110 protein-coding genes and 2 pseudogenes (2 of these 112 cut by a window edge) are annotated in these 115,343 nt (G+C 54.9%); 44 read left to right on the top strand and 68 right to left on the bottom strand.

Annotated elements, in window-relative coordinates; genetic code table 11:
• A protein-coding gene (gene nhoA / locus P346_RS20305; protein ID WP_032656885.1) for an N-hydroxyarylamine O-acetyltransferase crosses the window boundary here: on the bottom strand, positions 1-666 show its 5' portion. It extends 180 nt beyond the left edge of the window; 666 of the gene's 846 nt are visible here — the first part of the coding sequence; its start codon is at positions 664-666; its stop codon lies beyond the left edge, outside the window.
• Positions 667-775: 109 nt separating this feature from the next.
• Here nhoA and P346_RS20310 point away from each other — a divergent pair, with 109 nt between their 5' ends.
• Positions 776-1,348, top strand: coding sequence for a flavin reductase family protein (locus tag P346_RS20310; protein WP_032656883.1), 573 nt, complete (start codon positions 776-778; stop codon positions 1,346-1,348).
• Between the two features lie 237 nt (positions 1,349-1,585).
• Here P346_RS20310 and P346_RS23670 read toward each other — a convergent pair whose 3' ends face one another.
• Positions 1,586-1,846, bottom strand: coding sequence for a hypothetical protein (locus P346_RS23670; protein WP_193743804.1), 261 nt, complete (start codon positions 1,844-1,846; stop codon positions 1,586-1,588).
• Between P346_RS23670 and P346_RS20315 the strand changes: the two genes are divergently transcribed.
• On the top strand, positions 1,837-2,262 hold the full coding sequence (locus tag P346_RS20315) for a DUF3828 domain-containing protein (protein WP_032656880.1): 426 nt from the start codon (positions 1,837-1,839) through the stop codon (positions 2,260-2,262). The genes P346_RS23670 and P346_RS20315 overlap by 10 nt on opposite strands.
• Before the next feature lie 83 nt (positions 2,263-2,345).
• Here the strand turns inward: P346_RS20315 and fusA are convergent, their stop codons facing one another.
• Positions 2,346-4,445: an elongation factor G gene (gene fusA / locus P346_RS20320; protein ID WP_032656878.1), complete on the bottom strand. Its 2,100-nt coding sequence runs from the start codon at positions 4,443-4,445 to the stop codon at positions 2,346-2,348.
• 160 nt (positions 4,446-4,605) lie between these two features.
• Here fusA and P346_RS20325 point away from each other — a divergent pair, with 160 nt between their 5' ends.
• Positions 4,606-4,905 carry an ArsR/SmtB family transcription factor gene (locus tag P346_RS20325; protein WP_032656876.1) on the top strand — a complete coding sequence of 100 codons (300 nt, stop codon included), beginning with the start codon at positions 4,606-4,608 and terminating at the stop codon, positions 4,903-4,905.
• On the opposite strand, the gene P346_RS20330 is transcribed toward P346_RS20325, so the two are convergent.
• The gene (locus P346_RS20330; protein ID WP_032656874.1) at positions 4,898-5,539 is read right to left on the bottom strand and encodes a helix-turn-helix domain-containing protein; all 642 of its coding nucleotides are present in this window, start codon (positions 5,537-5,539) and stop codon (positions 4,898-4,900) included. The genes P346_RS20325 and P346_RS20330 overlap by 8 nt on opposite strands.
• 121 nt (positions 5,540-5,660) lie before the next feature.
• Positions 5,661-6,992, bottom strand: a complete 1,332-nt coding sequence (locus P346_RS20335; RefSeq protein WP_032656873.1) for a 2-hydroxycarboxylate transporter family protein — start codon at positions 6,990-6,992, stop codon at positions 5,661-5,663.
• Positions 6,993-7,396: 404 nt separating this feature from the next.
• Here P346_RS20335 and P346_RS20340 point away from each other — a divergent pair, with 404 nt between their 5' ends.
• Together P346_RS20340 and P346_RS20345 are read left to right on the top strand one after the other, a co-directional pair.
• Positions 7,397-8,344, top strand: a complete 948-nt coding sequence (locus tag P346_RS20340; protein WP_032656872.1) for an AEC family transporter — start codon at positions 7,397-7,399, stop codon at positions 8,342-8,344.
• Positions 8,345-8,376: 32 nt separating this feature from the next.
• Complete coding sequence (locus tag P346_RS20345; RefSeq protein ID WP_032656871.1) at positions 8,377-10,062, top strand: NAD-dependent malic enzyme; 1,686 nt, start codon at positions 8,377-8,379, stop codon at positions 10,060-10,062.
• 45 nt (positions 10,063-10,107) lie between these two features.
• On the opposite strand, the gene P346_RS20350 is transcribed toward P346_RS20345, so the two are convergent.
• From P346_RS20350 to P346_RS20405, 11 genes and pseudogenes are all read right to left on the bottom strand, one after another.
• Positions 10,108-11,109, bottom strand: coding sequence for a Kdo(2)-lipid IV(A) acyltransferase (locus P346_RS20350; RefSeq protein WP_032656870.1), 1,002 nt, complete (start codon positions 11,107-11,109; stop codon positions 10,108-10,110).
• Positions 11,110-11,301: 192 nt separating this feature from the next.
• On the bottom strand, positions 11,302-11,532 hold the full coding sequence (pptA, locus tag P346_RS20355; protein ID WP_023335848.1) for a tautomerase PptA: 231 nt from the start codon (positions 11,530-11,532) through the stop codon (positions 11,302-11,304).
• A gap of 37 nt (positions 11,533-11,569) precedes the next feature.
• Positions 11,570-12,187 (bottom strand): glutathione S-transferase family protein, encoded by a 618-nt coding sequence (locus P346_RS20360; RefSeq protein WP_032656869.1) that lies wholly within the window; start codon positions 12,185-12,187, stop codon positions 11,570-11,572.
• Positions 12,188-12,353: 166 nt separating this feature from the next.
• A complete protein-coding gene (locus P346_RS20365; RefSeq protein WP_032656868.1) occupies positions 12,354-13,241 on the bottom strand; it encodes a transporter substrate-binding domain-containing protein in 888 nt (295 codons plus the stop codon).
• 9 nt (positions 13,242-13,250) lie between these two features.
• Positions 13,251-14,024, bottom strand: coding sequence for an amino acid ABC transporter ATP-binding protein (locus P346_RS20370; RefSeq protein WP_023335851.1), 774 nt, complete (start codon positions 14,022-14,024; stop codon positions 13,251-13,253).
• Entirely contained in the window at positions 14,008-14,934 is a 927-nt protein-coding gene (locus tag P346_RS20375) for an amino acid ABC transporter permease (protein ID WP_032656867.1), read from the bottom strand. Before P346_RS20375 ends, P346_RS20370 begins: the two co-directional genes overlap by 17 nt.
• A 9-nt stretch (positions 14,935-14,943) precedes the next feature.
• Positions 14,944-15,453 carry a GNAT family N-acetyltransferase gene (locus P346_RS20380; protein ID WP_032656866.1) on the bottom strand — a complete coding sequence of 170 codons (510 nt, stop codon included), beginning with the start codon at positions 15,451-15,453 and terminating at the stop codon, positions 14,944-14,946.
• 9 nt (positions 15,454-15,462) lie between these two features.
• A pseudogene (locus tag P346_RS23535) lies at positions 15,463-17,726 on the bottom strand (NtaA/DmoA family FMN-dependent monooxygenase).
• Positions 17,727-17,742: 16 nt separating this feature from the next.
• On the bottom strand, positions 17,743-18,864 hold the full coding sequence (locus tag P346_RS20395; RefSeq protein WP_032656863.1) for a M20 peptidase aminoacylase family protein: 1,122 nt from the start codon (positions 18,862-18,864) through the stop codon (positions 17,743-17,745).
• Complete coding sequence (locus P346_RS20400; protein ID WP_032656861.1) at positions 18,861-19,862, bottom strand: LLM class flavin-dependent oxidoreductase; 1,002 nt, start codon at positions 19,860-19,862, stop codon at positions 18,861-18,863. Before P346_RS20400 ends, P346_RS20395 begins: the two co-directional genes overlap by 4 nt.
• Positions 19,863-19,972: 110 nt before the next feature.
• On the bottom strand, positions 19,973-20,512 hold the full coding sequence (locus P346_RS20405) for an AAA family ATPase (RefSeq protein WP_032658294.1): 540 nt from the start codon (positions 20,510-20,512) through the stop codon (positions 19,973-19,975).
• A gap of 346 nt (positions 20,513-20,858) precedes the next feature.
• Here P346_RS20405 and P346_RS20410 point away from each other — a divergent pair, with 346 nt between their 5' ends.
• Entirely contained in the window at positions 20,859-22,394 is a 1,536-nt protein-coding gene (locus tag P346_RS20410; protein WP_032656859.1) for a methyl-accepting chemotaxis protein, read from the top strand.
• Here P346_RS20410 and P346_RS20415 read toward each other — a convergent pair.
• The gene (locus tag P346_RS20415) at positions 22,391-22,789 is read right to left on the bottom strand and encodes a (R)-mandelonitrile lyase (protein ID WP_032656857.1); all 399 of its coding nucleotides are present in this window, start codon (positions 22,787-22,789) and stop codon (positions 22,391-22,393) included. The genes P346_RS20410 and P346_RS20415 overlap by 4 nt on opposite strands.
• Positions 22,790-22,901: 112 nt before the next feature.
• Here P346_RS20415 and P346_RS20420 point away from each other — a divergent pair, with 112 nt between their 5' ends.
• Together P346_RS20420 and ansP are read left to right on the top strand one after the other, a co-directional pair.
• Positions 22,902-23,798, top strand: coding sequence for a LysR family transcriptional regulator (locus P346_RS20420; protein ID WP_032656855.1), 897 nt, complete (start codon positions 22,902-22,904; stop codon positions 23,796-23,798).
• 322 nt (positions 23,799-24,120) lie between these two features.
• Positions 24,121-25,617, top strand: coding sequence for an L-asparagine permease (gene ansP, locus P346_RS20425; RefSeq protein ID WP_032656853.1), 1,497 nt, complete (start codon positions 24,121-24,123; stop codon positions 25,615-25,617).
• A gap of 91 nt (positions 25,618-25,708) precedes the next feature.
• Here ansP and yncE read toward each other — a convergent pair whose 3' ends face one another.
• Positions 25,709-26,770: a 7-bladed beta-propeller protein YncE gene (gene yncE, locus P346_RS20430; protein ID WP_032656850.1), complete on the bottom strand. Its 1,062-nt coding sequence runs from the start codon at positions 26,768-26,770 to the stop codon at positions 25,709-25,711.
• Between the two features lie 242 nt (positions 26,771-27,012).
• Between yncE and pqqU the strand changes: the two genes are divergently transcribed.
• Positions 27,013-29,127: a TonB-dependent receptor PqqU gene (gene pqqU, locus P346_RS20435; RefSeq protein ID WP_032656849.1), complete on the top strand. Its 2,115-nt coding sequence runs from the start codon at positions 27,013-27,015 to the stop codon at positions 29,125-29,127.
• 119 nt (positions 29,128-29,246) lie between these two features.
• Here the strand turns inward: pqqU and P346_RS20440 are convergent, their stop codons facing one another.
• From P346_RS20440 to P346_RS20450, 3 genes are all read right to left on the bottom strand, one after another.
• On the bottom strand, positions 29,247-29,915 hold the full coding sequence (locus P346_RS20440) for a GntR family transcriptional regulator (protein WP_023311981.1): 669 nt from the start codon (positions 29,913-29,915) through the stop codon (positions 29,247-29,249).
• A 256-nt stretch (positions 29,916-30,171) separates the two neighbouring features.
• Positions 30,172-31,212, bottom strand: a complete 1,041-nt coding sequence (locus tag P346_RS20445) for an NADP-dependent oxidoreductase (RefSeq protein WP_032656847.1) — start codon at positions 31,210-31,212, stop codon at positions 30,172-30,174.
• A 65-nt stretch (positions 31,213-31,277) separates the two neighbouring features.
• Positions 31,278-31,853 carry a helix-turn-helix domain-containing protein gene (locus P346_RS20450; RefSeq protein ID WP_032656845.1) on the bottom strand — a complete coding sequence of 192 codons (576 nt, stop codon included), beginning with the start codon at positions 31,851-31,853 and terminating at the stop codon, positions 31,278-31,280.
• Between the two features lie 148 nt (positions 31,854-32,001).
• On the opposite strand from P346_RS20450, the gene P346_RS20455 reads away from it, so the two are divergent.
• The gene (locus P346_RS20455; protein WP_032656843.1) at positions 32,002-32,520 is read left to right on the top strand and encodes a GNAT family N-acetyltransferase; all 519 of its coding nucleotides are present in this window, start codon (positions 32,002-32,004) and stop codon (positions 32,518-32,520) included.
• Positions 32,517-32,966 (top strand): DMT family transporter, encoded by a 450-nt coding sequence (locus tag P346_RS20460; protein ID WP_032656841.1) that lies wholly within the window; start codon positions 32,517-32,519, stop codon positions 32,964-32,966. The genes P346_RS20455 and P346_RS20460 overlap by 4 nt, the downstream gene beginning before the upstream one ends.
• Before the next feature lie 3 nt (positions 32,967-32,969).
• Here P346_RS20460 and P346_RS20465 read toward each other — a convergent pair whose 3' ends face one another.
• On the bottom strand, positions 32,970-33,203 hold the full coding sequence (locus tag P346_RS20465; RefSeq protein WP_032647472.1) for a YdcY family protein: 234 nt from the start codon (positions 33,201-33,203) through the stop codon (positions 32,970-32,972).
• Between the two features lie 101 nt (positions 33,204-33,304).
• On the bottom strand, positions 33,305-34,903 hold the full coding sequence (locus tag P346_RS20470; RefSeq protein ID WP_032656839.1) for an ABC transporter substrate-binding protein: 1,599 nt from the start codon (positions 34,901-34,903) through the stop codon (positions 33,305-33,307).
• Positions 34,904-35,186: 283 nt separating this feature from the next.
• Between P346_RS20470 and P346_RS20475 the strand changes: the two genes are divergently transcribed.
• From P346_RS20475 to P346_RS20485, 3 genes are read left to right on the top strand one after another with little or no spacing between them, the layout of a single operon-like run.
• Positions 35,187-36,539 (top strand): SrfA family protein, encoded by a 1,353-nt coding sequence (locus P346_RS20475; protein WP_032656837.1) that lies wholly within the window; start codon positions 35,187-35,189, stop codon positions 36,537-36,539.
• 4 nt (positions 36,540-36,543) lie between these two features.
• Positions 36,544-39,525 (top strand): virulence factor SrfB, encoded by a 2,982-nt coding sequence (locus tag P346_RS20480; RefSeq protein WP_032656836.1) that lies wholly within the window; start codon positions 36,544-36,546, stop codon positions 39,523-39,525.
• Complete coding sequence (locus tag P346_RS20485; protein WP_032656834.1) at positions 39,522-41,699, top strand: virulence factor SrfC family protein; 2,178 nt, start codon at positions 39,522-39,524, stop codon at positions 41,697-41,699. The genes P346_RS20480 and P346_RS20485 overlap by 4 nt, the downstream gene beginning before the upstream one ends.
• 121 nt (positions 41,700-41,820) lie before the next feature.
• Here P346_RS20485 and P346_RS20490 read toward each other — a convergent pair whose 3' ends face one another.
• The 9 genes from P346_RS20490 to ymcF form a co-directional block, all read right to left on the bottom strand.
• The gene (locus P346_RS20490) at positions 41,821-42,576 is read right to left on the bottom strand and encodes an alpha/beta fold hydrolase (RefSeq protein WP_032656833.1); all 756 of its coding nucleotides are present in this window, start codon (positions 42,574-42,576) and stop codon (positions 41,821-41,823) included.
• An 86-nt stretch (positions 42,577-42,662) separates the two neighbouring features.
• Positions 42,663-42,836 carry a GhoT/OrtT family toxin gene (locus P346_RS0121360; RefSeq protein WP_013096478.1) on the bottom strand — a complete coding sequence of 58 codons (174 nt, stop codon included), beginning with the start codon at positions 42,834-42,836 and terminating at the stop codon, positions 42,663-42,665.
• A gap of 183 nt (positions 42,837-43,019) precedes the next feature.
• A complete protein-coding gene (gene patD / locus P346_RS20495) occupies positions 43,020-44,444 on the bottom strand; it encodes an aminobutyraldehyde dehydrogenase (RefSeq protein ID WP_032656831.1) in 1,425 nt (474 codons plus the stop codon).
• Positions 44,445-44,468: 24 nt separating this feature from the next.
• Complete coding sequence (locus P346_RS20500) at positions 44,469-45,275, bottom strand: ABC transporter permease (RefSeq protein WP_029741505.1); 807 nt, start codon at positions 45,273-45,275, stop codon at positions 44,469-44,471.
• Positions 45,265-46,209 carry an ABC transporter permease gene (locus P346_RS20505; protein WP_023311994.1) on the bottom strand — a complete coding sequence of 315 codons (945 nt, stop codon included), beginning with the start codon at positions 46,207-46,209 and terminating at the stop codon, positions 45,265-45,267. The genes P346_RS20500 and P346_RS20505 overlap by 11 nt, the downstream gene beginning before the upstream one ends.
• Position 46,210: 1 nt before the next feature.
• Positions 46,211-47,224 (bottom strand): ABC transporter ATP-binding protein, encoded by a 1,014-nt coding sequence (locus P346_RS20510; protein ID WP_032656828.1) that lies wholly within the window; start codon positions 47,222-47,224, stop codon positions 46,211-46,213.
• 17 nt (positions 47,225-47,241) lie between these two features.
• A complete protein-coding gene (gene ydcS / locus P346_RS20515) occupies positions 47,242-48,387 on the bottom strand; it encodes a putative ABC transporter substrate-binding protein YdcS (RefSeq protein WP_032656827.1) in 1,146 nt (381 codons plus the stop codon).
• A gap of 271 nt (positions 48,388-48,658) precedes the next feature.
• Positions 48,659-50,068 (bottom strand): aminotransferase-like domain-containing protein, encoded by a 1,410-nt coding sequence (locus tag P346_RS20520; RefSeq protein ID WP_032656826.1) that lies wholly within the window; start codon positions 50,066-50,068, stop codon positions 48,659-48,661.
• An 82-nt stretch (positions 50,069-50,150) separates the two neighbouring features.
• Positions 50,151-50,339, bottom strand: coding sequence for a cold shock small protein YmcF (ymcF, locus tag P346_RS20525; RefSeq protein ID WP_023335881.1), 189 nt, complete (start codon positions 50,337-50,339; stop codon positions 50,151-50,153).
• 389 nt (positions 50,340-50,728) lie between these two features.
• Between ymcF and P346_RS20530 the strand changes: the two genes are divergently transcribed.
• The 4 genes from P346_RS20530 to hslJ all read left to right on the top strand — a co-directional run bounded on the left by P346_RS20530 (position 50,729) and on the right by hslJ (position 53,833).
• Positions 50,729-52,129, top strand: a complete 1,401-nt coding sequence (locus P346_RS20530) for a cytochrome ubiquinol oxidase subunit I (RefSeq protein WP_032656825.1) — start codon at positions 50,729-50,731, stop codon at positions 52,127-52,129.
• On the top strand, positions 52,129-53,139 hold the full coding sequence (cydB, locus tag P346_RS20535; RefSeq protein WP_032656823.1) for a cytochrome d ubiquinol oxidase subunit II: 1,011 nt from the start codon (positions 52,129-52,131) through the stop codon (positions 53,137-53,139). Before P346_RS20530 ends, cydB begins: the two co-directional genes overlap by 1 nt.
• Positions 53,139-53,267, top strand: coding sequence for a DUF2474 domain-containing protein (locus P346_RS20540; protein ID WP_008501283.1), 129 nt, complete (start codon positions 53,139-53,141; stop codon positions 53,265-53,267). Before cydB ends, P346_RS20540 begins: the two co-directional genes overlap by 1 nt.
• A 128-nt stretch (positions 53,268-53,395) precedes the next feature.
• Positions 53,396-53,833 carry a heat shock protein HslJ gene (gene hslJ, locus P346_RS20545; protein WP_032656822.1) on the top strand — a complete coding sequence of 146 codons (438 nt, stop codon included), beginning with the start codon at positions 53,396-53,398 and terminating at the stop codon, positions 53,831-53,833.
• On the opposite strand, the gene P346_RS20550 is transcribed toward hslJ, so the two are convergent.
• Positions 53,834-54,100, bottom strand: coding sequence for a putative hemolysin (locus P346_RS20550; protein WP_032658293.1), 267 nt, complete (start codon positions 54,098-54,100; stop codon positions 53,834-53,836).
• Positions 54,101-54,372: 272 nt separating this feature from the next.
• Between P346_RS20550 and nifJ the strand changes: the two genes are divergently transcribed.
• From nifJ to P346_RS23645, 3 genes are all read left to right on the top strand, one after another.
• A complete protein-coding gene (gene nifJ, locus P346_RS20555; protein WP_032656820.1) occupies positions 54,373-57,897 on the top strand; it encodes a pyruvate:ferredoxin (flavodoxin) oxidoreductase in 3,525 nt (1,174 codons plus the stop codon).
• Positions 57,898-58,285: 388 nt separating this feature from the next.
• Positions 58,286-59,395 carry a porin OmpC gene (gene ompC, locus P346_RS20560; protein ID WP_032656819.1) on the top strand — a complete coding sequence of 370 codons (1,110 nt, stop codon included), beginning with the start codon at positions 58,286-58,288 and terminating at the stop codon, positions 59,393-59,395.
• 149 nt (positions 59,396-59,544) lie between these two features.
• Positions 59,545-59,670 (top strand): hypothetical protein, encoded by a 126-nt coding sequence (locus P346_RS23645; RefSeq protein ID WP_255319991.1) that lies wholly within the window; start codon positions 59,545-59,547, stop codon positions 59,668-59,670.
• Between the two features lie 64 nt (positions 59,671-59,734).
• On the opposite strand, the gene P346_RS23530 is transcribed toward P346_RS23645, so the two are convergent.
• The 7 genes from P346_RS23530 to P346_RS20590 all read right to left on the bottom strand — a co-directional run bounded on the left by P346_RS23530 (position 59,735) and on the right by P346_RS20590 (position 64,803).
• On the bottom strand, positions 59,735-59,812 hold the full coding sequence (locus P346_RS23530) for a hypothetical protein (protein WP_223239581.1): 78 nt from the start codon (positions 59,810-59,812) through the stop codon (positions 59,735-59,737).
• A 68-nt stretch (positions 59,813-59,880) separates the two neighbouring features.
• On the bottom strand, positions 59,881-60,303 hold the full coding sequence (locus P346_RS20565) for a GFA family protein (protein WP_032656817.1): 423 nt from the start codon (positions 60,301-60,303) through the stop codon (positions 59,881-59,883).
• 3 nt (positions 60,304-60,306) lie between these two features.
• Positions 60,307-60,504 (bottom strand): hypothetical protein, encoded by a 198-nt coding sequence (locus P346_RS20570; protein WP_023312007.1) that lies wholly within the window; start codon positions 60,502-60,504, stop codon positions 60,307-60,309.
• A 90-nt stretch (positions 60,505-60,594) separates the two neighbouring features.
• Positions 60,595-61,626, bottom strand: coding sequence for a methyltransferase (locus P346_RS20575; protein WP_032656815.1), 1,032 nt, complete (start codon positions 61,624-61,626; stop codon positions 60,595-60,597).
• Positions 61,627-61,886: 260 nt separating this feature from the next.
• Positions 61,887-62,336, bottom strand: coding sequence for a hypothetical protein (locus P346_RS20580; RefSeq protein ID WP_032656813.1), 450 nt, complete (start codon positions 62,334-62,336; stop codon positions 61,887-61,889).
• A gap of 100 nt (positions 62,337-62,436) precedes the next feature.
• Entirely contained in the window at positions 62,437-62,784 is a 348-nt protein-coding gene (locus P346_RS20585; RefSeq protein WP_032656811.1) for a DUF1294 domain-containing protein, read from the bottom strand.
• Between the two features lie 495 nt (positions 62,785-63,279).
• Positions 63,280-64,803, bottom strand: a complete 1,524-nt coding sequence (locus P346_RS20590) for an EAL domain-containing protein (protein ID WP_032656809.1) — start codon at positions 64,801-64,803, stop codon at positions 63,280-63,282.
• A 787-nt stretch (positions 64,804-65,590) separates the two neighbouring features.
• Between P346_RS20590 and P346_RS20595 the strand changes: the two genes are divergently transcribed.
• The gene (locus P346_RS20595; RefSeq protein WP_032656808.1) at positions 65,591-65,809 is read left to right on the top strand and encodes a cold shock domain-containing protein; all 219 of its coding nucleotides are present in this window, start codon (positions 65,591-65,593) and stop codon (positions 65,807-65,809) included.
• 188 nt (positions 65,810-65,997) lie between these two features.
• Here P346_RS20595 and P346_RS23525 read toward each other — a convergent pair whose 3' ends face one another.
• Positions 65,998-66,162, bottom strand: coding sequence for a YnfU family zinc-binding protein (locus P346_RS23525; protein WP_213333348.1), 165 nt, complete (start codon positions 66,160-66,162; stop codon positions 65,998-66,000).
• Positions 66,163-66,260: 98 nt separating this feature from the next.
• Between P346_RS23525 and P346_RS20600 the strand changes: the two genes are divergently transcribed.
• Both P346_RS20600 and P346_RS23680 read left to right on the top strand, forming a co-directional pair.
• On the top strand, positions 66,261-66,488 hold the full coding sequence (locus P346_RS20600) for a hypothetical protein (RefSeq protein ID WP_032656805.1): 228 nt from the start codon (positions 66,261-66,263) through the stop codon (positions 66,486-66,488).
• A 268-nt stretch (positions 66,489-66,756) separates the two neighbouring features.
• On the top strand, positions 66,757-66,903 hold the full coding sequence (locus P346_RS23680) for a YnaM/YnfT family protein (RefSeq protein WP_443112207.1): 147 nt from the start codon (positions 66,757-66,759) through the stop codon (positions 66,901-66,903).
• A gap of 16 nt (positions 66,904-66,919) precedes the next feature.
• Here P346_RS23680 and P346_RS20605 read toward each other — a convergent pair whose 3' ends face one another.
• Positions 66,920-67,240 carry a cupin domain-containing protein gene (locus P346_RS20605; protein ID WP_032656802.1) on the bottom strand — a complete coding sequence of 107 codons (321 nt, stop codon included), beginning with the start codon at positions 67,238-67,240 and terminating at the stop codon, positions 66,920-66,922.
• 141 nt (positions 67,241-67,381) lie between these two features.
• Here P346_RS20605 and P346_RS23520 point away from each other — a divergent pair.
• Positions 67,382-67,450 (top strand): annotated as a pseudogene (locus P346_RS23520) (hypothetical protein); the annotation flags it as partial.
• Between the two features lie 35 nt (positions 67,451-67,485).
• Positions 67,486-68,421, top strand: coding sequence for a tRNA 2-thiocytidine(32) synthetase TtcA (ttcA, locus tag P346_RS20610; RefSeq protein ID WP_023312015.1), 936 nt, complete (start codon positions 67,486-67,488; stop codon positions 68,419-68,421).
• A gap of 42 nt (positions 68,422-68,463) precedes the next feature.
• Here the strand turns inward: ttcA and dbpA are convergent, their stop codons facing one another.
• The 4 genes from dbpA to P346_RS20625 form a co-directional block, all read right to left on the bottom strand.
• Positions 68,464-69,837, bottom strand: coding sequence for an ATP-dependent RNA helicase DbpA (dbpA, locus tag P346_RS20615; protein WP_032656798.1), 1,374 nt, complete (start codon positions 69,835-69,837; stop codon positions 68,464-68,466).
• Between the two features lie 27 nt (positions 69,838-69,864).
• Positions 69,865-70,047 (bottom strand): proline-rich small protein YnaL, encoded by a 183-nt coding sequence (gene ynaL / locus P346_RS23640; protein WP_071789387.1) that lies wholly within the window; start codon positions 70,045-70,047, stop codon positions 69,865-69,867.
• A gap of 274 nt (positions 70,048-70,321) precedes the next feature.
• Positions 70,322-71,305: a zinc transporter ZntB gene (gene zntB / locus P346_RS20620; RefSeq protein ID WP_023335899.1), complete on the bottom strand. Its 984-nt coding sequence runs from the start codon at positions 71,303-71,305 to the stop codon at positions 70,322-70,324.
• Positions 71,306-71,547: 242 nt separating this feature from the next.
• Positions 71,548-72,690 (bottom strand): methyl-accepting chemotaxis protein, encoded by a 1,143-nt coding sequence (locus tag P346_RS20625; RefSeq protein ID WP_071995941.1) that lies wholly within the window; start codon positions 72,688-72,690, stop codon positions 71,548-71,550.
• A gap of 456 nt (positions 72,691-73,146) precedes the next feature.
• On the opposite strand from P346_RS20625, the gene P346_RS20630 reads away from it, so the two are divergent.
• From P346_RS20630 to P346_RS20640, 4 genes are all read left to right on the top strand, one after another.
• Positions 73,147-75,276, top strand: a complete 2,130-nt coding sequence (locus P346_RS20630) for a putative bifunctional diguanylate cyclase/phosphodiesterase (protein ID WP_032656793.1) — start codon at positions 73,147-73,149, stop codon at positions 75,274-75,276.
• A 92-nt stretch (positions 75,277-75,368) separates the two neighbouring features.
• Positions 75,369-76,601, top strand: coding sequence for a sensor domain-containing diguanylate cyclase (locus P346_RS20635; protein WP_032656791.1), 1,233 nt, complete (start codon positions 75,369-75,371; stop codon positions 76,599-76,601).
• Positions 76,602-76,675: 74 nt separating this feature from the next.
• A complete protein-coding gene (locus tag P346_RS23050; RefSeq protein WP_021240268.1) occupies positions 76,676-76,816 on the top strand; it encodes an Ecr family regulatory small membrane protein in 141 nt (46 codons plus the stop codon).
• 217 nt (positions 76,817-77,033) lie between these two features.
• Positions 77,034-77,597 (top strand): DJ-1/PfpI family protein, encoded by a 564-nt coding sequence (locus P346_RS20640; protein ID WP_032656789.1) that lies wholly within the window; start codon positions 77,034-77,036, stop codon positions 77,595-77,597.
• Between the two features lie 90 nt (positions 77,598-77,687).
• Here P346_RS20640 and P346_RS20645 read toward each other — a convergent pair whose 3' ends face one another.
• A complete protein-coding gene (locus P346_RS20645; protein ID WP_032656786.1) occupies positions 77,688-79,304 on the bottom strand; it encodes a peptide ABC transporter substrate-binding protein in 1,617 nt (538 codons plus the stop codon).
• Positions 79,305-79,489: 185 nt separating this feature from the next.
• Here P346_RS20645 and mpaA point away from each other — a divergent pair, with 185 nt between their 5' ends.
• Entirely contained in the window at positions 79,490-80,203 is a 714-nt protein-coding gene (mpaA, locus tag P346_RS20650; protein WP_032656783.1) for a murein tripeptide amidase MpaA, read from the top strand.
• Here mpaA and ycjG read toward each other — a convergent pair.
• Positions 80,194-81,159 (bottom strand): L-Ala-D/L-Glu epimerase, encoded by a 966-nt coding sequence (ycjG, locus tag P346_RS20655; RefSeq protein ID WP_032656780.1) that lies wholly within the window; start codon positions 81,157-81,159, stop codon positions 80,194-80,196. The genes mpaA and ycjG overlap by 10 nt on opposite strands.
• Before the next feature lie 107 nt (positions 81,160-81,266).
• Between ycjG and tpx the strand changes: the two genes are divergently transcribed.
• A complete protein-coding gene (tpx, locus tag P346_RS20660; RefSeq protein WP_023335907.1) occupies positions 81,267-81,773 on the top strand; it encodes a thiol peroxidase in 507 nt (168 codons plus the stop codon).
• 275 nt (positions 81,774-82,048) lie between these two features.
• Complete coding sequence (locus P346_RS20665; protein WP_032656778.1) at positions 82,049-83,257, top strand: aldose 1-epimerase family protein; 1,209 nt, start codon at positions 82,049-82,051, stop codon at positions 83,255-83,257.
• A 36-nt stretch (positions 83,258-83,293) separates the two neighbouring features.
• Here P346_RS20665 and tyrR read toward each other — a convergent pair whose 3' ends face one another.
• From tyrR to P346_RS20680, 3 genes are all read right to left on the bottom strand, one after another.
• The gene (tyrR, locus tag P346_RS20670) at positions 83,294-84,835 is read right to left on the bottom strand and encodes a transcriptional regulator TyrR (protein ID WP_032656776.1); all 1,542 of its coding nucleotides are present in this window, start codon (positions 84,833-84,835) and stop codon (positions 83,294-83,296) included.
• Between the two features lie 112 nt (positions 84,836-84,947).
• Entirely contained in the window at positions 84,948-86,000 is a 1,053-nt protein-coding gene (locus P346_RS20675; RefSeq protein ID WP_032656773.1) for a YcjF family protein, read from the bottom strand.
• Positions 85,997-87,394 carry a YcjX family protein gene (locus P346_RS20680; protein ID WP_023312030.1) on the bottom strand — a complete coding sequence of 466 codons (1,398 nt, stop codon included), beginning with the start codon at positions 87,392-87,394 and terminating at the stop codon, positions 85,997-85,999. The genes P346_RS20675 and P346_RS20680 overlap by 4 nt, the downstream gene beginning before the upstream one ends.
• A gap of 155 nt (positions 87,395-87,549) precedes the next feature.
• On the opposite strand from P346_RS20680, the gene P346_RS20685 reads away from it, so the two are divergent.
• The gene (locus P346_RS20685; RefSeq protein WP_032656769.1) at positions 87,550-88,560 is read left to right on the top strand and encodes a LacI family DNA-binding transcriptional regulator; all 1,011 of its coding nucleotides are present in this window, start codon (positions 87,550-87,552) and stop codon (positions 88,558-88,560) included.
• A gap of 34 nt (positions 88,561-88,594) precedes the next feature.
• On the opposite strand, the gene P346_RS20690 is transcribed toward P346_RS20685, so the two are convergent.
• The 15 genes from P346_RS20690 to pspA all read right to left on the bottom strand — a co-directional run bounded on the left by P346_RS20690 (position 88,595) and on the right by pspA (position 103,030).
• Positions 88,595-89,509, bottom strand: a complete 915-nt coding sequence (locus P346_RS20690) for an OmpG family monomeric porin (RefSeq protein WP_032656768.1) — start codon at positions 89,507-89,509, stop codon at positions 88,595-88,597.
• A gap of 66 nt (positions 89,510-89,575) precedes the next feature.
• The gene (locus tag P346_RS20695) at positions 89,576-90,658 is read right to left on the bottom strand and encodes an ABC transporter ATP-binding protein (protein ID WP_032656766.1); all 1,083 of its coding nucleotides are present in this window, start codon (positions 90,656-90,658) and stop codon (positions 89,576-89,578) included.
• A gap of 13 nt (positions 90,659-90,671) precedes the next feature.
• Positions 90,672-91,337 (bottom strand): beta-phosphoglucomutase, encoded by a 666-nt coding sequence (gene pgmB, locus P346_RS20700; RefSeq protein ID WP_032656764.1) that lies wholly within the window; start codon positions 91,335-91,337, stop codon positions 90,672-90,674.
• Positions 91,327-93,606: a glycoside hydrolase family 65 protein gene (locus tag P346_RS20705; RefSeq protein WP_032656762.1), complete on the bottom strand. Its 2,280-nt coding sequence runs from the start codon at positions 93,604-93,606 to the stop codon at positions 91,327-91,329. Before P346_RS20705 ends, pgmB begins: the two co-directional genes overlap by 11 nt.
• On the bottom strand, positions 93,600-94,658 hold the full coding sequence (locus tag P346_RS20710; protein ID WP_152537836.1) for a Gfo/Idh/MocA family protein: 1,059 nt from the start codon (positions 94,656-94,658) through the stop codon (positions 93,600-93,602). The genes P346_RS20705 and P346_RS20710 overlap by 7 nt, the downstream gene beginning before the upstream one ends.
• 11 nt (positions 94,659-94,669) lie before the next feature.
• Positions 94,670-95,458 carry a sugar phosphate isomerase/epimerase family protein gene (locus P346_RS20715; RefSeq protein WP_032656758.1) on the bottom strand — a complete coding sequence of 263 codons (789 nt, stop codon included), beginning with the start codon at positions 95,456-95,458 and terminating at the stop codon, positions 94,670-94,672.
• 17 nt (positions 95,459-95,475) lie between these two features.
• The gene (locus P346_RS20720; RefSeq protein WP_032656755.1) at positions 95,476-96,528 is read right to left on the bottom strand and encodes a zinc-dependent alcohol dehydrogenase; all 1,053 of its coding nucleotides are present in this window, start codon (positions 96,526-96,528) and stop codon (positions 95,476-95,478) included.
• 28 nt (positions 96,529-96,556) lie between these two features.
• A complete protein-coding gene (locus P346_RS20725; protein WP_023335920.1) occupies positions 96,557-97,399 on the bottom strand; it encodes a carbohydrate ABC transporter permease in 843 nt (280 codons plus the stop codon).
• Positions 97,386-98,267 (bottom strand): carbohydrate ABC transporter permease, encoded by an 882-nt coding sequence (locus P346_RS20730; protein WP_029740504.1) that lies wholly within the window; start codon positions 98,265-98,267, stop codon positions 97,386-97,388. The genes P346_RS20725 and P346_RS20730 overlap by 14 nt, the downstream gene beginning before the upstream one ends.
• 22 nt (positions 98,268-98,289) lie before the next feature.
• Positions 98,290-99,582, bottom strand: coding sequence for an ABC transporter substrate-binding protein (locus P346_RS20735; protein WP_032656754.1), 1,293 nt, complete (start codon positions 99,580-99,582; stop codon positions 98,290-98,292).
• A gap of 14 nt (positions 99,583-99,596) precedes the next feature.
• A complete protein-coding gene (locus tag P346_RS20740; RefSeq protein ID WP_166770782.1) occupies positions 99,597-101,282 on the bottom strand; it encodes an alpha-amylase family glycosyl hydrolase in 1,686 nt (561 codons plus the stop codon).
• Between the two features lie 209 nt (positions 101,283-101,491).
• Positions 101,492-101,716 (bottom strand): phage shock protein PspD, encoded by a 225-nt coding sequence (gene pspD, locus P346_RS20745; RefSeq protein WP_023312043.1) that lies wholly within the window; start codon positions 101,714-101,716, stop codon positions 101,492-101,494.
• A 12-nt stretch (positions 101,717-101,728) separates the two neighbouring features.
• Complete coding sequence (gene pspC, locus P346_RS20750) at positions 101,729-102,088, bottom strand: envelope stress response membrane protein PspC (RefSeq protein ID WP_023312044.1); 360 nt, start codon at positions 102,086-102,088, stop codon at positions 101,729-101,731.
• On the bottom strand, positions 102,088-102,312 hold the full coding sequence (gene pspB, locus P346_RS20755; protein WP_023312045.1) for an envelope stress response membrane protein PspB: 225 nt from the start codon (positions 102,310-102,312) through the stop codon (positions 102,088-102,090). Before pspB ends, pspC begins: the two co-directional genes overlap by 1 nt.
• Positions 102,313-102,361: 49 nt before the next feature.
• Positions 102,362-103,030, bottom strand: coding sequence for a phage shock protein PspA (gene pspA / locus P346_RS20760; protein WP_029740507.1), 669 nt, complete (start codon positions 103,028-103,030; stop codon positions 102,362-102,364).
• A 151-nt stretch (positions 103,031-103,181) separates the two neighbouring features.
• On the opposite strand from pspA, the gene pspF reads away from it, so the two are divergent.
• The 7 genes from pspF (at position 103,182) to P346_RS20795 (ending at position 110,632) form a co-directional block, all read left to right on the top strand.
• A complete protein-coding gene (gene pspF / locus P346_RS20765) occupies positions 103,182-104,174 on the top strand; it encodes a phage shock protein operon transcriptional activator (protein WP_166770780.1) in 993 nt (330 codons plus the stop codon).
• Between the two features lie 88 nt (positions 104,175-104,262).
• Positions 104,263-105,903 carry an ABC transporter substrate-binding protein SapA gene (sapA, locus tag P346_RS20770; protein WP_023312048.1) on the top strand — a complete coding sequence of 547 codons (1,641 nt, stop codon included), beginning with the start codon at positions 104,263-104,265 and terminating at the stop codon, positions 105,901-105,903.
• The gene (sapB, locus tag P346_RS20775) at positions 105,900-106,865 is read left to right on the top strand and encodes a putrescine export ABC transporter permease SapB (RefSeq protein WP_024907137.1); all 966 of its coding nucleotides are present in this window, start codon (positions 105,900-105,902) and stop codon (positions 106,863-106,865) included. The genes sapA and sapB overlap by 4 nt, the downstream gene beginning before the upstream one ends.
• A complete protein-coding gene (sapC, locus tag P346_RS20780) occupies positions 106,852-107,742 on the top strand; it encodes a putrescine export ABC transporter permease SapC (RefSeq protein ID WP_032656751.1) in 891 nt (296 codons plus the stop codon). Before sapB ends, sapC begins: the two co-directional genes overlap by 14 nt.
• Complete coding sequence (gene sapD, locus P346_RS20785; RefSeq protein ID WP_032656749.1) at positions 107,742-108,734, top strand: putrescine export ABC transporter ATP-binding protein SapD; 993 nt, start codon at positions 107,742-107,744, stop codon at positions 108,732-108,734. Before sapC ends, sapD begins: the two co-directional genes overlap by 1 nt.
• Position 108,735: 1 nt before the next feature.
• Entirely contained in the window at positions 108,736-109,542 is an 807-nt protein-coding gene (gene sapF / locus P346_RS20790; RefSeq protein ID WP_023312051.1) for a putrescine export ABC transporter ATP-binding protein SapF, read from the top strand.
• Positions 109,543-109,690: 148 nt separating this feature from the next.
• Positions 109,691-110,632: an ATP-grasp fold amidoligase family protein gene (locus tag P346_RS20795; protein ID WP_032656747.1), complete on the top strand. Its 942-nt coding sequence runs from the start codon at positions 109,691-109,693 to the stop codon at positions 110,630-110,632.
• On the opposite strand, the gene P346_RS20800 is transcribed toward P346_RS20795, so the two are convergent.
• A complete protein-coding gene (locus P346_RS20800) occupies positions 110,613-111,677 on the bottom strand; it encodes an ATP-binding protein (protein ID WP_032656744.1) in 1,065 nt (354 codons plus the stop codon). The two genes, P346_RS20795 and P346_RS20800, sit on opposite strands and share 20 nt — an antisense overlap.
• Positions 111,674-112,378, bottom strand: coding sequence for a response regulator (locus tag P346_RS20805; RefSeq protein ID WP_032656742.1), 705 nt, complete (start codon positions 112,376-112,378; stop codon positions 111,674-111,676). Before P346_RS20805 ends, P346_RS20800 begins: the two co-directional genes overlap by 4 nt.
• 270 nt (positions 112,379-112,648) lie before the next feature.
• Between P346_RS20805 and crrC the strand changes: the two genes are divergently transcribed.
• The 3 genes from crrC to P346_RS20820 form a co-directional block, all read left to right on the top strand.
• Positions 112,649-113,035, top strand: a complete 387-nt coding sequence (gene crrC, locus P346_RS20810; RefSeq protein ID WP_032658291.1) for a colistin resistant protein CrrC — start codon at positions 112,649-112,651, stop codon at positions 113,033-113,035.
• A 124-nt stretch (positions 113,036-113,159) separates the two neighbouring features.
• Positions 113,160-114,068 (top strand): ABC transporter six-transmembrane domain-containing protein, encoded by a 909-nt coding sequence (locus P346_RS20815; protein WP_084492129.1) that lies wholly within the window; start codon positions 113,160-113,162, stop codon positions 114,066-114,068.
• Between the two features lie 4 nt (positions 114,069-114,072).
• Positions 114,073-115,343, top strand: partial view of a multidrug efflux RND transporter permease subunit gene (locus P346_RS20820; RefSeq protein ID WP_032656740.1) — the 5' portion only. 1,825 nt of this gene lie beyond the right edge of the window; only the first 1,271 of its 3,096 coding nucleotides appear in the window; the start codon lies at positions 114,073-114,075; the stop codon falls past the right edge of the window.

The following is a 115,343-nucleotide window of genomic DNA, read 5'->3' as shown; positions in this document are numbered from 1 at the left end:
AAAGTTGAAGTTGGTTAGCGTCAGCTTGCCGCCGTCCGGCAGATGGCGACACATCAACAGATGATGACGGAAATGCGACTGCGGCCAGTGCGCCGACCAGAAATTTCCCATCACGTAATCGCTGAAATACTGCGTCGTCAGGTCAAACTGGTACATCGACTGCCAGTGCCCGTGGTGACGGAACTGCAGCACCCAGTCATTACCCTCGCTCAGCAGTCGATACAGCCCGTGCGGCGTCTCCTGTTCTTCACTGGCGAGCAGTCGAATCGGCGCCGTCAGCGTCTGGCCGCCAAAGCCGACATCGGCAATCCAGCGCTCACCGTTAAGCTCGACCAATAGCAGGCGGTGCGTGCGCGGCGGCATTTGCGGCGGATTCGCTAATACCACGCGCCCCAGCACGCTACGCACCGTAAACCCGACCTCGCGCAATACGCGTTCGAACAGGCCGTTTTGCTCAAAGCAGTACCCTCCGCGACGTGCGGCGACCAGCTTGTCGACCAGGCACCGATCGTCAAGCTGGATTTCGCGCGGCAGAACGACATCAATATTCTCAAAAGGGATCGCACAGTTATGATGTAAATGCAGCGCGCGCAGGGTGTCGATATCCACTCGTGTCGGCTGCGTCCAGCCGATGCGGGCGAAATAGGCGGTCAGGAATGGGGACATGAATCAGTTTCCTTTGATTGTGATGTTCTGTTTATAAACTAATTTTACGCACTCACTTTGATTTCCGTGCTTTTTCGTCATACTCATCGGTGTAGATGAGGAGATCCTAATGAGCCACTTTCGACCTGTTGAATTACGTCACGCCAGCCGTCTGCTGAACCACGGCCCTACTGTGCTTATCACCAGTCGGGATGAAAGCCTCGACAGACGCAACGTGATGGCCGCCGCATGGTCAATGCCCGTTGAGTTTGAGCCGCCGCGTATCGCAATAGTCGTGGATAAAAGCACCTGGTCGCGAGAGCTGATTGAACGCAGCGGGAAATTTGGCATCGTCATCCCCGGCGTGGCGGCGGCCAACTGGACATACGCGGTCGGTAGCGTCAGCGGGCGCGATGAGGACAAATTTAACTGCTACGGGATCCCGGTCGTGAACGGCCCTGAACTTGGCCTGCCGGTGATAGAAGAAAAATGTCTGGCGTGGATGGAGTGTCGGTTATTACCCGTCACCTCCGCGGCAGAAAAATACGATACGCTGTTTGGGGAAGTGGTTTCAGCGGCAGCCGATGAACGCGCGTTTGTCGCCGGACGCTGGCAGTTTGACGGGGATAAGCTAAATACGCTTCATCATCTTGGTGCAGGGACGTTTGTGGCAAGTGGGAAGATGGTGAAGGCGCTGGATTGATTTACTTAATCATATCCTACTGAATTATAGTAAATTTCTATGGCATTTTATGTTTATTACTGCGTCGTAAAACGGAGGATATTTCCTGAGTTGCTGCATTAGCACTCTCGCGTTAAGGAAATATCAATGACATGGAATAAAGATGGCGCAATCTCGTATGCCAAATCACACGCCCAACCGAAGAGCACGGGGTATTGTGCTCACTACGTCACCGAAGCGATCAGAACGGGTGGAAGATTAAAAATCCCCAATACGCGTCTGGCAAAAGACATGGGGCGTACATTGGTCAATGCTGGATTCCGCCTGGTATACGATCATCCTCATGCCGGTGACGTAGCCGTTATCCAAAATATTGTGGGTCACGATAGCGGGCACGTTTGCATCTACGATGGTCAGCAGTGGATAAGCGATTTTGTACAACGCACTCTGTATCCCGGACAGGCTTACCGAAACATACAGCCCCATTACGAACTGTTCAGGCATGACTAATGAAAACACTCTGCTTTTTTCTTTTCGCCCTGTCTTCGTTCGCTGTCGCAGATAACATTTATGCACCGGGCCAGGCGGCGCTTAAATTCAATCAATGGTATATCGCGCAGTTAGAACAGAACAAACCGCCAGTACTTAATCCAGACATCTTGAACGAATACGTAGCCTCAGGAACCCTTGCAGCAATTAAAGAGATGTACTCTGGTGACAGTAACGAAAAAGACATGCCAGATGCGGATATGTTTATCAAATCGCAGGATTGGGATGAAGACTGGAATCAGATAACCGTCTTACATTCTGATTTTGATGCCGTTTGCACAAACGTCTATATCGCGTTTGGGAAGAAACAAGATCACGTTGTAGCAGATTGTCTCGTTCAGGAAAAAGGCGTATGGAAAGTTCGCTCGGCCACGCTGATAAAGTAAAAACGTGATATGAAAGGAAACGCCCTCTGTTGCAGAGGAAAAAGCACACGGTAGCCCAGCGGCTACCGTGTGCAATTAATTAACTACTTCGCACGTCGTGAAATAATCTCATCCGCAACATTCCGCGGTGCTTCCGCAAAATGATGGAACTCCATCGTATACGTCGCGCGACCCTGGGACATCGAGCGCAATGTCGTGGCATAACCAAACATCTCTGCCAGCGGCACGTCAGCGCGAATAATCTGGCTTCCGTACTGCTCTGCCATCCCCTGCACCATGCCGCGGCGGGAGGAGAGATCGCCCATAATGTTACCGGCGTACTCTTCCGGCGTTTCCACCTCCACGTGCATGATCGGTTCGAGAATCACCGGATCCGCCCTGCGGGCGCCCTCTTTGAAGCCGAGGATCGCCGCCATGCGGAACGCCATCTCCGAGGAGTCGACGTCGTGATACGAGCCAAACGTCAGCGTCGCTTTGACATCGACGACCGGATAGCCCGCCAGCACGCCGCTGTTCATCGCTTCCCGCAGCCCTTTCTCAACGGACGGGATATACTCGCGCGGCACCACGCCGCCCTTGGTGGCATCTTCAAATTTAAAGCCACTTCCGGGCTCCAGCGGCTCCAGGCTCAGCACCACATGGCCGTACTGCCCTTTACCGCCGGACTGACGGACAAATTTGCCTTCGATATCCTTCACCGTTTTACGCAGGGTTTCACGGTAGGTTACCTGTGGGCGGCCAATGTTCGCCTCGACGCCAAACTCGCGCTTCATGCGGTCGACGATGATCTCAAGATGTAGTTCACCCATCCCGGAGATAATGGTCTGGCCGGACTCTTCGTCAGTATGCAGGCGGAAAGACGGGTCTTCCGCCGCAAGACGCTGTAGCGCGATCCCCATTTTCTCCTGATCGCCTTTAGTTTTCGGCTCGATCGCCAGCGAGATAACCGGGTCCGGGAACTCCATACGTTCAAGCGTGATGACGGCGTTCGGATCGGTGAGCGTGTCGCCGGTGGTCACATCTTTCAGCCCAACGCAGGCCGCGATATCCCCGGCGCGCAGTTCGTCCACCTCGTGGCGATCGTTGGCATGCATCAGCACGATTCGTCCGATACGCTCTTTCTTCCCTTTCACCGGGTTGTACACCGCGTCGCCTTTGCGCAGCACACCAGAGTACACGCGGATAAAGGTCAGTTGCCCGACGTACGGGTCGCTCATCAGCTTGAACGCCAGGGCTGAGAACGGCTCATCATCGCTCGGATGACGCTCCGCGTGCTGCCCTTTTTCATCCACGCCATCAATGGCCGGCACGTCCAGCGGCGACGGCATGAGCTCAATAACCGCATCGAGCATGCGCTGCACGCCTTTATTTTTGAACGCGCTGCCGCACAGCATCGGCTGAATTTCACCCGAGATGGTGCGAATACGCAGCCCTTTGATAATTTCCGCTTCTGTCAGGTCGCCGGTTTCCAGGTATTTGTCCATCAGTTCATCGCTGGCTTCCGCCGCCGCAGAGACCATTTTTTCCCGCCATTCCTGGGCGGTACTGGCCAAATCGTCCGGCACGGGAGCATAGGAAAACACCATGCCCTGCGTCGCGTCGTCCCACAGAATGGTGCGCATCTTGATGAGGTCCACCACGCCGGTGAAATGATCTTCGGCACCCACCGGAATGACAATCGGCACCGGATTGGCCTTCAGGCGCTCCTGCATCATCCGTACGACGCGGAAGAAATCGGCACCCGGGCGGTCCATTTTGTTGACGAAGGCCAGTCGCGGAACGTGATATTTATTGGCCTGACGCCAGACGGTTTCCGACTGCGGCTGCACGCCGCCCACGGAGTCATACACCATCACGGCGCCGTCGAGCACGCGCATGGAACGTTCCACCTCAATGGTGAAATCCACGTGCCCCGGGGTGTCGATGATGTTAATCCGGTGTGGCTCATAGCCTCTGTCCATACCAGGCCAGAAGCAGCTAACGGCCGCAGAGGTGATCGTGATCCCGCGCTCTTGCTCCTGCGCCATCCAGTCAGTGGTTGCCGCGCCATCGTGTACTTCACCCAGCTTGTGGCTCATCCCGGTATAAAACAGGATGCGCTCAGTGGTGGTGGTTTTACCGGCATCGATATGCGCGGAGATACCGATGTTGCGATAACGTTCGAGAGGGATGGGTCGGGGCATGATATTTCCTTAAGTCTTATGACTTGTCTGTGACGACCAGGATGGTCGTGCATTCGTTCGTTTGCTATAATAGTCCTATTGTACGAGTATTATCGAACTATTTTTTAACGGTTGACCTATTGTTGATATAGCTCAATCTGACGCCAAACGCAGGAAAACGATGATCCCAAACCACCCTGAAACTGAACAAATACTGCTGGAAAATGTGCTGTTTGCCCTCGGCAACCCGCTCCGGCTTGCGATAATTCGCCGGCTGGCCGATGGCAGCGAACTCAGCTGTAACGCGTTGCGCCCGGAAGATGTGGTGAAGTCCACGATGACCCATCACTGGCGCGTACTGCGCGACAGCGGCGTGATCTGGCAGCGCCCGCAGGGGCGGGAAAACATGATTTCGTTGCGAAGAGAGGATCTGGATGCCCGCTTTCCGGGGCTGATGGCGATACTGCTGCAGGTTAGATAATTTCAGTCCCTTCCAGGCGATAGACCGGGATCCGCCGGGTTGTTTTGGTGAGCGTATCAAACACCTCGGCGTCGGACGTCGCGATCCTCATCCCTGACTTGCGTAATCTCTGTACATCCGCCGCGATGCGCTGAATGCCGAACCAGAAAAGCCCGTCGAGTGCCGTTACCGCTAACCCATTTTCCAGCGCCAGCTTAAGTCGTTCGCGGGGGGCTTTAACCTGCTGAGCAATTTGCCTGTAAGGTAATTCATTACACCCCGTCGCATCGCTGCGCTGGATACGCGTTTTCAGCTGATAGGTAAATTCGTCAGGGATTCCGTCGAGATCCCTTTTCAGGCTATAGACGCAGCCAAAGCGCTTGCCGTTAAACAGAACATTTTTCTGACTGAGCTGAAGCTCTTTTCTGACAACGTCTATCAGCTGGGGCGCACGGGTAAGAAGCAGCCTGAAGGGCAGCTCGAAGCTGGTGACGTAATCCACATTAAGCAACGCGAGGCGCAGCCGCTCCTCTGCACCGGACTGTTGCTCACGACACTCCTCCATCACCTCTGCCCACTGGCGCGTCAGGCGCTCCGGCTCGGCGGCTTCGGTAAGGAGATATTTTTCAATCTGATAATCAACTCTTCCGGTCATCGTGTGGTATCCCGTCACTGTGGATGCGGTAATTCTATACAGCGCGGTGAGTTTTATAAAGGACTGAACCGCAGCGGCACCCTGAAAATGTCGTTGCGATTCAGCATCCTGACGTATCGGATCAGTGCGCCATAATCCAGCCCATCAGCAGCGTGGCGAAAATCACCGTCGACGCGCCGCCGATGCGGGTGGCGATCTGCGCGAACGGCATGAGCGACATCCGGTTAGACGCAGACAAAATGGCCACGTCCCCCGTTCCGCCCAGCCCGCTGTGGCAGCAGGTCACAATGGCCGCTTCCACAGGATACATATTCAGACGCGACGCGATTAAATAGCCGCTCAGCGCCATCGCAATCACAACCGAACCGCATACCACCACGTATCCCACCGAGAAGACCGACACCACGCTCTCAAGCGGCACGTATAACATACCGAGGCCGATCATCAGCGGCCAGACCAGCGCAGCCGAGACGAATTTATAGCAACTGTGCGCGCCCTGCTCCATTGAGGCCGGGATCACCCTGAAGTATTTACACAGAACGGCAATCAGGATCATCAGCACCGGGCCGGGAATGTGTACCAGTTTTTCAAACAATCCGCCGACGATGAAAAACGCGCACACCATCAGCAATCCGCCCCCCATAAGATGAAAATCCGTCTGCTGCGTGCTTTGCGCCCCGGCAAAGAGGCTGGCGTCGTCTTTACTCCGCGTAAGCATGCCATTTCCCGAAAGCGCAGGACGTTTCGCGCCGAGACGCGCCAGCGAGCCCGCACAAATAATGGCGAAGATATTCCCGACGACCGCAGCGGGTGCCAGCTGCGCAACGTAGACGTCCGGCGTCTGCCCCAGTATTGCCGAATAGGCCAGGGACAGCGGCAAAATCCCCTCGCCAATCCCGCCGCCGATGATGGGCACAATGATGAAGAAGAAGGTGTGGTAAGGCGTATAGCCAAACAGTGAGCCCACAATGAGGCCGCTCAGCACGGCCATGCATGTCCCCGCCACCAGCGGAACAAACATGCGCATCATCCCCTGGATCAGCAGCACCCGGTTCATCCCCAGAATGCTGCCGACCACCAGGCAGGCGATGACGAAATAGAGCAGATTCGCCTCTTTCATCAGCAGATGCACGGTATCAAGGGTATGTTTCCCGAATACGCCAAAATAGACCAGCACGGAGGGGACCATCAGGCACAGGATCGCCGGACCGCCGATATCTTTCAGCACCGGGATTTGACGCCCCACTTTGGCAAACGCGAAACCGAGGGTCATGATAACCGCGAGTCCACCAATCATATTTTTCGGCAGCAGCCCTGCCCAGGCGGACGTCGCCACAATGGCGGCAATCCCGACGAACAGCATCAACGGGACCGTGCCCACCTCGCTATTGTTGAGCCCAAAGGCAAAACGCGAGGTCGACAGCTCAGAAGTCGGTACAGGATTATCTTTCATATAATCACCTGAAATTGTGTTCGGATAAACAGAGAAAGGAATAACTGAAACTATTCCTGATACGAATAAATGTTCTTAAATATAAATAAAGATTTAGATGGCCTTTTCTAAAAACAGGCTCAATGTGAAATTATCACGGGTGTACCGGGAGAAATGTGAACGATTCGGCTCTTTGCCTTTAAATAACTTAATTCAGCGTTAAGTAACTAAAGTTAGTTATAACAGCTATTGTTGCTTTCTTGCGTCTTATCAATATTTGACGAAAGTATTACTTATCCAACTAATGCAATCTTTTTGAAATTAATAAAACCAGAGAGAGTGTGACCCTTGTCACTCCTGCCCTGCTTTCTAAGCGCTAGATTAGCGCTGCAATAAAACACATAAAATACCCTACAGGAAATACTATGCCTTCATTACTATTACAGTCACTGTTTCCGCTCGTCTTTATAATGTTACTTGGATGGCTAAGTGGAAAGCTGGGATATTCCCGGCGTGAAGATGCAAACGTCATGGCAACCGTGGTGATTCGTTTCGCCCTTCCTTTCCATCTTTTTATTGGTGCATTGCATACCGATCCCAATAAAATTAAGAACCTGACCTTTATGGCCGTTTTGGTTGTCGGTTTAATGGGGTCGTATTTACTGACGTTATTTATTTCGCGCTACATCTTTCGCCACGATATCAAAACCAGCGCCATTCAGTCTCTGGTTTGCGCTTTTCCGGATATGGCCTACTTTGGCGCACCGGTCCTGGCGGTATTGATTGGGCCGGAAGGATTTATCGGCGTGCTGATCGGCAACATTATTACCAGCGTTATCATGATCCCCCTGACTATCGTCCTGATTCGTATGGGTGATAAAAACGGACATGATGGCCTGGAGGCGCTGCACCCGGGCGCGATGATCGTGCAAAACCTCATCAAAGCGGCACGCAATCCTATCGTCTGGATCCCGGTCTCCGGCGTCTTGCTCAGTCTGGCCGGCGTGCAAATCCCTTCTATTCTCAGCATGCCTATTGAGATGGTGGGAAAGGTTTCAGGCGGACTGTCCCTGTTTGCCCTCGGCCTGCTGTTTTACGGTGAACGTCCAAAACTAAACGTGCAGACGTTTACCAATATCAGTATTAAAAACCTTATTCAGCCGGCAATGATGGCCGCCGCAGGAGTCGCCTTTGGCCTGAGCCATACCTTACTGCAGCAGGTCGTCATTATTGGCGCAACACCTTCCGCGATTGCCGCGGGGATGTTTGCCTTACGCAGCGATACCTATATTGATACCGCATCCTCTTCCATATTAATTGGCACTGCCGTCGGGGTCGTGACCGAAGGCATTATGATCTATTTTATTTCTTAATCTGCTTTATATAAAAAATTCAGGAGTTAACCATGTCCCGGAAAGAAGTTCTGTACACCCCCTATAACGGGGCCGTATTGCTGGAAAATCCGCTGCTAAATAAAGGGCTCGCATTTATTAAAGAAGAGCGTGACAATTTTAATCTCCATGGACTATTGCCGCACAACGTTGAAACTATTGAAGAACAAACCGAGCGCGCCTGGGTGCAGTTCTGTCATTTTAAAAGCGATATTTCGCGTCATGTTTACCTGCGTAATATCCAGGACACCAATGAAACGCTCTTTTATAACCTCTTGCGTTCGCATCTGAAAGAGACGTTACCGATTATCTATACCCCGACGGTCGGTGAAGCCTGCGAGCATTTCTCTACGATTTATCGACGCGCGCGCGGCCTGTTTATTTCATGGCCTAACCGCCATCGTATTGATGAGATGCTGCAAAGCTTTTCGCGCAACGACGTTCGCGTGATTGTGGTGACGGACGGGGAACGTATTTTAGGGCTTGGCGATCAGGGTATCGGCGGAATGGGCATACCAATTGGCAAGCTGTCGCTGTATACCGCCTGCGGCGGGATCCATCCGGCCTCTACCCTGCCGATTATGCTGGATGTCGGCACCAATAATCAGCAGCACCTCGACGACCCGATGTACATGGGCTGGCGTCATCCGCGCATCAGCGACGACCAGTACGCTGAGTTTATGGATATGTTTGTCAGCACCGTTAAAGCGCGCTGGCCCAATGTGCTCCTGCAATTTGAAGACTTCGCGCAGAAAAATGCCACCAGGCTGCTCCAGCGCTACCGCGACCAGCTGTGCTGCTTCAATGATGATATCCAAGGCACGGCCGCCGTCACCGCCGGTACGCTGATGGCGGCGGCGCATGCGGCGGGCACGCGCATTCGCGACCAGCGCGTGGTCTTCCTGGGCAGCGGTTCTGCCGGATGCGGGATAGCTGAAAAAATTGTAGCGCTGATGGTGGATGACGGCCTGAGCGAGTCCGAAGCGCGCAGTCGGATCTTTATGGTCGACCGCTTCGGCCTGCTGACCGACGACATGACGAACCTGCTCGATTTCCAGAAAAACCTGCTTACCGCGCGCGACGCCGTTTGCAGCTGGCAGGTAGACGCGAAGAATATTTCTCTGCTGGACGTGGTGAAGAACGCGCATCCTACGGTGATGATCGGCGTTTCAGGCCAGCCGGGGCTGTTCAGCGAAGAGATTGTCAAAGAGATGCATCGCCACTGTCCGCGCCCGATCATCATGCCGCTCTCGAACCCGACCTCGCGGGCGGAAGCCCAGCCGCAGGATCTTATCGCCTGGACTCAGGGTGCCGCACTGGTGGCCACCGGCAGCCCGTTCGCCCCGGTATTCTGGGAGAATGAACACTACGAGATCGCCCAGTGTAACAACGCCTATATTTTCCCGGGCCTGGGGCTGGGCGTGCTGGCCTGCAACGCGCGCCGGGTGACGGAAGAGATGCTGATGGCAGCAAGCCGCAGCCTGGCCGCACAGTCTCCGCTGGTCATCACGGAAAAAGGCGGACTGCTGCCGCCGGTAGATCAGATTGAAACGGTTTCACGCCAGATTGCCGTCGCCGTCGCCCGGGCCGCTATTGAACAGGGCGTGGCTCCGGCGATAGATGATGAGACGCTGATGGCGCGTATTGAGAAGACCTGGTGGCAGGCGGACTATGCGCCGTACCGCAGGTCTGCGCTGTAAGCCTCGAGCCTGCCCTCACTGCACGGTGAGGGCAGGCTCGCTGACTCAGTGCTGGACGCCCGACCGGTCGGAAAGATCGGCGGCGGACAGGATATCAGCCCGTGGTGCCACGCTCTTGCGGCGGGCATACCGGTCAGGCTGACCTTCAGGACGCGTTTTGAAGCGCCGGTGCAGCCACATATACTGTTCTGGCGCCATCCGTACCGCCTGCTCAATCGCCCTGTTCATCTGCGTCGCAACAGATTCTTTATCTCCCCCCTGCAGCGCCTCGCTGATATCCTCCAGAATAATCAGCTCGTAGCCGGTGCCGTCCGCCCTGCGGCGCGGCACAAAAGGAATGACGGCAGGCTTAGCGCTTTTGACCAGCATATAGCTCCCAGCGGTCGTGGCGGCATCCGGCACCGCAAAAAACGGCACAAAGACGCTGTTGGTTTTGCCATAGTCATGGTCCGGGGCGTACCACAAAATCTCATTCTGCTTCAGCGAACGGATCATGCCCTTTAAATCATGACGATCGAGCATGGTTTTATTGGAGCGCAGGCGTCCGCGCGTCTGAAGCCAGTCCAGCAGCGCATTATTGTTGGGACGATACACCCCAATACCGGGGTTAAGCATGCCAAAGATCCGCGCGCCAAGCTCAAGGGTGAGAAAATGCATGCCAACGAGCACCACTCCATTACCCTTTGCCCGCGCCTTTTCCATGTGCTCATACCCCTGCACGGTAAAGCATTTCTTCACCCGCCACGCGGGCCAGAACCATGCCATCCCGGTTTCGATCACCCCCATTCCTACCGATTCAAAATTACGCTGCAGCAGTGACTCGCGTTCATCCTTTTTCATCTCCGGAAAACAGAGCTCCAGGTTACGGCGGGCAATCTCAACGCGGCGCGGAAGCAGGCGCATCGCCAGTCGACCGAGGCCGTGGCCGATTCGGAACAGCAGCGGATAAGGGAGCAGCATGATGAGCCACAGCGCGGCAATGCCGGCCCAGCTTAGCCAGTAACGGGGGTGAAGAAAGGCGAGTGAAAAACGGGGTAATTTTGTCATGAGAAAATTATCCTTTAACGTGTCTGTCCTTAACTGATTCTGTTTGAGATCTTTCCTAAGGATTGATGGGCTGTCAGCCAGAAACATAAAGTGTAACGGATAAGATAAAACGCATTTTTATCGATTTTTGCGAAAAGCGGGAAGACGAGGCGGGGAAAAACCGGGGAGAAGAGTTCCCCCCGGCAGTTGCGCTTACATTGAATAGCCTGGCTTTTTGATTAATTCGTCCAGCTTCGGTCCTATTTCGGTATCCCAGACCTGCGCTTTCCAGTCCTCCTGGTTCACCTGATTCAACGCAACGGACACCGAGCTGTCTTTGCTGTTGAAATGGCGAATAATGACCTCAGCAATATCCTCGGCCAGTGCGGTTTTTTGTTCGTCGTTCAAATCGCGGGGAAAACATTTGATATCTACGTGTGGCATATGCAGGCTTCCAGTTGTGAGTCAGGGCTCCACGTTATCAGATAATACCGTTGGCCTTTAACACCTTGTGCAGTTCCGGCAGCTGGCATACGGTATCTGCGATGGCCGTCAGTTTCGGCGTATTGGCCGCAAACCAGTCATGGCGTGGCCCCCAGGTTCGCGCCACCGCGATATACACGTCCAGCAGCGTCAGCCGTTCACCCAACGCAAACGGGGCGGCCTTGAGCTGAGTTTCGAACCACAAATAGAGGGACTTCCGGTATTCGATGCAGTTTTTCTGCAGCTGTTCCGGCGCGTCCGGCACCCAGCGCTCGGGATAGTCCGCATACGTAAACGTGGGATAGACGTTGGCCACAAACCAGATCAGCAAGCGCTGAAACTGCTGGCGTTCGGCCTGCCCCACGGGCGGCGCAAGATCGGGACATCTGTCGAGCACCATCAGGGCAATTGCCGCCGTTTCGGTCATGATGGCGCCATTTTCCAGCTCCAGCGTGGGGACCTGACACAGCGGGTTGAGCTTTTGCAGCAGCTCACGCTGCGGGCCGGGCTGATCAAATCCGTCCACGTTGATAAATTGATAAGGGATATCAGCCAGGGTTAGCATCACTTCACCGATCGCCGAGCCCCAGCCGGGTACGCCATAGAGTTTAATCATGTTGCCTCCTCCGGGATGAAAACCCTAAGTGTATACCCGTCATACTTCAAGTTGCAGGTGCGTTGGCTGCACTCACTCACCCCAGTCACGTACTTATGTACGCTCCCGGGGATTCGTTCCCTTGCCGCCTTCCTGCAACTCGAATTATTTTGGGTATAGAGCACCATTAGTAGGTTATCCCTGGCGGGTTGACCTCCGACTGCACCACCGCTTCCCCCTGCTCGCCCCAGCGCGCCAGCACCTTCTGGTAATCTCCGCGCTTAATCGCGCCGTCCAGCGCGGCCTGCAGCGCGTACACCAGCTCATTGCCTTTTTTGGTGGTGGTCGCGACATAGGCTTTTTTCGGCCCTAAACCGACGACGCGGGTTTTGCCCGTGAGCGCCGCTTTGTAGGCTGAAACCGACTGAGGGCCAAAGAACACATCCGCCCTGCCGGACTGAATATAGAGATTGCCCGAGGCATCGTCGTGGAGATAGACCGGCAGCGCAGGCGCCCTTCCCGCCTTTTTGTTCTCTTCGTTCCAGCCCAGCAGAATGCGCTCCTGATTCGTACCGGAGCCGACAATCACCTTTTTCCCGGCCAGATCTTCCGCGCTTTTGATTGACTGGATCTCGCTGGTGGATTTCACCGAAAACGCCAGCGAATCGACGCGGTAGGTCGCAAAATCAAACTTCTCTTTACGCTGTTCGGTCACCGCAATGTTCACCAGCGCCACGTCGTAGCGCCCGGAAGCGATCCCCAGCGGCCAGTCTTCCCACGCCGTCGGCACCAGCTTCAGCTTTAGCCCCAGGCTGCCCGCCAGCAGGCGAGCGATATACGGATCGCTGCCAATGCGCGTACGGTTATCGCTGGCCAGCAGCGCCAGCGGCGGCGAATTCAGCGCCGAAACGGCGACCGTCAGCGTACCCGGCTCCACGAATTTGTAATTGGCGGGGATCTTCGCCACGGCCTGCCGATCCACCGTCACCGGCAGCGGCTGCTCGTTGGCTTTCAAATCAATGCTGGCGTGGCTCGCCGTCGTGAAGACCAGCCCCGCCAGAAGTCCATATTTCATTGGCACTCCTTACAAGACTTTGGAGAGGAACTGGCGCGTTCGCGCATGTGACGGACGGTTTAATACCTCGTCACTGCTTCCCTGCTCGACGATTTTTCCGTCGACCATAAACACCACCTGATCCGCCACTTCACGGGCAAAGCCGATCTCGTGGGTCACTACCACCAGAGTGGTGCCGGACCGGGCCAGCTTCTTGATCACGTCTAACACTTCCCCCACCAGCTCCGGATCGAGCGCCGAGGTGGGCTCATCAAACAGCATCACGCGGGGACGCAGCGCCAGCGCGCGGGCAATGGCAATACGCTGCTGCTGACCGCCGGAGAGATGGCGTGACCAGGCATCGGCTTTATCTCGTAGCCCAACCACGTCCAGCAGGCTGTACGCCCTTTCCACCGCCTCTTTTTTGCTGAGCTTTTTATGCGCGATGGGCGCCTCAATCAGGTTTTCCAGCACCGTGAGATGGGGAAAGAGATTGAAGTTCTGGAACACGTAGCCCACGTTGACGCGCTGCTTGAGGATCTCCTTCTCCTTTAGCTCATAGAGCTTATCGCCCTGACGACGATAGCCAATGTAGTCCCCGTCGATCTGGATAAAGCCTTCGTCGACGCGCTCCAGGTGGTTAATGGTGCGCAGCAGCGTCGATTTACCGGAGCCGGACGGCCCGAGGATGACCGTCACGGACCCGGGCGGGATCTCAAGCGAAACGTTGTCGAGCGCCTTATGGCGGCCAAAAAACTTGCTGACGCCGGTAATCGAAATATGTCCTTCAGGAGAGGCTTGCATGGACGGGCTCCTGTGCTGGCGTGGTGGTGACAGAACGGGTGCGACGGACGGCACGGTTCTGGTTAACGGCAGAACGGCGTTCGCTGCGGGCAAGCCCGCGTTCGACGCCATACTGAATAGCGGACAGGACGGTGGTGATCGCCAGGTACCAGGCGGCACCGACCATCAGCAGCGGGATCACCTCCTGCGTGCGGTTGTAGATCATCTGGATGGTATAGAACAGTTCCGGCATCGCCAGGACGTACACCATCGCCGTGCCCTTGGCGAGGCTTATGATTTCATTGAACCCCGACGGCAGAATGGTGCGCAGCGCCTGAGGCAAAATGATGCGCACCGTGCGTCGCCAGGCCGGCAGGCCGAGCGCAGCGGCGGCCTCATACTGGCCGTGATCGACCCCGAGGAATCCGCCGCGAATGATCTCGGCGGTATAGGCGCTCTGCACCAGGGTTAGCCCCACCACGGCGGTAGAAAACTGCCCCAGCACGTTGATGGTTTCAAAGCTGCCCCAGGTGATGCCGGTGAACGGCACGCCGAGCGAGAGCGTGTCGTAGAGATAGGAAAAGTTGTAGAGAACGATCAGCACCACGATCAGCGGCAGCGATCGAAACAGCCAGATGTATCCCCAGGCCAGGCTGCTCAGAAGCCATGACGAGGACAGTCTCGCCAGCGCCAGCATGCCGCCAAACACTACGCTCAGCGCGGTGCCGATCAGCGTCAGCAGCAGGGTCTGCCCGACACCTTCGAGGATCACCGGGTCAAAGAACCAGCGGGCAAACACCGCCCACTCCCATCGCGGGTTAAAGGCCACGGACTGAATCACGACCGCCAGGACAAACAGCGCCACCGCGGCGCCGACGGCCCGCAGCGGATAACGCGCCGGGACCACCTTAATGGTTTCAACGTTGCTCATCGTCGTTCCTCATGCGGTTTTACTGAACGCTTCGCGTACCAGCGTTTTGGTGAAGCGCAGCCGACCGTCAAACGGCGGCTGGCTGTACTCTTCCGGATCGCGGTTCAGATCGAACTGCGCCTGATAGCCCTGGCTGAGATAGAGCCGTACCGCTTCCGGCTGGCGAAAGCCGGTTGTCAGGTAGATTTGGCTATATCCTGCCAGCACCGCCCTGCGCTCAAGCTCCTGCACCACGCGCCCGGCAAGCCCCTGCTGACGCAGGGTTTTGTCCGTCCAGATGCGTTTGATTTCCGCGGTGCGTTCGTCGAAAGGTTTGTACGCGCCGGTGGCGATAATCTTCCCGTCGCGCTCAAGTACAATAAACAGCCCCTGCGGCGCTAAATACCACTCTGTAAGCTCAACTTCCGCGTCTTTGGAGAAGTAGTCCCCGTAGCGGGCGGCATATTCACCGAACAGCCCTTCGATAATGGGCTGAAGCTCGGCGTCTTCCGGTGAAACATCACGAAATCGTTCGCTCATCACGCCTCCTTAATCGCCCAGGCCAGCCGGGTTCACTTCTGACTGAGGAATACGCTCAACGCCTTCCCCCCAGCGGTTCAGCACTTTGTCGTAGTCGCCGTTTTTGATCACGCCGTTCAGCGCGGTTTGCACCGGCTCAACCAGCCCGCTGCCTTTCTTCAGCGTGACCGCGATGTGCGCCGCCTTCGGCCAGCCGCCGTCGACGCTACCCACCAGTTTGGTTTTCCCGTTCAGCGCCGCTTTCCAGGCGCCAATCACGTTCGGGCCAAAGTAGGCATCCGCGCGCCCGGACTGCAGCGCCAGCGTTTGTGCCGCATCGTCTTTGGTGTAGATCGGGGTAAAGGGCTTCAGCCCCTTCTTGAGGTTTTCGGCATTCCAGGCCAGCAGGATGGCCTCCTGGTTGGTGCCGGAGCCGACGATAATCCGCAGCCCGGCGATGTCCTCAGCCTTTTGCAGCGACTTGATCGGGCTGGTTGATTTCACGTAGAACCCGAGGGAATCTTTGCGGTAGGTGGCGAAATCAAACTTCTCTTTACGCTCTTTGGTGACGGTGATGTTGCTGATGGCCGCGTCATATTTCCCGGAGGCCACGCCCAGCGGCCAGTCTTCCCAGGAGGTCGGCACCACGTTCAGCTCCAGCCCCAGGCTGTCAGCGACCAGACGGGCGACGTCCACCTCACTTCCCAGCAGCGTTTTGTTGTCATCGGAAAACACCGTCAGCGGCGGTTGATTGAGGCCCGCCACCGCCACGGTAAATTTCCCCGGCACGGCGAAGCGATAATCTTTCGGCAGCTGTGCCACCGCATCATTGTTTTTAACGGTATTAACCGGCGTTTTATTGGCCTCGATGCTCACGCCGGTGCCGTTAATATTCACATTCTCTGCCCAGACGGCAGGGGTAAAGGCCAGCGCGAGCGCCAGAATAAGCGATGTTTTCTGCATAGCGGTGTTCTCTTTTATTGTTGTGTGAACTGGTTTTTGGGTTCGTCTAAGCCCAGGCTTTCGCGCAGCGTGGTGCCCGGGTAGTCGGTACGGAACAGGCCGCGCGCCTGTAAAACGGGCACCACCTGGTCAACAAAGCGCGGGAAGGTGTCCGGCGTACCACCCTGAATGATGAAGCCGTCTGCGGCATAGCCTTCAAACCAGGCCTGCAGGCCGTCGGCCACCTCTTCCGGCGTACCGGAAAAGCGCGGGCGAGGCGAAGCGGCTTCCAGCGCTACCTGACGCAGGGTTAAGCTGCGCTCGCGGGCGTTACGCTTGATTTCATCGGTGGTGCTGCGAAAGCTGTTTTTGCCTAAGTCGCCGATATCCGGGAACGGCTCGTCGAGCGGATACTGGCTGAAATCGTGATGTTCGAAATAGCGTCCGAGGTAGTTGAGGGCATCGTTAATCGACACCAGCGCCGCCGTGGTTTGATACTGGTTTTCCACGTCGTCGGCGTCTTTACCCACAATCACGCTGACGCCCTGGAAAATATGTAAATCTGACGCGCGGCGTCCGTTACTTTCCAGCTGCTGTTTCACGTCGCGGTAAAACGCTTTCGCCTCGTCGAGGGTCTCGTGATGGGTAAAAATGGCGTCGGCATGTTTCGCCGCCAGCTTTTTCCCGTCGTCCGACGCGCCCGCCTGAAAGACAATAGGTCGTCCCTGTGGCGTTCGACCAATATTCAGCGGGCCAGCGACCTGGAAGAAATCACCGTGGTGGTCCAGGGCATGCAATTTTGCCGGGTCAAAAAACTGACCGCTCTCTTTATTGCGCACAAAGGCGTCGCCTTCCCAGGAATCCCACAGCCCTTTCACCACGTCGAGATACTCATCCGCAATGCGATAGCGCAGCGCATGCTCGGGGTGTTTTTCACGGGAAAAGTTCTTCGCTGACCCTTCCAGCGGCGAAGTCACCACGTTCCAACCCGCGCGACCGTTGCTCAGGTGGTCGAGGCTGGCGAACTGGCGCGCCGTGGTGAAAGGCTCGCTGTAGGAGGTGGATAAGGTTCCCACCAGCCCCAGGCGCGAGGTGATGCTGGCGAGAGCGGATAACACCGTCAGCGGTTCAAAGCGGTTTAAAAAATGCGGGATCGATTTCTCGTTGATATAGAGACCGTCGGCAACGAATAAAAAATCGAGTTTGCCCTCCTCCGCCTTTAACGCCGTCGCTTTGACGAAATCAAAATTGATGCTGGCATCGGCGACGGCCTCAGGGTGACGCCAGGCGGACATATTTCCGGATGCACCATGCAAAATGGTCCCCAGCCGCAGTTGACGATGTGCAGACATATTCACCTCTTAAGAATTAAACGTGTTGCAGAGCTTTTTCCGCAAGCTCTGCAAAATAGCGGGCAGCGGGCTCAATTAGGGCTTCATCCGGATTGAAGGCCGGATGATGTAAACCGTACGGGCTGTTGCTGCCGATGCTGACAAACGCCCCTGGGATCTGCTGCAGATAGACCGCGAAATCTTCCCCGCCCATATGCAGCTCGGCGTGCCGGGTTTCGTAGCCTGCATCTCTGGCGACCGAGGTGGCGAAATCGGCCCAGCGCTCGTCGTTCACCAGTGCGGTGGGCCCGGCATACCAGGTGATATCAATCTGCGCGCTAAAGGCGCTGGCAAACCCGGCGGCGATTTCGCCTACGCGGGCTTTCACATTTTGCTGCACTTCCGTGCGGTGGGTGCGCAGCGTGCCTTCCAGCTCGACGCTTTCCGGCAGCACGTTCCAGGTGTTACCGCCCGCAATGCGCGTCACGCTCAGCACCACCGAATCCAGCGTATTGACGTTGCGGCTGGCGACGCTTTGCAGCGCCGTTACCAGCTGGCTCGCCAGCACGATGGCGTCGTTGCCTTCGTGCGGACGTGCGGCGTGCGCGCCCTTACCGGTAATACGGATCACGAAGCGATCGACGTTGGCATAAAACGGACCGCCGCGGGTAGCGAACTCACCGACCGGCAGGCCGGGCTCGTTATGCATGCCGAAGATGGCGCTGACGTCACGCAGGGCACCGGCCCGCACCATGCTCTTCGCACCGCCAAAGTTCTCTTCGGCAGGCTGAAACAGGATCCGCACCCGGCCGTTAAGCGACGCTTCCCGCTCTTTCAGCTTCAACGCGGCGCCGAGGATCACGCTGGTGTGGATATCGTGCCCGCAGGCATGCATTACGCCTGCACGCTGCGAGCTAAACGGCACGCCGCTGCGCTCTTCAATCGGCAGAGCGTCGATATCCGCGCGCAGCGCAATCAGTTTGTTGCCCGAGCCGATTTCCGCCACCAGTCCGGTAGACAGGTCATAAGGCTGCGGGGTAATCCCGGCATTCGTCAGCCACTGGCGCAGGCGCGTCGTGGTCTCCACTTCCTGGCCGGAGAGCTCCGGGTTCTGGTGCAGCTCGCGACGCCAGGCAATCAGCTGTTCGCCAAAGCTCATACGGTGACCTCCTTGTTAAGACGCGCCTCAGCAAGCAGGCGCAGCGACGCGACGCGCGTTGCTCCCTCCGCTACCGGCGTGTCGATGATAAATTCGTCAATGCCCCACTTTTCATGCAGGGCGTTAAGCTGTTCAAGCACCGACTCAGCCGTCCCGGCCAGCAGCGACTGCGCCCGACGTGCAATGCGCACCGGCTCGCTGCCCGCCTGACGCGCAAAGGCGTAGGCCTGCTCTTCGCTGGCCACGGTGACACGCTGGCCGTTTGCCAGCTCAACGCCCCACACTTCGACCTTCTGCGCCAGGGCTTCCGCCTCTGCCTGCGTCGGCGCAACAATCGCCTGTACCGCCACAATCACGTCCCGCGCGCTGTTCTTACGCCAGGTCGAGACCACCTCGCGCAGCAGGTCAGGGTCACCGTTCAGATGCGCGGCAAACACAAAGTGCCAGCCGAGCCCGGCGGCCAGCAGCGCACTATCGATACTCGCGCCCAGCAGGAAACCCTCTGCAGGCAGCGGCGGCAGCGGCGTGGCGCGAACGGCCTCTTCATGAGACTGATGCTCAGGACGGATCCAGCGATCGAGCTGGGCCAGCTGTTCGGCGAAGCTGCCCTTTTCCTCTTGATTCAGGCCCTGCTGCAGCGCGCGGGTTGAGAGCGGTAAACCGCCGGGGGCTTTCCCGACGCCGAGGTCCACGCGACCGGGCGCCAGCGCGGCCAGCACGTTGAAATTCTCGGCGACTTTATACGGGCTGTAGTGCTGGAGCATCACGCCGCCGGATCCGACGCGGATGCGCGTTGTCTGCCCGAGGATCCAGGCAATCAGCAGCTCCGGCGAGGGGCTGGCAAGGTGGGGAGTGTTGTGGTGTTCGGCAATCCAGAAGCGGTGATAGCCCAGATTTTCTGCCTGCTGCGCCAGCGCCAGCGTACGCGCCAGCGCATCGGCAGCCGTTTCGTTTTCAGCGATGGGGCTTTTATCCAGAATGCTGATTCGCCATGACATGTTGCGTTCTCGTTTGACTTAACATGTCGACATTATTAAAGGCGCATTTCACCACTGAGAAACAATTAATTTACATTTAGTTTGCCGGAAATCAGATATATAAAACCATGCTAAGAATAAGACTTTAAGTCGGCAATCAGCGTTTTCCCCTGCTCGCGCCGGGTAATGCGGATGAAGCGAATATGCCCATACTGCGGGTTTTGCAGATCGGCTTCATAACGCGTGCGGTTGTTACGCCAGGTTTTCATCGTCCAGATGAGAATCGACTCTTTACTAAAGAACGCGCGCCGAAAACTCTCTTTGTTCCCGGTTCCGGGCCAGAGCTCGTGCTTATGCCAGGCCCGTTTGATTGCCCTGATGACGGCCTGCCAGAGGGTGCGGGCAAAGCCATAATCGACCCAAACCACCACGTCGACATTACGCCATTTCACCGGCCGCGTGCGGTTATAGTTGCCGTCAAGCACCCAGTCTGGCGAAGCCTGTAGCGCCTGCTCCAGCTTTTCCTGAAACACATCGTCCGGCGTTCCCTGCCAGTCGGGTCGCCAGTAGAGTCTGTCCATCTCGATATAGGGAATAGCCAGTTCGGTTGCAATCTGCTTCGCCAGCGTGCTTTTTCCGCTCCCGCTGGTTCCGATGACGTTAATTTTCACCTCAGCCTCACTGTAATAACGAAAACTGACCAAATGATAGCGTTTTCATCCTGTTAACGAAACGCTATTTCAGCATGGCAATTTTTCCTGAGAGACGATCTCCCTCTTTCAGTTTGGGTTATGTTGTTTATTTGCAGCGCCGCCCAAAAAACACCCCTGAAAATATTTTCATTTTTATTACATTCGCTAGCATTAACAGATTAAAAATAATGAACGACGGGTATTTCAGGCGGTCTGAATTTCAGAGAGAATATGCAGCAGAGCGTTATATAAAAATAATCATATTAATCTTGCCGGAGCATTTTCCGGGCATTTTTTATTCTTGCACATCATCATGGAGTTACTCATGAGGCGTAACAGTCCCGTTACACAAAACGAGTATTTACTTAACGATGGTTCGACGTTAATGTCGACCACCGATACAAAAAGCCATATTACCTATGCTAATTCCGCTTTTATTGAAGCCAGCGGATATAAAGAAGAACATCTTCTGGGTGAGCCGCATAACCTCATCCGCCATCCCGACATGCCTGCCGAAGCGTTTGGCGACATGTGGTTTACCCTGCAGCAAGGTGAGACCTGGACGGGGCTGGTGAAGAACCGTCGTCATAATGGCGACCACTACTGGGTGCGGGCAAACGTGACGCCGGTCTGGCAGGGTGGATCCCTGACGGGGTATATTTCCGTACGAAATATCCCCGCGCGGGAAGAGATCGCGGCCAGTGAAAAACTGTATGCAAAAGCGCGTAATAACGAATTAAAACATCACCGCTTTTATAAAGGGTTACTGGTTCGGCGCGGTTTATTTTCGTTTATGTCGCTCTTTAAATGTCTCAGCACCAGTAAACGTATACATCTGGGTATTGCGACGACGGCGTTACTCTCCTGCCTGGCGGTGTATTTATTCCCTGATAAACTTGTGCAGTCGGGAAGCCTGGTACTGCTGTTTACTTCCCTGGCTTATTATCTTCATGCGCAGATCGCCCGGCCGGTAAAATCCATTGTGCAGCAGATGCAGCGCGTGGTTTCAGGACGTAAAACGGACTATTACCATTTTGACAGGATCGACGACATCGGGCTGATGATGCGCCTCGTGAATCAATCAGGTTTGAACCTCAATTCGCTGGTCGATGACGTCGGGGCGCAAATCAGCGGGATTGGCACCATCAGCCAGCAGGTCGCGAAAGAAGGCGCGGCGCTGCAGACGCGTTCAGAAGAGACCGCAGACTTTCTGCAGCAAACCGCGTCGGCGGTAGAAGAGATCGCCAGCGCGGTGAAGCAGACGGCAGAAACCGCGAAAGAAGCCACGGAGATGGCGGATCGCACCCGCGACAGCGCCCACTGCGGCGAAGCGATGATGAAAGAGACCATCGGTATGATGCAATCCGTGTCGCAGGATAACAGCCAAATAGTCGATATTATCAGCGTTATCGATCGTATTGCCTTCCAGACCAACATTCTGGCGCTGAATGCAGCCGTGGAAGCGGCGCGCGCAGGTGAAGCCGGGCGCGGCTTTGCCGTGGTGGCGGCCGAGGTGCGCAATCTTGCGCAGCACTCCGCGACTGCGGCGAAAGAGATCAAAGCGCTGATTGAGAAAAACGTCGCCAGCGTCAACGCTGGCGTGGAAAAAGTGGAACAGACCGAAACGCAGCTGACGGTTATGATCGACAACGTGCTGCGGGTCTCCTCCCTGATTAAGGAAATCGGCCACGCCACGCAGGAGCAAACCCAGGCGCTGACGCTCATCAACGCATCCATCTCCCGTATCGGCGCTATGACACACAACAATACGGGGATGGTGGATAACGTCACTCACGCGGCGAATCACCTGACGCAGCGCACCTCGCGCCTGCAGCAGGCGATTGCCGTTTTTGGCGGTTAGCCGTTCGGATACTGCTCGTCGGTGACTTTTTCCAGCCAGGCTACCGGGCTGCCGTTAACGGATTCGGCGATGGCAATATGCGTCATCGCCGTTTGCGCGCTTGCGCCATGCCAGTGCTTTACGCCGGGTGGGATCCAGGCGATATCGCCCTGATTCAATACTTCCGCCGCTTTGCCCCACTCCTGTAACCAGCCGCGCCCCTGCGTCACAATCAGCGTTTGCCCAAGGGGATGCGTATGCCACGCGGTGCGCGCGCCCGGCTCAAAGGTCACGGTTGCCCCGCCGACGCTGGCAGGTTCGCTCGCCTGAAATGGCGCGTCAATGCGGACGGTGCCGGTAAACCAGGCTTCCGGTCCCTTTGCTGAAGGTAATGACCCGCTGCGGATAATTTTCATCTTGTGCTCCTCGTTGTCTGTTGCGTTAACAGTAGCGCAAAGCACTCCGGAGCATTAGCGTGCATAATCAGATAGGAAATATGATTTAAATTCATAAATAGAGGCAATCGCGATGCTAAAAGATAATTTCAACGACCTGCTCTCTTTTATGGTGGTCGCCCGCGAACGCAGCTTTACGCGCGCGGCGGCGCAGCTGGGCGTCTCGCAATCGGCCCTGAGTCATGCCATGCGCAAGCTTGAAGCGCGGCTTGACGTTCGCCTTTTAACCCGCACAACCCGCAGCGTTGTTCCCACCCAGGCGGGTGAGCAGCTCTTTACGCGCTTAAGCCCACATTTGCTGGAGATTGAGCAGGAGCTCGCGGCGCTTCGTAGCGTGCGCAACAAACCCGCAGGTTCTGTTCGCATCGTCGCCGGAGAGCATGCGATGGATGCCGTGCTCTGGCCGGTACTGAAGGCGTTTATGGTGCAGTATCCTGAGATTAACGTCGAAGTGACGGTAGATAACGGCCTGACGGATATCGTGGATGGCCGTTTCGACGCGGGAGTCCGCCTGGGTGAACAGGTGGCAAAAGATATGATTGCGGTACGGATCGCGCCGGATATGCGCATGGCCGTGGTCGGTTCCGCGAATTATCTGGCACGCTTTGGCGTGCCGCAGACGCCGGAGCAGCTCGCTGACCACCGCTGCATCAACATGCGCCTGCCCACGCGAGGCGGACTGTATCACTGGGAATTTGAACGCGACGGGCGCGAGCTTCGCGTTCGGGTTGATGGGCAGCTTACGCTGAGCAGCCTGTCGCAGCGCATCGATGCCGCTGAGAATGGCCTCGGATTAGCCTACGTACCGGAGGCGTCGGTTCTGGAGGCGCTGAGTGACGGACGGCTGATCGGTGTCCTTGAATCGTGGTGCCCTACTTTCGAGGGGTATCATCTTTATTATCCGAGCCGTCGCCAGCACACTACCGCTTTCAGATTACTGTTAGAGGCTCTCCAGAAGTCAAAATCTTGACCACCTGGTAATAATTAAGAAAATCTGATGATTAAATAATCAACCCGCCGAATATTTTGCCTAAAAACTCATCACGATTCAGCGTGTTGTGATCGCCGTCTGCTCTGACCACACGATTTCCTTCGACGTGCATCACTTTCGGCACGCTTATATTTTGCGTCGCTTATGAATTGCAGGTAGGATGCCTCGCCATGTTTCGCCTTATCCATACGCAGAATGACTGGGAAGGCGACATGTGTTTGCGCAGAAGCAATCGTTTGTATTGCGCTCTGCCAGGCAGGACTATCACGATAATGGTTCAGACAGGCAAACAGGTAACTCAATGAAAACAAGCAATAAAAGCGCAGCCGATCATCATGCTGCTAAACGTCGCTGGTTGAACTCCCACGAAGAGGGCTACCACAAAGCGATGGGCAACCGTCAGGTTCAAATGATCGCCATCGGCGGCGCTATCGGAACGGGTCTGTTTTTAGGTGCGGGTGCGCGTCTGCAAATGGCTGGCCCGGCTCTCGCCCTGGTCTATCTGGTGTGCGGGATCTTCTCTTTCTTCATTCTTCGTGCGCTGGGCGAACTGGTGCTGCATCGCCCTTCCAGCGGAAGCTTCGTCTCTTACGCCCGTGAATTCCTCGGTGAAAAAGCGGCCTACGTTGCGGGCTGGATGTACTTCGTTAACTGGGCAATGACCGGTATTGTCGATATCACCGCCGTTGCGCTGTATATGCACTACTGGGGCGCGTTCGGCGACGTTCCGCAGTGGGTCTTTGCGCTTGGCGCGCTGGCGATTGTCGGCACCATGAACATGATCGGCGTGAAGTGGTTCGCGGAGATGGAGTTCTGGTTTGCGCTGGTCAAAGTGCTGGCCATCGTGGTGTTCCTGGTCGTGGGTACCGTCTTCCTCGGCAGCGGCAAGCCGCTGGACGGCAATGCCACCGGCTTCCATCTGATAACCGATAACGGCGGATTCTTCCCGCACGGTCTGCTGCCTGCGCTGGTTCTGGTTCAGGGCGTCGTGTTCGCCTTCGCCTCCATCGAACTGGTGGGAACCGCAGCAGGTGAATGTAAAGATCCGCAGACCATGGTGCCAAAAGCCATCAACAGCGTGATCTGGCGTATCGGTCTGTTCTACGTCGGTTCCGTGGTGCTGCTGGTTCTGCTGCTCCCGTGGACTGCCTATCAGGCGGGTCAAAGTCCGTTCGTGACCTTCTTCTCCAAGCTGGGCGTGCCTTACGTTGGCAGCATCATGAACATCGTGGTCCTGACGGCGGCGCTCTCCAGCCTGAACTCCGGGCTTTACTCTACCGGTCGTATCCTGCGCTCAATGTCGATGGGCGGTTCTGCGCCGAAGTTCATGTCGAAGATGAGCAAGCAGCAGGTTCCCTATGCGGGGATTCTGGCAACGCTGGTGGTTTACGTCTTTGGCGTGTTCCTGAACTATCTTGTGCCGTCCCGCGTATTTGAGATCGTTCTGAACGTGGCTGCACTGGGCATTATCGCCTCCTGGGCCTTTATTGTGGTCTGCCAGATGCGTCTGCGCAAAGCGATCAAAGAAGGCAAAGCGGCCGATGTGAGCTTCAAGATGCCGGGCGCACCGGTGACCTCCTGGCTCACCCTGCTGTTCCTGTTCAGCGTGCTGGTGCTGATGGCGTTCGATTACCCGAACGGTACCTACACCATCGCGACCATTCCGCTGCTGGCCGTGCTGCTGATTGCCGGCTGGTTCGGCGTGCGTAAGCGCGTTCACGAGATCCACAGCACCGCGCCGGTTCATCACGACGATGAAAAACACGACGCGCCGCTGATGGAAGAAACCTCGCGTTAATAAAAAAGCCGGGTGGCGGCTTCGCCTACCCGGCCTACTTCTCATGGTTTTGTCGGCCCGGTAAGCGCAGCGCCACCGGGCAGTTCCCACCTTACAGCGCGATACGAATGACGTCGTCAGGCTGGGTGGCTTCCTGCTGGCGAGTCGATTTTTGTTTCACCGTCACGTACAGGGTTTTGCCATCCGCAGAGAGCGCCAGGCTGTTCGGGTAAACCGGCGTGTCGAAGGTTTTTGTGACCTTATAAGATTTCGCGTCAATCACGCTCACCTTGCCCGCTTCGCGGTGCGTCAAGTAGACTTCATTGCGCGTTGGGTTAAACAGGACCGCCAGTGATTCAGGCGCGGCGATCTTCTCCATCACGCTACCGTCTTTCAGGCTCACCACCAGCACTTCAGGCTGTTTTGAATCGGTCAGGAACGCGCGCTGGCCGGCGGTATCGAGGCTCAGGTTCAGGTAGAAGTGCTCTTTACCGTCATCCTGTACTTTTTTACGGCTCAGGATTTTGTTGGTGGCCGTATCAATGGTTACCAGCTCGCCGTCCGCATTCGTGGTGTACAGACGTTTTGCCTGCGCATCCAGCGCCAGGCCTGTGCTGTACGTACCGGTATTGGCAATGGTGTCTTTCAGCTTCAGCGTTGCGCCATCCACCACCCAAATCACGCTCTCTTTGCCGACACCGGTGATGTAAATCGTGTTGCTCGCGTCATCCGCCACCAGCTGGCGCGGCTGCAGCGGCTTGACGGTTTCACTGCGCTGGCGATTATCGAGCACCAGACGCCCTTTCACGTCGCCCGTTTTCGCATCGATGGCCGTCACCGCGCCGTTGATAGTGTTGCCAAACCACAGGGTTTGCGTCGCGCCGTCGAGAGTGGCGCCAAAGGGTTTGAGATCGCTATGAATCGCCTGCGTCACGTCCAGCGTGACCGGATCAAGGCGATAGATAACCCCGCCCTTATCGGTTTTGCGGCTTTGCGAGGTCGCCACCCACAGCGCATTTTCCTGCTGGCTGACCGCCATTTCATACGCCCCTTTGCCCACCGCTTTACGCAGCACCTCTTCGGCGGCATGCACCTGGAACGTCCCGGCAAGCAGTAAAGTGGCAGACAGCAGTGACAGGCTCAGACGCGGCGAGCACAGATGACGTAAAGACATAACAATTCCTTTTCTGAAAAGAGGGGTTTCCGCTGACATCACTTCCGGCAGGCAACGTCATGGCATTGCCTTTTGATAATGAGAATAGTAATCATTAATGGACTGAATGTGGAGTTTTTCTTTCGCGTCTCGCCTTTCATTAACGCAATGTGCGGTTATAGTTTTCAAAACATTTACAAAACCTTTAACATGTATGGACATGTTCCATTTGGTTCGTTTATACACCACAACCGGTTTTATTCATGAAAATCATTTCTGCCCGTAAGGCTTCTCTCCCGCTGCTGCTGGTTCCCGTTACTTTCGCGCCGCTAACTGCAATGAGCGCGGATGAACAGACCATGATCGTCAGCGCCACGCCGCAAACCGTATCGGAGCTGGATACCCCGGCCGCGGTCAGCGTCGTCAACGGCGATGACATGCGCCACGCCGCGCCGCGCATCAACCTGTCTGAATCCCTCGGCAGCGTCCCGGGACTGCAAATTCAGAACCGCCAGAACTATGCTCAGGACCTCCAGCTTTCGATGCGTGGGTTTGGTGCCCGCTCAACGTTTGGCGTGCGCGGTATCCGTATGTACGTCGACGGTATCCCTGCCACCATGCCGGACGGACAGGGCCAGACCTCCAACATCGATCTCTCCAGCGTGGAGAGCGTTGAAGTGCTGCGCGGCCCCTTCTCTGCCCTGTACGGCAACGCCTCCGGCGGCGTGATTAACATCAACACCCAGACCGGGCAGCAGCCGCCGACCATTGAAGCCAGCAGCTATTACGGCAGCTACGGTACCTGGCGCTACGGCATGAAGGCCACCGGCGCGATGGGTGACGGCACCCACGCGGGCGATGTGGATTACACCGTTTCCACCACCCGTTTCACCACCAAAGGCTACCGCGATCACAGCGGCGCGCGGAAGAATCTGGCTAATGCAAAGCTGGGCGTGCGTATTGACGACGTCAGCAAGCTAACGCTGATTTTCAACAGCGTGGACATGAAAGCCAACGATCCGGGCGGGCTGAGCTATCAGGAGTGGCAGAACAATCCGCGTCAGTCTCCGCGCGGCGATCAGTACAACACGCGCAAGACCATCAAGCAGACCCAGGCCGGTCTGCGCTACGATCGTCAGCTCAGCACGCAGGACGACCTTAGCGTGATGATGTACGCCGGCGAGCGTGAAATGACGCAGTACCAGTCGATTCCGTATCAGCCGCAGCTGAAAGCCTCCCACTCCGGCGGCGTGATTGATATGCAGCGTCATTATCAGGGTATCGATACCCGCTGGACGCACCGCGGCGAGCTGCTCGTGCCGGTGACGTTTACCACCGGCCTGAACTACGAAAACCTGAGCGAAGATCGTCGCGGATACGAGAACTTCGTGATGAACAACGGCGTGCCGGATTACGGCGTGAAGGGTGACAAGCGTCGAAACGAACGTAACCTGATGTGGAACGTTGACCCTTACCTGCAAACCAGCTGGCAGCTGACGCAGAAACTGTCGGTGGATGCGGGGGTGCGCTACAGCTCGGTGTGGTTTGATTCCAACGACCATTACGTTACGCCGGGCAACGGTGACGACAGCGGTGACGCGAGCTATCACAAGTGGCTCCCGGCCGGTTCCGTGAAGTATGCGGTGACGGACGCATGGAACCTCTACGCTGCCGCAGGGCGCGGCTTTGAAACGCCAACCATCAACGAACTCTCCTATCGTGCCGATAACCAGGGCGGCCTGAACATCGGCCTGCAGCCGTCCACCAACAACACGTATGAAGTGGGCAGCAAAACCCGCATCGGCAATGGCCTGCTGACCGCGGCGCTGTTCCGCACCGATACGGATGATGAGATCGTGGTGGATGCCAGCTCTGGCGGGCGTACCAGCTATAAAAATGCCGGTAAAACCCGTCGTCAGGGGGTGGAAGTCTCCCTCGACCAGCAGTTTGCCGAGAACTGGAAGCTGAAGATGGCGTGGACTTACCTGGATGCCACCTACCGGACTAACGTCTGCAGCGACGCAGACTGTAACGGTAACCGGATGCCGGGCATTGCCCGCAACATGGGTTACGCCTCGTTTGGCTGGCAGCCGGAAGAAGGCTGGTACGCGGGTTCTGACGTGCGCTACATGAGCGATATCATGGCCGACGACGAGAATACGGCGAAAGCGCCGTCGTATACGGTGGTCGGGCTGAACACCGGGTACAAATTCAACTACGGCAGCTGGGGCATGGACGTCTTTGGCCGCGTCGATAACCTGTTTGATAAAGAGTACGCGGGCTCGGTTATTGTCAACGAGTCTAACGGTCGTTATTACGAGCCTGCACCAGGCCGCAACTACGGGGTCGGGCTGTCGGTCTCTTATCGCTTCGAGTAAGCGATAAGAAAAGTTTATTTTATTAATGAAATAACGCTCCTGATGGCAATAAACCATCAGGAGTTATTCACCAGATAAATAATTAGGGGCGGAATATAGTCGCTCTGCTAAATAATCTCTTAGTTAAAATATTGTCGCTGTAAAAGCAAATTCGCTTCATCAATCACCTTATCAATCGCCTTCTGGCAGGCAACAACATCTCTTCGCTCAAGGGCAGAAAGCAGTTCGTCATAGTGATATGTCGAGGCTTTGATGTCGTTAAGCTCCTGATGCAGATAGTTCATACAGGGCCCGATGCGTACCCACAACTGCTCAATTAAGGCATTAAGCGTTGGCATTTCTGCATACTGATAAAGCGTAAACCGGAAGACGCGATTCGCATGCAACGCCTGCTGGACGTTCCCGTTGCGCATGGCCTCATGAAAGGCATCCGACAATTTGCGCAACGCCTCCAGCTTGCTATCAGACATATTCTGACAGGCCGCGGCGACCGCCATCGGCTCAAGCTGCTTGCGGATAGCGTTAATCTCGTTATAGCGCTCCAGCGTGACCTCCGGAACCAGAAATGCCTGGGCCGGCGTGGCGTGTAACGCCCCTGATGACACCAGGCGCAACAGCGCCTCGCGAACCGGGGTAATACTGGTACCTAATTTATCGGCGATCTCTTTCGTAATCAGTCGTGCCCCAGGTTTGAGTGAGCCTGTAATTAACGCTCCTTTCAAACTGTGTTCAACTTGCATGGTAAGACTGACCCTTTGGGCTTTTTCTAAGTGGTCCAAATCAAGCATGTTCAATTCCTGTAGCTAAAACTTAATGCTATTTTTTAAACGCCAGTTTTAATAAAACGACGCTGGTCCGATATATCCTGTATCGTCATGCCTGGTGGTGGGAAGTACGTAAAAACATCAAAAAAGCAAAATTTGTTTTTTTTATTGCTTTCGGGCCCATCCGGAAAGCGGGCGCGAAATGCCATGTCCATTAATTAAAGACAATATATCGTATCTTCACAAATAAATATGGCGGAAACCCCCGCCATAATGCTGTTTATTTATTGTCACTCGCGACGCGAATCACGACTTTGCCGAAGTTACGCCCTTCAAGCAGGCCAATCAGCGCCTCGGGCGCGTTCTCCAGCCCGTCCGTTACCTGTTCGCGATAGTGAATTTTGCCCTCCTGCACCCAGCGTCCCATCGCTTCCTGGAACTCCTTAATGCGGTGACCGTAGTCCTGGCCGATGATAAAGCCCTGCATACGAATGCGTTTCTTCAGGATGGTCGCCATCAGGAGCGGCAGACGATCCGGACCCTCGGGCAGGCCCGTCGCGTTGTAGCCGCTCACCAGGCCGCACACCGGCACGCGCGCGGAGGTATTCAGTAACGGCAGCACGGCGTCAAACACTTTCCCGCCTACGTTTTCATAATAGACGTCAATCCCGTTCGGGCAGGCGCGCTTCAGCTGTTCGGCAAAATCGGCCGCGTGGTGATCCAGACACAGATCAAACCCGAGGACCTCAACGGCATGGCGGCATTTTTCAGCACCACCGGCGACGCCGACCACCCGGCAACCTTTGATTTTACCGATCTGCCCGACGGTCGCGCCAACCGGGCCTGTCGCCGCGGCGACCACCAGCGTTTCGCCCGCTTTTGGCTGCCCGATATCCAGCAATCCCATATAGGCGGTAAAGCCCGGCATGCCAAGAATACCCAGCGCCCAGGAAGGATGTGACGGATTTTCGCCCAGCTTCACCAGGCCGCTGCCGTCTGAGAGTTCATATTCCTGCCAGCCGCTGTAGCCCAGCACCCACTCCCCGGCTTTGAAGTCGGGATGATTTGACTGCTCAACGCGGCTAACCGTTCCCCCCACCATCACCGCGCCAAGTTCAACCGGCGGTGAATAGGATGGCGCATCGCTCATGCGCCCCCGCATGTACGGGTCCAGCGACAGCCAGACGGTACGCAGCAAAAGCTGCCCCTCAGCCGGGGCGGGAACAGGCTGCGTTTCGAGACGAAAATTTTCCGCGACCGGCGCCCCCTGTGGACGAGAGGCCAGTACCCAGTGGCGATTTTGCGAAACAGGTTGATTCATCGGGATCTCCTTCTGGTACACATGTCATTACAGCCTGGCTCACGATCGGCGTTATCGCATTAGCATTACGAGGCAGACTGGTTAAGCCGTACAACCAGATAAATGCAGGTTTCATTCGTTTCGTTGATGAACCGGCAGTCATTTGGCGGCCCCAGCTCGAGACAGTCTCCGGCGCGCATTTCGTGGCGCGTATCGCCCTCCTGGAACACCAGCTCGCCGGACTGGAGCCAGATAAGCTGACGTGCCAGCGCGTAAGAGGAGGCAGGCATCGGAACATCGCTGCCCGCGGGCAGTTCAACCTGAACAAGGTCGATGGGCAGATCGGTGCGGGGAGAAACATGGCGGCGGAGGTAGTGCGTCTGTGGGTCGCGCCAGACGGGCTGGTTTGCAAGGCGCAGCAGCTTGCCTTCCTGCATTTCGGCCCGGGCAATAAGCGTTGACATGCTGATGCCAAACGCGCCGGACAGGCGAGCAAGCAAGGTGGCCGTCGGGCTGCTGTCTCCGCGTTCAATCTTGTGGATCATCGCGCGCGAGACCCCTGCCCGGTCAGCAAGCTCGCTCAGGGACCATCCGCGAGACTCGCGTTCAAGGCGAATTCTTGCGCTAATCCGTTGATTCATCGTGTCTGTTATGGTGTTCATGACGTCATACTATAGTGTATGAACGGCATTTCAATGGGCTTTTGATAACAAAAAAATATGGCTTATGCCGTAGCGATCGGGCGATACGATTGTGTAATATCGTAGGAATAACGTAATACTATAGTGAACAACACACAGAGGGTTAATCATGATCGTTCGTCATGCCTGCAAAGAAGACTGCGCCGCGATTGGAGAAATCTACAACCATGCGGTGCTGCATACTGCCGCGATCTGGAACGATAAAACCGTCGATACCGATAACCGAATCGCGTGGTTTGAGGCGCGCACGCTCGCGGGTTACCCGGTTCTGGTGAGTGAAGAGAACGGCGTTATCACCGGTTACGCCTCTTTCGGCGACTGGCGCGCCTTTGACGGTTTCCGTCATACGGTTGAGCATTCGGTCTACGTCCACCCGGACCATCAGGGCAAAGGCATTGGCCGCACGCTGATGATCGCGCTGATTAACGAGGCCCGTGCCATCGGTAAACACGTAATGGTGGCCGGTATTGAAGCGCAAAACCATGCCTCGATTCACCTCCACGAAACGCTTGGTTTTGTCACCACGGGGCAGATGCCGCAGGTGGGAACCAAGTTTGGCCGCTGGCTGGACTTAACCTTTATGCAGCTGCAGCTGGACGAGCGCAGCGATCCGGACGCTATCCCATGAATCAGTCACTGACGCTGGCGTTTCTGGTGGCGGCGGGAATAGGTCTGGTGGTGCAAAACACCTTAATGGTGCGTATCACCCAGTCCTCGTCCACCATTCTTATCGCGATGCTGCTGAACTCCCTGGTCGGCATTGTGCTGTTTGTCAGCATTCTGCTGCTGAAACAGGGCGTCGCCGGATTTAGCGAGCTGGCCGCAACGGTGCGCTGGTGGACGCTTATCCCGGGGCTGCTGGGGTCGTTTTTCGTGTTTGCCAGCATCAGCGGGTATCAGAACGTTGGCGCGGCGACGACTATCGCCGTGCTGGTGGCAAGCCAGCTGATTGGCGGGCTGGTTATGGACGTGCTGAGGAGCAATGGCATTCCGCTGCGCGCCCTGATTGGCCCGGTGTGCGGCGCGGTGATGCTGGTCGTCGGAGCCTGGCTGGTGGCGCGACGCCAGTTTTGAACGTTACAGTATGGTGCCGCCTTTGGTCAGCTGTTCCTCACGCGCGTCCATCTCTTCTTTATGCTGCTTACCGTGGTGTGAAATCGCGGTACGCAGGCGCTGCTGCTGGGTGTAGCGATCTTCACGGCTGAGCTCTGCGTCATCGCTTAATTCGATCAGCAGTTCATTCATATGGGTGATGACGCTCTCTTCGATGGCGGCATCGACACGGGCGGTAACTTCATTTAAATGTGACATTGTCACTCCTTTTTATGTGCCCGGTGGCGCTATGCTTACCGGGCCTACGGGGTCCAAATGTAGGCCGGGTAAGGCGTAGCCGCCACCCGGCGATAAAACGCTTAGTTCAGCTTCGCTTTGGAGAAATCGCTGCCCATCAGGCTCACGCTGTATCCGGTCACGTTGCTGCGGGTTGCATAGAACGTTTTCCCGTTTGCCAGTGCGATCCACGGCGCCTGCTGGTAGAAGATCTCCTGCGCCTGGCCGTAGAGTTTGGCGCGCTCGGCCGGGCTGCTGGTCAGCTTCGCTTTTTGCACCAGATCATCATAACCCTTATCACACCAGCGCGCGGCGTTTGATCCGGTTTTAATGCTGTTGCAGCCCAGCAGCACGTCGGCAAAGTTGTCCGGATCGCCATTATCGGACATCCAGCCAAACAGCGCGGAGTCATGCTCGCCTTTACGCATCCCGGAGAGATATTCCCCCCACTCGTAAGAGACAATTTTGGCCTTCACGCCGACTTTCGCCCAGTCGCTCTGGATCATCTCCGCGATACGGCGCGAGTTCGGGTTATAAGGACGCTGAACCGGCATTGACCACAGCGTGACTTCCGCCCCCTTCTCCAGCCCCGCCTGCTTCAGCAGCGCTTTCGCTTTTTCAGGATCGTAGCTGTAGTCCTTCAGGTCTTTATTAAAGCCCAGCATATTTGGCGGGATCGGCGATTTTGCCACCGTACCGGACCCCATAAAGACCGCATTGACGATAGCCTTTTTGTCGGTCGCGTAGTTAAGCGCCTGACGCACCAGCACGTTATCAAACGGTTTTTTCTCGGTGTTGAACGCCAGATAGCCGACGTTCAGCGCATCGACCGAGTGTAGCGTCAGGTCTTTGTTGTTTTTGATCGCGTCAAACTGAACCGGGGACGGTGCAGGAATGATCTGGCACTCGTTGGTCTGCAGCTTCGCCAGACGGGTTTCCACATTCGGCGTGATGGAGAAGATGAGATGCTTCGTCGGCACCTCGCCTTCCCAGTAGTTCGGGTTAGCGACGTAGCGAATCAGCGAATCCACTTTGTACTGCTGCAGGACATAAGGCCCGGTACCAATCGGCCAGGTGTCCACGTTTTCAGGCGTGCCTTTTTTCAGCATCGCGTCGGCGTATTCGGCGGAGAGAATCGAGGCGAAATCCATCCCCCAGTCGGCCAGAAACGCGGCGTTAGGCTCGCTGAGGGTAAACTGAACGTGATAGTCGTCGACCTTTTTCACGTCCTGAATCAGCTTATCGAGCCCGACGTCGTTAAAGTATTCGTAGTTGCCCTGCGACACGTTGTGATACGGGTGTTTAGGGTCTTTCTGACGCAGAACCGAGAAAATAACGTCATCGGCGTTAAAGTCGCGCGTCGGTTTGAAGTATTTATTGCTGTTGAACTTCACCCCTTTGCGCAGGGCAAAGGTATAGGTCTTGCCGTCCGGCGAAATCGTCCAGGACTCCGCCAGCGACGGAACCGGGGTGTTTTTCACCGGGTCGAAATTGATCAGGCGGTTGTATAGCACCTGAGAGCTGGCCACAAAAGACGGGCCAGAGCTGGCGATTTGCGGGTTGAAGGACTCGGGGGACGCTTCAGAACAGTAAATAAGGGTGTCGTTGTTTGCCGCCCATGCGGCACCTGCTGGTAACAGCGCGCTCAGCGCAAGGGCGAGCAGTGTTTTCCCTGTAGACATGGTTATAACCCTGACAGTTTTATTATATAAGACAGTAATAACAGCACAGGCGATATGACCTGGCAAATAACGAAACACTATCAGGTTATTCTAAAGCCGCGTTTTTTGCTGTTTTAACCGCCAGCCCCCAAAAAGTTGATTTGCCTTAAGGACCATTATTCGTCAAGCACAACCGTCACTTTCTATGCCGCAAGAAATCGGCCCTTTTAGCGTCTCTTCCCCCGTTTGGTTGCTTCCTCGTTTCGTTAAAGTAACGGTGTGAAGAAGTATATGGGATCAAATCGTGGCAAAAACTCTTTTACGCAGCGGTAACCTGGATGACTTTCAGGCCGTTGGCGGCGGCGGACAAGCCGTTTTTGAATCAGCGTTACAAATCCGGGAAGCGCTCCGGTTGCGCAAACAACAGGCCATCGTTGACTGTCTGGCTATTCCTCAGGTCAACGATAGCGGTGACCGCGTGGACTGGTATTCCCCCGTTGAAGGGAGCGTAACCAGCTGGAAAGCGGCCGATGAAGATGACCGCTATCGCGCCCTGCGCTATCTGGAAAACACGCTGGCCAGCGTTGAGTCGTTAAGCAGGAAATGCCTCCATTCTCCCAAAACCGCGCAGCAGCTTTTTGGGTCTCTGCTGTCAAAGGCGTTTCAGTTCCCGGGTGAAAACTTCCTCTTCCTGGTGGACGGAAAGCCGGTCATCAGCTTCTGGGGGTTTGTAAACCTGAACGAAAATGCGCGCGACGATGTTCTCGACTGCCTGCGTGAATCGCTGGTCCCTGATCCCGCCCCCGTTGTCATTGAAGATCCTGAGCCCGAGCCTGAGCCTGAGCCAGAACCGGTGGTGGCCTTTGAACACGCCGACGAGCCGCTGATCGCCCCTTCCACGGTGGTGCGCATCACGCCGGAAGAGCTGTATGAGCCAGAGCCGGCACCGGCCGTTGCGCAACCCGTTCAGGAGACGGCTGTGCCGATCGTCGCGAAAAAGCGCCGCGTTCCCCTGTGGACCCTGCCGGTTGCCGTCGCGATCGTTGCCGCCGTTGCCGCACCGCAGCTGTGGCCAAAACAGTCCCCTTCCGCTGAGCCCGCCCCGGTGCCAGCACCTCAGCCCGTAGAGATTGCGCCAAAGCCGATCAAAGCGGTTGAGCCGCTGGCCATGAAATTACCGCTGCATCAGGCAGAGGTCCTGGCAAGCAAAGAAAAAGAGCCTGCTCTGGCGCCTGCGCCAGAGCCTGCCCCGGTGGTGATTGTCGCCATCCCGAAAGATGCCATGGTAATGGAAGCGAATCAGGTGAAAGCGGGATCGACGCGTTTCCTGAACGGCACCTGGCGTGCGGTTCTCGACGTGAAAGATCCGGTCACCGGCAAGCCGCCGTCAATGCGCTATCAGATCCAGAACAATAAAGGCTTCGCCCGGGTTGTCCATGGCGACAACGTTGTCTGCCGCGCGGAGGTCTTCTCCGGCCTGCACAGCAACGGCGAGCTGATGATTAAAAGTCGCGGTACTGCCCGCTGCACCGACGGCTCCCGCTACCCGATGCCGGAGGTTGCCTGTAAAGCAGGCGCCAGCGATATCGCGGAATGTCGCGCCCGTTATGATGCCAATACCGTCGTTCCCCTGACGTTCAAGAAAGCAGGTGCCTGATCCTATGCTGGTAAATCTTTGCGACTATAAACAAAGCGTCACGCTTATTGCCAACAGCGGCGTGCAGTTCCTTGATTTCGGTCTGACGCCGCAGGACACCGCCAGCAACGGGCGCTTCGTACGTAAAACCGCGAACGGCCCGCTGCTGCGGCTCGATTTCGACCTGGTTAACGGGCGCTATACCGTGCCGGGAACGAACGGCGGACAGCCTGAAGTGGTTAAACCGGAAACCACCATCCCGCTGCATCAGTCCCTGGCGGTGCTGGACGGCGTCTGGCTTCCGGTTCCGTTCCTGCGCTTCAACCCGCCGCGAACCTTTGTTGAGGGGCCGGATAACTGGGCCCGCGTTCAGGTGCGCAGGCTGGATACACCCGATACGGCGGGCAATACGCACCGCGTTACTCTCGCTCTTGACAGCCAGATTGCCGAACACGCCACGTCCGCCCTGTCTCCGGTTGAAAACGATATTCTGAACGGGACCCGTTTCGCGCTGGCCTGGCGAGACAATGAGGTTGAAAGTTTCCTCGACCAGACCTGGATTGACGGCTGGCTGCGCGAGGCATTTACCCAGTATGCCGACGGCGTTGAAAACCGCTCAGAACGCGATCTCCAGCAGGCGATGCGCGGGTTTGAATATCAGGCCCACTGGCTCAACCTGATGACCATGCTCGGTGAACAGCTCACCGTGCCGGAAGTGAAATTTGTTACCCATACGCTCAGCACGCCTGCCATTCCGGTCGACCTTATCCTCGACGTGGGCAATACCCACACCTGCGGCGTCATTATTGAAGACCACGGCGACGCCAACGATGGCCTGCGCCAGACCGCCGAGCTGCAGGTCCGCTCGCTAAGCGAGCCACAGTTCCTGAATGCGCCGCTGTTCACCAGCCGTCTTGAGTTTTCGGAAGCGCGCTTTGGCAAGCAGCACTTCTCGGTTGAAAGCGGTCGCGAAGATGCCTTTGTCTGGCCGTCGATTGTTCGCGTGGGCGATGAAGCCCGCAAGCTGGCGATGCAGCGTCTTGGGACCGAAGGCAACAGCGGCATCTCCAGCCCGCGTCGCTACCTGTGGGATGAAACGCCGGTCGTGCAGGACTGGCGCTTTAGCCAGATGAACAGTAAAACCCAGCGTGAGCCGCTTGCCACCGCGTTTCCGCTGATGAACCTGATGAACGATGACGGCGAACCGCTCTTCACGCTGCCGCAGGACGAGCGGCTGCCGGTCTTCTCGCCGCAGTACAGCCGCAGTACGCTGATGACGCACATGCTGTGCGAGCTGCTGGCGCAGGCGCTGGGGCAGATCAACAGCGTCGCCACGCGCCTGCGTCTGGGCTTTCCGGCGTCGCCGCGCCAGCTGCGCACTCTGATCCTGACCCTGCCCTCGGCCATGCCAAAGCAGGAGCGCGAGATTTTCCGTCGCCGCATGTTTGAAGCCATCGCCATCGTCTGGAAAGCGATGGGATGGCACCCGCAGGATGAGGATTTTGTCACCCGCAAACAGCAGGATAAAAGCGTGGTGCCGGTTCCTGAAATCCAGATGGAGTGGGATGAAGCCAGCTGCGGTCAGCTGGTCTGGCTGTATAACGAAGCGATCTCCCGCTTTGGCGGTCAGACCGAAGCCTTCTTCGCCTCCCTGGCCCGCCCGGACCGTGAGCCTGAGCCGGGTAGCCAGCCGGGCCGCGCGCTGCGCGTCGCGTCCATCGACATCGGCGGCGGCACAACGGATATGGCGATCACCCATTATCAGCTGGACGACGGTTCCGGCAATAACGTCAAGATCACCCCGCAGCTGCTGTTCCGTGAAGGGTTTAAGGTTGCGGGCGACGATACGCTTCTGGATGTGATTCAGCGCTACGTGTTGCCCGCCCTGCAAACGCAGCTGCAGAAATCCGGCATCGCGGACGCCTCGCTGCTGATGGCTTCGCTGTTCGGCGACTCCGGGCGCATCGATACCCAGGCCGTGCTCCGTCAGCAAACGGCGCTTCAGCTGTTTATGCCGATTGGCCATGCCATCCTTGCCGCGTGGGAATCGAGCGACGTTGACGATCCGCTGGCCGGTCTGCATGCCACCTTTGGCGATCTCCTGCCGCAGAAACCGACCCGTAACGTGATGAATTACCTGCAGCAGGCGATCGATCATGCCCTGCCTGCGGGTTCAGACGCGTTTGACCTGTTCGCCGTGCCGCTGCACGTGAATTTCCGCGAAATGCAGGATGCGATGCTGGCCGGGCAGTTTACGCTGGCCTCGCCGCTCCACGCGGTGTGCGAGGCGATATCCCATTACAGCTGCGATATTCTGCTGATCACCGGACGCCCCGGCTGCCTGCCTGGCGTTCAGGCGCTCATTCGTCATCTGCAGCCGGTGCCGGTCAACCGCATCGTCTGGCTGGATAAATACCAGGTGCACGAGTGGTATCCGTTCAGCCAGCAGGGGCGCATTGGCAACCCTAAATCGACGGCCGCGGTGGGAGCCATGCTCTGCAGCCTGGCGCTCGACCTGCGTCTGCCGCGCTTCAACTTTAAAGCCGCGGACATTGGCGCGTATTCAACCGTGCGGTATCTCGGCGTGCTGGATAACACCGTCAATACCCTGCGCGAGGAAAACGTCTGGTATCAGGATATCGATCTCGATAAGCCGGGCGCGAAGCTCGACGCACGCCTGCACTTCCCGCTGCGCGGTAACGTCACCCTCGGCTTCCGCCAGCTGGCGAACGCGCGCTGGCCCGCCACGCCGCTCTACACGCTCAGCATTAACTCGGCTGAACTGGCGAAAGCCATTGCCGGTGACGGCGTGCTGAACGTGCGGCTGAAGCTCTGTGGCGGCAGCAAGCAGGAAGGCCCGGAGGCCTTCGAGCTGAGCGATGCCTGGCTGCAGGACGGCACGCCGGTTGCGCCTGACGCATTAACCTTCAAACTGAATACCTTGGCCGATCGCCGACACAGCGGTAGCCACTACTGGATCGACAGCGGGAGCGTATACCTGAAATGACAGCGACGACGACCACCACTCAGGCCTTAATCGGGTGGATTAATGAGACGCGCCTGAACGCCCCTGTGCTGGATAACGATGCTGACGCCCTGCTTGCTCGCATCAACTCGGCGCAGGCGCGGGAGCAGGCCATTGAACGCGCCATGACGCGCCAGAGCAGCATTGGGCTTTACGGTCATTCGCAGAGCGCGAAAGCCCATCTGCTGTTATCCCTGTGCGGCAGCGGTAATGGACGCCTGAACGTGACGCCGGGCCAGCGCACCTTTGACTATTTTTCGCATATCAATCCGGGACATGCCCTGACCAACATGGCCGTCCGCTTCACCCGGGAAAGCCCGGAGGTGGCGGATGAGGCGTTCCCGCTGCGTCTGAGCCTGGTCACCGAGGCCGAACTGGTACAGCTGTTTATTGCCCGCACGACGCTGCATCCGCAGATGCGCGCCGTAGATAAGGCGGTCATTGAGACACGTCTGGATAAATGGCGCGGGCTGCGCCAGCCGCAGGGCGTGCCCGGTATCACCCCTCAGGAAGTGGGTGCAATTGCCCGCTTCTGGCAAAGCACCGTACCCGCCGCGAAACAGCAAATTGACGATGCCCTGTGGCATGAGTTCGCCCGGCTGGTGCCATCGCTCGATCTCAGCACGCGGGCCAGCGTCTGGTCGCTGCTGTGGGGCGAGCAGCAGGAGTTGACCCAGCAGTGGTTAAAACTGGCCCATGTGCTGCATCAGACCAGCCATGCCAGCGAGCTTGCTGCCCCGCTTAGCCTGCTGGTGGACAGCTTTGGCCTGCCGGGTGAAGGGTTCCTTACGCACGACGGTACGTTAGATCTTCAGGACGCACAGGAGACGCTGCTTCATCCGTTGAACAGCGGTGAAATGCTAAACGCCATCAGCATCCCCGTCGACGTGCTGGCCTTCCTGACCCGCGAGCTGGTGCTGCCGGTTGAGAACGGCGCGCTGGATAACGTCGATATTATTGATATTCCGGTTTTTGAAGATAACCGTGCCGACCCGCTACGCCAGGCGAAATCCCAGTGGCTGCTCGAGCATTACCGTCAGCAGCTTCAGCCTGATGTGCTGGTGATTTGTAATGCGACGGCGCAGCACGAACAGACGGCCAAAAAAGCAAAAGTGTTGATGAACTGGGTCAAGGAGACGCAGCCTGCTGAAGAATCTGCCCTGCCGGGGCTGGTGTGGGCGATTACGCCACACGACGCCCGCTTTACCACCCGGCAGAATCTCGATGAAGCCGTACAGCATCTGCTCGGAAAGCCGGGTTTACGCTGGGGCACGCTGCAGGCGCTGGACAGCCACAGCATGCAGCGCGTCATCGAATGGCTGTCTCAGGCCACGCTGCCCGCGCAGCGACAGAAGCGTCTCAGCACGCTGAAAGGCCTGCTGCGACAGGAGCTCTCATCGCTGATGCAGAGCTATCTGGCACCTCTGGTTGAAGAGCCGGGGACAAGACGCGCTCAGGCCGAAAACATGGTGCGCACGCTGCAAAGCAGCGCCGCCCGTCACGGCGAACTGCTTGAAGGCCTGCTGCCGCCGCTGAAAGCCTTTGAAACGCTGCTCGCCGTTCAGCAGCCGCGCGAGGAGCAGGTGAACGGGCTGTTTACGGACACCATTGACCTGTTTGCCGAGAATGCGCAGGAAAGCACCGGCCTGTTCCAGACAAAAGACAAAGCGCGTCTGGCGCACAGAGTCTGGATGAATCATCTGCGTCAGTGGAGCCGCAATGAGGCCACGGCCGCGCGCCTTGGGCTGGAGCCTTCGGTATTACAGCAAATCGCGGATGTGCTGGTGGTCACCAGCTACCGACTTGATCTGCCTCAACAGCTTCAGCGTATCGTCGAAGCGGATAAAAGCAGCGCGGCACAGCTGCATGCCGTGATGGGCAATTTCATTGGCTGGCTGGGTTACGACCAGACGCCCGTGGCGTTACGTCCGGCAAGCCGCATCCGCAAGGGCCAGTCAATCTTCGTTACGCCAGTGGTAAGCAGCGCCGAGCCCCGCTTGACGCGACTGGGGGAACAGCCTGTGCATGCGGCCACCGCGTACGTTTACGACTGGCTGGTCGCACTCTATAGCCGCGCGATAGAGAACATTGATTACCAGCATCCGCATGATGTTCAGCCCGGTGCGCGTCAGGCCTTACACGCGTTATTACGCTAAACGCTGATTAACAATGTAGCCGCATTTCTTGCCGGGTGGCGCTGCCGCTCACCCGGCCTACATTCTTCATCGTTGTCGGCCCGTGTAAGCGTAGCGCTGCCGGGCGAAACTTTTGCGCACATCACTCCGTCATACACTCGGCTAACGTCTGTGCCAGCGCAGACGGGTTTTCCCACGACATCGAGTGCCCCGCCGCAGGGATGATTTTTACCTCAACGCCCTTTTGCTTCAGATTGTCCACATCGTCATCCGGCAGGGACAGCTCGCCGAAAATCAACGTTACCGGGCAAGGAAGTGACAGGAACTGCGCTTCCCATTCGGGCTCAACGCCTGTCACCAGGCTCAATGCGCCCCGCCAGACGGCATACGGCGCATTGCTTTGCAGACACCCCGCCCACGCCGTTTTTTCCGCGCTGAGCATGGCGTCATAGCCCTGGTTCAGAAACTGTTGCTCGGTTTGCGCTGCAATAGACCGGCTAAACATCCCCCCACCCGCATGAAAATTGGGCTCTGACACCATCAGCCCCTTCACGCGCGTTGCAAGCAGCCCCGCCGTTTCGATTGCAATGCTGCCGCCCATGCTGTGGCCATATAACCAGAAGACATCCAGCTTAAGGTCGTCAATCAGCTCCGCCACAACGTGGGCCTGGTCGGTGGTTTTATAGCTGTAGTGTTCAGGCTTGTCGCTGTAGCCGCTGCCGGGCAAATCGATGAGAATCGCTCTGCGCGCGCCAAACAGCGGGTCATGAGCGACACGGGGATATTCATAGGAAGAGGCGCAGCCCAGCCCGTGAATGAACACCACGGGATCGCCGGTGCCGGGCAGGTCATGCCAGCGCACGGTACAACCGGCCTGCTGCGAGTAAAAACTGTTCATAAGCACTCCTTTTACGATGTACTGTGTATTTATACAGTTACCGTATCTGGAATGCCATATTCATCTTTTAAAAATGGAAGCGTGCTTCAGAAAAGCGAGACCAGCAGCGCAACCGGAAAGCTCATTGGCCAGGTTGACCCCACCAGAAAAGCGCTGAGCAGGCGGATACGTTTGCGGTCTTTAGAGAGGAACCAGGTAATTAATGCGCAGATGGAAGCCATGATTGCGTAAAAAACCAACATCTTTTGATACAACGTCATTCTGTATACCAGAGCCGAAAAAATAACCGCACGCAATATGCGTCATATGTTGATACAGATCAAGTTTTTTCGTTACAGAATAACCACTTAAAAATTACGGATAATAACAATTGAGTATCTTGCGTAACACTCATGGCGGGCGTGGGAAACGCCTGGCCGCGCATGCGACCAGGCGCGACGGACTTAGTGTTTGATCATGACATGCCGCACGACCGTATAATCCTCAAGCCCGTAGACCGACATATCTTTGCCGTAGCCGGATAATTTCATGCCCCCGTGCGGCATTTCGCTCACCAGCATAAAATGAGTATTCACCCAGGTGCAGCCGTACTGCAGGCGCGCGCTCAGGCGATGGGCGCGGCCCACGTCTTTGGTCCAGACCGATGACGCCAGGCCATACTGCGAATCGTTCGCCCAGGCCAGCACCTGCGCCTCGTCATCAAACTCGGTGACGCTCACCACCGGGCCAAACACCTCCCGCTGAACGATGGCGTCGTCCTGTTTTGCCCCCGCCAGCAGGGTTGGCTGGAAGTAGTAGCCCGCCCCCTCTTTTTTGCTTCCGCCCGTGACAACGCGGATATGGCCGAGCGCTTTCGCCTCATCGACCGCCTGACAGACGCGTGAAAGATGGGCGGCCGAGCTGAGCGGGCCCAGTTCGGTAGAGGCATCCTCCGGCGCACCCATTTTAAGGCTGGCGACCGCTGCGCCCAGCTTTTCCACCAGCGCGGCATAAATGCCCTTCTGGGCATAAATACGGCAGGCCGCCGTACAGTCCTGCCCGGCATTGTAGAAACCAAACGTCCGCACCCCTTCGACAACCGCATCCAGGTCGGCATCATCAAAGACGATAACCGGCGCTTTACCACCCAGCTCCATGTGGGTGCGTTTAATGGAGGATGCCGTATGGCCGATGATATGTTCCCCGGTAGCAATCGAACCGGTCAGCGAGACCATACGAACTTTTTCATGCCCGGTAAGCGGATCGCCCACCGTTTTACCGCGACCAAACAGGACGTTCAGAACACCTGCCGGGAAGATATCTTTTGCCAGTTCTCCCAGCTTCAGCGCGGTCAGGGGCGTGATCTCTGAGGGCTTAATCACCACGCAGTTCCCAGCCGCCAGGGCGGGCGCTAGCTTCCAGGCCGCCATCATCAGCGGATAGTTCCAGGGGGCAATAGAGGCAACCACGCCCACCGGATCGCGGCGGATCATCGACGTGTGGCCGTCGAGGTACTCCCCGGCGGCCAGCCCGTTCAGACAGCGGGCGGCCCCGGCAAAGAAACGGAAAACGTCGACCACCGCCGGAATTTCATCACCCAGAGCACAGTGCAGCGGCTTGCCGCAGTTGAGGGATTCGAGCCGGGCAAAGTCCTCCCCATGCGCTTCAATCGCATCCGCCAGCTTCAGCAGGCACTCGGCACGCGTCTTCGGCGTGGTTTGCCCCCACTCCGCAAAAGCACGGTCGGCCGCCTGAACCGCCGCGTCGACCTGAGCCGCTGACGCCTCGGCAATCTCCAGCAGGAGTTCTCCAGTGGCCGGGTTATAGACCGGCTGTTTCTCTCCCTCTCCGGTTACCAGTTTTCCCTCTATCAGCAGTTGTGTTTGCATAGCATTTTCCTGTTGAATTCACTGTTATTTCCCGCTGCCGGCGATGTTCTCGCCGTCGCGGGTTAGCCACCAGGCTCCCAGAATGGGGATGGTCGTCACCAGCATCACCAGCAGTGCTACGACGTTGGTGACCGGCACGTCGCGCGGACGGCCGAGCTGATTGAGCAACCACAGCGGTAACGTGCGCTCGTGTCCCGCCGTAAACGTTGTGACGATTATCTCGTCAAACGACAGGGCAAACGCCAGCATTCCTCCGGCCAGCAGCGCGGAACCCAGATTGGGCAGCACCACATAGCGGAAGGTTTGCCATCCGTCGGCCCCGAGATCCATCGACGCTTCCACCAGGCTCCAGGAGGTGCGTCTGAACCGGGCAATCACGTTGTTAAACACCACCACCACGCAAAAGGTGGCGTGTCCCACCACGATGGTGAAAAACCCCGGCTCAAGGTCAATCGTTTTGAATGCCGTCAGCAGCGCCAGGCCGGTGATGATCCCCGGTAACGCAATCGGCAACAGCAGCAGCAGCGAGATCGCATTCTTGCCAAAAAACTCGCTTCGCCACAGCGCCGCTGCAGCAAGCGTGCCAAGCACAAGGGCAATCGCGGTGGACAGCGCGGCAATTTGAAGTGACAACGTCACGGATTCAATAATATCGCCGCGCCCCGCCGCCACGCTAAACCACTTCAGCGTCAGCCCCTGCGGCGGAAAGCTAAAGGCCGCGTCTTCGGTGTTAAAGGCATAGGTCGCGATAATCAGCAGCGGGAAGTGCAGGAAGATGACGCCTCCCCAGGCTGCCACTTTCAGGAACAGCGGTGCGCGTTCAGAGTGCATCGAATGCTCCCAGACGTTTCACGAACGCCAGATAGAGTGAAATCAGCACGATGGGCACCAGCGTGAACGCGGCGGCCATGGGCATATTGCCAATGGCACCCTGCTGCGAGTAGACCATGTTACCGATGAAGTAGCCCGGCGGCCCCACCAGCTGTGGAACGATGAAATCCCCCAGCGTCAGGGAAAAGGTGAATATTGAGCCTGCCGCAATACCCGGGATCGCCAGCGGCAGAACGACGTAGCGAAAAGTCTGGCGAGGACGCGCGCCGAGGTCGGCTGAGGCCTGAAGTAGCGAGGCAGGCAGGCGTTCCAGCGCCGCCTGGACCGGCAGGATCATAAACGGCAGCCAGATATAGACGAAGACCAGAAATCGCCCCAGACCGGAGGTGGACAAGGTGTTGCCGCCAATCGCCGGGAGCGTAAGGAGTGAGGTCAGGATCGGCTCCAGCCCCATATGGTTGAGAAACCACTGCGCCACCCCGTCCTTCGCCAGCAGCAGCGTCCAGGCGTAGGCTTTGACGATATAGCTCGCCCACATTGGCAGCATCACAGCGATATAGAAAAACGCTTTCCACTTGCCGCGGGTGTATCGCGCCATGTACCACGCCATCGGGAAGGCCAGGATGGCGCTGGCAATCGTCACCGCAATCGCCATGGTTAACGTGCGCAGGATAATGTCGTAGTTTGCAGGGTTGAAAAGCGCCTGAATGTTCGCCAGGGTCAGATCCGGCGTGACGGCCATGGTGAAATCGTCAAAGGTGTAAAAACCTTGCCACAGTAGGGTCAGAAGCGATCCTAAATAGACGATGCCAAACCACATCAGCGGCGCGAGCAGAAGCAGGAACAGGCCGAGCGACGGTTTACGCCAGAACAGCGCCGTCATGCGGCTTAAGCGGCCGTGCGAGGCGGGAGGATGCGCAACGCTCATAGACATTTCACCTCTCCTCGAGCAGGCGAATCATCGCCTCGCGTGACCACGACGCCATCACCGCCTGCCCCGGCAAAATGCCGCTCAGCGGCGAGGTTTCACTGAGATTAGCCTGGCTCACCAGCAGCTTGGCACCGTCGGCGAGCTTCAGCTCCAGCCGCGTGGCCGCACCCTGATACTGAACGGCCTGCACGATACCCTGAACCTGAACGTCTCCGCCCTCATTTAGGCGAATATGTTCCGGGCGCAGGGAATAACTGCCTTCCATACCGCAAATTTTCTGCGCAAGGCCCGCATCAAAGACGTTAGAGGTGCCGACAAAACCAGCGACAAACGGCGTGCGCGGACGCATGTAGAGATCGCGCGGGGTATCCACCTGCTCGATGCGCCCGTTATTGAACACCGCCACCCGGTCTGACATGGAAAGGGCCTCGCCCTGATCGTGGGTGACAAAAATAAATGTGATACCGAGTTCCTGCTGAAGCTTCTTCAGCTCGAACTGCATCTGTTCACGCAGTTTGAGATCGAGCGCACCTAAGGGTTCATCCAGCAGCAGGACGCGCGGCTCATTGACAAGCGCCCGGGCAATCGCGACACGCTGCCGCTGGCCGCCGGAAAGTTGCGAGGGTTTGCGGGCAACGGCAAAGCTCAGGCCCACTTTTTCCAGGGCATCACGGGCCTGCGCATGGCGTTTTTTCTTGTCGATGCCTTTGACCATCAGCCCGTAGGCAACATTGTCGAGAATCGACATATGCGGGAACAGCGCGTAGTCCTGAAAGACGGTGTTCACATCCCGCTCCCAGGGAGGCAGTTCGCTCGCCTCTTTGCCGAAGATAGAAATCGTGCCGCCTGACAGCTGCTCAAAGCCGGCAATCAGACGCAGGCAGGTGGTTTTGCCGGAGCCCGAAGGCCCCAGCATGGAGAAAAATTCTCCGTCACGAATAGCAATGGTGACCCCATCCACCGCCCGTACGTCGCCGTACAGACGGGAAACATTGTTAAACTCTACCGCGTACGTCATGTTCTGCTCCCGGGCAATTAACGACCGCCCATGATGGCGATGTAATCCTGCGTCCAGCGGCTATAAGGGACAAATTTGCCGCCTTCTGCGATGGGGGTTTTCCAGAACATGATTTTGTCGAACTCGTTATAACCGTTTGTTTCGCAGCCTTTATCGCCCAGCAGCGTGCTGGCCTTACACCCTTCTGCAACCACGGGCAGGGAGCCAAACCAGGCCGCCAGATCGCCCTGCACTTTCGGCGTCAGCGACCAGTTCATCCATTTGTAGGCGCACATCGGGTGTTTTGCCTGCGCGTGCAGCATGGTGGTGTCCGCCCAGCCGGTCACTCCCTCTTTCGGAAAGACGGTGGCAACGGGCTGGTTTTCGGCCTTCAGGGCATTCGCCTGATACGGCCAGGCGCTGGAGGCCACGACGCCTTCATTTTTGAAGTCGCTCATCTGGACGGTGGTGTCATGCCAGTAGCGGTGGATCAGCGCGTGCTGGTCGCGAAGCACCTTGAGCACGGCGGCATACTGTTTTTCGGTGAGCTGGTATGGGTCTTTGATACCCAGCTGCGGTTGAGTGGCTTTGACGAACAGCGCGGCATCGGCGATATAAATCGGCCCGTCGTACGCCTGCACGCGTCCCTGATTGGTTTTACCGTCCGGCAGATCCTGTTTGGTAAAGACTACGCTCCAGCTGTCCGGCGGCGTCGGGAAGGTTTTGGTGTTGTACATCAGCAGGTTTGGCCCCCATTGATACGGCGTACCGTAGACCTTCCCGCCGACGTTAAACCATTCCCCTTTCACAATCCGCGCGTCGAGCGTTTTCCAGTTGGGGATGAGGTCGGGGTTAATGGGCTGGACGCGTTTCCCCATGATCAGGCGCAGGGAGGCATCACCGGAGGCGGTGACCAGGTCATATCCCCCTTTCGCCATCAGGCTGACCATTTCATCCGACGTGGCCGCCGTTTTGACGTTGACCGCACACCCGGTCTCTTTTTCAAACTGGGTGACCCAGTCATAATTTTTATCCGTCTGTCCGCGTTCGATGTATCCCGGCCAGGCGATAATATCCAGCCGACCTTCCCCCTCGCCGATGGCCTTTGGTGGTTCTGCGGCTTGCGCTGTCATGATAGTCATGCCGAGCGCGCACAGGCTGCTGCGGGCAAAATGTTTGCTCATAAGAGTTACTCCTGTCGCAATGAAATTTAGCGGCAGCCGTGCCGTAAAAATATCTCCCTTATTAAACGTAGACCGCGCAAATGCGCCGCACCGTACGGCTTCAGGAAATTTCATCAAGGTGTGACCGAGGGCGCATTCCCCGTTAACTGGATTATAGACAAGGAGTTAGCCGCGAGAGACGGTATGCAGATTTCCTATGACAGGACACCGCGAAATATTCGCCGTGCCGTCATCAGGATAAGAATTGATTATTTAAATAACGCAGAAAAGTTTATTCCATCATCGTGCTAATTAATTTTCCTAACTGAATGACCGCCTGCTCTTCTCGCTCTCCCCAGGCCCAGGAGGTATTAAACCGGAAGAACGGTGTCCATGCGTCGGAGGTGGAAAACATCTTTCCGGGAGCAATGCTGATATGGTGCGTTAAGGCTTTTTCGCTCAGCAGCCCCGCATCCAGCTGCGCCGGAAGCTCCAGCCATAAAAAGTAGCCGCTGTCGTTATGGTGAATTTTGACGCCGGCAGGCATATGGCGCAAAAGAGACTGCCAGGCCTGCTGTTTTCGCTCGGCGAGCGTCCGCCGCAGCCGGCGCAGATGGGCGTCGTAGCGTTTCGTCGCCAGATAATCCACCAGCGCCAGCTGCACGGGTGAGCTGGTGGAGAGCGTGCTCATCAGCTGCAGCTGCTGAATGCGTCGCGCGTGTTTTCCTGCCGCAACCCAGCCGATGCGAAAACCGGCCACCAGGCATTTTGAAAAGGACGAGCAGTGCAGCGTCATGTCCTGACGATCCCATGCTTTCGCCGGGAGCGGCTTTTCGCGGCCAAAATAGAGCTCGCTGTAGACATCGTCTTCAATCAGGGGGACGTTGTGCTGCGTTAACAGCGCGACAAGCTGCGCTTTTTTCTCCGCGCTCAGCGTGAAACCAAGCGGGTTCTGACTGTTGGTCATGATCCAGCAGGCTTTAACGGGGTACTCCTTCAGCGCCTGTTCAAGGGCATTCAGGTCAATCCCCTCGCGAACATCCGTCGCAATCGACAACGCTTTGAGCTTCAGGCGTTCCAGCGCCTGCAGCGCGCCGTAGAAACACGGGTTTTCGACTATCACCCAGTCGCCCGGCTCGGTTACCGCCTGCAGGCTGAGATTGAGCGCTTCAAGCGCACCTGCGGTGATCACAATCTCTTCCGGGGAGATGTTCATCCCCTGCTGCGCGTAGCGACGGGCAATGGCGTGGCGGAGATCGACGTTACCCGGCGGCAGGTTCTCAATCACGCTCATCGCCGTCGCGGTTTTGCTGACGTTCGCCAGCGAGCGGTTGAGCTGCTGCAGCGGGAAAAGTCGTGGATCGGGAAACGCGGAGGCAAAAGGAACAACGGACGGGTCGCGGCTGGCCTGTAAGACGTCGAAGATGTAGGTATTAATATCCACCACTTCGTCACGCATCACCTGGGCAGGTGGAGCAGGCTGATGTGCGGTCGGGCGCGAGGCAACGTAATAGCCCGACTGCGGTCTGGCGACAATGCGCCCCTGACTTTCCAGCATCTGATACGCGTGGCCAACGGTCATAAAACTCATGCCGCTGCTCGCCACCTGCTCTCGCAGCGAAGGCAGCTTATCGCCCGGCAGCCATACGCCAAGCTCAATCTGCGAGATAATTTGTTGCGCCAGACGCTGGTATTTTTTCATCAAATTCTCCTTGTGACCGACAGTGTATATCAGCAGGAGAAAAAGAGAAGATTTAGCTAACTGTTATAGTTCGTGAAACAAATTACTTACGGTACTCGGTAACGTGGCTTTGCGCCTGGCGTGCAGCGGCCAGGTGATCGAGCGTGATCATCGACGATTTGCAAAAGATGCATTTCGCGCCGAGTGGGTTTTTCTCAGACATATCAAAAACTGAGGTACGGTACTGCGAGCCATGACAGCATGGGCAGCGGAAATGAATATAAGAAGTCATAGGATTCTCCTGAAACGTAAAACGTAAATTACTAATGGGCCGATTGGGCAATAATGGTTTTAAACAAAACGAATCGGAAAGTAGATAAAGACCCAAGAGAGGCTGCGGAGAGGCACAACGTGATGAGAACTGCTTTATAAAACTACGTCAGATATTTATTTGGACTCAAAACCAGAAGACCATTAACGCACGGCGCAGACGACAAGGCAAGCGGTTTTATGCGTAAAATTCATAAAAATAGGGTTTTTATTCCTCACGCGAGGTATATCAGATCGCTAAAGCATGAGTTTTAAGCCAACTGTTATGGTTAAAAATCACTTTTCTGCGTCTGATAGTCCGAACTTTGCCCCTATACCATAACAGCACACCGTTTGACATTGAGGCTGTGCATGTTTGGTTTAGATGCTTTTCACCTTGCACGGATACAGTTTGCCTTTACCGTATCCTTTCACATTATTTTCCCGGCCATCACCATCGGCCTGGCAAGCTACCTTGCCGTACTCGAAGGGCTGTGGCTGAAAACAAAAAATCCGGTCTGGCGCTCGCTGTACCATTTCTGGTCGAAGATTTTTGCCGTCAACTTTGGCATGGGCGTGGTCTCCGGGCTGGTGATGGCCTACCAGTTTGGCACCAACTGGAGCGGATTTTCACAGTTTGCGGGCAGCATTACCGGCCCGCTGCTGACCTATGAAGTGCTCACCGCCTTCTTCCTTGAAGCCGGGTTCCTCGGCGTGATGCTGTTCGGCTGGAACAAAGTTGGGCCTGGTCTGCACTTCTTCGCCACCTGCATGGTGGCGTTGGGCACCATTATCTCCACCTTCTGGATCCTCTCGTCGAACAGCTGGATGCAGACCCCGCAGGGCTATGAGATCGTCAACGGTCAGGTGGTACCGGTGGACTGGTTCGCCGTGGTGTTTAACCCCTCCTTCCCTTACCGCCTGCTGCATATGTCGATAGCCGCATTCCTGAGCAGCGCCCTGTTTGTGGGCGCATCCGCGTCATGGCATCTGCTGCGCGGGAATAATACCCCTGCCATCCGCGCGATGTTTTCGATGGCGCTGTGGATGACGCTGATTGTCGCCCCCATCCAGGCCATGGTTGGCGATATGCACGGGTTGAATACCTTAAAGCACCAGCCCGCCAAGATTGCCGCCATTGAAGGCCACTGGGAAAATCCGCCGGGTGAGCCTACCCCGCTGCTGCTGTTTGGCTGGCCGGATATGGAACAGGAGCGCACCCGCTTTGGGCTGGAGATCCCGGCGCTGGGGAGTCTTATCCTGACGCACAGCCTGGATAAACAGGTTCCGGCCCTCAAAGAGTTTCCGAAGGAAGACCGTCCCAATTCCACCATCGTCTTCTGGTCATTCCGCATTATGGCGGGCCTGGGCATGCTGATGCTGCTGCTCGGGGTGATGGCACTCTGGCTGCGCTACAAAAAACGCGTGTATTCGTCGCGCCCCTTCCTGTGGTTTGCGCTGCTGATGGGGCCAACCGGGCTGATTGCCATCCTGGCCGGGTGGATCACCACCGAAGTGGGCCGCCAGCCGTGGGTGGTCTACGGACTCCAGCGAACGAAGGATGCGGTGTCTGCCCACGGTGACCTGCATATGAGCGTGAGCCTGCTGGCCTTCTTCGTCGTCTATACCTCGGTATTCGGCGTGGGCTACAGCTATATGGTGCGCCTCATCCGAAAAGGCCCACAGCCGCATGAATCATTCGCAACCGAGTCCGACGGACGTCCGGCGCGCCCGCTTTCTGCCGTCACAACTGAACATAAGGAGCAGCCATAATGGGTATCGATCTTTCCATTATCTGGTTTGTGTTCATCGTCTTCGCCACGCTGATGTATATCGTGATGGACGGTTTTGATCTGGGGATCGGTATTCTGTTCCCGGCCACGCAGAACGCCGACGATCGCGACGTAATGGTCAACAGCGTCGCGCCGGTCTGGGACGGAAATGAAACCTGGCTGGTGCTTGGCGGTGCCGCCCTGTTCGGCGCATTCCCGCTGGCCTATGCGGTGATCGTTGATGCCCTCACCATTCCGCTAACATTAATGCTGATCGGACTTATTTTCCGCGGGGTGGCATTTGAGTTTCGCTTTAAAGCCACGCCTGCCCACCGCCCCTTCTGGGATAAGGCGTTTATTGGCGGTTCAATTCTGGCAACGTTCACCCAGGGCGTGACGGTAGGCGCAGTCATTAACGGCTTTACCGTCACCGGCCGGGCCTATACCGGCGGCCCCTTTGACTGGTTTACCGCGTTTAACCTGTTTTGCGGCGCGGGGCTGGTGGTGGCTTATGCGCTGTTAGGCTCTACCTGGCTGGTGATGAAAAGCGAAAACGCGCTGCAGCAGCGGATGCGTGAGGTGTCCAAAATGCTGTTAATCGTGCTGCTGGCGTTTATTGCGGCGATCAGCCTCTGGACGCCGCTGGCGCAACCGGCCATCGCTGCGCGCTGGTTTACGCTGCGGAATCTGTTTTATCTGCTGCCGGTCCCTGCTCTGGTGGTGATTTTTAGCCTCTACCAGTGGCGCTGCCTGAATAATCCCGCCAGCCATAGCCGTCCGTTTATTCTGACGCTGGGGCTGATATTCCTCGGCTTTAGCGGGCTTGGGATCAGCATCTGGCCGCATATTATTCCACCGTCGATCACCCTGTGGCAGGCCGCCGCCCCGACGCAAAGCCAGGGCTTTATGCTGGTGGGCGCGCTGTTGATCATTCCCGTTATTCTGGTCTACACCTTCTGGAGCTACTACGTGTTTCGCGGCAAAGTTCAGCATGGGGAGGGTTATCACTGATGCAACAACCGGTCTGGAAAAGATTACTGTGGCTGGCCATTATCTGGGGTGGCAGCGTACTGGCGCTGGCTGCTGTCAGTATGCTCTTCCGTATGCTGATGACGGCGGCAGGGTTTAAATCGCATTAACGTCATTCCGGGCAACCGCTGCGTTGCCCGGTACTTCCCCCCGCACTTTCAGATAAACCCCATTAACGCACGGCAGAGTATCGTTACACTGGAAAAAGATTCACGGTATTTATAGTTTGAGAAGAAAAATGAAAAAGCTCATTGCGTTAAGCGTTATTAGTCTTGTCCTTACCGGGTGCGTTAATCCGGGTAAAGCCTCCGTACAGCCGGAGCAACTTAAAAACCACCGCTTTGTGCTGGAAAACGTAAACGGTAAGGCCGTGAAGACCGCGACAACGCAACCTGAGATCGGTTTTAGCGCGGTGCCAGATATCAGCCTGGTTAATAACATCAGCGTTTCTGGCCAGATGTGTAACCGCTTCAACGGACAGGGGAAATTGTCCGAAGGCGAGCTTAAGGTTAACACGCTGGCCATGACGCGTAAGCTCTGTACTGAGCCGCAGCTGAATGAGCTGGATCAGACTATCGGCGACATGCTGCGCAAAGGGGCGCAGGTCGACCTGACTGAGGACCAGTTAACGCTGGCGACAGCCGATAAAACGCTGATGTTTAAGCGTGTAGAATAATCAGTAGTTACCGCAGCTTCCAACGGCAAGCGACTGTTCGCTACAGCGTTTGCCGTTTGGCAAGGCGCACATCCCAATAGCAGAACCATCAAGCTGGCGGGCGACAGACAGCGAACCGCCAATCATCGCGCAGTTGGCCTGACCTGAACTGGACATTGCCGCTTTCATTCCCGGCGCCACGTGGGCTGCCGTTGCCTGCTGGACTGGCTCACTGCTACATGCCGACAACAATAATGCGGCACACCCTACCAAAAATGCTGAGCGCATGCTCTCTCCCCCATGAATAATGCGAAACCTATGCATAATAGGCATCACATCCCGTGTCGTCGAGAGCGGAAGTGCGTATTTATGCGCTCCGGAAACAATTTCTCGCAATTTTTTCGCCAAAAGTTTGATCTACTCATTGATGGAAAGAATACCAAGGACACAAAAGCGAAAATCGTAAAATCCCCCGTTTGCTAGAATACACAGATAATATTCAGGGTTTGTTGCCGTAATACAGACCCCTATTTTTTTGCGCAATGTAAGGGTGTTGTCCTATGCAAACTATTGACGGTAATGGTGCAGTTGCCTCAGTCGCGTTTCGCACCAGTGAAGTTATCGCCATCTACCCGATTACGCCAAGTTCTACCATGGCCGAGCAGGCGGACGCCTGGGCGGGTAACGGGTTAAAAAACGTCTGGGGCGATGTCCCGAGAGTGGTTGAGATGCAGTCTGAAGCCGGGGCGATTGCCACGGTACACGGTGCGCTTCAGACCGGCGCGCTTTCCACGTCGTTTACCTCCTCACAGGGATTGCTGTTAATGATCCCTACGCTTTACAAACTGGCCGGTCAGCTGACGCCCTTCGTTCTGCACGTTGCCGCGCGCACCGTTGCCACCCACGCGCTCTCTATCTTTGGCGATCACTCTGACGTGATGGCCGTGCGCCAGACCGGCTGCGCGATGCTATGCGCCAGCAGCGTTCAGGAAGCGCAGGACTTTGCCTTAATTTCGCATATCGCCACGCTCAAAAGCCGCGTGCCGTTTATTCACTTCTTTGATGGTTTCCGCACCTCTCACGAAATCAACAAAATCGTCCCGCTGGCCGACGAAACTATCCTGAATCTGCTGCCGCAGGCGGAAATCGACGCGCATCGCGCCCGGGCTCTTAATCCTGAACACCCGGTTATTCGCGGGACATCGGCGAACCCGGATACCTATTTCCAGTCCCGCGAGGCCACGAACCCCTGGTACAACGCGGTTTACGACCATGTTGAACAGGCAATGAATGACTTTGCTGCCGCAACCGGCCGTGAATATAAGCCGTTTGAGTACTACGGCCATCCGCAGGCGGAACGGGTAATTATGCTGATGGGTTCAGCCATAGGGACCTGTGAAGAGGTGGTAGACGAGCTACTGACGCGCGGTGAAAAAGTTGGCGTGCTTAAGGTGCGTCTCTATCGTCCGTTCTCGGCTAAACATCTGCTTTCGGCTCTCCCTGAAAGCGCCCGCGCTGTGGCGGTGCTCGACCGTACCAAAGAGCCGGGCGCGCAGGCGGAACCCCTCTATCTGGACGTGATGACCGCCCTGGCAGAAGCCTTTAATCACGGCGAACGTGAAACGCTGCCGCGCGTTATCGGGGGGCGCTATGGTTTGTCCTCCAAGGAGTTTGGGCCGGACTGCGTGCTGGCGGTATTCAACGAGTTAAGCGAGGCGAAACCCAAGCCGCGCTTTACCGTCGGCATTTATGATGATGTGACTAATCTGTCCCTGTCATTGCCGGAAAATACCCTGCCCTCGACCGCCAAACTTGAGGCGCTCTTCTATGGTCTGGGCAGCGACGGCAGCGTCTCCGCAACCAAAAACAACATTAAAATCATCGGCAACTCAACGCCGTGGTACGCCCAGGGATACTTCGTTTACGACTCCAAAAAGGCAGGCGGCCTGACCGTTTCCCACCTGCGCGTGAGCGAACAGCCCATCCGCTCTGCGTATCTTATTTCTCAGGCTGATTTTGTTGGCTGCCACCAGCTGCAGTTTATTGATAAATACCAGATGGCCGAGCGCCTGAAGCCCGGCGGTATTTTCCTCCTCAATACGCCGTACAGCGCGGACGAAGTCTGGGGGCGGCTGCCGCAGGAAGTTCAGGCGGTGCTGAACCAGAAAAAAGCCCGTTTCTACGTGGTCAACGCCGCGAAAATTGCCCGCGAATGTGGCCTTGCTGCGCGTATTAATACCGTTATGCAGATGGCCTTCTTCCACCTGACCAATATTCTGCCGGGCGACAGCGCGCTGATGGAGCTGCAGGGTGCGATTGCCAAAAGCTACAGCAGCAAGGGCCAGGAGCTGGTCGAACGAAACTGGCAGGCGCTGGCGCTGGCGCGCGAATCGCTGTTTGAGGTACCGCTTCAGCCGGTGAACGAGGCAAGCCCGAACCGCCCTCCGGTCGTGTCCGATGCGGCGCCCGATTTCGTTAAGACCGTGACGGCGGCGATGCTGGCCGGTCTGGGCGATGCCCTGCCCGTCTCTGCGCTACCGCCGGATGGCACCTGGCCGATGGGCACCACGCGCTGGGAAAAACGCAACATTGCCGAAGCGATCCCCATCTGGAAAGAAGAGCTGTGTACCCAGTGCAACCACTGCGTTGCGGCCTGCCCGCACTCTGCCATTCGTGCCAAAGTGGTTTCTCCAGAAGAGATGGAAGCCGCGCCGGCCAGCCTGCACTCGCTGGATGTGAAATCTCGCGATATGCGCGGACAGAAATACGTTCTGCAGGTCGCGCCGGAAGATTGCACCGGCTGTAACCTGTGCGTCGAGGTGTGTCCGGCGAAAGACAGGCAGGATCCGGAGATCAAAGCCATCAATATGATGTCGCGTCTGGAGCACGTTGAAGAGGAGAAGGTCAATTATGACTTCTTCCTGAATCTGCCGGAAATCGATCGCAGCAAACTGGAACGTATTGATATTCGTACGTCACAGCTGATTACGCCGCTGTTTGAGTACTCTGGCGCCTGCTCCGGCTGCGGTGAGACGCCGTATATCAAGCTGCTTACCCAGCTGTACGGTGACCGAATGCTGATTGCCAACGCAACCGGCTGTTCATCCATCTACGGGGGCAATTTGCCTTCTACGCCGTACACCACCGACGCGAATGGGCGCGGTCCGGCGTGGGCAAACTCGTTATTTGAGGACAACGCCGAATTCGGACTGGGCTTCCGCCTGACCGTCGACCAGCACCGCGCTCGCGTGATGCGCCTGCTGGAGCAGTTTGCCGGGCAGATCCCGGCTGAGCTCAATGACGCGCTTCACGCGGACGCGACGCCAGAAGAACGTCGTGAGCAGGTTGCCGAGCTGCGCCGCGCGCTTCAGGGCGTGGCGGGGTCTGAACAGCTGCTGACCGACGCTGACGCCCTGGTCGAAAAATCGATTTGGCTGATTGGCGGCGACGGCTGGGCTTACGATATCGGCTTTGGCGGACTGGATCACGTGTTGAGCCTGACCGAAAACGTCAACATCCTGGTTCTGGATACGCAGTGTTATTCCAATACCGGCGGTCAGGCGTCGAAAGCCACACCGTTAGGTGCGGTAACGAAATTCGGTGAACACGGTAAACGCAAGGCGCGCAAAGATCTCGGCGTGAGCATGATGATGTACGGTCACGTTTACGTCGCGCAAATCTCGCTGGGTGCCCAGCTTAACCAGACGGTAAAAGCCATCCAGGAAGCGGAAGCATATCCTGGCCCGTCGCTGATCATTGCCTACAGCCCTTGTGAAGAGCATGGCTACGATCTGGCCCTCAGCCACGACCAGATGCGCCAGCTGACCGCGACCGGCTTCTGGCCGCTGTACCGGTTCGACCCGCGTCGTGCTGACGAGGGTAAATTACCTCTGGCGCTGGATTCGCGTCCGCCGTCGGATGCCCTGGCCGAGACGTTAATGCAGGAGCAGCGCTTCCGTCGCCTTAACGCCCAGCAGCCGGAAGTGGCTGAGCAGCTCTGGAAAGATGCCGCTGCTGACCTGCAAAAACGCTATGACTTCCTGGCGCAGATGGCGGGTAAAGCCGAAAAACCGACCAGCGAATAGTTCCCCTGCCCGGCTTATCCGGGCATTTTTTGCCATAAAAAAAGCCCGGCGTATTCACACCGGGCGAATCCAGATAATCATTGAATATCTATTTAGTTTCCTTAATAGCATTCATGTTAATTATGGATGAATCATCTTACAGGCATATAACGGCTTCAAGATTACATTAATTAAACCCTGATTAATAATTTCAATTTAATATACTTACTTTTAAATCATTCATAAAATAAATGATCATTTCCGCCGATTTATTCGGTTAAGATTTTACTTAGTTCGTAACAATTATATTTTATTACTCTTACACAGGAGTGATTTAGCATGAGACAACTTTCTTATTCTGAAAGTTCAACAGGTAATTAAATAAAAACAACTGCAAAGGAATATCACAATGCAAAGAAAAGTACTGGCTCTGATGATTCCGGCTCTGTTAATGGCTGGTTCTTCACATGCAGCAGAAATTTATAATAAAGACGGTAACAAATTAGATCTGTACGGAAAAGTAGATGGTCTGCACTATTTTTCCGATAACAAAGGTGCTGACGGGGATCAAACCTATATGCGTCTGGGTTTCAAGGGTGAAACCCAAATTAACAACACGATGACCGGCTATGCGCAGTGGGAATACAACATTCAGGCTAATAACACGGAAGGGTCTGATAATCAGTCCTGGACGCGTCTGGCCTTCGCCGGTGTAAAAGTCGGTGACTACGGCTCCTTCGATTACGGTCGTAACTACGGCGTGATGTACGACGTGGAAGGCTGGACCGATATGCTGCCTGAGTTCGGTGGCGACTCCTACACCAAAGCCGACAACTTCATGACCGGCCGCGCCAACGGTGTGGCAACCTACCGTAACACTGACTTCTACGGTCTGGTGCAGGGTCTGAACTTTGCGCTGCAGTACCAGGGCAAGAATGAAGACGCCAGCAACAATCAGGAAGGCACCAACAACGGTCGCGATACGCGTCACGAGAACGGTGACGGCTTTGGTATCTCTACCACCTATGACTTCGGCATGGGGATTACTGCGGGTGCCGCGTATACCTCTTCTGACCGCACCAACGAGCAGGTCATGAATACCACTGCGGGTGGTGACAAGGCGGATGCATGGACGGCGGGCCTGAAGTATGACGCCAATAACATCTACCTGGCGGCAATGTATTCTGAAACCCGCAATATGACACCGTATGGTGATAACACCGACGCCGTGGCGAACAAAACCCAGAACTTCGAAGTGACCGCGCAGTACCAGTTCGACTTCGGCCTGCGTCCGTCCGTCTCCTACCTGCAGTCTAAAGGTAAGGACCTGGGCAACGGCCAGGGCGACCAGGATCTGGTTAAATACGCTGATGTAGGGGTCACCTATTACTTCAACAAAAACATGTCCACCTACGTTGATTACAAAATCAACCTGCTGGATGAAGATGACAGCTTCTACAAAAACAACGGCATCAGCACCGATGACGTCGTAGCGTTAGGCCTGGTTTACCAGTTCTGATTGTCAGAGCCCGCATAATCATGCGGGCTCGCCTGTTTTTTTGAATTTCGTCACAAAAGAGAGTCTCAGAAAGGGATTGGTTGAGGGTAAGTTGAAAGAAAGCTGGTTAAACTGCGGTGATAGCCCTTTCGTCACTAAGGATAACAGCGTTGTTTGGTCGTGTATCCCTTGCCGTACTTACCCTTTTAGCATTGTTGTGGATGGCGTTAATTTTTGATTTTGGTGATATTGTCGGGCATCTCGGCGCGCTGTTAAACCATCTGGATGGCAGTTAACAGGGTTGCCTGGGAAATAAAAAGCCACCAGCAGTGCCGGTGGCGGGTAAACGCGTATGTCGCGTTATTTTTTCACAGGTTGAGGCTTTTTATCACCTGATTCAGGGGCCTCACGCGGATCGTCTTTTTCAACACAGAGCATAGTTTCTCCTGTTTCAGTTACCCACTGCCTACTATAGCCGGAGGAGTAAAAGAGTGGCCAGGCGGCAATCATGCCTGCTCTTCCCCTTTCTCGCGAAAAGAGAGATAACCTAATACCCCACTATCCCCATCCATGGGATGGTTAACGCCGTCCATCACCTTCACCTCTGGAAAATCAAAAGGTGAAACGTTTTCAAAACAGGCGACATTAACGCCATATTCGTTTGGGTTAGAACGCCGCTGATGGAACGTGTAGATCCCGCATACCGAGCAAAAGAAATGCCGTGCCGTTCCCGTGTTAAAACGGTACTCGGTGAGCTTATCTTCACCTTTGGTCACCTTAATGCCTGACAAAGGCGCAGAGACAACGACCGCACCCCGCATGCGACAAAAAGAACAGCTGCAGCGCCGCGCGGTGTTCAGGCCATCAGTGAGCTCAACGGTGAACGCCACCGCGCCGCAATGGCACTTCGCATTACGTCTTTCAGCCATGAGCTATACCCCTTTTCTCACCAGCTCGGCGGCTTTCACGAAAACCTCATCTTCTACGCCATCGCCTTTTTGCCTGCCGAGCCTGACCAGTTCATCGACAATGCTGTTGCGATGGATCGGTTTTTGCGCTGAAACCAGCCCAATAACGGCGGCCCCAATCGCCAGCCCCACTAATCCGGTTTGTTCATCTTTGTTTTTCATATTCATGCTCCTGGTACAACAAACAAGCGTAGCAGGAATACGGTAAAACGGAATGCGGGGCACATGCTCTGTGAATATTATTTAAACAGCTCAGACAGGTACGACTTCTAAAATTGACAGATACGAGTGGGTGTCTATTATTTTGTTCAACTTCAGATTGGTCTGCTCAAACAAGGCCTGATACGCAGACTCTGTTCGTGCCCGCCCCCCATCAAAGCTTGTTAACAGAAGAAGGTCAATTTCGAATCGTCCCAGCTCATTATTTTCTTTTTTAATAAGCGGCTCAAAAATTAATAGTCGGGCGTTTTCTTTCATAGCCTTTCTGCAGCATTGAAGGATCTGAATGGCCTTCTCATCAGGCCAGTCCATCAAAATATATTTAAGCAGGTAAATGTCCGCTACAGGACAGGCTTCAAAAAAGCTGCCCTCAACGGTCTTCCATCGACGGTTATCCTTTAACAGGTGCAGTCTATTCCGCTCAAGCACGTCTTTTTGATCGAAAAGGATCCCCGTTAAGGTCGGATTTCGACGTAAAACGGCCAGCAATAAATTCCCCAGCCCACCGGCGATATCGGCAACGACAGCGTTTTGAGGGAACGAATAGCTATCTGCAATGACCTCATTCTCTACGGATGACATAGAGGCCATACCGGCATGAAAAACGTTGCTGTCAGCTCCCCTATCGTCATGCTGCCAGTAGTCGTAAAAAGGCTTACCAAACAATTCGTTAAAAACAGGTTTGCCTTGCAATATCTCATCCATTTTAGCCGCTGGCTGCCAGAATGTTTGGTCAGTCAGCATGAGCACCGCCGCGCGCAAGGAAAATTCATGCTCAGAACAGAGGAGTTGTGCTGAATGGCTAAGACTGTATTCAGCTTCAGATAATTCGTTGAAAACTCCACGAGAGGACAATAAGCGCATGATTCTATGAAGATAGTCAGCGTCGACATTCAGCTCCTTCGCCAGTTGCTTGACGGATTTTTTTCCTTCAACCAGAAGATCTGCGACGCCTAAGACCGCGACCGCCCGAAGCGCTGCCTGCCAGACAAAACCCATGCTTTGCTCTAACAGACACATTCCTTCTTTACGGCTTAGTAAATCCAGACTATTACGTTGCAACATTTTCTGCTCCATACCAGTAAAGATGTGTTGAACAACTAAAACGCCGCTAGCAAGCGTAAGTCTGGTAATGCGCTTTATCCATAACGTCAGAAAGGATTATTTATGCGATTTTGTACCGTTTAGCATACAGTCCATTTAAATACGTAAAAAACCAGGGCCACTTACCCTTTATATTGATTAGTAATGCATTAAAACTATTAACTTAGAAATGATTGCGTTACATCCAAAAAAATGCCTGTCGTAATACAGGCATTTCATAGTTAGAATCTCGGTGCCAGTCCATATTTTGGCGTTTTGATATTTGCCGCCCAAATTTTAATATCATTTTGCAGGAGAATAGTGAAATCAGATTTCAGGTGCATCACCATGCCATTGACGCTTTCCGCATCCACCACTGAAAAATGCTCAATTCTGTTTTGCCCTATCTGGACACAATTATATTTTGCGGGCAGCACTTTACCATTCACATTCAGCGGTAGACTATTCTCACCACAGCGACCTTCCGTAATATATGACACGAGCAAATTAGCGGATTTCCTTCCAGGCTGGGATACGCTCACCATAACCGGGAAACCTTCCGAGGTTTGCGTCATATCGTAAAGAACCGCGTTTTTGATATACCAGGTATTGTATTCTCTCTCCTGAAAAGCAGACCAGGAAGGCGCAGAAAAGACCACCAGCACTGCCAGTATAATAGACTTTATTTTCATGGGATGTTGTCGTCCGTGTTGTTGCACGTATTATTCAGATTGTGCAAAAAACAGCAACAACTTAAGAATAGTCCTACTACTATTGGCAGTGACGGAGGGATTAATAAAACGGAGAATAAGACGATAAATGGTAAACCGCCGCCATCATGGCGATGCTGGCGGCGACGCTGATGAAAAAGTAGGTTTTGAAAGGCTGCTTTTGGGTTTTATGGCGAAAGAGTTGTTGGCCCACAATGGCGCCAGGCCAGCCACCTGTCACGCCAAATATCAGTAAAGTCGCTTCCGGCACCCTGCGCATCCCCTTCCGCGCCGCCATTTTATCGGCGCCATACATGACCAACGTCAGTACATTGATCGCCAGAAACCACATGACCAGAGGATGGGTAGAAAGAAGGCTGCCGAACGCAGCGAAAATCAGGAGTAAATAACAAAAGCGATTAAGGGTCATAGCTCGATTCACGGGGTATTTAGCGGTTTTGGATGACGCATTATACGCTAACTAACGAAAATCTCAGAGTGAGACGGCTATTCTAAATGCAAACTGCGCCCTGGGCATCACTGGTTAACATTTAAACTGCCGTAATAAGTAAGCATTTTTTCATTATGCTTTAGCGGACAGCATTTTTTTCTTAAAAAATTAACCTGAAACGTCTTACGTCGAAACACAGCGTAAGAGCATTGTGTTAACAAAACAATAATCATTACATCCATTAATCTTAAGAGGAACGCGGTAATATTGATTAGAATCAAATTAAACGTTAGGCAGCTAATATTCCCACTCGCCCATTTGCTTTAGAATTAAAAACACAATGTTGAAAACAATTAATTTGACCACCTGGTCAATACATAACAAAATATCGCCGTGGTTAAAACAATAATGGTCTGCATTTTTTGGGGGATGATGTCCCCCCTTTTTATTTTCTCAGATACAACCGAACAAACATTATTCCACCCTGATCTTAACTTTTGGCTTCGACAAGAGAACTTTGACCAGTTCCTTAAAAGGAAGAGGTTTGTAAAAGAAAAACCCCTGTAAAAACCGGATATGATTGCGTGTGAGGTAGTCAAGTTGTTCTTCAGTTTCAACGCCTTCCGCCACGATGCTAATTGAGAGTTTTTTGGCCAACTCCAGTACCGAATCAAGGATTAGCGTTGAGTCCTCATCCGCGTTAACCCTGGCAACAAAGCTCTGGTCGATTTTAATGTAATCAATATGCAGATCCTGCAGATAGGACAGACCGGAATACCCCGTACCAAAGTCATCCAGCGCGATGGCAAATCCGTTGTTATGTAACTCATTCAATGTATTAACGAGATGTTCATCAATGTCGAGTGGTTCACGCTCCGTCACTTCAACGACAAGGTTAAGATCCTGTTGAGTAAAGCTGCGCTTGTAGTGGAGACACTCTTCAACAAAGGTGGACGCAACGATATGAGAAGCGCTGAAGTTAATCCCTACGTGAAACCCTTCCGGCAGCAATGTCGCAATAGCATTCATGTGTATTGCAACCTGCCTCATTAAGCTCTGAGTCAAAGGAATAATTAAACCGGACTTTTCAGCAAGAGGAATGAAGGATGCGGGGGAAATAAACCCTGATTGAGGATGCTTCCATCTGGCCAGCACTTCCACACCCCGTAAGGTTCCCTCTTTGCCGCTAACAACGGGTTGGTAATACGGAATAATTTCATTTCTGTAAATGGCGATGCGCAGTGACTCTTCGGGTGAGACATCCTTAGAAATATAGCGTTGAAGAATATAAGCAGAGAGAGACGATATTATCAGCAGGAATAACACTACGCCTCCGGCTCGATTGAATAATCTCTTAAGGCTAAAAAGAGGTGGAGAGTTAAATTGTACCGAGAATGGATAATTAGAGGCTTTTACCGTTAATACCTCTTTCTTCGTATGGTCTGCCGCCGTCACATCGCCTGTCAGACCTAAAAGGGTATTGCCTACTCTCAGGGAATATTCAACGCCATTTAATGGCATATCCAGCGCATCCCGGATATGACTATCGCTGATGCTAACGATGATTCGGCTTCCGGCGTGATTTGTCTGGTATAAGAGTACAGGCAGGCCGTTGACGGTACTTTCCGCAGGGACGAGTAACAATGATGATTCTGGTAGCATCGCGCTGTTGACCAACAATACGCGGTTTCCCGGTAACGAGGAGCACCAGACCGCATCATTTTTCAGGATAACGATCGTTCTCAGGTGAGGCTGTAATGCCGCCTCGGTGCCCAGCCGATATTGCCCTTCTGCATCACACTCATTCTCGGCAAGTTGCATTGCCATCTCAGTCGCATGACGAGCTTCTTTAAGAATAACATTCATGTTCCGCACGACGTAGTGCGCCTCTGCCAGGCTATCGGCCCGTGCAGAATACCAAACCTGTAAATTAATGATAAAAACGCCGAGCAAAAACATTGTCGTGGCTGCAGCTACGGGGATAGATGCATGGCGCATTTAGGGTTCTCGATTTAAGTGAAGTAGCCGCTTCAACGATGCTGAAGTGATTGAATTGTTATTGTCTTAAGCATGGTCGATAACGTAATAATTACCATGCCAGGCGTCAGAAATGTTCTCGCTCACCAGATTGAGGGGAAACAAAAGGCCGCCGAACGGCAGCCCTGGTGGATAAGTGTCTATTAATATCGCTTTATTGTATTGATCGGAGTTCTTTCTGACCAGTCTGGCCGCTCGCCAGCCATGATTGCACGCTGCTGTGATGGCGTCACAGACTGGGTTATTTCAGGCATTGACTTGTATTCGGGTTGCTTAGGTGGACTGAGAACCAGATCGGAGCTGCAGCCTGACAGCAGGAAAATAGCCAGTAGAGATGAACTAAGTTTGAACACGTTAAACCCTTCCAATGGGATAATATTTTAAGAAAAAGCGTGGTGCTGAACATACATAGCCTAATCAAAATATATTCACAAGGTCAATGCGCGCAACCCTTTTTCCTGCCCCGGACTCGCAAAGGCGAACATCAAGCCGACGACTTTTTATCGAGAATTGACACCAGATTTACCGTGACCGGAAACGTGCCACGAAAGCCACCTGGATGGCTAAAATAACGTTTGCTTATCAACTCAGTCCGTGCCTTAATGATTTAGTTGGTTCGATGCAATACCGAATACAATATTTTACCACGCTGTCCTCATAACCAGGCGCTATCGCTGATATCCCCTCCTTTTGAGTCCATACGTTTTAGTCATTTCTTATCATTTAAAGAGTCTTTAAAGGAGTATTTATGTCTTCACGAATTCAAGGTCTGGTTAAGTGGTTTAATGAAGATAAAGGCTTTGGCTTTATCTCCCCCCTTGATGGCAGTAAAGATGTTCTTGTTCGTTTCTCTGCCCTGCAGGGAGAAAGCTTTAATACACTATTTGAAGGTCAGAAAGTCGAATTTGCGATTCTAAGCGGCGATAAAGGCCCTGCTGCTGCAAATGTCATTCTTCTGGATAGATAATATTATCAATGGCCCGTGATTACCAACAAGGTTTCCTGAGTAAACGGGCCCTGGATTATATGACTGTTATTGATAGCAACAGTCAGCATATTTTCTTAACGAGTACGCTAACCAATGTGATGAAGTGCAGAACTGCTGCATGAATGGTCTAAAACTCAAAGCTAACTCATTTTGTCAACTACTTTGGTTTAGAATCGTTGAGTAGATTTAAACAAAACGTGGCAGTACGGGCAGACAAGTTGAGCGCCCTTTTGCACGCGATTAAAACTATGCTCTGAATCTTTAGAGCAATTTGGGCATGAACATTTGACTAAATGATTTCGATGAGATTGTGTATTTTTACGTCCAGACATAGGCATCTCCTGATTTTACGGACTGCCACCATACACGTTAAAGCTAAAAAATGCTTGCTGTAGTTTTCGAATGTTCCTAAAAAAACACAGGGTGGTTTATGAAGAATGTCATCGTTTTTTTCAATGGGAAGCCTGGTAAAGTTATCACGGTACAACAAGGCGTTACGTCCGTAAGGCAAGAGTATCCGGATGGAGAAGAAATATATCTTCAGATTATGTCTGCCGGTTTCCCGTCTTTAACCGGCGATCGCAGCTTTGTTTACGTTGCCTCTGATAGAGAACTCACCTCTCAGAAGATACTTGATGCCGCAAAAAACCATTTGTGATGTGCATTTCCGGAAAAATCTCAGCCACGTCACAAATGGAAAGATAAAACCTCAGTAAAATCGCCGATATTTGCGGCGAGCGCTTTTAGGTTTTATTTTTTGAATTAAAATAATAAAAACGCCTAACAATTAAAGCCTGCTAAATGCAGACGTTTTTTTATAAAACCTGCAAATATAACCCTCCCACCTTTATTTAAATAACATTGACTAAAACTCGACACTTCTTTTCATTAAAACCTGGCTCTTTGCGGGAACTAATGCAAAAGAAATGAGTCAAATGAAAACCCTTACCAGAAAAGATTTTTTTATGACATCTTATATTGTAGTAACCACTGTTGCCGTTGTGATGGGATTGATAACCTTGAGTTTGATTAAAGTTTGGGTCAGCACGTCGAACAATCCTGACAATCTGTGACCTTATCGCAAGCCGCTTAAAGCGAGGCCACTTCCGTTTCTGGTAAATCAATGATAACCAGTGTGCCAAAACTGCCTGTTTCTACAGTATGGGGAGTGCCAGCTTTAGCGATATAGAGCTGTCCAGCCGTTACAGAGATTTTTTTACCCTTCACGCCCAGCTCCAGACGTCCATCAATGACCAGTAACCCCTCGTCATACTCATGTACCTCTTCCATCACAGAGCGTTCATCCATTCGTAAAACTTTGAGATTTGCAGTTCCAATGCGGCCCAATACATGAGAGTGCCAGGTCTCCGGTAAGGCAAGTGCTTCGGTTTTGAGTTCATAAAGCGACATAACGTCATTCCTTTTGATGTTCATTTAACGCTCTTATGCCATATAAGTTCCCTGCGGTCATATAACAAATATGGAAAACTACCCCGAGTAAAATGCTATATGAGATCCTGAAATCACAGCGCACGCTAACAGTGTTGCAGCGCCAGTTATAATCCCGCTGTAAAACGTGCTGGTATTCGCCGCCGGAATCCGTACCATACGCGGCATACAATGTTTGGCCCTGCTGGCTCCGAAGGTAGTACTAAATGCAAGAGAATCAAGAGATTAACAAAAAAGAGCAATACAACCTCAATAAACTGCAAAAGCGACTGCGCCGTAACGTGGGCGAAGCCATTGCAGACTTCAACATGATTGAAGAAGGTGACCGCATCATGGTCTGCCTGTCAGGGGGTAAAGACAGCTATACCATGCTGGAGATCCTGCGTAATCTTCAGCAAAGTGCACCGGTGAAATTTTCCCTGGTGGCGGTCAACCTTGACCAGAAACAGCCGGGCTTCCCGGAGCACATTCTGCCGGAATACCTCGAAAAGCTGGGCGTTGAGTATAAAATCGTCGAAGAAAATACCTACGGCATTGTGAAAGAGAAAATCCCGGAAGGGAAAACCACCTGCTCACTCTGCTCTCGCCTGCGCCGCGGCATTTTGTATCGTACCGCGACGGAGCTGGGCGCGACCAAAATTGCGCTGGGCCATCACCGCGACGATATCCTGCAAACGCTGTTCCTCAATATGTTCTACGGCGGCAAGATGAAAGGCATGCCGCCTAAACTGATGAGCGATGACGGCAAGCACATTGTGATCCGCCCTCTCGCCTACTGCCGCGAAAAAGACATTGAGCGTTTTTCTCAGGCTAAAGGATTCCCGATCATTCCATGTAACCTGTGCGGCTCTCAGCCGAACCTGCAGCGTCAGGTAATTGGCGACATGCTGCGCGACTGGGATAAGCGTTATCCGGGTCGTATCGAAACCATGTTCAGCGCGATGCAGAACGTCGTCCCTTCCCATCTCGCGGATGTGGAGCTGTTCGACTTTAAAGGCATCAACCACGAGTCAGAAGTCGTGAACGGCGGGGACCTGGCGTTTGATCGGGAAGATATTCCCATGCAGCCAGCGGGCTGGCAGCCGGAAGAAGATGACAATCAGTTTGAAGAGCTGCGTCTGAACGTGCTTGAAGTGAAGTAAGCGATTAGCGTCTCAGAAGGACCTTCTGAGACGCTCCATTCTTTATTTCAGCAGGCGTACGCGACAGGTTTTACCCTTAATTTTCCCGTTTTGCAGCTGCTTCCATGCCTTATGGGCAACCGCCTGGCGAACCGCTACGTAGACATGCGCCGGATGGACCGCAATCTTGCCGATATCCGCCCCGTCCAGCCCCACGTCCCCGGTCAGCGCCCCTAATACGTCACCTGGACGCATCTTGGCCTTTTTACCGCCATCAATGCACAGCGTCGCCATTTCAGCCTCCAGCGGCACAAGGCTGACGCTGGCCGGTGCATTCATCCAGTTCAGCTTAATCTGCAGCATCTCAGAGAGAATATTGGCGCGCTGCGCCTCTTCCGGTGCGCAGAAGCTGATCGCCAGACCGCTGTTTCCCGCGCGCGCGGTACGGCCAATACGGTGCACGTGCACTTCAGGGTCCCACGCCAGCTCATAGTTCACCACCAGCTCAAGGGATTTGATGTCCAGACCGCGCGCAGCGACGTCGGTTGCGACAAGAACGCGGGCGCTGCCGTTAGCGAAGCGGACCAGCGTCTGATCGCGATCGCGCTGTTCCAGATCGCCATGCAGCGACAATGCGCTCTGGCCGGCGGCATTCAGGGCATCACAGACCGACTGACAGTCTTTTTTGGTATTACAGAACACCACGCAGGACGCAGGCTGATGCTGGCTGAGCAATTTCTGCAGGAGCGAAATTTTCCCCTGCTGCGAGGTTTCAAAGAACTGCTGCTCGATAGCGGGCAGCGCATCTACGCTGTCGATTTCAATGGTGAGCGGATTTTTCTGCACGCGCCCGCTGATGGCGGCGATAGCCTCCGGCCAGGTCGCGGAGAACAGCAGCGTCTGACGATCGGCCGGGGCGAAACGGATCACCTCGTCAATCGCATCGCTGAAGCCCATATCCAGCATCCTGTCTGCCTCGTCCATCACCAGCGTTTGTAACGCGTCCAGTGAGACGGTGCCTTTTTGCAGGTGATCAAGCAGGCGGCCGGGCGTGGCGACAATAATGTGCGGCGCATGCTGGAGTGAATCACGCTGCGCGCCGAACGGCTGTCCGCCGCAGAGGGTTAAAATCTTGGTGTTGGGCAGGAAACGCGCCAGGCGACGCAGTTCACCCGCAACCTGGTCTGCCAGTTCGCGGGTCGGGCACAGCACCAGAGACTGGGTCTGAAAAAGCGCCGCATCGATGTGCTGCAACAGGCCAAGGCCAAATGCCGCCGTTTTCCCGCTGCCCGTTTTCGCCTGCACGCGCACGTCACGGCCCTCAAGGATGGCGGGCAACGCGGCCGCCTGAACAGGCGTCATCGTGAGGTAACCCAACTCGTTAAGGTTATCAAGTTGGGCGGCGGGCAGAACATTCAGGGTAGAAAAAGCGGTCACAGTAGTCTCTCGTGGTCATCTTTGCGGTCAGATGGCGCGTATCCTCGCAGATCTCGCGGTTCGATGCGACAATTTAATCGGTTCTTGATCTGGCGGCGGATCGGGCATCGGCTGCGGACGCGGGATGGGATCGGGCATTGGCACCGGATCGGTGGGGATGGGATCGGATTGACGCGATTGTTGCAGTAGCAGAGCGTTCAGGATGCTCATCATTCCCTCCAGAATTTGCTGTCGTCCCTTTTAGGGTAGACGCTGAGAATCAGGAGGCAAAAAAAAGCCGACTATGAAGTCGGCGTCGTACGAATCAATTGTGCTATGCAGTAATTCAAAAAAAGGAAGTAAGACAATATGGAGCGCAACGCCCATCGCTTGACGTTGCATTCACCTGCGGGAGTAATATTGCACCTTACGGGGTAGATGTTTATTGACTTCGCTCAATTAAAAGAGCGTTTTGATCCCGTGAAAAGCCGAAAAAAGCGTAAATTTACAGCCATTTACTACGATGCAACCACCATGCAACACCACCAATCAAAACAACTAACATCACGCAAAACGCGGTAAAGCCGTATCGATAAGCGCCACCCGGAATTCCCCCCAGGTTCACGCCAAACAGCCCGGTAAGAAACGTGCTGGGTAAAAACACCATCGCCATCAGGGACATCGTATAGGTTCTTCTCGCCAGAGACTCCTGCATCACCTGCGCGATTTCGTCCGCCATCACCGCCGTTCTGGCAATACAGGAATCAATCTCGTCCAGCCCGCGCCCCAGCCTGTCGGCAATATCCTGCATTCTGCGTCGCTGATCGTCATTCATCCAGGCGAGCCTTTCGCTGGCAAGACGCGCATACACGTCGCGCTGCGGCGTCATGTAGCGGCGCATCACAATCAACTGCTTACGCAATAAGGCCAGAAAACCGCGGGGCGGGATCTGCTGATCGAGCAGGTTATCTTCCAGGTCGATGATTTTGTCGTGCAGCTCTTCAATAAATTCACTTGCATGATCGGTAAGGGCGTCGCAGACGTCCACAAGCCAGCTGCCGCAGTCGACCGGCCCGGTGCCTTCTTTCAGATCGTTGACGATATCGTCCAGCGCGAGGACTTTACGCTGCCGGGTGGAGACAATCAGCCCATCGTCCATATAAACACGCATCGCAACCAGCTGGTCCGGGCGTTCATCCGTGCTGCCGTTAATGCAGCGCAGGGTGATTAGCGTCCCGTCCCCCATTCGGCTTACGCGGGGCCGCAGGCTTTCACCCGCCAGCGCATCGCGCACGTTGTTGGGCAAGAGCGGCGTCGAAGCCAGCCAGTCCGCGCTGTCCGGATGGGTGTAGTTCAGATGTAGCCAGCAGGGATGCGCACTATCGATCACATCATTATCTTCCAGCGGTCGCGCACCGCCCCGACCGTCCAGCACCCACGCAAAAACTGCGTCTGGAACGTTAAGTTCAGATCCTTTAATGCTTTCCACAGCGCCTCCACCTTTTAAGCTCTTCGGTGTCAGTCTAGCTTTCATCAGGTGTTAAGCAACAACTATGTATCCCATCGCGCTGAAATCGTTCAGGAAATGTACATGTCGTGCGTTTCGCCCGGCGGCGCTACGCTTGCGCGGGCCTACTGTGAAGGGGGTAATGTATTGATATTGTTGCAGAGTGTAGGCCGGGTAAGCGCAGCGCCACCCGGCAAGAAAAGCGGCGACATGATTGCGGGTTTTCAGAGCGAGTGCTCTGGCCGCTGGAGGAAGGATGGCGAGCCGGTAGATGATAAGGAAGAGGAACCCGGGTCGAGCCTGAAATTACGCGTTCGGGTCTGCAGCTCAATCACCTGATTACGCAGTACATCAGACGAACCGTTGAGTTCCTCTGCCATTGCCACGTTACTTTGCGTGACCCGCTCCAGCTCCGATAGCGCCAGGGTAATCTGAGAAATGCCTTTCTCCTGCTCTGAGGTTGACGCGGAAATGTCGTCCATTAAGCGGCTGACATTCCCCGAACCCGTCACGATTTCATGCATGTTTTTCTCTGCCTGTGACACAACGCTGGCTCCCTGCGTAACGTTACTGCTGGTGACTTCAATCAGCGTTTTGATATTCTTCGCGGCCTCTGCGCTGCGGTGTGCCAGGTTCCTTACCTCTTCCGCGACCACAGAAAACCCCTTCCCATGATCGCCCGCCCTTGCCGCCTCAACGGCCGCGTTGAGCGCCAGGATATTCGTCTGGAACGCAATGCCGTCAATCAACGAAATAATCTCCGTCATCTGCTGCGCGCATTCGGTAATGGACTGCATATTGCTGGCGACCTGCCCCATCAGCTCGCCGCCCTTGCGCGCCTGTAACGTCGCCACATTTGCCTGCTCGCTCGCCAGGCGGGTGTTATCGGCATTGTTTTTGGTGCTCGCGGCCATTTGCTCCATGCTGGCTGCGGTTTGCACCAAAGACGCAGACTGCTGCTCGGTTTTCACCGATAGCTGAGCGCTCCGTGCCGAGAGCTGGTCCGATAGGGTCATGGCGGTTTGCGATGACGCCCTGATCTCACGCACCAGCGTCGCAATATTGCCGGAAAGGCTGTTTATGCCGGGGATGAGTCGGCCCGCGCAGTTATTGCCGAATTCAGGGATAGAGACGCCAAGGTTGCCTGCGGTCACCTCTTCAATACTTCTCTTCACCGTATTGATCGGCGTCACAAGATACTTCGTCATATAGACCCAGAGCAAAAATAGCGCAACGAAATTGATGACATTAAGCGAAATAAAGAGAGACGCATTGCTGGAAAATAGAACAACGACTGCTGCACTTACCAAAAAAAGAGAGAAAAGAAACCCGATAATAAAGGTCCTGACACTAATATTTTTTAGCATGATAATACCCACGTTTTATATTTTGGTCGGCACTAAGACTTATAGCATTGGCCCGAAAGTTTTTCATCGCAATCAACGCTTGTTTTTTGTTTCGCCGTTAGCATCCTGAGATTTGTCTTAAGTCAGATAAAAAAAGCGTATTAGTGAAAATGTTCTTCTCAGCATGCTGTGATACTGGTTTCCCACCATCTTAAGCGATAGTATCGCCCGCGGTGAGACGACACGATCGCCCTCATATTTAAGGAGCTTTGCTACAGTTATTCGTTCTTGTTTAGCAACGCTTAATATATTAACAAGAGAATATATTTTATATTCTTAATAAGTTTTAGAGTATTAATATGACTGGTCATTTTTCACGATAAATAACTAATATGGTTTGAATGCGCATGTTCGTTGCCCGATAAAGATGTACCCGGCAGGCGAAATCAGTAACCCTCTCAGGCGTGGGATTGCATAATGCTCAATATATCGTGGGACCCTGTGTTAATCGCTATCTCTTATCTGGTGGCGTTTATCGCCTCCTTTGTGGCGCTGGACAGCGCCGGAAAGATCCCCCTCTCCAGCCGAAAGGCTGCCCTCTTCTGGCGCATTGCCGGTGGGGTCACGCTGGGCATTGGCATCTGGTCAATGCACTTTATCGGCATGCTGTCGATGCAAATGCCCATGATGATGAGCTACGACCTCTGGTTAACCCTTGCTTCACTGGGCGTCGCGGTGGTTGCATCGGCCACGGCACTTAATATTGCCGTCGCGGGCAAAAAACTTTCTCCCTTCCGGCTGATCTTTGCCACGGCGATCCTGAGCGCTGGCGTGGTGTCTATGCACTACATCGGTATGGCGGCCCTGATGCTGGACGGCAGCATCATCTGGGATCGCCGCCTCGTGGGGTTGTCCGTGGTTATTGCGGTTGTTGCCTCCGGCACGGCGCTGTGGCTGGCTTTCCGCCTGCGGGATAAACACAAAGGCGTCTTTATCAATCGCATTCTCGCGGCCTTCGTCATGGGTGCCGCCATTTGTGCGATGCACTATACCGGCATGAGCGCCGCGCAGTTTCAGGAAATGGCGCACACACGCCCCGGAGGGATTGGCGAGCTGGGGTTATCCATCTGGGTTTCAGTCACCACGCTCTGCCTGCTCGGGGTGATGTTAATCATTTCACTTATCGATTCCCACCGGCGCACCAGCCGGCTGACGGATAATCTGCAGCAGCTCAACCGCCAGCTTGAGCTACAGGCGCGTTTTGACGCGCTCACCGGGCTCGCAAACCGCCACCAGATGGATCTCCGCATGCAGGATTGTCTGCGCAGCGCGCTGCTGAGCAAGAAGCCATTTGCGGTTATTTTCCTGAACGTCGATCACTTCAAACGCGTTAACGATACGTGGGGTCACAGCGTCGGTGATGAGCTATTGATCACGGTCGCGCAGCGCATCACGGCCCGGCTTACGCGTGAGATGACCCTGGCAAGGCTGGGAGGCGACGCCTTTATCCTGCTGGTGCCTGAATGTGACGACGACAGGCTCAACGCCCTGGTCACCGCGCTGCTTGAAGATGTGCGACGCCCTCTGTCTGTCTGCGGGCACACGTTAAGCACGACGATCAGCGCGGGCGTCAGCCTCTATCCTCAGGATGGCGAAACGCTGCACGAGTTGAAGCTCAAGGCGGATGCAGCCCTACATCGCGTCAAAGAAGAGGGCCGCAACGGCTGGGCGATTTACCGGGCCGAGATGTCAACGGCGATCCCGGCAAAACCCGGTTTCCTGCAGGAGCTTTCTCAGGCGCTTGAGCGCGATCAGTTTGAACTGTGGTACCAGCCAACCTGGCATGCGGGAGAGAAAAACATTCACGGCTTTGAAGCCCTTCTGCGCTGGCGGCATCCTGAGCAAGGGGTTGTGCTGCCTAATCTGTTTATCCCCTCCCTGGAGCAAACGGGCTTAATTATTCCGGTAGGTAACTGGGCCATTGAAGCGGCATGCCGACAGCTTCATTTCTGGACTGAGCAAGGTTTCAGCCAGTGGACGCTGTCGCTCAACCTATCCCCCATCCAGTTTGAACAGCCGGATATTTTCCAGATCATCTCGTCGATGCTGGAAAAATATAGCCTGTCTCCGTCGCGGCTGATCCTTGAGGTAACGGAAAGCACCGCGCTTAAAAATCTGGACCGCAGCATTGAGTTGCTCAATGCGTTTAATCACGCGGGGATCGTCGTCTCGATTGATGATTTTGGGACGGGCTATTCCAACCTGCTGATGCTGAGCGTGCTTCCGGCAAAAGAACTCAAGATCGACAGAAGCTTTGTAACGTCGATGCTGGAAAATGAAAAAAGCTACAAGCTGGTTGAAACCATTATCAGTATCGCCCGGACCATGGAGATGAATGTGGTGGCAGAAGGGATCGAAACGGAAGAACAGCAGGCGGTTCTCACCCGTCTCGGCTGCGATTACCTGCAGGGATATCTTTTCTCCCGGCCCTTACCTGCCGAACAGGTACCGTGGCTACTGCTGCAGATAAACTCAGACAAACAGATTATACCCATTAATAAAATTCAAACGGACCCCGCATTTATTTCTCAAAAAAGTCATGCCTGACGGGGTTAAGTGGAGTATGTTTCAAGGGAGAACACGCGAGTCAATTCTGTCATGATTGCCAGGCACATGTTGTCGATGAACAGGAAACGCCTATGTCGCAACCTTGTTTTGATGCGTTAAATGTAATTAAAACACCCGTGTGGCTCGTTTCACCCGTGTCGGAAAAGATCATTTTTGCAAATGTGTCAGCAACGCAGATCATGGGTGATAAAACGCTCGATGACCTGCGTAAAGGGATCTATTCAGCCAGTGCGCAAACCGTCCTGTCGATGTATGTATCTGAACTGAAAACAGAGCAGGAGATCGTCGAAATCTGGACAACGAGCCGGGATGGACAGGATACGCCGTTAAGCTGTCGCCTCTCGCTTGCCCACTACGCGCCCTGGGGAGATGTGATTGTTTTCGAAGGCATCTCCCAACAAATACTCTCAGGATTGAAGGCCAGCCGTTCCGCTACCTACCGTCGGAAGAAACAGGGTTTTTATGCGCGCTTTTTTCTGACCAACAGCGCCCCGATGCTGTTAATCGATCCGGCCCGCGACGGTCAAATCGTCGATGCGAATCTGGCCGCGCTCAATTTTTATGGTTATTCACATGATGACATGTGCAGTAAGCATACCTGGGAAATCAATACGCTGGGGCGAGATGTGATGCCCATTATGACTGCGATTGCCGCGCTGCCCGGTGGTCATAAGCCGCTCAATTTTGTTCACCGCCTTGCCGATGGATCCACCCGCCACGTTCAGACGTATGCCGGGCCCATTGAGATCTACGGTGACAAACTGATGCTTTGCATCATCCACGATATCACCGAGCAAAAAAGGCTGGAGCAGGAGCTGGAACATGCAGCGTTACGTGACTCCATGACCGGGCTACTCAACCGGCGCCAGTTCTACGCGATTACCGATCAAAGCAGCCTGAATAAACTTCCTGCGCAGCAGCAATTTAGCCTGCTGCTGGTGGATACCGACCATTTCAAAAACATTAATGACCTGTTCGGCCATCTGAAAGGCGATGAGGTGCTTATCGCCCTTTCCCGGACGCTGGAAGCCTGTAGTCGGGAGGGCGATATGGTCTTCCGCTGGGGGGGCGAAGAGTTCGTTATCCTGCTGCCGCGCACCTCTCTCGATGCCGCGATGCAGATTGCCGAGTCAGTCCGCGCAGCCGTTGCCCGCATTACGATCCCGGGCTTGCCGCGGTTTACCGTCAGCATCGGCGTGGCGCGGCACAATCAGGGGGAGAGTATTGACGAGCTGTTTAAGCGTGTGGACGATGCGCTGTATCGCGCTAAAAATGACGGACGCAATAAAGTCCTTGCGGCATGAAACTGGAGTATCCGGAAAAGCCCCGCTACAATGCCCACCTCGGATCAATTAGCGTCAGGTGGGTAAAAGCCGCAATGGGAAAAACAGAAATAATACTCACCTTAATTATTTTGCTCCTTATTATATTTGGCTTCTGGTTTATTTTTAGCGGTGAAATCTGGTATCTCGTCGAGTTTCTTGAAAATAGCCTTTACCCGACCTTTGACGCACCGTAACGCACGTTTAATCGCTTGTTTCACCTACCGAATATGTCAGGTATCTGCTTCCCTTACAGCCGCGTAAAATACGCGGCGTTATCCTCCAACAACGTTGATAACGAATCACTTATTCATTTGCTTATGTTGCCCGTGCTCTGACGGGCTTTTTTATTTCCGGCAATTCACCCGCGCCAGGCTATATCTTAATCATCTTTATTGATAGAGGTGAGGAAAGATGAGCAAGAAGATCCTGATGCTGGTTGGCGATTACGCCGAAGATTACGAAACCATGGTGCCTTTTCAGGCGTTGCAGATGATTGGCCATCAGGTGGATGCGGTCTGCCCAGACAAACCGAAGGGCGACTACATCATGACGGCAATCCATGACTTTGACGGCGCCCAGACCTACAGCGAAAAGCCCGGTCACCGCTTTACCCTCAACGCCGATTTTTCAGCCGTAAAGGAGCAGGACTACGACGCGCTGCTCATCCCCGGCGGGAGAGCGCCCGAGTATCTGCGGTTAAATGAGGACGTCTTAAAGCTGGTACAGGCATTTGACGCCGCGCGTAAGCCGATTGCCGCGGTGTGCCACGGACCACAGTTGCTTGCTGCCGCGGGCATCCTGAAAGGACGAACCTGTAGCGCCTACCCGGCCTGCGCGCCTGAAGTACGCCTCGCGGGTGGACACTACGCCACTATCGGCATCGATCAGGCCCACGTAGACGGCAACCTGGTGACGGCTCCCGCCTGGCCCGCACATCCGCAGTGGCTGGCGAAGTTTAATGCGCTATTAGAATAACAGAGACCCGGCATCGGGCCACGCATAGCGGATGAAGCCGTACCGCGTATTGCAGACCTGGCGCATTCTCGCGCCAGGTCTCATAAAACATCAGTGCTTCTCGATAAACATCGTCCGGCTATACGCCACGTCTTCCGGGTTATTGATGGGGTAGCCTTTCACCCAGGGCTTAATCAGGCGACCATTGGTGTACTGGTAAATTGGCGCGATAGGCGCTTTCTCCATGAGGATTTTCTCCGCCATGTTGTAGTCCGTATTACGCGCTTTCGCGGTGGTTTCCAGCGTTGCCTGGTGGATAATTTTATCATAGGCCGGCTCATTGAAACGCGAGATATTGCCGCTGTGGGTGGAGGTCAGCAGGGACAGGAAGGTCGACGGCTCGTTGTAATCGCCTACCCATGACGCGCGGATCACATCAAAATTGCCGGTATTGCGGCTGTCGATATAGGTTTTCCACTCCTGGTTTTGCAGTTTGACGTCCACACCGAGATTTTTCTTCCACATGGACGCCACCGCAATGGCGATTTTCTGGTGGTTTTCCGAGGTGTTGTACAGCAGGGTCAACTTCAGCGGACGCTGAGGACCGTAGCCTGCGGCCTGGAGCAACGTTTTCGCCTGCGCATTCAGCTCCTGCTGGGACATCTGCTCGAACGGTGAAGGTTCAGGGGTGAAGCCCGCCGTCACGTCAGGGGTGAAATGCCAGGCCGGCTTCTCGCCTGTACCTAATACATTTTCTGCCATAATGCGGCGATCGATAGTCATGCTCAGCGCAAGACGTACCCGGGCATCGGCCGTCGGGCCCTTTTGCGTGTTAAACGCATAGTAATAGGTCCCGAGCTGAGGCGGCGTATACACCTGTCCCGGAATGTCCTTCAGGAGCTTCTGATACATGTTTTTCGGGAACGATTCGGTGATATCAATATCCCCCGCCAGATAGCGCTTAGTGGCGGACGATTCCTGATTAATCGGAATGAAGGTCACTTTTTGCAGGACTGTTTTCGCGTTGTCCCAGTAGTGCGTATTCGGCACGACGACCAGTTTTTCATTCACTACGCGGTCGTTCAGGACGTACGCGCCATTACCCACCAGAGCGCCCGGACGCGTCCACTCTTTCCCGCTTTCAACGTTCGCTTTTTGCACCGGATAGAAGGCGAAGTTCGCCGTCAGGTTGCTAAACCACGGGAGCGGTTTGTCCAGCTGGACGCGTAAGGTTCTGGCATCCACCGCCGTCACGCCCAGGGTATCTGGCGCCGCTTTGCCATCAATAATGGCCTGCGCGTTGTTGATGCCTGCCAGCGCCGCAAACCAGGCAAATTGAGACGTGGTTTTCGGGTCAACCAGACGCTGCCAGCTGTAGACAAAATCCTGCGCGGTGACGGGCGTACCGTCAGACCATTTCGCGTTATCGCGCAGGGTGAACGTCCAGATACGGTTATCGTTGCTCTGCCAGCGCGTCGCCACGCCCGGGGTTAGCTCCCCTTTCTCGTTCTGATTCACCAGCCCTTCGAAAAGATCGCGAATCACCTGAATCTCGGGTAATCCCACCGCTTTTGCCGGATCGAGCGAAGCCGGCTCGTCTTTAATATGCCTGACCAGCTCCTGTTTTTGCGCCAGTACCGTGCCCTGAGGCACATCAGCAGCGTACGAGAGTGTAGAGAGTCCGCACAGGTACAGTGCAGCGCAAAGACGCGAAACAGGATGCTTCATAAGATCCCCTTTGATGAATTCAGGTAACAAGCAGATGCGTAATTATTTGTTTCGAAACAGAGAAATGCAAATACCTTACGCCTGAATAGTGATTTAAGGCAATTCTCAAGCGTAACGGAAACTATTTGATTAACAGCGAGTTTTGCACAACACTGCCAGTAGAGACTTCTTTATCAGGATTTCGTATGGCAATCACCCGACCACGAGCTGAACGCGGGGCCTTTCCGCCGGGCGCTGAGCAATATGGCCGCTCATTTTTAGGCGCATCGCTGATCTGGTTCCCGGCGCCCGATGCCGATCGCAGCAGCGGTTTGATCATTGCCGGCACGCACGGAGATGAGAACTCGTCCATCGTCACGCTTTCCTGCGCGCTGCGAACGCTGACGCCGTCATTGCGACGTCACCACGTGATTCTCGCCGTCAATCCGGACGGCTGTCAGCTTGGATTACGGGCGAATGCGAGGGGCGTTGACCTGAACCGTAATTTCCCGGCGGCAAACTGGCGCGCCGGCGAAACGGTTTATCGCTGGAACAGCTCCGCCGAGGAGCGGGACGTGGTGCTGCTGACGGGAGACAAGCCCGGCTCCGAGCCGGAAACGCAGGCGCTGTGCCAGCTTATCCATAAGATCCACCCCGCATGGGTTGTCTCCTTCCACGATCCGCTGGCCTGCATTGAAGATCCGCGTCACTCCGACCTGGGCGCGTGGCTGGCGCAGGCTTTCGCCCTGCCGCTCGTCACCAGCGTGGGCTATGAAACACCCGGATCGTTCGGTAGCTGGTGCGCCGATTTGAGCCTGCCCTGCATCACCGCTGAATTCCCGCCGATTTCCTCCGACGAAGCCAGCGAAAAATACTTAAAAGCGATGGTGGAGCTACTGCGCTGGCAGCCTCAGAGATGAAGCACGCCGCTGGTAAAATTAAGCGCCGGTGAAACGTCAACCGCCAGCCACGTCGGGCCGTCCAGATCGGCAAAACGGACCTGATTGACCAGCGGCAGCGCCGCGCCGATCGCCCGGGATGTGCAGAGCATGCATCCCAGCATCAGGGAAAAGCCCTGCGCCTGCGCTTCCGCCGCCAGAGCCAGCGCTTCTGTCAGCCCGCCAGTCTTGTCGAGCTTGATATTGACCATCTCATAGCTGCCCTTAAGCGCGCTCAAATTCTCGCGGGTATGACAGCTTTCATCCGCACAGACGGGCAGCGGATGGATAAAATTCTTCAGCGCCGCATCATCCTTCGCTGGCAGAGGCTGCTCCAGCATCGCCACGCCCAGGTCAGCCAGCAGCTGGCATCGTGCGGCAAGCCCCTCGGGATGCCACGACTCGTTGGCGTCAACAATCAGCGTGGCCAAGGGCACCGCCGAGCGAATGGCGACCATCCGCTCGCTGATCAGGCGATCGTCGAGCTTCACTTTTAAGAGCGTGGCCCCGGCGTCATAGAGCGCTTTTGCGCTGGCGGCCATCTGCTCCGGCTCACCAATCACGACCGTTTGCGCCGTCACGACGGATTCCGGCAGCGCCACGCCCAGCAGGGACGTCATCGATTGCTGCTGCTTAGCGGCCTCAAGGCTCCAGAGCGCGCAGTCAACGGCGTTGCGCGCTGCCCCGGCGGGTAAACGCTGCTGTAACGCCTCGCGCGTGAGCCCTTTTTGCAGCTCAGGCACCAGGGTCATGATATGCGCCATCACCGACGCGACACTTTCTCCGTAGCGCGGGTAAGGCGTACATTCCCCGACGCCTTTAACCCCCTCTTCTTCGATTTCAACCACGACCACGCTGGCTTCACTTCGGCTGCCGCGGGAGATCACAAACGGGGTATGCAATGGCCAGGCTTCTTCATAGACCTTAACGCTTCTCATCACTGACTCCTTGCGGCCCGGAAAGGCGAAAAATTTGGTTTGCCGTGTTATCCGCTGATGGCATACACTAGCCACGACGTTAACTATATGTAAACAGGAAGATATCTATGTCACAACTCGTTCATTTCCAGGGCAACCCGGTTGCTGTTGCAGGTTCCATTCCGCAGGCTGGCAGCAAAGCGCAGGCTTTTACTCTGGTGGCTAAAGATCTGTCTGACGTCACACTGGCTCAGTTTGCGGGCAAACGCAAAGTACTGAACATTTTCCCAAGCATTGATACCGGCGTTTGTGCCGCATCCGTGCGTAAATTCAACCAGCTGGCGACTGAAATGGACAACACCGTTGTGCTGTGCATTTCCGCTGACCTGCCGTTTGCCCAGTCCCGTTTCTGCGGTGCCGAAGGCCTGAGCAACGTGATTACCCTCTCCACCCTGCGCAGCGCAGATTTCCTCGAGAAATACGGCGTCAGCATCGCGGAAGGCCCACTGAAAGGTCTGGCAGCACGTGCCGTACTAGTTCTTGATGAAAACGACACCGTCGTCTTCAGCGAACTGGTTAACGAAATCACCACCGAGCCGGATTACACTGCCGCGCTGGACGTGCTGAAAGCATAATAAGCACTTAGCATTCTATACAACTTATTCTCAACCTCGCCGCGGCGGGGTTTTTTATTACCTTTAAGCTGAATCGTTAAAGCACAAATGCGCACAAGTCACATTAATCATGCAATAACATAGGCAATATGTAACATGAGCGTGATCAATAACGCATAATAATCGTTAAAATTCCCTATTTTCATCCCCAGTGAAGCACATCACATTTCCCTTTTTGTCTAAACATTAGATTTGCTTACGAAAGAAAATAATCGTTTCAGCAAAAAGGATAATATATGAAGATTAAATTCGCTTTTACGCTCCTTGCGGTACTGATTTCTGGCCATGCAGCGGCCAAAACCTGGGTGCTGACAAGCGCTGAAAGCAGCGTAGAGAAAGGAAACTGGAAGATTTCCAGTGATGAGCTGAAAGTTAAAGACCAAACGTTCAGCATTGAGCAAAAAGTCTTGCACGGCGGTAAACAGGAAGGCAGCAAAGTCATCATTATTAGCAGCAAAGACGGCCTGACCATTACCCTGAGCCCAACCCGTGGAATGAACCTTCTGCATGTAGAAGGGTTTGGCACCCGACTGGGCTGGAATTCGCCCGTTAAAGAGGTCGTTAATCCGGCATATATTAATCTTGAGAGCCGAAACGGTCTCGGCTGGCTGGATGGTTTCAACGAGATGATGGTGCGCTGTGGCTATGAGTGGACCGGACATCCGGTCACCGCGGACGGGCAAATTTATACCCTGCACGGCAGGGCCGGTAATACCCCCGTTTCGCAGGTCGAGGTTGAAATCGCCGATGCCGCCCCGCATGAGATCCGCGTTCGCGGTTTGATCAAAGAGAGCACGTTTAAAAAATCGGATCTGCAAACCATGACCGAACTGCGCTACGTTCCCGGAACCAACCAGTTCAGCCTGCATGATGTTCTGACAAATCATGCGGATTACCCTCATGATTACCAAATCATCTATCACAGCAACTTCGGCACGCCGATCCTTGAAGAAGGCGCCCGTTTCCTTGCTCCGGCGGCAAGCGTGAGCCCATTCAATGACTACGCTAAAGCGGGCGTTAACGACTGGCAAACCTATGCCGGGCCGACAAAAGGCTTTGACGAGATGGTCTTTAACATTAAACCACTCGCCGACAATAACCACGAAACGCTTGCGGCGGTGGTTAATAAAGCCGGAGATAAAGGCGCGTCAATCCAGTTTGATACCCGCCAGCTGCCCGTGCTGACCTTATGGAAGAACACCGACACGCTGAAGCAGGGCTACGTCACGGGCATTGAGCCAGGCACCAGCTACGCCTACCCCGTTACGATTGAACGCGAGCAGAAGCGGGTTAAGCAGCTGCAGCCCGGTGCCAGCGCGCAGTTTGACCTGACCTATACCCTGCTGCACAGCCCGCAGCAGGTGAAAGAGGTCGAAAACAGGATTGCGTCGATTCAGGGAGAGACAAAAACAGAAATCGTTAATACGCCGATGGCGAAGGAATAAACGTAAAGTAAAAAGCCTCTTTGCAGAGGCTTTTTGTTATTCGTCGCCTTTCTTATGATTCAGACCGTACTCGCGCAGCTTGTTGGCGATCGCGGTGTGCGAGACGCCAAGGCGTTTTGCCAGCTTGCGGGTGCTGGGATAGCTGCGGTACAGCTGCGTCAGCACCGAGCGCTCAAAACGGCTGGTGATATCATCCAGCGAACCTTCCATCGCCTCTTCGCCAACCGATACCGTCCCCGCGTCGTAATCAGGCAACAGAATATCCTGTGGACGCAGTTCGTAGCCTTCAAGCTGGGTCAGCGCACGATAAACAGCGTTTTTGAGCTGGCGAATGTTGCCCGGCCAGCCGTAGCGCATGAGCACCGTGCCGAGATCGGCAGACAGCTTCGGACGCGGCACCCCCTGCTCGTCGGCAAAGCGGGCAACGAACAGCTCCGTTAGCGGCATGATGTCCTGCGGACAATCGCGCAGCGGGGGAATATTCAGCGTCAGTACATTGAGGCGGTAATAGAGATCCTCGCGGAAGATCCCCTTTTGCACCAGCTCAACCAGGTTTTTCTGGGTGGCGCAAATGACGCGCACGTCCACATGCACTTCGTGATCCTCACCGACGCGGCGGAAGGTTCCGTCGTTCAGGAAACGCAGCAGCTTAGCCTGCATACGCGGCGACATTTCGCCGATCTCGTCCAGTAGCACGGAGCCGCCGTTAGCCTGCTCGAAGAACCCTTTCTTGCCTTCCGGCGCGTGGCCAAACAGCTCGCTTTCAACGGCATCCTCCGGAATAGAGGCGCAGTTAAGTGCCAGATAAGGCTTGGCCGCACGGGGGCTCGCCAGATGCACGGCGTGAGCCAGCAGGTCTTTACCGGTGCCGGTGTCACCTGTAATCAGCAGCGGCGCAGTCAGGCTTGCGAGCTTGCGCGCCTGATCAACCACGTGGCGCATTTTCGGGCTGACGGCAATAATCTGGCTGAACGCGCCAACGTCCTGACTGGAGAGGTTTTGCAGCTGACGGCCCATGCGTAGCGTCGAGCGCAGCATGATCACCGCCCCGGTCAACACGCGGGTATTCCCTTCCACTTTCAGATAGACCGGCGTGATCTCCATCAGGAAATTCTGCCCGTTAATCACCACATGCTCGCTAAGCGTGTTCTGCGGATTGCTGTCCAGCCAGCGCTGGAAGTTAAAGCCGGGGATCAGCTGCGCGGCGTTATGATTGCTGAGCTTCTCCTGGCTCTGCGCGAAAAGCTGGCAGCTTGCGTGGTTAACGCGCTCAACTTTGCTTTTCAAATCCAGGGAGAGGAACGGCTCTGGCATGGCTTCCAGCAGCGCGCTCAGCGCCAGGTGCTCACGCTCAGAGGGCATCCAGGGAATGGTGCGTACATCCGTAACGCCAGCGATACGGCGGATTTCCGCCATCAGGCTGCTGAAGGTATTAAATTCAATTTCGGCAAAATTGAGGTAAATTCGCCCGACAGGATCGATCTCAATGCCACGTAAATCAATGCTACGTAAAACAAGAAGATCGAGTAATTCGCGGGTCAGACCGAGACGGTCTTCACAGAAGACTTCAAGACGCATGGGAAATTCACCGTTTTAAGCCAATAACAGTAAAATGATATGTCAGAACACGGTGATCCGGAAGATGGCTGTCAACAAATATTGACAGCCAGCACGATTAGTGAACAAAACCTCACGGAGCTGGTTTTTTATTGAGCGTCTCTTTGAGCTGGCCGATCAGCTCGCGCCTGAAATCCCCCAGCCGGGGCTTATCGCCATCAATCCACGGCAGCGGACGGCAGACTTCCATCGCTTTAATCCCCAACCGCGCCGTCAATAATCCCGCGCCGATACCCTGGGCGGCACGAGCGGAAAGACGCGCCGCCAGATCCTGCGACATCCAGTCCATGCCCACTTCGCGCACCAGCTCACTCGCCCCGGCAAACGCGATGTTGAGCAGGACCAGCTTGAACAGCCTGAGCCGACTGTAGTAACCCAGCTCTATGCCGTAAAGGTTCGCGATACGGTTGATCAGGCGCAGGTTGCGCCAGGCGATAAAGGCCATATCGACCAGCGCCAGCGGGCTGACGGCAATCATCAGGGTGGATTCCGCCGCAGAGCGGCTGATCTCCCGTCGCGCCTGGGCATCCAGCACCGGCTGAACCATATGGGAATAGAGCGTCACCACTTCCCGGTCATTCTGGGTTTCATGGATGGCGGCATACCAGCGCTGAAGCGCCGGATGCGACTGATCGATGCCGGCCTGGCTGGCCAGCTTTTCACAGAATGCGCGACCTTTCCCGGTGCCGTGGCTGTGGAGCAGATCCCGCGCTTCATCGCGCTCGTGCGCGCGCTGGCGCAATCGCCAGAGCCGCCGCCACTCGGTGGCAACCGACCCGATGCCCGCCCCCACAATCAGCGCGCCCGCGGCACATCCGCCCAGCGCGACCCAGTCCTGAGTATGCCAGGCATTCATCGTCCACTGCACGCCCTGCCCAACCACGCTTACGCCAAACAGCGCCAGCCCGGCGGTAACCATCCTGCGCCACAGGCTGCGCTTTGGACGCAGGGCGGCTTCCACAACCGCCTCTGCCGGACCTTCCTCGACGCCCGGCTCCTCTGTCAGGGCCGGGGCAAAGTTATCAGCCTGCGTGCCGCTGAACGTCTGCGCGGTTTTGAACGCCTCCTGAGGATCCTGCTCAAGCGTTCCGGTAAAGTCTATGCGCGGTTTTAACGGTTCCGTCATCGCAATTTATCTCCAATCAAAAACTCCAGCGCCGCATCCAGACGGATGTGTGGTAATGGCCGATCGACGCTCATTGCCTGCGGGCGGAAGGCTTCAAACTGGAAGCCCTGGTTCTGCCAGAAGGCCTGACCCGGCAGCCGCGCGGGCACTTCGCCCGGATACACGGTAAGCGGTTCACCGTCGCTGAGCCGGTTCCCGCGTAATGCCGGTATTTTCTCGCCGTTAAGATCGATCAGCCCGCTTTGCGTGGCCTGCACGGACGCGAGCCCAAGGCAATCCATGCCGATCCCTTCGAAGGCGGCGTTTTGCCAGGCGTCCTGAACCAGCTGCTGCAGCAGCGATACCATATTGGCATGCTGGTCGACCGTGACGTGATCGGCCTTCGTGGCCGCAAAGAGCAGTTTGTCGATCACCGGAGAGAATAAACGGCGAAACAGCGTCCGCTGCCCGTAGTGAAAACTTTGCATCAGCTGCGTCAGCGCAAGGCGCATATCGTTGAAAGCCTGCGGCCCGCTGTTGAGCGGCTGCAGACAATCCACCAGCACAATCTGACGGTCAAATCGCAAAAAGTGGTTTTTATAGAATCCTTTGACCACTTTTTCACAGTAGTAATTGTAACGCTCGCGCAGCATCCCGGCGTTAGTGTGCCTGTCGGCCTGCGCCAGCTTCGACTCGCCCACCCCGTCCACGTCCGGCCAGGGGAAGAACTGAAGCGCAGGCGCGCCCGCTAAATCACCCGGCAGGACAAAGCGACCCGGCTGAATGAAGTGCAACCCTTCCTGCTTGCACTGGTGCAGATACGCCGTCCAGGCTTCGGCAATGGCCGCCAGACGATTTTCATCTGCCGGTGCAAGCGGGTCCAGGCCTTCGCACAGCTGTCGCCATTTGGCCGACCACCCGGCGCGCTGCCCCTGCAACAACCCCGTCATCTGGCGGGACCAGCTGAGGTAATCCTGCGCCAGCATCGGCAGGTCGAGCAACCATTCACCGGGGTAATCGACGATTTCAAGGTACAGCGTGGAGGTATCCTTGAAGTGGCGCATCAGGGATTCATTCGAGCGAAAGCGCAGCGCGAGGCGAATTTCACTCACCCCGCGCGTCGGCGTCGGCCACGTGGGCGGATCGCCGTAGAGCTGCGCCAGCCCTTCGTCATAGGTAAAGCGTGGAATACCAAAATCACGCTGAGGGACGCGCTTCACGCCCAGCAGGCGTTCTTCCCGTACCGCGCTAAGCAGCGGCAGACGCGCCCCGGCGTGCAGGTTCAGGAGCTGGTTTACCATCGCGGTGATAAACGCCGTCTTACCGCTGCGGCTCAGCCCCGTCACGGCCAGACGCAGATGACGGTCAACGCCGCGGTTCACCAGTGAATTGATTTCGTTTTTAAGTCGCTTCATCGCCGTCCTTCGTTGCCTGGAAGCCTTGAACGCATGGCTTCAGAATACAATAAATGGGGGCAGATCGTTGATTATCAATTCTTATTTATTGCTATTGCCGTTTTCTCTCCAGTAAGATGAACGGCATTGCTGTCAGTCCGGAGTGAGTAAGGTGTATGTCACCCACCATCTATGATATCGCACGGGTTGCGGGCGTATCGAAATCAACCGTTTCCCGCGTTCTGAATAAACAAACGAATATTTCTCCCGAAGCGCGTGAAAAAGTGCTGAAGGCGATTGACGAATTAAATTATCAGCCCAACAAACTGGCCCGTGCCCTGACCTCTTCAGGCTTCGATGCCATTATGGTTATTTCGACCCGTTCAACCAAAACCACCGCCGGCAATCCTTTTTTCTCCGATGTCCTTCATGCCATTACGGCAAAAGCGGAAGAAGAAGGCTTTGACGTTATTTTACAAACGTCAAAAAGCAGCGAAGACGATCTGCTGAAATGCGTGAGTAAAATAAAGCAAAAGATGATCAAAGGGATCATTATGCTGAGCTCACCGGCAAATGAATCTTTTTTCACCACGCTGGATGAGTATGGCGTACCGGTAGTGGTTATCGGCAAAGTGGAAGGTGAGTATCAAAATATCTATTCCGTCGACACGGATAATTTCCATGACAGCGCCACGCTGACCGAAACTTTTATTAAAAATGGACGCCGTAAAATTGCCTGTCTGCATGCCCCGCTTGATTATCATGTTTCGATCGATCGTCTTGCGGGCTATAAAGCCAGTCTTGAAAAGCACCATATTGCCCTTAACCCGGACTGGATCAGGGACGGCGGTTATACCCATGAGAGTGCGCTTACGGCGGCGCTGGAATTGTTGTCTTCATCCACGCCGCCTGATGCGGTATTCGCTACCGACAGCATGAAGTTACTTAGCCTCTATCGCGCGGCGGATGAGTTGAACCTGATGATCCCGGAGCAGGTGGTGATAGCCGGATACAGTGACCCGATGCTGTCTCTCATTTTAACGCCCGCCCCTGGCGGCTTTGATATCCCCACCCGAAAACTGGGGGAAGAGAGCTGCGATCTTCTTTTCAGGCGTATTGCGGGTCAGCCCGCACCGCAAAAAATTCTCGTTGATACCCACTTTTTACTGGCGGCCTCGCTGCGCTAAAACCAGGGGCTTAACGCCCCTGGCGTGCCCTCGGTCAGAACGCGTAATTTACCCCAACGCCCGCATAGTGGAAGCGGTCGTTTTTACCCTCGTCATGGTTTTCCCATTCATAGGCGTATTCAAGCGTCATGGATAAACCGTTGTTGAAGTCATAGGCATACTGCATACCCAGGCGGTTGAAATCGTGTCCTTCACGCTCAGGATCGTCCTGCCAGTCCCAGTTCGTCCAGCGATCGAGCCCCAGTCGGGTGTAAGGCGTTAATGTCGTCTGGCCCAATGAAATAGGCAGATAGGCGCGAATTTCCTGGGTGGAGAATTCGCCGTTATTACGTGAACCGTTCATATTGAAACCGCGCTCTAAATAGTAATTCATTTTAGCCGCAAAGGTTTCGTTAATGGTCCAGGTAAAGCCCGTTTCGGTTTCGACGCGGCTGTCAGAATAACCGGTTTTCTCAAGGTCATTAGCGAACTGATACATGGCAAACCAGCCGCCAAAACGCCAGTCGTCGGTTAATTTTATATCCCAGTCAGGCTGAATTTTGTAACGCTGCATATTCGCGCTGCCGTCTCTGGCGCCGTGTTCATCTTTAAAGTGGTAGCCGTAATTACGGAAACCGCCGGTCAGGCCGAAGGTGAAATTATCGGTTCCGATAAAGCGATAGCGTAATTCAAATTCAGGACGATCGAAATAAGTTCCACGGGTCATACTGCTGTAATCAACCGGCCCCTCCTGATACATCGCCAGCGAAATAGTCCACGCATCCCAGGTTGCATTAAACCACACGGAAGGTTCATATAATCCATCTTTATCGTCGCCCTGCCCCTCAACGTTTTCGATTTCATACATCGCCCCAATATTAAATTCCCACTGTTTCGCTGTTTCTGATGCTTGTGCACAGCTCACCCCTGCGCACAGCACGAGCGCAGCACTTCTTAGTAGAGTACCCATTAAATTTTCCCTTTATAAGTAACAAACAAAAAAACCGGAAATTTGGATTTCCGGCGAACACCTTTCTTATCTAATAGCCGCTTCGGTTTCAGCGTCGAAGAAATGGCACTTATTCATATCGAACTGGATGTCGATAATATCCCCAGCGGCATAATCAATCGCGGCGCCAGCACGAACAACCAGCTCATGACCGCCAACGGTGGCGTAGAGCATGAACTCCGCGCCGGTCAGTTCTGCTACGCTGACTTTCGCCGCTATATTCTTACCGCTGCTCTGCAGAGTGAGAATATCTTCCGGGCGGATCCCAAAGACCACCGCTTTGCGCTGATACCCTGCGGCGTTCAGTGAAGCGAGCTTCTCCTCCGGGATCGCCAGACGCAGTGTTTCCGTGACGAAATAGCGATCGTCGATAGCGCCGCGAATAAAGTTCATGGCTGGCGATCCAATAAACCCTGCAACAAACATGTTTGCCGGTTCGTTGTACACCTGCTTTGGTGCACCGACCTGATGAATAATGCCGTCTTTTAAGATCACGATGCGGGTCGCCATCGTCATGGCTTCCGTCTGATCGTGGGTCACGTAAATCATGGTGGTGTTGAGCTTCTGGTGCAGCTTGCTGATTTCAGCCCGCATCTGCACGCGAAGCTTAGCATCGAGGTTAGAGAGCGGTTCATCCATCAGGAACACGCCCGCTTCGCGCACAATCGCCCTGCCTAACGCCACGCGCTGACGCTGGCCGCCGGACAGCGCGCCGGGTTTGCGCTTGAGGTACTCGCGTAATCCGAGGATCTGTGCCGCCCAGTTAACGCGTTCTTCGATAACAGCAGGCGCAATTTTTTGCATCTTCAGGCCAAACGCCATGTTGTCGTAGACCGTCATATGCGGATAAAGCGCATAGTTCTGGAACACCATCGCGATATCGCGTGACTTGGCGGGCACGTCATTCATGCACACCCCGTCAATAATCAGTTCACCCGCGCTGATCTCCTCCAGACCGGCAATCATTCGCAGCGTCGTGGATTTACCGCAGCCAGAAGGCCCGACGAAGACGATGAACTCCTTGTCTTCGATTTCGAGATTGAAATCCTTAACCACGTGGACCTGGTTATCATAGATTTTCTGAATGTGTTTCAGAGACAGTTGAGCCATTGTTAATTCCTTATCAATACGTCCGGGATGCCCAAAACTCGGTCAGGCATTTCCAGGTCAGTTCCCGCGTTGAATGAAGTTGTAATCCCGCATGGTTCAGGCCAGATCCAATCCCAACCGATAACATTCCCGCCGCGTTGATCGCCTCAACGCCTGCAGGGGCATCTTCGATACCTATGGCCTCTTCAGGACGCACATTCAGGCCTGCACAGGCGGCGAGGAAGATCTCCGGGTCAGGCTTTGAGCGGTGAATACGAGACGCATCGGCGCAAAAATCGAAGGCCTGATCAATGCCCAGCGCGTGCAGGATCCCCGGGGCATTCAGGGAAACGGAGGCGAGCCCAATTTTGACCTTCGCCGCACGGATATCCGCCAGCACGTCGCGAATACCGGGAAGCAGTGAATCCTCCGTCAGCGACGCCAGAGACTGGACATAGAGCGCGTTTTTCTTCGTCGCCAGCGCGAGGCACTGCTCATTGCTAAACGTCCCCTCTTTCCCGCCATGCTTCAGGATGCGCTGAAGGGAATCCATGCGGCTAATGCCCTTCAGCTGTTCGTTAAACGCTTCGTCGAAGGTGATGCCGATTTCATCCGCCACTGCGCGCCAGGCCAGAAAATGGAGGTGTGCGGTATCGGTGATCACACCGTCCAGATCGAATACAACAGCCTTAAGCGTCATGGCGCCCCTCCGTGGTAGCGGTCCCATTTTCAGGTGCAAGAAAATCCTTATAAGCGCAAACTTTCCGCCCCGATACGTGTAGCGTCCTGCCCCACAGCGTCAGCGTGGCAGGTGCCGAGGCTTCAATGGTTAGCACCTCATTTTCATAGGTGAAGTGCAGCGTTGCGTTCCGCCAGCGCAGCGGGAATGTGAGTTTTTGCCAGTGAGCTGGCAGTTTCGGCGCAAGATGCAGCTCCCCTTCCACTATCTGCATACCGGCAAAGCCCTGAATGACGCCGGACCAGATAGCGCCGGTCGCAGCGGCGTGGATCCCGTCATCGCTGCTGTGCGGGTCGTCCCCAAGATCAATGGCGACGCCATCGCGCCAGAAGGCGTAGGCACCTTCGGTGTCACCACAGCGGGCGGTCACAATGCCGTGAATGGCCTTGCTCAGCGAAGAATCATGGATCGTGCGGGGCTCGTAGAACGCCAGATTGGCGGCACACTGCCGCGGGGTAAACCGCTCCGGCAACAGGTAGGTGAGCATCACCACATCGGCCTGCTTAAGGATCTGCATTTCGTTTACTTCCGTGCGGGAATAATCGAGCAGAATGGTCTGCTTACCCGCTTTGGCTTTGTAGCGGCTCAGATCGATGGCAGGTTTTGCCATGAAGGTATCATCCTGCGGGATCACACCGTCTGAATTGGCCACCGGCAGCCATAAGCGCGTCAGGAACCGTGTCGCTTTCTGCGTAAAACCTTCATCCTCACGCCCAAACATCGCCATAAACCGACGCGCGCAGGCGACGTTGTGCCAGGCCAGATAGTTGGTATACGCGTTGTTGTTCACATGCTCGGTGTATTCGTCCGGTCCGATGACGTCATGGATTTCGAGACGACCATTGATTTCCGTTGTGCGTCCCATCCAGAACGCGGCGGTTTCCATCAAGAGCGTCAGACCTTCATTTCTCATAAAGGTCTCATCGTGCGTCGCCTGCCAGTAAGCGACGACGGCCCAGGCGATGTCCGCCACGATGTGGTGTTCCGCCAGCGCGGAGGCCACCTTCTGACGCGTTCCGGTTCGGATGTTGATAGCCGCGAACTCCGGCGTCTCTTCCAGCCCGCTGGCGGCGCTTTCCCATGGAAACAACGCGCCCGGCCAGCCGTTGCGACGGGCTTTTTCCCGCGCCCCGGCCAGGTTGAGCCAGCGATAGCGCAGCAGGCTACGGGCGGTTTGGGGCCGCGTGAAGAGATGGAAAGGCAGCAGGAAAATTTCGGTATCCCAGAAGACGTGGCCTTTATACCCCTCACCCGTCAGTCCTTTGGCGGCGATACTGCTTCGCTCATCATGGGCTGGCGTCATGGCCGTCAAATGCCAGACGGCGTAATCCAGCGCCATCTGATCCTGATAATCCGTAGAGTCCACTTCCACCCGAGCGTCGCGCCAGACCTCTTGCCAGGCACGCGCCGAACTCTCAAGCAAGGCGTCGTAACCTCTTGCCGCACAGACTTTAAGATCGGCCAGCGCGTTGCGCGCGAAAGACGCCTGCGACAGCGCTTTATCACTGCGATGCGTCAGCCAGACAATTTTTTCAAGCGTGACAGTGTCACCCATCGCAATCGTCAGCGAATGATGAACGCTGAGACGACGATTTTTGGCGGTGAAGCAGCTGTCGCTCTTCGCTGAGAGCTGACAATACGCTGAAACAACAATCTCAGACGCACGGTCCTGCGTTTCATACACGCCCTGCATGTATTCCTGATCGAACACCCTGACCGACACTTCATCCAGATGCTGTCTGCCGCTGTTCGTTTGCGTTGCGTCAATGCCGGTTTTCAGCACGGCCTGCGCGGCGGCATCAAGCGGCGTGAGCGAAAGCTGCATGGCCACTAAGGGCAACTGGTCCAGCGACACGAAACGACGACTTTCCAGACGATAGCGTTTCCCGTCAGGCGAGCGCCAGACGACGCTGCGACGAAGTTCGCCACTGGCAAACGCCAGCTCGCGCTGCCACTCAAGGATTTCGCCTGACAGAAGCGTGAAATTGACGCCATCCAGCTCGACATCAATACCGATGATATCCGGCAGATTAATCAGCTCAGTGGTCTCGTTGCGGCCAGCACGATGATAGAGACCCGCAAGATACATGCCTCGTGTTTGCTGGGTGTAATCTTCTTCGTGCGCAGCGCGGATTCCCATGTAGCCATTACCGCAGGCCATGATGGAGGCGTATTTATTCAGGCTGTGTGGACAAAATCCCGGGTCGGTTAATACAGACACGTTTAGCATAACGTCACGCTTTCCCCTGTTTCTGCTGATTCATACAGCGCGGCGACAAGCTGCTGGATAATCAGCCCCTGCTCCGCATCAGCGATCATGACGGGCTCTCCCAGCACATGGCGTACGAACGCATCCATACTGCGCATATGACGCTGGTCGTCAGCCTCTTCACGCTGCGTGAGGGTGACTAAAGCACCGGCTTCGTCACTGTAGATGTGCGCCGGGAACAGCGTTGCCCCCGCCTTTTCACCGCAGAATGCGACGTTCATGATCGACTGCTCGCGGATGTTAATCGCAAATGACGTCTCCAGACGCAGAATGCCGCCGTTGCAGAACTCAATGGTGCCAAACAGAGCATCTTCCACGGTAAACTGCGTGGGATCCCACTCGCCAAACTGGCCGCTGCTTTTACGGTTTCCCAGCTTCTGGAAGCTGTGTGCAGACACCCGTTTTACCGCAGGGAAACCCAGAACATACATTGCGGCGTCTAGCATATGGATGCCGATATCAATCAGCGGCCCACCGCCCTGTAGCGTTTTGTTGGTAAAGACGCCCCAGCCTGGAACCCCGCAGCGCCGTAGCGCCTGCGCCGTGGTGTAATAAATTTCTCCCAGCGCCCCCTTCATCACAGCCTCACGCAGCAGTTGCGTATCGAGAGCAAAACGATGGTGAAAATCATACGCCAGCACTTTTCCCGCCCTGCGCGCGGCCATGCGCATCCGATCGGCCTCCTGCGGCGTCATAGCCGGTGGTTTTTCACACATTACGTGGCAGCCCGCTTCCAGCGCGGCCATGACGTGCTCGAAATGGAACCGGTTAGGCGAACAGACGCTCACCGCATCCGGCTTAACCGCCTCGAGCATCTCTCGCGCATCCTGCCATGCCGAGGAAATACCATGACGTTCCGCAAACGCCCGAGCCTGTTCAGGATGGCTGTCCATGACAGCCACCATCTGAACATCACTGCGCGTGGCGTAATACGAGGCATGCACTTTATCCGCGACCTGCCCGGCGCCAATGATGGCTACGCGCAGAGGCGAAGGTGTAGAAGCACTCATCACGCTCGTCATCCTTAGCTTTTACGCAAGTAAGTGAGCGAATCCCGGTATGCCTGAGCCGGATCCTCGGCGCGAACACGGCACTCATACACCACGTACCCCTGGTAGTTATCGGCACGCAGCTGGTCGAACAGGCTGGCAAAATCGAGGCTGCCGCTGCCCGGCTGGTAGCGGTGGTTATCTGCGATGTGCACATGGCCCAGCAGATCGCGGTGCTGATGCAGCGCATCCGTCAGCGAGTCTTCTTCGATGTTCATATGATAGAAATCGCCGATGATCTGCACGTGCTTCAGGCCGTTCTCTTCGATATAGCGACGCGCGTCAGCCAGGGTGTTGATCATGTGATCCTGATAGCGGTTCAGCGGCTCCAGGTAGACGATTGTTCCGGTGCGCACCGCCACCTCATCCAGCCAGCGCAGGGAGGCGCTTACGGCTTTGCGGTCACCGTCCAGGCTGCGTGGAGAGGTCATTGGCGGCAGACGGAAGGTAAACATCCCCCAGGCAGCAGGCACGATAATGCCCTTTCCGCCGACTTCCGCCAGCGCTTCCAGAATGCGTTCGATCTGCTGTAACCCGTTCAGACGGCGTTCTTCAATGAAATCACCGATCCAGCCATCGTATCCGCCGCAGGCCGTCGTTACCGGCAGACCGGTGGCTTTGATGGCCGCTTTCACTTCATCGAGGTTCTCCACCAGCAGGCGGCCGTCAATTTCGTAGCCATCAAAGCCCATCGCTTTGATGTACTCGAATTTTTCCATGATGCTGGTCGGGAAAAAGGCCTGGTTTTGTGTTGCGATCTTCATGATTTGCTGTCCTTAGCTTAAAAAGTGACGCCCATTTTTATACTGAGTTCCGGGTGCTGATCGACATACTTCATATAGCTTTCCGGGGTGGTGGCAAAGGTCACGACCGGGTCGATCAGATCTTCACAATTCAGATAGCCGTTCATCAGCAGTTCCCAGCAGGTCTCTTCGATACGTTTGCGGTTCCAGCGCGGGTAGTCCGGGTTGGGTTCGCTGCAGGCGCGGGAGAATACAATCTTCGCGTTGTTGAAATGCGCTTCGCGGCCAAGGTTAAAGCCTTCCGCGAACGGTTTTGCGAAGGCTACGTAGGAGATGGTGCCGCCATAGGCGAGCCCGCGCAGCGCGGACTGCAGCGCGTCTGCAAAGCCGCTGGTTTCGATGATCACGTCCGCGCCCTGCTTTCCGGTCAGCTTCTTGATTTCCAGACCCACATCGGTACCGATTGGGTTCAGGCAGTGGTCCGCACCGTGACGACGAGCGATCTCGCAGCGGTGTTCGATAGGGTCGACGCCGATAACCACTGCCGCACCGGCTTTTTTCGCCAGCTGAATCGCAATCTGCCCAATGGCTCCCAGACCGACCACGACCACAAAATCGCCGACCCGCACGTTGGCATCACGCACGCCGCTCATGGCGAACTGCGCCGGATCGTAGCAAACGGCGTTTTTCCAGGACGCGCCCTGCGGCATTTTACGCAGCTTGTAGTTGTTCACGGCGTTAACGATGACTGTTTCCTGCAGCGGGCCGTAGCAGCAGACGCTGTCGCCGATCTGATATTCCGTGACGTCATCACCGCATTCGATAATCTCGCCAACAATCATGTTGCCCAGCTGGAACTTACCGAATTCGATCCCGCGGGCCGTTCCCTCTTCACGCGGCGTGAACATCTGCCACTCCGCGTTGAACTCTTCGTCAATAAACGGGCTTGCCGCGCGGAAATCCACGACTTCAGTGCCGTGCTTCGGCGCGCCAAAGCGTGCACGAATTTTCACTTCATGTGTTCCCACAGCACGATCTTCATACTCCACCAGCGCCGCCACGCGAGGCGCTGTCGCTACTAATTTTTTCATGACTGACTCCTTGTTAAAATTGGCCGCCTCAGCCCTTCACGCCACCGGCGGTCAAACCACTTTTAATAAAACGTTCAGACAGGGCGTACATGATGACCACCGGAAGCGCCGTTACCAGCGATGCCGCCATCATGCGACCCCAGATATAATCTGGCGTGCTAAAGAGCGTGTTCAGCCCGACCGGCAAGGTGAAATTGCTGGCGCTGGACAGGAAAATGGACGCAAACAGATAGTCGTTCCACGCCACCATGAAGCAGTAGACAAACACCGACACGAGCCCGGAAATCGCCAGCGGCACGGTGATGCGGAAGATGATTTGCAGGCGGTTCAGGCCGTCCATCATCGCGGCTTCTTCGATTTCGTCCGGGATGGTGTCGAAATAGCTGCGCAGCATGAACACCGCTGTCGGTAACGTTTGGGTCACCATGGTAATAATCAGCGCCAGCTCGGTGTCGTAGATCCCAAGGGCAGTAATGATTTTGAACAGCGGCACCACCAGCAATATTCCGGAGAACATGTAGACGGTGTAAAAACTCGCGTTGATCGTCGTGCGGCCTTTAAAACGCAGTTTGGACAAGGCGTAAGCCCCCAGCGTGCCGAGAAATACGGCAATCACCGAGGAGGTCAGCGACACCACCATGCTGTTTTTGAAATAGTCCACAAACGGGAAAATCAGCGGGTTAAAGATGTCGACGTAATGCTGCAACGTCCACGCCTGCGGCAATATGGTCGGGTTAAGCGATATCGCCTCTTTCGCACTCTTAAACGACGTCATCAGCATCACGAAGAACGGGAACAGCGTGATGACAAGGAACACCGCCAGACCGAGATAAAAACCAATACGGCTCAGTACGCGTTTATTTGTTGCCATTGAGGTTTACCCTTTTTCTGGTCAGCAGAATCACCGCGAAGATGATCACAAACAGCACGACGGAGATCGCCGCAGCCTTACCCAAATCATTGAAAGCAAATGCCGTTTTGTAGAGGTAGACGCCCAAAATATCGACCTTGGTCGTCAACAGGTAGACATCCGCAAACATGTAGAACATCCAGATAGTGCGGAGCGTCACTACCGTTGCCAGCACCGGCATAATCGCGGGCAGCGTAACGATTCGAAAACGCTGCCAGGCATTCGCGCCGTCCATTTCCGCCGCTTCATACAGCGACTTATCAATGGTCTGCAAAATCGCCAGGAACGAAATGAACGCGTACGGGAAGTAACGCCAGATGGCGAACAGCACCACTAGTACAAAGCTGCTGCCAGGATTGTCGAACCACAGGGGCGCCTGGTCATACAGATGCAGCAGGTCAACGCCGAGGTAGTTCACAATGCCGTAGCCGTTGTTGAACATGTATTTCCATGCAAACACCAGCGAAATGGACGGGGTCACGTAGGACAAAATCACCAGCGAACGCGCCGTTTTCCGCAGACGGAATTCACGGTTAAAGAAGATCGCAACCGCCAACCCCAATCCCGTGCTGCCGATCACCACCAGCGCGGTGTACCAGAACGTCATCCACAGGGAGTGCCAGAACGCAGCATCCCCCAGAATGCGGATGTAGTTATCCAGCCCGACAAACACCGCATCAATACGCGGGTTGAGCGGCAGACGTAAGAAACTGATTTCAATATTGGAAATCATTGGCCAGGCCACCAGGCCCCCCAGCAAAATCAGGCTGGGGGCCAACAGCAGCATGGCGAAAGGCATATCTGAACGACCAGAAAACAACGTCTTCATAATTTCCTTCCGCAGAGCGCTCCTATCGTTGTGAAATCAGATCGGTCAGACGCTTCTGGCTGTTACTAAGCGTGTTGCTGAGATCTTTTTTCCCCACCGTGACGTTATGCACCATGGAACTGATGATGCCGGACCCGGTAACATCGCCCATGCGGGTGAAGTTTTTGTCGCCCACGGCGCCAAACACCTGCACATTTGGGAACTGCGCAATAAGTTCGTAAGGCAGTTGCCCAAACGCTTTAATCACATCGTTGTTTTTCCAGGTATCGGTGCCCACCACCAGCTTGTTCACCGGCAGTGCCGCGCCGGGCGACATCATGACCCAGTCGGTTGCGTTTTGAGCCTGCTCCATCCAGGTCACAAACTTTTCTGCCGCCTGAGTTTCATCTTCGGTTTGACCGGTGGTAATCGTCAGCGACGTGACCATGCCGTAAACGGCAGAAGAGGTTTCTGTGGGGACGACGAAGCCCAGGTTGGCAGGGTTTCCGTCATGGAATACCGCCGGCAGGATGTAGGTAGAGTAAACCGCCATCGGCGCAGAACCGTTCATGAAGGCATCTTTGATCTCCATGACGTCGTTTGAACCCGGCATGGTGGTAGCGGCCAGATCTTTATAAAACGCCAGGGCTTTTGCCATTTCAGGGGTATCGATGTCGACGTTCCCTTTGGCATCAAAAACGTTCGCGCCGCCGGAAAGCGCAAACTGGGAGAACGCCTGCTCCGTCATCACGCTTTCGGCGGTGGGCAGCGCAATCCCGTAATGTTTTTTGGCCGGGTCGTTGAGCCTCTGGCTGGCTTTCAGCAGCTGTTCCCAGTTATGCGGCTCCTGGATACCCGCCGCAGCAAGCGCATCTTTGTGATACCAGACGCCGGATAGCCAGGCGCTGACTGGCACCCCCGTCCAGGCAGAACCGTCTTCCGTACGAACAACACGCAAGATGCCGTCATAGAAGGTGTCCTCGCCTACCGCTTTAATGACTTCGCCGATAGCTTTGCGATCCAGGAGCTGTTCCTTGTCCATGACTTTCGCGTAGTCATGGCTGACTTCAATCACCTCTGGCAGCGCGCCCGTTCTGGCGAGCGTAATGACCTTGGTGTTGTAGGCATCCTCTTCGACCGGCACCTGTTTCACCGTGATGCCGGGGTTCTCTTTCTCGAACTTTTCGATAAGCTTCGTGATTACCGCCTGGCGCTCCTGCTCAACTGAAGAGTGCATAAACTCAATGGTGACAGCAGTCTTTTTGTCGTCCTTGCAGCCTGATAACAAGGCGCACGAAACCAGTGCTGAAATCAGCACAATTCTGGGCATTTTCATTATTAAGGTCCTTTTTAGTTTTCTTTAATCCACAACACCTGCCATGGATGTAGGGTCAGCGTTTTGTCTGTAATATCGTTTCCGGTAATCAAGTCCTTTCCGGATTTAATATCAGACTCCACCGTTTGAATGCCGTCACTGAAATTAAACAGCGCCGTTATTTTCTCGCCACAACCCGCCACGCGAACGATTTTTAAAACATGTTCACCTGACGCGCTAAAATAAGATTCACTGTCAGGGTGGAATGCTTTCTCCGCCCGACGCAGCGCGATTAACTGGCTTAACGAGCAATAAACTTGAGAGCGCAGGCTATTTTTATCTTCAAGCTCGCTATCAATTTGCCCTGCGGTGTATTTCTCACGATTAATCGCACGGTTGTATCCCAGGCGTTCAACACCTGCATAATCATTACGCGAGCCGAGAATGCTCTGAATATAAACCGCGGGCACGCCGGGGAAGCTTAAAAGGACGGCATGCGCCAGAATAAAGCGGGCAATCCGTTGGCTGTCAGGACTGTCACGCGTACTTAACGCATCCAGATAGGTCACATTAATTTCATAAGGACTGCGTGTGCCATCCGGGTTATTTTTCCAGTTAACCAACGCCCCTTCAGCCTGAAGTTTTTCAACAAGCGAGAGGATTTCCGACTCGGGTAAAATTCCGCGTAACGGATTCAGACCAATCCCGTCATGCGAGGCCAGGAAGTTAAACCAGGTGGTTTTCGTGGAAGGCAACGTCAGCGACGCCGCCCACTGGCTCAGCGTCCGTACGTTCTGACTATGCACCGCATGCAGCACCAGCGGGGGCAAAGAGAACTGATAAACCATCTGCGCTTCATTTTCACCGTCACCGAAGTAAGCAACGTTATCTTTATGCGGAACGTTCGTCTCGGTAATAATCACCGTTCCCGGGGCGACAGCCTCGGTGATGGCGCGGAAAAGCTGGATGAGCTGGTGGGTTTGCTCAAGGTGGATGCAGTTTGTTCCGAGTATTTTCCACATGAAGCCTACAGCATCCAGACGAATGTACCGCGCCCCTTCAATCAGGTAATGCAGCAGCACGTCGACCATCGCGATCAGCACCTGCGGAGAGGCGAAATTGAGGTCAACCTGGTCCTCGCTGAAGGTAGTCCACAGGTGCCGCACGCTGCCATCATGCAGCGTGAAAGGCGTAAGAAGCGGTAAGGCACGCGGACGCGTCACCGCGGATAAGTCTGTTTCAGGATCGACAGAAATAAAGAAATCTTCATATCCTGGCATTTGCTGCAGGTAATTAGCGAACCATTTGCTTTTGGCTGACATATGGTTGCATACAAAATCAAACATTAAACTTGCTGACTGTTTTAATTCGGCAACGTCTCGCCACGTTCCGGTTTCCGGTGAAACCTCATGATAATCAATAACAGAAAATCCGTCGTCTGAAGACCATGGATAAAAAGGCAAGAGATGGACATGAGAAAAAGAATGAGAAAGCCACCTGTTATAAAAACGTGTAAAAACAGGCAGCGCCTTCTCCCCTTTCGCTGAAAACTGATCGGCATAGGTGATCAGGACAACGTCTTTTTCATCCCAACCCGTTTTACGTTTTTCCGTAATAACAGATGCGGCCTTTCCAATATTTTCCAGCAGCACATTAAGATGGGCGTCAGAAAACGTTTCCCCGTAAACAAGATTAATGATCTCTTTAATTTTTGTCTTCATTTTACTTTCCATGGTAGCGGTCCCACGGAGTGGCAATCTACTACCATGAAAAATATCTGTCAACGGACCAGGAAAGAGAAAAAGGTCATTGCAAAGCAGCTCAGCGCAATATTGTGAGCTGCCGCAAAGAAAGAACAGGGAAAAGAGGAAATGCGGTTAACCGTCGCCAGTCCCTCCCCCGTCAGGGAAAGGACTAACGCCAGCGGGAATTATTGGGATAAGTAGCGGCGAGAAAGCCGTTTTGCCACCTTTTGCAACAGCGGTTCGAGCGCCACGGCCAGCACCATTCTCACCGGCTTGCGGGCAACGGATTTAATTGCCCAACCCGCCACACCTGCCGGGCCGAACCGTAACGCGGTCAGCAGGACCAGTTTACCTGCGATTTTCAGGCCGGGTTTTACCTTCTGACCGGCCTGTTGCCAGTGTTGTTTCATCTCATCTCTCTCTTAAAGCTGACGAAAGCGACTTCTCAGCGTAAAGGTATCCGACGTGACATAGCGTTCCATTTCCCGTAGCCGCTTCTCACCGGCGGCGAGTTGCTCATCAACGGCATTGAGCAAATCGCTGCTGGTCGGTGCTCCCTCCGCAGCCAGTTCTCCTTCCGGCATCGGGTCAAGAACAAACGACAGGACGATGTATGCCACCAGGGTAATAAACGCCAGGCCAAAGAAGATCGATAGCACCGCGACCACGCGGACCAGTTTGACCGGGACATCAAGATAGTGAGCCAGCCCGGCACAAACGCCGCGCACCATGCCCTGCTGTGGAATACGCCACAACTTTTTGTTCAGATTCAGTCCAGACATTAACGGTCCCTCCAGTTTGGATGCTCAGCATCCAGGATGGCTTCCAGCGCCTGAATGCGTTCGCGCATTTTGTTCGCCTCGTCGGAGAGCTGTACCAGACGCTGTTGTTCACTCTGGGAGAGTTCGCCCCGAGAAGAACGGTTGCTGTAGTGCAGCCATAGCCAAATTGGCAAAACGAACAGCACGAAAATTGTCAGGGGAATGGCCAGAAAAAGCGCGCTCATGTGTACTCCTTGTCTTATGATGCGGCACGCTCAGGTGCCGCAGGAATTATTATTGGTTGTCTTGCTTCATTTTGGCTTTCAGTGCCGCCAGCTGCTCGCTGATTTCATCATCGGCCTTCAGGTCGGCGAACTGTTGATCCAGCGACTTCTGCTTGCCGATGCCGTGGCTTTCGGCTTCCGCTTCCATGTGGTCGATACGACGTTCAAACGATTCAAAACGCGCCATCGCTTCATCGAGCTTACCGCTGTCCAGCTGACGACGCACGTCGCGGGAGGAGCTTGCCGCCTGGTGACGCAGGGTCAGCGCCTGCTGACGCGCGCGGGTTTCGCTCAGTTTGTTTTCAAGCTCACCAATTTCTTTTTTCATACGGGTGAGCGTGTCGTCCACCAGCGTCACTTCATGCTCGAGCGTCGCGACCATATCAGCCAGCTTCTGTTTTTCGATCAGCGCCGCACGGGCCAGATCCTCTTTATCTTTACGCAGCGCAAGTTCCGCTTTTTCCTGCCATTCGTTCAGCTGAGCGGTAGCTTGTTCAATGCGACGCGTAAGCTGTTTTTTCTCCGCCAGCGCGCGGGCGGAGGTAGAACGCACTTCAACCAGCGTGTCTTCCATCTCCTGAATCATCAGGCGTACCAGCTTCTGCGGATCTTCCGCCTTCTCAAGCAGTGAGTTGATGTTGGCGTTCACGATGTCGGCAAAACGAGAAAAAATACCCATAATCTAATCCTCATAGTTCTGTTATAGGGCCAGGCCCTGCTGTAGTGATAATACAAACATCATGCCAACTTTTTATCTTATTGATTTCACTGACTATGATTGATTTTTATGCAGTGAAGAACTATTCTTACCTGGTGAATATCGCTAAGGAGTGGTTAATTTCATCATGCCTGGATACAAAGACAATTTACTCGGCGAAGCAAACAGCTTTCTCGAAGTGCTGGAACAGGTCTCTCGCCTGGCGCCGCTCAATAAACCGGTGCTGATCATTGGTGAGCGCGGAACGGGGAAAGAGCTGATAGCCAACCGTCTGCATTACCTGTCCGGGCGCTGGGATGGCCCCTTCATTTCCCTTAACTGCGCGGCGCTGAACGAAAACCTGCTCGACACCGAGCTCTTCGGCCATGAAGCGGGCGCGTTTACCGGTGCCCAGAAACGCCATCCCGGACGTTTTGAGCGCGCCGACGGCGGTACGCTGTTTCTGGATGAGCTGGCCACCGCCCCCATGCTGGTGCAGGAAAAACTGCTGCGCGTGATTGAGTACGGCGAGCTGGAGCGCGTCGGCGGCAGCCAGCCGCTGCAGGTTAACGTGCGCCTGGTGTGCGCCACGAACGCCAACCTGCCGGAGATGGTGGCGGAGGAGAAATTCCGTGCCGACCTGCTTGACCGCCTGGCCTTTGACGTCGTTCAACTTCCTCCGCTGCGCGAGCGCAGAAGCGACATCATGCTGCTGGCAGACCAGTTTGCGATTCAGATGTGCCGCGAGCTCGGACTGCCGCTGTTCCCAGGCTTCAGCGATTATGCGCAGGAGACGCTGCTGGCTTATCACTGGCCGGGAAATATCCGCGAACTGAAAAACGTCGTGGAGCGCTCCGTCTATCGTCACGGCAGCAGCGAGACGGAGCTGGACAATATTATTATCGATCCTTTTCAGCGCAGCGTGCCGCCGCTGCCCGCACCAACGCCTTCAGGCGATCTCCCTACTCTGCCCCTTGATTTACGCCACTTCCAGAACGACCAGGAGAAACAGCTGCTGGAGCAAAGCCTGAAGACGGCAAAATATAACCAGAAACGGGCGGCTGAACTGCTGGGTCTGACCTACCATCAGTTAAGGGCATTGCTTAAAAAGCATCAAATGCGCTGACAATATCAGCACTTACCCGCAGACATTTTTACGAAGCAGGCGTAAGTGCGATACACTTTGCAGATCGAACCTAAAAACCTTAAAAATTATGCGTCTGGTTTTATCGTCCTTTTTTGCACTCGGTCTGTTTAGCAGCCTGGCCTTTGCCGCGCCCGGGCTAACGCCGCAGCCTGACATTCGTGACAGCGGCTTCGTCTATTGCGTAAGTGGCCAGGTGGACACCTTCAACCCGCAAAAAGCGGGCAGCGGCCTGATCGTGGATACCCTTGCCGCGCAGCTTTATGACCGTCTGCTTGATGTTGACCCATACACCTACCGTCTGGTGCCCGAGCTTGCGGAAAGCTGGGAAGTGCTGGATAACGGCGCAACCTACCGTTTTCACCTGCGCGATGACGTCGCGTTTCAGCGCACGCCGTGGTTTACCCCCACGCGCAAGCTGAACGCAGATGACGTTGTCTTTACCTTCCAGCGCATCTTTAACCGCAACCACCCGTGGCATAACGTTAACGGCAGCAACTTCCCCTATTTCGACAGCCTGCAGTTTGCCGACACCGTCAAAAGCGTGCGCAAGCTGGACAACCGGACGGTTGAATTTACGCTGACGCGCCCGGATGCCTCCTTCCTCTGGCACCTGGCGACCCACTATGCGTCTGTCATGTCCGCTGAATACGCGGCGAACCTGACGAAAAAAGATCGTCAGGAGTTGCTCGATCGTCAGCCGGTCGGCACCGGTCCGTTCCAGCTCGCTGAATACCGCGCCGGGCAGTATATTCGCCTGCAGCGCCATGAGCATTTCTGGCGCGGCACTCCGCTGATGCCGCAGGTGGTGGTCGATCTCGGTTCAGGTGGAACGGGACGTCTGTCGAAACTGCTCACCGGGGAATGTGACGTGCTCGCCTGGCCCGCGGCCAGCCAGCTCACCATTCTGCGCGACGATCCGCGTCTGCGCCTGACGTTGCGCCCCGGCATGAATATCGCTTATCTGGCCTTTAACACGGATAAGCCGCCGTTGAATAACCCTGCCGTTCGTCACGCTCTGGCGCTGGCGATTAACAATCAGCGTTTGATGCAGTCGATCTACTACGGCACGGCGGAAACCGCCGCCTCAATTTTACCGCGCGCCTCGTGGGCCTATGACGGTGAAGCTAAAATTACGGAATACAATCCGGCAAAAGCGCGTGAACAGCTGAAGGCGCTGGGGGCGGAAAATCTCACGCTGCAGCTTTGGGTGCCAACCAGCTCCCAGGCGTGGAACCCGAGCCCGCTCAAGACCGCCGAACTGCTGCAGGCAGATATGGCGCAGGTGGGCGTTAAGGTGATCATCGTACCGGTTGAAGGCCGTTTCCAGGAGGCGCGCCTGATGGACATGAATCATGATTTAACCCTGACCGGCTGGGCGACCGACAGTAACGATCCGGACAGCTTCTTCCGGCCGCTGCTGAGCTGTGCGGCGATAAACTCGCAGACCAACTACGCCCACTGGTGTAACCGGGAGTTTGACGCCGTGCTGCAAAAAGCGCTGGCTTCCCAGCAGCTGGCCTCGCGCATCGACGCCTATGATGAAGCGCAGAAGATCCTTGCTCAGGAACTGCCGGTGCTGCCGCTGGCCTCTTCCCTGCGTCTTCAGGCCTATCGTTATGATATTAAAGGTCTGGTGCTGAGTCCGTTCGGCAACGCCTCGTTCGCCGGCGTGTCGCGTGAAAAAGAACAAGAGGTGAAAAAACCATGATTATTTTTACCTTACGTCGGCTCCTTTTGCTGCTGGTGACGCTCTTTTTCCTGAACTTTGTCGGCTTCAGCCTGAGCTATTTCACGCCCCACGCCCCGCTCCAGGGGTCGTCGCTGTGGGATGCCTGGCTGTTCTGGTTTAACGGGCTGCTGCACTGGGATTTCGGCGTATCCAGCATTAACGGACAGCTGATTTCCCAGCAGCTGAAAGAGGTGTTCCCGGCCACGATGGAGCTGTGCATTCTGGCCTTCGGCTTTGCCCTGATGGTCGGCATCCCCGTGGGCATGCTGGCCGGGATCTATCGCAATAAATGGCAGGATAAGTTTATCAGTGCCCTCGCCCTGTTCGGCTTCTCCATCCCGGTATTCTGGCTGGCGCTGCTGCTGACGCTGTTCTTCTCGCTGACGATGGGCTGGCTGCCGGTTTCGGGTCGCTTTGACCTGCTCTATACGGTTAAAACGGTGACGGGTTTTGCCATCATTGACGCGTGGCTGTCCGATTCGGTATGGCGCCATGAGATGATCGTCAGCGCCCTGCGCCATATGGTATTGCCGGTACTGACGCTGGCGGTTGCGCCGACAACCGAAGTGATCCGCCTGATGCGCCTGAGCACCATTGAGGTATTTGACCAGAACTACGTCAAAGCCGCCGCCACGCGCGGCTTGTCACGCCTGACCATACTGCGCCGCAACGTCCTGCACAACGCGCTGCCGCCGGTTATTCCGCGTCTGGGATTACAGTTTTCCACCATGCTGACGCTGGCAATGATTACCGAGATGGTCTTTAGCTGGCCAGGCCTGGGGCGATGGCTGATTAACGCCATCCGCCAGCAGGACTACGCCGCTATTTCTGCGGGCGTGATGGTGATTGGTTCGCTGGTGATTATTGTTAACGTGTTGTCCGATATTCTGGGTGCTATGGCTAACCCATTGAAGCATAAGGAATGGTATGCCTTACGATAGCGTATACAGTGAAAAGCGCACGCCCGGTGTGCTGCGCACCGTGTGGCGTAAATTCTATGGTGATACCACGGCGATGATCGGCCTTTACGGCTGCGCCGGCCTGGTGTTGCTTTGCGTCTTTGGCTCGTGGTTTGCGCCGTACGGCATCGACCAGCAGTTCCTTGGCTATCAGCTGCTGCCGCCGTCCTGGTCGCGCTACGGCGAAGTCTCTTTCTTCCTGGGAACGGACGACCTCGGGCGTGACGTATTGAGCCGCCTGCTGAGCGGTGCAGCCCCGACGGTGGGCGGCGCATTTGTGGTGACGCTCGCGGCAACGATCTGCGGGCTGGCGCTCGGTATTTTTGCAGGCTCCACGCACGGCCTGCGTTCGGCGGTCCTTAACCACATTCTGGATACGCTGCTGTCGATTCCGTCTCTGCTGCTGGCGATCATTGTTGTTGCCTTTGCCGGTCCGCACCTGTCGCATGCCATGTTCGCCGTCTGGCTGGCTATCCTGCCCCGCATCGTGCGCTCGGTTTACAGCATGGTGCATGATGAGCTGGAAAAAGAGTACGTCGTCGCCGCGCGTCTGGACGGCGCGACGACCTTCAATATTCTGTGGTTTGCCGTGCTGCCCAACATTGCCGCCGGGCTGGTGACTGAGATCACCCGCGCCCTGTCGATGGCGATCCTGGACATTGCGGCGCTCGGCTTCCTCGACCTCGGTGCACAGCTGCCGTCGCCCGAATGGGGTGCGATGCTCGGCGACGCGCTGGAGCTAATCTACGTGGCACCGTGGACGGTCATGCTGCCGGGTGCGGCCATTATGGTGAGCGTGCTGCTTATCAACCTGCTGGGCGACGGTATTCGCCGTGCAATTAACGCGGGGGTGCAATAATGCCGCTTCTTGATATTCGCAACCTCACCATCGAATTCAAAACCGGTGAAGGCTGGGTTAAAGCCGTCGATCGCATCAGCATCACCCTCGCGGAGGGTGAAATTCGCGGGCTGGTGGGGGAATCCGGCTCGGGAAAAAGCCTGATTGCCAAGGCTATCTGCGGCGTGGCGAAAGACAACTGGCGCGTGACGGCAGATCGTATGCGTTTTGATGATATCGATCTGCTGCGCCTCTCCCCTCGCGAGCGGCGTAAGCTTGTCGGGCATAACGTCTCGATGATTTTCCAGGAGCCGCAGTCCTGTCTCGACCCGTCCGAACGCGTGGGTAAACAGCTCATGCAGAACATTCCCGGCTGGACCTATAAAGGCCGCTGGTGGCAACGCGTTGGCTGGCGCAAGCGTCGCGCCATCGAGCTTTTACACCGCGTCGGGATCAAAGATCACAAAGATGCGATGCGCAGCTTCCCCTATGAGCTGACCGACGGCGAATGTCAGAAAGTGATGATTGCCATCGCGCTGGCAAATCAGCCGCGTCTGCTGATTGCGGATGAACCCACCAACGCGATGGAACCCACCACCCAGGCGCAAATTTTCCGCCTGCTGTCGCGTCTCAACCAGAACAACAACACCACCATTTTGCTGATCAGCCACGACCTGCAAATGCTCAGCAAATGGGCGGATAAAATTGACGTGATGTACTGCGGGCAAACGGTCGAAACCGCGCCGAGTGAAGATCTGATCGTCGCCCCGCATCATCCGTATACGCAGGCGCTCATCCGCGCCATTCCGGATTTTGGCAGCGCGATGCCGCATAAGAGTCGCCTGAATACCCTGCCGGGGGCGATTCCGCTGCTGGAATCCCTGCCGATAGGCTGTCGTCTGGGTCCGCGGTGCCCCTATGCTCAGCGTAAATGTATCGAGACGCCGCGGCTGAGCGGGGCCAAAAATCATCTATACGCCTGTCATTTCCCGCTGAACATGGAGAGAGAGTGAAATGGTCGAAACCTTACTGGAAGTTCGCAACCTGAGTAAGACCTTTCGCTACCGCACGGGGCTGTTTCATCGTCAAACTGTCGACGCGGTGAAGCCGCTGAGCTTTACGCTGCGTGAAAAACAGACTCTGGCGATCATCGGCGAGAACGGTTCCGGGAAATCCACCCTGGCGAAAATGCTCGCCGGCATGGTTGAACCGACTGCAGGCGAAGTGTTGATTGACGATCATCCTCTGACGTTCGGCGATTACTCTTTCCGCAGCCAGCGCATCCGCATGATCTTCCAGGATCCGTCTACCTCGCTTAATCCGCGCCAGCGCATTTCGCAGATCCTCGATTTTCCGCTGCGTCTGAACACCGACCTGGAGCCAGAGGCGCGCCGTAAGCGCGTATTTGAAACCCTGCGTATGGTTGGGTTGTTGCCGGATCACGAAAGCTACTACCCGCATATGCTGGCCCCAGGCCAGAAACAGCGCCTGGGACTGGCGCGTGCGTTGATTTTGCGGCCAAAAGTGATCATTGCGGATGAAGCGCTTGCCTCGCTGGATATGTCGATGCGCTCGCAGCTGATTAACCTGATGCTGGAATTGCAGGAAAAACAGGGGATCTCGTATATCTACGTCACCCAACATCTGGGAATGATGAAGCACATCAGCGATCAGGTGATGGTCATGCACCAGGGCGAAGTTGTCGAGCGCGGCAGCACGGCGGATGTGATGGCCTCCCCGCTTCATGAGCTGACAAAACGGCTGATAGCCGGTCATTTCGGTGAAGCATTGACCGCCGATGCGTGGCGCAAAGACCGTTAAAAAAACGTTGCACTGTTCAATAAGGATTAAATAGCTTTTACACGCTATTTAATCCTTTAATTTTTCGTCTCCATCCCTGCTCCATATTTTAAGCAATATCAATCAACAGTTCTTCTCCAGAATATCCGGACATTACGGAGGAGAAGAAATGAACACCGCCACTTACGTTTTAAAATACACAGAGTATCTCATCAGAAAATGCCGTTCATTTTTAATGACGGACCTGCACTTTCATACTCTAAGGCTTAAGAAAACAACCGGGGAAACCCCTGACATTAACTCGCCCACGACGTTGAGTGAAAAAATATGCCATCGTCTGGTCTACGACCATAATAACTTCTACACGATGCTTGCCGATAAACTCGCCGTTCGGGCATACGTTTCCTCCAGAACAACGCGCGTGAAAACGGTGCCATTAATTGGCGTTTATACCCAGCCGTCGCAGATTGATTTTTCAGTTCTTCCTGACAAATTCGTCCTTAAGTGCAACCATGACAGCGGCAGCACAATAATATGTACAAACAAAGCGCAATTTAATGAAAAAGAAGCGTGTAAAAAACTGAGCCTCGCGTTAAAGAAAAATCTTTACTACACCACGCGCGAATGGCAGTACAAAAACATTACGCCGAGTATACTTTGCGAGCCGTTTGTCGATCTCTTCGACGATGCCGACAGGAACACAACGCCCGAAATGCTGAGGATCCATTGCTTTCATGGCGTTGCCCACTATGTAGAAGCGGATTTTACGGATGATAACGGCAAAGGGTTTATCAACGTTTATGACAGGCACTGGAACTTACAACCCTTCCGGATGGAATATCCGAATACTTCAGCAGATCCTGGCGAACCGCTTTTGTTCCGCCAGGCACTGTTGGCCTCCCAGGAGCTGGCGCATGGAATTGACTACTGCCGCGTTGACCTTATGCTAAAAAAAGATGAAATCTATTTCAGTGAAATAACCTTAAGCCCGAGACGCGGTAAACTGACGATTACCCCGCAGGAATGGGATGCTAAGTTAGGGAAAATATGGCATTTATCGCCGGCAGGCGCATTTGACCTGCCGCTGAAGCTCACGAGTCGGGCCAGGTGAGTTTAAATATCGAGTGGTTTTGCGTCGATAAGGTATAGGTAACATCGCCACCATGAGCCAGCATGATGGCTTTTACCACCGACAAGCCCAAACCACAGCCTTCCGGGTTCACATGTCTGGCGCCATTATCGCGCTGGAAGGGCTGAAACAGGAAATCATGAAACTCTCTGGGGATGCCCGGTCCCCCGTCCTGAATAAGGATATAATTGCCTTTATCAGAAACGCCATTTTTCACGATGAGCGTGCGCGAGGTTGAATAGTGTAAGGCATTATCAAATAAAACGGTCAGACACTGATTGATGCGTAATGGATCGAATACGCATTGCTGCTCCCTCAGGTCTGTATTGACGGTAAACGCCTTACGGCTGAACTCGGGCATGAACGTATCGAGTGCGTTCTGTATTGTCCCTTTTAGATCCGTTCTGGACTGGCATAACGTGTATCCCGCCCCGCCATCCGAACTGATAACACGGAGATCTTCAATCAGGCGGGTTAACCCTTCCGTCTGTTTGAGAAGATTATTAAACAGCACCGGGTCCGGGGTAAAAACGCCGTCAACCAACCCCTGAAGCCGTCCGCGTAAGATCGTGACCGGGGTTCTCAGCTCATGCGCAATAGCGGCATTCCAGGATTTCCTCTGAATATCCAGCGTCTGTAATTTTTCCGCCATTTCATTGAAATCCGTCACCAGGTGATTGATCTCACCCAGCCGGGAACTGGCGCAAAATGCCCTGGCGTCCAGATCGCCCTGAGAAATCTTTTTCAGGCTGGACGCTACCGCGTTTAGCGGGGTGAGTATTCGCGATGACAGTTTGACCGTGAAAAAGAGTGCAATAATCATACTGATCGTCGTCGCGGTCCCAATCCATGCCCAGTCCCACATCGTCATCTGCTCGTCATCGCCCGCAGCAGGGCCGCCCGGGAGGTGATCCAGAATAAAGGAGTAAAAAAACCAGGAGCCGAGTATGGCGATGGCAATTATCGTAAACGTCAGCAACAGCATATACGTTAGGATCTGACGACTCAGGACAGACTCTTTGTTCATTTCTTTTCCCCAAGCCGGTAGCCCATGCCTCTGATGCTCTCGGGAACACCGTAAAGGCCAGCCAGCTCCAGCTTTTTACGCAACTTGCTCATATGGCTGTCGACCGTTCTGTCAAGCGTATCACCTTCAGGCAGACACGCGTTGAGTAGCTCTTCGCGGGAGCAGACCTTTCGCGGATATCTCACCAGGTATGTGAGCAATTTAAATTCGGTCGTCGTTAAAACCGGGGAGACAACCTCTTCGCCCACGGTGACTTCCACGTAGAAGTCATCCGGGTAGACAGTAATAAAGGGCGTCCTGAGCGGCTGGGAACCCGCCTGCTGAAGCGCGGGTTTTGTCCTGCGCAGCACTGCCTCAACCCGTGCGACAACTTCAGAAGGGTTGAAGGGTTTGATCACGTAATCATCCGCGCCCAGCCTCAGCCCCATGAGCTTATCGACATCCTGATCGAGAGCGGAAACCATAATGACGGGGACAGCACTTTCCTGACGAAGCGTGGTAAGTACGCTCCAGCCGTCACATACGGGCAGGTGAATGTCCAGCAATATGAGATCCGGTTTATGGAGGCGATTGAGCGCTATGGCCTGTTCGCCCTGCCTGGCTCGGAGCGTTTTCATTCCCGAACGCTCTAAGTAGCTCATCAATATATCGGCGATTTCGTCTTCATCTTCAACAACAAGGATCAGCGTATTTTTGTGCATTTTATCTCCGCGGGTGAAATCCCTTTGAGCTCGCTATTAGATATCTTTAGCACAATAAGACACAGCCTCCGCGAAAAAGTGCCGTGGTCACGAAAATTTCCCGGTTGATTTAAATGCCCCGTTATTTCTCCACATAGCCTACACATTCAGTCAATAAAGACTCGACAATGTCCGCGCATAATCGCTATTGAGGCATAGCCCTTTGTGCATTGCGCGTTACAAATTACCACTGTTTCTTAAGATTTTATGAAGTTGGCTGAAATAATGAACATGGAACTTTCTAAATATTTCTCTCCTAAAAAACTGGGTATATATTCCCTGTTCCTGCTGCTGTCGTGGGGATTACTTTATTCCTGGCTGGTACTGGTACACAGAATGGATGAAAAAGTCGCCTCGACGCTGCTCTCTTCACCCATCATCTATGGCTGCATTGCATTGTCGGTTGTCTCTCTGATAATCCAGAATAAAGCCGGTGCGTTAACTGAGCTACTCGTCGTCGCCTTCTGGCTGATGGTGATTTTTGTTTATCTCATTATTACGTTCACCGTTCTGTTAAACGCGATGCCCGATATCGAAGATCTAATCTTTTACTACGAGTGTTATTTGATCATTTTTTTTGGTGGAGCCCCGCTGTACCTTATTATGAGAATGATTTGAGCCGTTGCTCCACACAGCCTCCACAAACCGCCCATGTCCGCTAAACAGGCGCGCGGTAGACTCTCCCTCACGCTATTTTGCACAAAAATAACTCACCTAATAAATCTGATAAAAATTACCCATAATGATGAACCGTAATAATCTTCGTTCTTCTGAACCTGCCGGAGTGATGCACTCGCTAAAAAAACTCGCGATACGGCACCGGAAAAAACTGGCTGTCACTTTTTTCCTGGTGGTGGCCGAAAACGTGACGTTTTTACTTTATCCCGTTCTGGCAGGCATCGCGATAAATGCCATCCTCGCCGGTGAAACGCTTAACGCCGCGCTGTATGGCCTGATGGTACTTTGTATGTGGTTCATCGGTGCGGCCAGACGGAGCGTTGATACGCGCACGTTTGCACGCATTTATGCCGGACTCGCGGTATCCGTCGTCCTGGCACAGCGCAAATATCAGCTAAACCATTCGGCAATCGCCGCCAGGGTAACGCTCTCGCGCGAATATGTGGATTTCTTTGAAATGCACCTTCCCCTGCTTATTACCTCGCTGAGCTCACTTTTCGGTGCCGCCATCATGTTGCTGTTTATTGAATTTTGGGCCGGCGCCATGTGCTTTGCGATTGTATTTATCCTGCTCGGATTTGTCTCAGGATATGCCCGTAAAAATGAATGGCTGTTCATGCGCCTGAATAATCGGCTGGAAAAAGAAGTGGATTATGTTCATAAGGCGGGCACGGCCACGCTTCACCGACATTACTCCACGCTGGCGCGTTTACGTATCGCATTATCTGACCGCGAGGCGTGGGGCTATTTGTGGGTTGGCGTGCTTGTTGCCGCGCTTTTTACGCTGACCATCGTCTGGATGACGCGCTCAACCGGCATCACCGCCGGACATATTTACTCCGTGATGACCTACATGTGGATGTTCGCAACGAGCCTCGATGACGCGCCGCAGCTTCTGGAGAAATTTTCGCAGCTCAGGGATATCGGCAAGCGCGTATCCACTGATGATGAAATTCACGTAACCGGACGTTAATTTAATGCCGCATTTTTTTATTGAACGCCCCATTTTCGCCTGGGTAGTAGCGCTTTTTATCGTTCTGGCAGGACTCCTGTCTATTCCCCGTTTGCCGGTTGCGCAGTATCCGGCGGTGGCGCCGCCTGGAATCATTATTTCCGTCAGTTACCCGGGGGCCAGCCCCGATATCATGAATACGTCGGTGGTATCGTTAATCGAGCGCGAAATCTCCGGCGTAGATAATTTGCTCTACTTTGAATCATCCAGTGACACAACCGGTTCGGCATCGATTACCGTCACCTTTAAACCGGGCACGGACATCAAGCTGGCGCAGATGGATCTGCAGAATCAGATTAAGATCGTCGAGCCTCGTCTACCTCAGGCGGTAAGGCAAAACGGCATTAACGTCGAGGCCGCTAACTCTGGATTTTTGATGATGGTGGGGCTGAAGTCGGCGACGGGTCAATTTGAGGAAGCCGATTTAAGCGACTATTTTGCCAGAAACGTCAGTGACGAACTTCGTCGCGTGCCCGGCGTAGGGAAAGTTCAGCTGTTTGGCGGCGAAAAAGCGCTGCGCATCTGGCTGGATCCCATGAAGCTCCACGGCTACGGGCTTTCGGTGAGCGATGTTCTTACCGCCGTTGGCCAGCAAAATGCCCTTGTGTCGCCCGGCAAAACGGGAGACGAGCCAGCATCTGCAGGACAAGGGGTGACGTATCCCATCACCGTGAAGGGACAACTCTCCTCGGTAGAGGCGTTCAGGAATATCACCCTGAAATCTGACGCATCCGGCGCCCGCCTGAAACTGTCCGACATTGCGCGGATTGAATCTGGCCTGCAGAGCTACGCCTTTGGTATCCGCGAAAATGGCGTGCCCGCAACGGCGGCGGCAATCCAGCTCTCGCCTGGCGCAAATGCAATGAGTACGGCTTCCGGCGTACGGGCGCGCATCGACGAGCTTTCCCGGGTGTTACCCGAAGGAATGGCGTTTACGATCCCCTTCGACACCGCGCCGTTTGTGAAACTTTCTATCGTGAAGGTTGTTCAGACATTTGTGGAAGCGATGGTCCTGGTCTTCCTGGTTATGCTGCTGTTTCTGCACAAGATACGCTGCACGCTTATCCCGGCGATTGTTGCTCCCGTCGCACTTCTTGGCACCTTCACGGTGATGCTGTTGAGCGGCTACTCCATCAATATTCTGACGATGTTCGGCATGGTGCTGGCAATAGGGGTTATCGTTGATGATGCCATTGTGGTCGTGGAGAACGTCGAACGGCTGATGGAGGAGAAAAG

This window comes from Enterobacter sp. DC1 (genome assembly GCF_000568075.1).
Classification (GTDB): domain Bacteria; phylum Pseudomonadota; class Gammaproteobacteria; order Enterobacterales; family Enterobacteriaceae; genus Enterobacter; species Enterobacter asburiae.
The sequence above is the reverse complement of the archived record's forward strand: the minus strand, read 5'-3'. Positions and strand labels throughout refer to the sequence as shown.

Coding starts and splice junctions, on each gene's coding strand:
- P346_RS20470 (WP_032656839.1), bottom strand. CDS start 34,903: ATGTCTACAGGGAAAACACTGCTCGCCCTTGCGCTGAGCGCGCTGTTA.
- P346_RS20310 (WP_032656883.1), top strand. CDS start 776: ATGAGCCACTTTCGACCTGTTGAATTACGTCACGCCAGCCGTCTGCTG.
- yncE (WP_032656850.1), bottom strand. CDS start 26,770: ATGTCTTTACGTCATCTGTGCTCGCCGCGTCTGAGCCTGTCACTGCTG.
- P346_RS20625 (WP_071995941.1), bottom strand. CDS start 72,690: ATGCTAAAAAATATTAGTGTCAGGACCTTTATTATCGGGTTTCTTTTC.
- ttcA (WP_023312015.1), top strand. CDS start 67,486: ATGCAAGAGAATCAAGAGATTAACAAAAAAGAGCAATACAACCTCAAT.
- P346_RS20330 (WP_032656874.1), bottom strand. CDS start 5,539: ATGACCGGAAGAGTTGATTATCAGATTGAAAAATATCTCCTTACCGAA.
- P346_RS20420 (WP_032656855.1), top strand. CDS start 22,902: ATGCTAAAAGATAATTTCAACGACCTGCTCTCTTTTATGGTGGTCGCC.
- P346_RS20550 (WP_032658293.1), bottom strand. CDS start 54,100: ATGCGCTCAGCATTTTTGGTAGGGTGTGCCGCATTATTGTTGTCGGCA.
- P346_RS20735 (WP_032656754.1), bottom strand. CDS start 99,582: ATGAAAATGCCCAGAATTGTGCTGATTTCAGCACTGGTTTCGTGCGCC.
- P346_RS20630 (WP_032656793.1), top strand. CDS start 73,147: ATGCTCAATATATCGTGGGACCCTGTGTTAATCGCTATCTCTTATCTG.
- P346_RS20480 (WP_032656836.1), top strand. CDS start 36,544: ATGCTGGTAAATCTTTGCGACTATAAACAAAGCGTCACGCTTATTGCC.
- P346_RS20695 (WP_032656766.1), bottom strand. CDS start 90,658: ATGGCTCAACTGTCTCTGAAACACATTCAGAAAATCTATGATAACCAG.
- P346_RS23525 (WP_213333348.1), bottom strand. CDS start 66,162: ATGTCTGGACGTAAAAATACACAATCTCATCGAAATCATTTAGTCAAA.
- P346_RS20705 (WP_032656762.1), bottom strand. CDS start 93,606: ATGCTAAACGTGTCTGTATTAACCGACCCGGGATTTTGTCCACACAGC.
- ycjG (WP_032656780.1), bottom strand. CDS start 81,159: ATGAGAAGCGTTAAGGTCTATGAAGAAGCCTGGCCATTGCATACCCCG.
- P346_RS20600 (WP_032656805.1), top strand. CDS start 66,261: ATGAAGAATGTCATCGTTTTTTTCAATGGGAAGCCTGGTAAAGTTATC.
- P346_RS20665 (WP_032656778.1), top strand. CDS start 82,049: ATGAAGATTAAATTCGCTTTTACGCTCCTTGCGGTACTGATTTCTGGC.
- P346_RS20415 (WP_032656857.1), bottom strand. CDS start 22,789: ATGAAAATTATCCGCAGCGGGTCATTACCTTCAGCAAAGGGACCGGAA.
- P346_RS20690 (WP_032656768.1), bottom strand. CDS start 89,509: ATGGGTACTCTACTAAGAAGTGCTGCGCTCGTGCTGTGCGCAGGGGTG.
- P346_RS20410 (WP_032656859.1), top strand. CDS start 20,859: ATGAGGCGTAACAGTCCCGTTACACAAAACGAGTATTTACTTAACGAT.
- P346_RS20595 (WP_032656808.1), top strand. CDS start 65,591: ATGTCTTCACGAATTCAAGGTCTGGTTAAGTGGTTTAATGAAGATAAA.
- P346_RS20685 (WP_032656769.1), top strand. CDS start 87,550: ATGTCACCCACCATCTATGATATCGCACGGGTTGCGGGCGTATCGAAA.
- P346_RS20720 (WP_032656755.1), bottom strand. CDS start 96,528: ATGAAAAAATTAGTAGCGACAGCGCCTCGCGTGGCGGCGCTGGTGGAG.
- crrC (WP_032658291.1), top strand. CDS start 112,649: ATGGAACTTTCTAAATATTTCTCTCCTAAAAAACTGGGTATATATTCC.
- P346_RS20315 (WP_032656880.1), top strand. CDS start 1,837: ATGAAAACACTCTGCTTTTTTCTTTTCGCCCTGTCTTCGTTCGCTGTC.
- P346_RS20585 (WP_032656811.1), bottom strand. CDS start 62,784: ATGACCCTTAATCGCTTTTGTTATTTACTCCTGATTTTCGCTGCGTTC.
- P346_RS20635 (WP_032656791.1), top strand. CDS start 75,369: ATGTCGCAACCTTGTTTTGATGCGTTAAATGTAATTAAAACACCCGTG.
- pqqU (WP_032656849.1), top strand. CDS start 27,013: ATGAAAATCATTTCTGCCCGTAAGGCTTCTCTCCCGCTGCTGCTGGTT.
- P346_RS20570 (WP_023312007.1), bottom strand. CDS start 60,504: ATGAAAAACAAAGATGAACAAACCGGATTAGTGGGGCTGGCGATTGGG.
- P346_RS20340 (WP_032656872.1), top strand. CDS start 7,397: ATGCCTTCATTACTATTACAGTCACTGTTTCCGCTCGTCTTTATAATG.
- hslJ (WP_032656822.1), top strand. CDS start 53,396: ATGAAAAAGCTCATTGCGTTAAGCGTTATTAGTCTTGTCCTTACCGGG.
- P346_RS20335 (WP_032656873.1), bottom strand. CDS start 6,992: ATGAAAGATAATCCTGTACCGACTTCTGAGCTGTCGACCTCGCGTTTT.
- P346_RS23050 (WP_021240268.1), top strand. CDS start 76,676: ATGGGAAAAACAGAAATAATACTCACCTTAATTATTTTGCTCCTTATT.
- P346_RS20680 (WP_023312030.1), bottom strand. CDS start 87,394: ATGAAGCGACTTAAAAACGAAATCAATTCACTGGTGAACCGCGGCGTT.
- P346_RS20450 (WP_032656845.1), bottom strand. CDS start 31,853: ATGAACACCATAACAGACACGATGAATCAACGGATTAGCGCAAGAATT.
- nifJ (WP_032656820.1), top strand. CDS start 54,373: ATGCAAACTATTGACGGTAATGGTGCAGTTGCCTCAGTCGCGTTTCGC.
- P346_RS20740 (WP_166770782.1), bottom strand. CDS start 101,282: ATGAAGACAAAAATTAAAGAGATCATTAATCTTGTTTACGGGGAAACG.
- P346_RS20465 (WP_032647472.1), bottom strand. CDS start 33,203: ATGTCACATTTAAATGAAGTTACCGCCCGTGTCGATGCCGCCATCGAA.
- pspB (WP_023312045.1), bottom strand. CDS start 102,312: ATGAGCGCGCTTTTTCTGGCCATTCCCCTGACAATTTTCGTGCTGTTC.
- P346_RS20725 (WP_023335920.1), bottom strand. CDS start 97,399: ATGGCAACAAATAAACGCGTACTGAGCCGTATTGGTTTTTATCTCGGT.
- P346_RS23530 (WP_223239581.1), bottom strand. CDS start 59,812: ATGCTCTGTGTTGAAAAAGACGATCCGCGTGAGGCCCCTGAATCAGGT.
- fusA (WP_032656878.1), bottom strand. CDS start 4,445: ATGCCCCGACCCATCCCTCTCGAACGTTATCGCAACATCGGTATCTCC.
- ompC (WP_032656819.1), top strand. CDS start 58,286: ATGCAAAGAAAAGTACTGGCTCTGATGATTCCGGCTCTGTTAATGGCT.
- P346_RS20520 (WP_032656826.1), bottom strand. CDS start 50,068: ATGAAAAAATACCAGCGTCTGGCGCAACAAATTATCTCGCAGATTGAG.
- P346_RS20455 (WP_032656843.1), top strand. CDS start 32,002: ATGATCGTTCGTCATGCCTGCAAAGAAGACTGCGCCGCGATTGGAGAA.
- P346_RS20675 (WP_032656773.1), bottom strand. CDS start 86,000: ATGACGGAACCGTTAAAACCGCGCATAGACTTTACCGGAACGCTTGAG.
- P346_RS20510 (WP_032656828.1), bottom strand. CDS start 47,224: ATGACGTACGCGGTAGAGTTTAACAATGTTTCCCGTCTGTACGGCGAC.
- P346_RS20575 (WP_032656815.1), bottom strand. CDS start 61,626: ATGTTGCAACGTAATAGTCTGGATTTACTAAGCCGTAAAGAAGGAATG.
- P346_RS20370 (WP_023335851.1), bottom strand. CDS start 14,024: ATGCAAGCCTCTCCTGAAGGACATATTTCGATTACCGGCGTCAGCAAG.
- cydB (WP_032656823.1), top strand. CDS start 52,129: ATGGGTATCGATCTTTCCATTATCTGGTTTGTGTTCATCGTCTTCGCC.
- P346_RS20490 (WP_032656833.1), bottom strand. CDS start 42,576: ATGAACAGTTTTTACTCGCAGCAGGCCGGTTGTACCGTGCGCTGGCAT.
- P346_RS23680 (WP_443112207.1), top strand. CDS start 66,757: ATGAGTCAAATGAAAACCCTTACCAGAAAAGATTTTTTTATGACATCT.
- P346_RS20530 (WP_032656825.1), top strand. CDS start 50,729: ATGTTTGGTTTAGATGCTTTTCACCTTGCACGGATACAGTTTGCCTTT.
- P346_RS20565 (WP_032656817.1), bottom strand. CDS start 60,303: ATGGCTGAAAGACGTAATGCGAAGTGCCATTGCGGCGCGGTGGCGTTC.
- P346_RS20380 (WP_032656866.1), bottom strand. CDS start 15,453: ATGAGCGAACGATTTCGTGATGTTTCACCGGAAGACGCCGAGCTTCAG.
- P346_RS20605 (WP_032656802.1), bottom strand. CDS start 67,240: ATGTCGCTTTATGAACTCAAAACCGAAGCACTTGCCTTACCGGAGACC.
- pspC (WP_023312044.1), bottom strand. CDS start 102,088: ATGTCTGGACTGAATCTGAACAAAAAGTTGTGGCGTATTCCACAGCAG.
- P346_RS20395 (WP_032656863.1), bottom strand. CDS start 18,864: ATGAGCTTTGGCGAACAGCTGATTGCCTGGCGTCGCGAGCTGCACCAG.
- P346_RS20505 (WP_023311994.1), bottom strand. CDS start 46,209: ATGTCTATGAGCGTTGCGCATCCTCCCGCCTCGCACGGCCGCTTAAGC.
- pspA (WP_029740507.1), bottom strand. CDS start 103,030: ATGGGTATTTTTTCTCGTTTTGCCGACATCGTGAACGCCAACATCAAC.
- ynaL (WP_071789387.1), bottom strand. CDS start 70,047: ATGAGCATCCTGAACGCTCTGCTACTGCAACAATCGCGTCAATCCGAT.
- P346_RS20640 (WP_032656789.1), top strand. CDS start 77,034: ATGAGCAAGAAGATCCTGATGCTGGTTGGCGATTACGCCGAAGATTAC.
- sapD (WP_032656749.1), top strand. CDS start 107,742: ATGCCGCTTCTTGATATTCGCAACCTCACCATCGAATTCAAAACCGGT.
- tpx (WP_023335907.1), top strand. CDS start 81,267: ATGTCACAACTCGTTCATTTCCAGGGCAACCCGGTTGCTGTTGCAGGT.
- tyrR (WP_032656776.1), bottom strand. CDS start 84,835: ATGCGTCTTGAAGTCTTCTGTGAAGACCGTCTCGGTCTGACCCGCGAA.
- P346_RS0121360 (WP_013096478.1), bottom strand. CDS start 42,836: ATGACGTTGTATCAAAAGATGTTGGTTTTTTACGCAATCATGGCTTCC.
- sapB (WP_024907137.1), top strand. CDS start 105,900: ATGATTATTTTTACCTTACGTCGGCTCCTTTTGCTGCTGGTGACGCTC.
- P346_RS20360 (WP_032656869.1), bottom strand. CDS start 12,187: ATGATTAAACTCTATGGCGTACCCGGCTGGGGCTCGGCGATCGGTGAA.
- P346_RS20795 (WP_032656747.1), top strand. CDS start 109,691: ATGAACACCGCCACTTACGTTTTAAAATACACAGAGTATCTCATCAGA.
- P346_RS20815 (WP_084492129.1), top strand. CDS start 113,160: ATGATGAACCGTAATAATCTTCGTTCTTCTGAACCTGCCGGAGTGATG.
- sapF (WP_023312051.1), top strand. CDS start 108,736: ATGGTCGAAACCTTACTGGAAGTTCGCAACCTGAGTAAGACCTTTCGC.
- pptA (WP_023335848.1), bottom strand. CDS start 11,532: ATGCCACACGTAGATATCAAATGTTTTCCCCGCGATTTGAACGACGAA.
- P346_RS20325 (WP_032656876.1), top strand. CDS start 4,606: ATGATCCCAAACCACCCTGAAACTGAACAAATACTGCTGGAAAATGTG.
- P346_RS20485 (WP_032656834.1), top strand. CDS start 39,522: ATGACAGCGACGACGACCACCACTCAGGCCTTAATCGGGTGGATTAAT.
- P346_RS20460 (WP_032656841.1), top strand. CDS start 32,517: ATGAATCAGTCACTGACGCTGGCGTTTCTGGTGGCGGCGGGAATAGGT.
- P346_RS20800 (WP_032656744.1), bottom strand. CDS start 111,677: ATGAACAAAGAGTCTGTCCTGAGTCGTCAGATCCTAACGTATATGCTG.
- P346_RS20445 (WP_032656847.1), bottom strand. CDS start 31,212: ATGAATCAACCTGTTTCGCAAAATCGCCACTGGGTACTGGCCTCTCGT.
- sapC (WP_032656751.1), top strand. CDS start 106,852: ATGCCTTACGATAGCGTATACAGTGAAAAGCGCACGCCCGGTGTGCTG.
- P346_RS20715 (WP_032656758.1), bottom strand. CDS start 95,458: ATGAAGATCGCAACACAAAACCAGGCCTTTTTCCCGACCAGCATCATG.
- ydcS (WP_032656827.1), bottom strand. CDS start 48,387: ATGAGCAAACATTTTGCCCGCAGCAGCCTGTGCGCGCTCGGCATGACT.
- P346_RS20350 (WP_032656870.1), bottom strand. CDS start 11,109: ATGACAAAATTACCCCGTTTTTCACTCGCCTTTCTTCACCCCCGTTAC.
- P346_RS20590 (WP_032656809.1), bottom strand. CDS start 64,803: ATGCGCCATGCATCTATCCCCGTAGCTGCAGCCACGACAATGTTTTTG.
- pgmB (WP_032656764.1), bottom strand. CDS start 91,337: ATGACGCTTAAGGCTGTTGTATTCGATCTGGACGGTGTGATCACCGAT.
- pspD (WP_023312043.1), bottom strand. CDS start 101,716: ATGAAACAACACTGGCAACAGGCCGGTCAGAAGGTAAAACCCGGCCTG.
- P346_RS20365 (WP_032656868.1), bottom strand. CDS start 13,241: ATGAAATATGGACTTCTGGCGGGGCTGGTCTTCACGACGGCGAGCCAC.
- patD (WP_032656831.1), bottom strand. CDS start 44,444: ATGCAAACACAACTGCTGATAGAGGGAAAACTGGTAACCGGAGAGGGA.
- ansP (WP_032656853.1), top strand. CDS start 24,121: ATGAAAACAAGCAATAAAAGCGCAGCCGATCATCATGCTGCTAAACGT.
- P346_RS20645 (WP_032656786.1), bottom strand. CDS start 79,304: ATGAAGCATCCTGTTTCGCGTCTTTGCGCTGCACTGTACCTGTGCGGA.
- P346_RS20440 (WP_023311981.1), bottom strand. CDS start 29,915: ATGCTTGATTTGGACCACTTAGAAAAAGCCCAAAGGGTCAGTCTTACC.
- P346_RS20805 (WP_032656742.1), bottom strand. CDS start 112,378: ATGCACAAAAATACGCTGATCCTTGTTGTTGAAGATGAAGACGAAATC.
- sapA (WP_023312048.1), top strand. CDS start 104,263: ATGCGTCTGGTTTTATCGTCCTTTTTTGCACTCGGTCTGTTTAGCAGC.
- P346_RS20580 (WP_032656813.1), bottom strand. CDS start 62,336: ATGAAAATAAAGTCTATTATACTGGCAGTGCTGGTGGTCTTTTCTGCG.
- P346_RS20400 (WP_032656861.1), bottom strand. CDS start 19,862: ATGTCATGGCGAATCAGCATTCTGGATAAAAGCCCCATCGCTGAAAAC.
- P346_RS20345 (WP_032656871.1), top strand. CDS start 8,377: ATGTCCCGGAAAGAAGTTCTGTACACCCCCTATAACGGGGCCGTATTG.
- P346_RS20500 (WP_029741505.1), bottom strand. CDS start 45,275: ATGCACTCTGAACGCGCACCGCTGTTCCTGAAAGTGGCAGCCTGGGGA.
- mpaA (WP_032656783.1), top strand. CDS start 79,490: ATGGCAATCACCCGACCACGAGCTGAACGCGGGGCCTTTCCGCCGGGC.
- P346_RS20375 (WP_032656867.1), bottom strand. CDS start 14,934: ATGAGCAACGTTGAAACCATTAAGGTGGTCCCGGCGCGTTATCCGCTG.
- ymcF (WP_023335881.1), bottom strand. CDS start 50,339: ATGACTTCTTATATTCATTTCCGCTGCCCATGCTGTCATGGCTCGCAG.
- P346_RS20540 (WP_008501283.1), top strand. CDS start 53,139: ATGCAACAACCGGTCTGGAAAAGATTACTGTGGCTGGCCATTATCTGG.
- P346_RS20730 (WP_029740504.1), bottom strand. CDS start 98,267: ATGAAGACGTTGTTTTCTGGTCGTTCAGATATGCCTTTCGCCATGCTG.